The organism is Paraliobacillus zengyii (genome assembly GCF_003268595.1).
GTDB classification, from domain to species: Bacteria; Bacillota; Bacilli; order Bacillales; family Amphibacillaceae; genus Paraliobacillus_A; species Paraliobacillus_A zengyii.
In genome coordinates, this window is record NZ_CP029797.1 from 2915263 (window position 1) to 3030605 (window position 115343).

General features: G+C 35.2%; 87 protein-coding genes, 1 pseudogene and 7 riboswitches (1 of these 95 running past the window's edge). Of the genes and pseudogenes, 31 read left to right on the forward strand and 57 right to left on the reverse strand.

Annotated elements, in window-relative coordinates:
• The 3 genes from DM447_RS14725 to DM447_RS14735 form a co-directional block, all read right to left on the reverse strand.
• Nucleotides 1-802, reverse strand: partial view of a Gfo/Idh/MocA family protein gene (locus tag DM447_RS14725; protein WP_112181944.1) — the 5' portion only. The gene continues 182 nt to the left of window position 1, outside the view; only the first 802 of its 984 coding nucleotides appear in the window; its start codon is at nt 800-802; the stop codon falls past the left edge of the window.
• Between the two features lie 666 nt (nt 803-1468).
• Nucleotides 1469-3403, reverse strand: a complete 1935-nt coding sequence (locus tag DM447_RS14730; protein ID WP_112181945.1) for an ATP-dependent DNA helicase — start codon at nt 3401-3403, stop codon at nt 1469-1471.
• 219 nt (nt 3404-3622) lie between these two features.
• Nucleotides 3623-5065, reverse strand: a complete 1443-nt coding sequence (locus DM447_RS14735) for a DEAD/DEAH box helicase (RefSeq protein WP_112181946.1) — start codon at nt 5063-5065, stop codon at nt 3623-3625.
• Between the two features lie 357 nt (nt 5066-5422).
• On the opposite strand from DM447_RS14735, the gene DM447_RS14740 reads away from it, so the two are divergent.
• Nucleotides 5423-6430 (forward strand): Rpn family recombination-promoting nuclease/putative transposase, encoded by a 1008-nt coding sequence (locus DM447_RS14740; RefSeq protein ID WP_112181947.1) that lies wholly within the window; start codon nt 5423-5425, stop codon nt 6428-6430.
• Nucleotides 6431-6468: 38 nt separating this feature from the next.
• Here DM447_RS14740 and DM447_RS14745 read toward each other — a convergent pair whose 3' ends face one another.
• Nucleotides 6469-7884, reverse strand: coding sequence for a hypothetical protein (locus DM447_RS14745; protein ID WP_112181948.1), 1416 nt, complete (start codon nt 7882-7884; stop codon nt 6469-6471).
• 670 nt (nt 7885-8554) lie between these two features.
• Between DM447_RS14745 and DM447_RS14750 the strand changes: the two genes are divergently transcribed.
• Nucleotides 8555-8785, forward strand: a complete 231-nt coding sequence (locus tag DM447_RS14750) for a hypothetical protein (protein WP_198663137.1) — start codon at nt 8555-8557, stop codon at nt 8783-8785.
• Between the two features lie 83 nt (nt 8786-8868).
• Here DM447_RS14750 and DM447_RS14755 read toward each other — a convergent pair whose 3' ends face one another.
• From DM447_RS14755 to pxpB, 6 genes are all read right to left on the reverse strand, one after another.
• A complete protein-coding gene (locus tag DM447_RS14755) occupies nt 8869-9726 on the reverse strand; it encodes an aldose epimerase family protein (RefSeq protein ID WP_112181950.1) in 858 nt (285 codons plus the stop codon).
• A 203-nt stretch (nt 9727-9929) separates the two neighbouring features.
• Nucleotides 9930-11243 (reverse strand): hemolysin family protein, encoded by a 1314-nt coding sequence (locus DM447_RS14760; protein WP_332871739.1) that lies wholly within the window; start codon nt 11241-11243, stop codon nt 9930-9932.
• Nucleotides 11244-11467: 224 nt separating this feature from the next.
• Nucleotides 11468-12571, reverse strand: coding sequence for a methionine biosynthesis PLP-dependent protein (locus DM447_RS14765; RefSeq protein WP_112181952.1), 1104 nt, complete (start codon nt 12569-12571; stop codon nt 11468-11470).
• An 80-nt stretch (nt 12572-12651) separates the two neighbouring features.
• A riboswitch (SAM riboswitch) is annotated at nt 12652-12763 on the reverse strand.
• 99 nt (nt 12764-12862) lie between these two features.
• Nucleotides 12863-13630, reverse strand: coding sequence for a LamB/YcsF family protein (locus tag DM447_RS14770; RefSeq protein WP_112181953.1), 768 nt, complete (start codon nt 13628-13630; stop codon nt 12863-12865).
• Nucleotides 13630-14643, reverse strand: coding sequence for a 5-oxoprolinase subunit C family protein (locus DM447_RS14775; RefSeq protein ID WP_112181954.1), 1014 nt, complete (start codon nt 14641-14643; stop codon nt 13630-13632). The genes DM447_RS14770 and DM447_RS14775 overlap by 1 nt, the downstream gene beginning before the upstream one ends.
• A complete protein-coding gene (pxpB, locus tag DM447_RS14780) occupies nt 14640-15359 on the reverse strand; it encodes a 5-oxoprolinase subunit PxpB (RefSeq protein WP_112181955.1) in 720 nt (239 codons plus the stop codon). Before pxpB ends, DM447_RS14775 begins: the two co-directional genes overlap by 4 nt.
• A 186-nt stretch (nt 15360-15545) precedes the next feature.
• Here pxpB and DM447_RS14785 point away from each other — a divergent pair, with 186 nt between their 5' ends.
• Nucleotides 15546-16481, forward strand: a complete 936-nt coding sequence (locus DM447_RS14785) for an NADP-dependent oxidoreductase (RefSeq protein WP_112181956.1) — start codon at nt 15546-15548, stop codon at nt 16479-16481.
• 52 nt (nt 16482-16533) lie between these two features.
• Here DM447_RS14785 and DM447_RS14790 read toward each other — a convergent pair whose 3' ends face one another.
• The 6 genes from DM447_RS14790 to DM447_RS14815 form a co-directional block, all read right to left on the reverse strand.
• Nucleotides 16534-17394, reverse strand: coding sequence for an ROK family protein (locus tag DM447_RS14790; RefSeq protein ID WP_112181957.1), 861 nt, complete (start codon nt 17392-17394; stop codon nt 16534-16536).
• Nucleotides 17395-18285: 891 nt separating this feature from the next.
• The gene (trxB, locus tag DM447_RS14795) at nt 18286-19233 is read right to left on the reverse strand and encodes a thioredoxin-disulfide reductase (protein WP_112181958.1); all 948 of its coding nucleotides are present in this window, start codon (nt 19231-19233) and stop codon (nt 18286-18288) included.
• A gap of 413 nt (nt 19234-19646) precedes the next feature.
• Nucleotides 19647-19895 carry an ArsA-related P-loop ATPase gene (locus DM447_RS14800; protein WP_241964533.1) on the reverse strand — a complete coding sequence of 83 codons (249 nt, stop codon included), beginning with the start codon at nt 19893-19895 and terminating at the stop codon, nt 19647-19649.
• Complete coding sequence (gene arsC / locus DM447_RS14805; protein WP_112181960.1) at nt 19840-20259, reverse strand: arsenate reductase (thioredoxin); 420 nt, start codon at nt 20257-20259, stop codon at nt 19840-19842. The genes DM447_RS14800 and arsC overlap by 56 nt, the downstream gene beginning before the upstream one ends.
• A gap of 16 nt (nt 20260-20275) precedes the next feature.
• Nucleotides 20276-21574 carry an arsenic transporter gene (locus DM447_RS14810; protein ID WP_112181961.1) on the reverse strand — a complete coding sequence of 433 codons (1299 nt, stop codon included), beginning with the start codon at nt 21572-21574 and terminating at the stop codon, nt 20276-20278.
• A gap of 12 nt (nt 21575-21586) precedes the next feature.
• Nucleotides 21587-21931: an ArsR/SmtB family transcription factor gene (locus tag DM447_RS14815; protein ID WP_112181962.1), complete on the reverse strand. Its 345-nt coding sequence runs from the start codon at nt 21929-21931 to the stop codon at nt 21587-21589.
• A gap of 188 nt (nt 21932-22119) precedes the next feature.
• Between DM447_RS14815 and trhA the strand changes: the two genes are divergently transcribed.
• Complete coding sequence (gene trhA, locus DM447_RS14820) at nt 22120-22767, forward strand: PAQR family membrane homeostasis protein TrhA (protein ID WP_112181963.1); 648 nt, start codon at nt 22120-22122, stop codon at nt 22765-22767.
• A gap of 143 nt (nt 22768-22910) precedes the next feature.
• Here the strand turns inward: trhA and DM447_RS14825 are convergent, their stop codons facing one another.
• Nucleotides 22911-24038 carry a DEAD/DEAH box helicase gene (locus tag DM447_RS14825; RefSeq protein ID WP_112181964.1) on the reverse strand — a complete coding sequence of 376 codons (1128 nt, stop codon included), beginning with the start codon at nt 24036-24038 and terminating at the stop codon, nt 22911-22913.
• Nucleotides 24039-24196: 158 nt separating this feature from the next.
• Here DM447_RS14825 and DM447_RS14830 point away from each other — a divergent pair, with 158 nt between their 5' ends.
• Nucleotides 24197-25630, forward strand: coding sequence for an amidase family protein (locus DM447_RS14830; protein ID WP_112181965.1), 1434 nt, complete (start codon nt 24197-24199; stop codon nt 25628-25630).
• Between the two features lie 69 nt (nt 25631-25699).
• Here DM447_RS14830 and DM447_RS14835 read toward each other — a convergent pair whose 3' ends face one another.
• The 8 genes from DM447_RS14835 to DM447_RS14870 all read right to left on the reverse strand — a co-directional run bounded on the left by DM447_RS14835 (nt 25700) and on the right by DM447_RS14870 (nt 31738).
• Entirely contained in the window at nt 25700-27415 is a 1716-nt protein-coding gene (locus tag DM447_RS14835) for an IS1182 family transposase (RefSeq protein ID WP_112181966.1), read from the reverse strand.
• 167 nt (nt 27416-27582) lie between these two features.
• Nucleotides 27583-28575, reverse strand: coding sequence for an aldo/keto reductase (locus tag DM447_RS14840; protein ID WP_112181967.1), 993 nt, complete (start codon nt 28573-28575; stop codon nt 27583-27585).
• 108 nt (nt 28576-28683) lie between these two features.
• Nucleotides 28684-29682 (reverse strand): TIGR00341 family protein, encoded by a 999-nt coding sequence (locus tag DM447_RS14845; RefSeq protein WP_112181968.1) that lies wholly within the window; start codon nt 29680-29682, stop codon nt 28684-28686.
• Between the two features lie 98 nt (nt 29683-29780).
• Nucleotides 29781-30524 (reverse strand): SDR family NAD(P)-dependent oxidoreductase, encoded by a 744-nt coding sequence (locus DM447_RS14850; RefSeq protein WP_112181969.1) that lies wholly within the window; start codon nt 30522-30524, stop codon nt 29781-29783.
• Nucleotides 30525-30687: 163 nt separating this feature from the next.
• Nucleotides 30688-30987, reverse strand: coding sequence for a spore coat protein (locus tag DM447_RS14855; protein ID WP_112181970.1), 300 nt, complete (start codon nt 30985-30987; stop codon nt 30688-30690).
• 13 nt (nt 30988-31000) lie between these two features.
• Nucleotides 31001-31189, reverse strand: coding sequence for a hypothetical protein (locus DM447_RS14860; RefSeq protein WP_112181971.1), 189 nt, complete (start codon nt 31187-31189; stop codon nt 31001-31003).
• Nucleotides 31190-31218: 29 nt separating this feature from the next.
• Complete coding sequence (locus tag DM447_RS14865) at nt 31219-31491, reverse strand: spore coat protein (RefSeq protein WP_112181972.1); 273 nt, start codon at nt 31489-31491, stop codon at nt 31219-31221.
• Nucleotides 31492-31504: 13 nt separating this feature from the next.
• Nucleotides 31505-31738 (reverse strand): spore coat protein, encoded by a 234-nt coding sequence (locus DM447_RS14870; RefSeq protein ID WP_162632660.1) that lies wholly within the window; start codon nt 31736-31738, stop codon nt 31505-31507.
• Between the two features lie 120 nt (nt 31739-31858).
• On the opposite strand from DM447_RS14870, the gene DM447_RS14875 reads away from it, so the two are divergent.
• The 5 genes from DM447_RS14875 to DM447_RS14895 all read left to right on the forward strand — a co-directional run bounded on the left by DM447_RS14875 (nt 31859) and on the right by DM447_RS14895 (nt 36713).
• A complete protein-coding gene (locus DM447_RS14875; protein WP_112181974.1) occupies nt 31859-32806 on the forward strand; it encodes an alpha/beta hydrolase in 948 nt (315 codons plus the stop codon).
• A 77-nt stretch (nt 32807-32883) separates the two neighbouring features.
• Nucleotides 32884-33600 (forward strand): metallophosphoesterase family protein, encoded by a 717-nt coding sequence (locus DM447_RS14880; protein WP_112181975.1) that lies wholly within the window; start codon nt 32884-32886, stop codon nt 33598-33600.
• Nucleotides 33601-33702: 102 nt separating this feature from the next.
• Entirely contained in the window at nt 33703-33903 is a 201-nt protein-coding gene (locus DM447_RS14885; protein WP_112181976.1) for a hypothetical protein, read from the forward strand.
• 971 nt (nt 33904-34874) lie between these two features.
• Nucleotides 34875-34984: riboswitch (SAM riboswitch) on the forward strand.
• 91 nt (nt 34985-35075) lie between these two features.
• Complete coding sequence (gene cobA / locus DM447_RS14890; RefSeq protein WP_112181977.1) at nt 35076-35819, forward strand: uroporphyrinogen-III C-methyltransferase; 744 nt, start codon at nt 35076-35078, stop codon at nt 35817-35819.
• 75 nt (nt 35820-35894) lie between these two features.
• The gene (locus tag DM447_RS14895; RefSeq protein ID WP_112181978.1) at nt 35895-36713 is read left to right on the forward strand and encodes a uroporphyrinogen-III synthase; all 819 of its coding nucleotides are present in this window, start codon (nt 35895-35897) and stop codon (nt 36711-36713) included.
• A 13-nt stretch (nt 36714-36726) separates the two neighbouring features.
• Here the strand turns inward: DM447_RS14895 and DM447_RS14900 are convergent, their stop codons facing one another.
• From DM447_RS14900 to DM447_RS14935, 8 genes are all read right to left on the reverse strand, one after another.
• On the reverse strand, nt 36727-38517 hold the full coding sequence (locus DM447_RS14900; protein ID WP_112181979.1) for an SLC13 family permease: 1791 nt from the start codon (nt 38515-38517) through the stop codon (nt 36727-36729).
• A gap of 83 nt (nt 38518-38600) precedes the next feature.
• Nucleotides 38601-39203, reverse strand: coding sequence for an adenylyl-sulfate kinase (cysC, locus tag DM447_RS14905; RefSeq protein WP_112181980.1), 603 nt, complete (start codon nt 39201-39203; stop codon nt 38601-38603).
• A 24-nt stretch (nt 39204-39227) separates the two neighbouring features.
• Nucleotides 39228-40379: a sulfate adenylyltransferase gene (gene sat / locus DM447_RS14910; RefSeq protein ID WP_112181981.1), complete on the reverse strand. Its 1152-nt coding sequence runs from the start codon at nt 40377-40379 to the stop codon at nt 39228-39230.
• A gap of 38 nt (nt 40380-40417) precedes the next feature.
• Entirely contained in the window at nt 40418-42130 is a 1713-nt protein-coding gene (cysI, locus tag DM447_RS14915; RefSeq protein ID WP_112181982.1) for an assimilatory sulfite reductase (NADPH) hemoprotein subunit, read from the reverse strand.
• Nucleotides 42131-42153: 23 nt separating this feature from the next.
• Nucleotides 42154-43971 carry an assimilatory sulfite reductase (NADPH) flavoprotein subunit gene (locus DM447_RS14920; protein ID WP_112181983.1) on the reverse strand — a complete coding sequence of 606 codons (1818 nt, stop codon included), beginning with the start codon at nt 43969-43971 and terminating at the stop codon, nt 42154-42156.
• A gap of 301 nt (nt 43972-44272) precedes the next feature.
• Nucleotides 44273-44995, reverse strand: coding sequence for a phosphoadenylyl-sulfate reductase (locus DM447_RS14925; protein WP_198663133.1), 723 nt, complete (start codon nt 44993-44995; stop codon nt 44273-44275).
• Nucleotides 44996-45073: 78 nt separating this feature from the next.
• A riboswitch (SAM riboswitch) is annotated at nt 45074-45180 on the reverse strand.
• A 146-nt stretch (nt 45181-45326) separates the two neighbouring features.
• Nucleotides 45327-46007, reverse strand: coding sequence for a ribose-5-phosphate isomerase RpiA (gene rpiA, locus DM447_RS14930; RefSeq protein ID WP_112181985.1), 681 nt, complete (start codon nt 46005-46007; stop codon nt 45327-45329).
• Nucleotides 46008-46179: 172 nt separating this feature from the next.
• Entirely contained in the window at nt 46180-46950 is a 771-nt protein-coding gene (locus DM447_RS14935) for an Rpn family recombination-promoting nuclease/putative transposase (protein WP_112181986.1), read from the reverse strand.
• A gap of 430 nt (nt 46951-47380) precedes the next feature.
• Here DM447_RS14935 and DM447_RS14940 point away from each other — a divergent pair, with 430 nt between their 5' ends.
• On the forward strand, nt 47381-49447 hold the full coding sequence (locus DM447_RS14940; protein WP_241964534.1) for a cellulase family glycosylhydrolase: 2067 nt from the start codon (nt 47381-47383) through the stop codon (nt 49445-49447).
• A 129-nt stretch (nt 49448-49576) separates the two neighbouring features.
• Entirely contained in the window at nt 49577-50647 is a 1071-nt protein-coding gene (locus DM447_RS14945; RefSeq protein WP_112181987.1) for a hypothetical protein, read from the forward strand.
• Nucleotides 50648-50797: 150 nt separating this feature from the next.
• Here DM447_RS14945 and htpX read toward each other — a convergent pair whose 3' ends face one another.
• From htpX to gltB, 3 genes are all read right to left on the reverse strand, one after another.
• Nucleotides 50798-51712: a protease HtpX gene (gene htpX / locus DM447_RS14950; protein WP_112181988.1), complete on the reverse strand. Its 915-nt coding sequence runs from the start codon at nt 51710-51712 to the stop codon at nt 50798-50800.
• Nucleotides 51713-51811: 99 nt separating this feature from the next.
• Complete coding sequence (locus DM447_RS14955) at nt 51812-53296, reverse strand: glutamate synthase subunit beta (RefSeq protein WP_112181989.1); 1485 nt, start codon at nt 53294-53296, stop codon at nt 51812-51814.
• Nucleotides 53297-53309: 13 nt separating this feature from the next.
• Nucleotides 53310-57905, reverse strand: a complete 4596-nt coding sequence (gene gltB, locus DM447_RS14960) for a glutamate synthase large subunit (RefSeq protein WP_112181990.1) — start codon at nt 57903-57905, stop codon at nt 53310-53312.
• A 188-nt stretch (nt 57906-58093) separates the two neighbouring features.
• Between gltB and DM447_RS14965 the strand changes: the two genes are divergently transcribed.
• Both DM447_RS14965 and DM447_RS14970 read left to right on the forward strand, forming a co-directional pair.
• The gene (locus tag DM447_RS14965; protein ID WP_112181991.1) at nt 58094-59167 is read left to right on the forward strand and encodes a YkvI family membrane protein; all 1074 of its coding nucleotides are present in this window, start codon (nt 58094-58096) and stop codon (nt 59165-59167) included.
• Between the two features lie 111 nt (nt 59168-59278).
• Nucleotides 59279-59968 (forward strand): TerC family protein, encoded by a 690-nt coding sequence (locus DM447_RS14970; RefSeq protein ID WP_112181992.1) that lies wholly within the window; start codon nt 59279-59281, stop codon nt 59966-59968.
• A gap of 40 nt (nt 59969-60008) precedes the next feature.
• Here the strand turns inward: DM447_RS14970 and thiT are convergent, their stop codons facing one another.
• Entirely contained in the window at nt 60009-60572 is a 564-nt protein-coding gene (gene thiT, locus DM447_RS14975; RefSeq protein WP_112181993.1) for an energy-coupled thiamine transporter ThiT, read from the reverse strand.
• A gap of 64 nt (nt 60573-60636) precedes the next feature.
• A riboswitch (TPP riboswitch) is annotated at nt 60637-60737 on the reverse strand.
• 192 nt (nt 60738-60929) lie between these two features.
• On the opposite strand from thiT, the gene DM447_RS14980 reads away from it, so the two are divergent.
• Entirely contained in the window at nt 60930-61325 is a 396-nt protein-coding gene (locus tag DM447_RS14980; protein WP_112181994.1) for an SET domain-containing protein, read from the forward strand.
• Between the two features lie 53 nt (nt 61326-61378).
• Here the strand turns inward: DM447_RS14980 and DM447_RS14985 are convergent, their stop codons facing one another.
• From DM447_RS14985 to DM447_RS15000, 4 genes are all read right to left on the reverse strand, one after another.
• The gene (locus DM447_RS14985) at nt 61379-62017 is read right to left on the reverse strand and encodes a DUF3889 domain-containing protein (RefSeq protein WP_112181995.1); all 639 of its coding nucleotides are present in this window, start codon (nt 62015-62017) and stop codon (nt 61379-61381) included.
• Nucleotides 62018-62155: 138 nt separating this feature from the next.
• Nucleotides 62156-63586 (reverse strand): flavin-containing monooxygenase, encoded by a 1431-nt coding sequence (locus tag DM447_RS14990; protein WP_112181996.1) that lies wholly within the window; start codon nt 63584-63586, stop codon nt 62156-62158.
• A gap of 475 nt (nt 63587-64061) precedes the next feature.
• Nucleotides 64062-65408 carry an IS4 family transposase gene (locus DM447_RS14995; protein WP_162632662.1) on the reverse strand — a complete coding sequence of 449 codons (1347 nt, stop codon included), beginning with the start codon at nt 65406-65408 and terminating at the stop codon, nt 64062-64064.
• A gap of 756 nt (nt 65409-66164) precedes the next feature.
• On the reverse strand, nt 66165-67733 hold the full coding sequence (locus DM447_RS15000; protein ID WP_112181998.1) for a bifunctional GNAT family N-acetyltransferase/carbon-nitrogen hydrolase family protein: 1569 nt from the start codon (nt 67731-67733) through the stop codon (nt 66165-66167).
• 287 nt (nt 67734-68020) lie between these two features.
• On the opposite strand from DM447_RS15000, the gene DM447_RS15005 reads away from it, so the two are divergent.
• From DM447_RS15005 to DM447_RS15020, 4 genes are all read left to right on the forward strand, one after another.
• Complete coding sequence (locus tag DM447_RS15005) at nt 68021-69157, forward strand: diguanylate cyclase (RefSeq protein WP_162632664.1); 1137 nt, start codon at nt 68021-68023, stop codon at nt 69155-69157.
• A gap of 280 nt (nt 69158-69437) precedes the next feature.
• Nucleotides 69438-70094, forward strand: coding sequence for an ABC transporter ATP-binding protein (locus tag DM447_RS15010; RefSeq protein ID WP_112182000.1), 657 nt, complete (start codon nt 69438-69440; stop codon nt 70092-70094).
• Between the two features lie 42 nt (nt 70095-70136).
• On the forward strand, nt 70137-70511 hold the full coding sequence (locus DM447_RS15015; RefSeq protein ID WP_112182001.1) for a hypothetical protein: 375 nt from the start codon (nt 70137-70139) through the stop codon (nt 70509-70511).
• 106 nt (nt 70512-70617) lie between these two features.
• Nucleotides 70618-73221 carry an ABC transporter permease gene (locus tag DM447_RS15020; RefSeq protein WP_112182002.1) on the forward strand — a complete coding sequence of 868 codons (2604 nt, stop codon included), beginning with the start codon at nt 70618-70620 and terminating at the stop codon, nt 73219-73221.
• A 149-nt stretch (nt 73222-73370) separates the two neighbouring features.
• Here DM447_RS15020 and DM447_RS15025 read toward each other — a convergent pair whose 3' ends face one another.
• Nucleotides 73371-74771 (reverse strand): Na+/H+ antiporter NhaC family protein, encoded by a 1401-nt coding sequence (locus tag DM447_RS15025; RefSeq protein WP_112182003.1) that lies wholly within the window; start codon nt 74769-74771, stop codon nt 73371-73373.
• Nucleotides 74772-74933: 162 nt separating this feature from the next.
• Between DM447_RS15025 and DM447_RS15030 the strand changes: the two genes are divergently transcribed.
• The 4 genes from DM447_RS15030 to metE all read left to right on the forward strand — a co-directional run bounded on the left by DM447_RS15030 (nt 74934) and on the right by metE (nt 82001).
• Entirely contained in the window at nt 74934-76745 is a 1812-nt protein-coding gene (locus tag DM447_RS15030; protein ID WP_112182004.1) for a MotA/TolQ/ExbB proton channel family protein, read from the forward strand.
• Nucleotides 76738-77433, forward strand: coding sequence for an OmpA family protein (locus DM447_RS15035; RefSeq protein WP_112182005.1), 696 nt, complete (start codon nt 76738-76740; stop codon nt 77431-77433). Before DM447_RS15030 ends, DM447_RS15035 begins: the two co-directional genes overlap by 8 nt.
• A gap of 164 nt (nt 77434-77597) precedes the next feature.
• Nucleotides 77598-77704, forward strand: a riboswitch (SAM riboswitch).
• Between the two features lie 139 nt (nt 77705-77843).
• Nucleotides 77844-79688: a bifunctional homocysteine S-methyltransferase/methylenetetrahydrofolate reductase gene (locus DM447_RS15040; RefSeq protein ID WP_112182006.1), complete on the forward strand. Its 1845-nt coding sequence runs from the start codon at nt 77844-77846 to the stop codon at nt 79686-79688.
• A gap of 24 nt (nt 79689-79712) precedes the next feature.
• On the forward strand, nt 79713-82001 hold the full coding sequence (gene metE, locus DM447_RS15045) for a 5-methyltetrahydropteroyltriglutamate--homocysteine S-methyltransferase (RefSeq protein WP_112182007.1): 2289 nt from the start codon (nt 79713-79715) through the stop codon (nt 81999-82001).
• A 425-nt stretch (nt 82002-82426) separates the two neighbouring features.
• Here metE and DM447_RS15050 read toward each other — a convergent pair whose 3' ends face one another.
• The 3 genes from DM447_RS15050 to DM447_RS15060 all read right to left on the reverse strand — a co-directional run bounded on the left by DM447_RS15050 (nt 82427) and on the right by DM447_RS15060 (nt 85576).
• Nucleotides 82427-82822 (reverse strand): spore coat protein, encoded by a 396-nt coding sequence (locus DM447_RS15050; protein WP_232824129.1) that lies wholly within the window; start codon nt 82820-82822, stop codon nt 82427-82429.
• Nucleotides 82823-82843: 21 nt separating this feature from the next.
• Entirely contained in the window at nt 82844-83125 is a 282-nt protein-coding gene (locus tag DM447_RS15055) for a hypothetical protein (RefSeq protein ID WP_112182009.1), read from the reverse strand.
• A 186-nt stretch (nt 83126-83311) separates the two neighbouring features.
• Complete coding sequence (locus tag DM447_RS15060; RefSeq protein ID WP_112182010.1) at nt 83312-85576, reverse strand: putative bifunctional diguanylate cyclase/phosphodiesterase; 2265 nt, start codon at nt 85574-85576, stop codon at nt 83312-83314.
• Between the two features lie 91 nt (nt 85577-85667).
• Nucleotides 85668-85749: riboswitch (cyclic di-GMP riboswitch) on the reverse strand.
• Nucleotides 85750-85940: 191 nt separating this feature from the next.
• Here DM447_RS15060 and DM447_RS15065 point away from each other — a divergent pair.
• Nucleotides 85941-86246 carry an iron-sulfur cluster assembly accessory protein gene (locus tag DM447_RS15065; protein WP_112182011.1) on the forward strand — a complete coding sequence of 102 codons (306 nt, stop codon included), beginning with the start codon at nt 85941-85943 and terminating at the stop codon, nt 86244-86246.
• A gap of 78 nt (nt 86247-86324) precedes the next feature.
• Here the strand turns inward: DM447_RS15065 and DM447_RS15070 are convergent, their stop codons facing one another.
• Together DM447_RS15070 and DM447_RS15075 are read right to left on the reverse strand one after the other, a co-directional pair.
• Nucleotides 86325-89765: an SCO7613 C-terminal domain-containing membrane protein gene (locus tag DM447_RS15070; protein ID WP_112182012.1), complete on the reverse strand. Its 3441-nt coding sequence runs from the start codon at nt 89763-89765 to the stop codon at nt 86325-86327.
• 320 nt (nt 89766-90085) lie between these two features.
• Nucleotides 90086-91633, reverse strand: a complete 1548-nt coding sequence (locus DM447_RS15075) for a BCCT family transporter (protein ID WP_112182013.1) — start codon at nt 91631-91633, stop codon at nt 90086-90088.
• A gap of 669 nt (nt 91634-92302) precedes the next feature.
• Between DM447_RS15075 and putP the strand changes: the two genes are divergently transcribed.
• The 6 genes from putP (at nt 92303) to DM447_RS15105 (ending at nt 99922) form a co-directional block, all read left to right on the forward strand.
• Entirely contained in the window at nt 92303-93823 is a 1521-nt protein-coding gene (gene putP, locus DM447_RS15080; RefSeq protein WP_112182014.1) for a sodium/proline symporter PutP, read from the forward strand.
• 143 nt (nt 93824-93966) lie between these two features.
• The gene (locus tag DM447_RS15085; protein WP_112182015.1) at nt 93967-94251 is read left to right on the forward strand and encodes a DUF3219 family protein; all 285 of its coding nucleotides are present in this window, start codon (nt 93967-93969) and stop codon (nt 94249-94251) included.
• A gap of 775 nt (nt 94252-95026) precedes the next feature.
• Complete coding sequence (sda, locus tag DM447_RS15090; RefSeq protein ID WP_232824131.1) at nt 95027-95254, forward strand: sporulation histidine kinase inhibitor Sda; 228 nt, start codon at nt 95027-95029, stop codon at nt 95252-95254.
• A 126-nt stretch (nt 95255-95380) separates the two neighbouring features.
• Complete coding sequence (locus DM447_RS15095) at nt 95381-98359, forward strand: ATP-binding protein (RefSeq protein ID WP_162632666.1); 2979 nt, start codon at nt 95381-95383, stop codon at nt 98357-98359.
• Nucleotides 98360-98505: 146 nt separating this feature from the next.
• Nucleotides 98506-99249 (forward strand): LytR/AlgR family response regulator transcription factor, encoded by a 744-nt coding sequence (locus tag DM447_RS15100; RefSeq protein WP_112182017.1) that lies wholly within the window; start codon nt 98506-98508, stop codon nt 99247-99249.
• 100 nt (nt 99250-99349) lie between these two features.
• Nucleotides 99350-99922, forward strand: a complete 573-nt coding sequence (locus DM447_RS15105; protein WP_112182018.1) for a YitT family protein — start codon at nt 99350-99352, stop codon at nt 99920-99922.
• Between the two features lie 33 nt (nt 99923-99955).
• Here the strand turns inward: DM447_RS15105 and psiE are convergent, their stop codons facing one another.
• The 8 genes and pseudogenes from psiE to DM447_RS15140 all read right to left on the reverse strand — a co-directional run bounded on the left by psiE (nt 99956) and on the right by DM447_RS15140 (nt 106984).
• Entirely contained in the window at nt 99956-100402 is a 447-nt protein-coding gene (gene psiE, locus DM447_RS15110; protein ID WP_369974643.1) for a phosphate-starvation-inducible protein PsiE, read from the reverse strand.
• 50 nt (nt 100403-100452) lie between these two features.
• Nucleotides 100453-101358, reverse strand: coding sequence for an anti-sigma-I factor RsgI family protein (locus tag DM447_RS15115; protein WP_157967866.1), 906 nt, complete (start codon nt 101356-101358; stop codon nt 100453-100455).
• A 111-nt stretch (nt 101359-101469) separates the two neighbouring features.
• Nucleotides 101470-101595: pseudogene (locus tag DM447_RS18870) on the reverse strand (anti-sigma factor domain-containing protein); the annotation flags it as partial.
• A complete protein-coding gene (locus DM447_RS15120) occupies nt 101592-102320 on the reverse strand; it encodes a sigma factor (protein WP_157967334.1) in 729 nt (242 codons plus the stop codon). The pseudogene DM447_RS18870 and the gene DM447_RS15120, both read right to left, overlap by 4 nt.
• A gap of 178 nt (nt 102321-102498) precedes the next feature.
• Nucleotides 102499-103881, reverse strand: a complete 1383-nt coding sequence (locus DM447_RS15125; RefSeq protein WP_112182021.1) for a DUF5667 domain-containing protein — start codon at nt 103879-103881, stop codon at nt 102499-102501.
• Nucleotides 103882-103937: 56 nt separating this feature from the next.
• Nucleotides 103938-104025: riboswitch (cyclic di-GMP riboswitch) on the reverse strand.
• Between the two features lie 193 nt (nt 104026-104218).
• Nucleotides 104219-104593, reverse strand: coding sequence for a PilZ domain-containing protein (locus tag DM447_RS15130; RefSeq protein WP_157967335.1), 375 nt, complete (start codon nt 104591-104593; stop codon nt 104219-104221).
• A 469-nt stretch (nt 104594-105062) separates the two neighbouring features.
• Complete coding sequence (locus DM447_RS15135; protein ID WP_112182023.1) at nt 105063-105758, reverse strand: aspartate/glutamate racemase family protein; 696 nt, start codon at nt 105756-105758, stop codon at nt 105063-105065.
• A 173-nt stretch (nt 105759-105931) separates the two neighbouring features.
• Complete coding sequence (locus tag DM447_RS15140) at nt 105932-106984, reverse strand: tellurite resistance/C4-dicarboxylate transporter family protein (RefSeq protein WP_232824133.1); 1053 nt, start codon at nt 106982-106984, stop codon at nt 105932-105934.
• A gap of 270 nt (nt 106985-107254) precedes the next feature.
• Here DM447_RS15140 and DM447_RS15145 point away from each other — a divergent pair, with 270 nt between their 5' ends.
• Complete coding sequence (locus DM447_RS15145; protein ID WP_112182025.1) at nt 107255-108046, forward strand: OsmC family protein; 792 nt, start codon at nt 107255-107257, stop codon at nt 108044-108046.
• A gap of 156 nt (nt 108047-108202) precedes the next feature.
• Here DM447_RS15145 and DM447_RS15150 read toward each other — a convergent pair whose 3' ends face one another.
• Together DM447_RS15150 and DM447_RS15155 are read right to left on the reverse strand one after the other, a co-directional pair.
• Nucleotides 108203-114154 carry a lamin tail domain-containing protein gene (locus DM447_RS15150; RefSeq protein WP_112182026.1) on the reverse strand — a complete coding sequence of 1984 codons (5952 nt, stop codon included), beginning with the start codon at nt 114152-114154 and terminating at the stop codon, nt 108203-108205.
• 430 nt (nt 114155-114584) lie between these two features.
• The gene (locus DM447_RS15155) at nt 114585-115148 is read right to left on the reverse strand and encodes a hypothetical protein (protein WP_112182027.1); all 564 of its coding nucleotides are present in this window, start codon (nt 115146-115148) and stop codon (nt 114585-114587) included.
• Nucleotides 115149-115343: the final 195 nt, after the last annotated feature.

Here is a 115343-nt window from a genome sequence, read left to right on the forward strand (position 1 = left end):
CCTCTTCTTTATCTACATGTAAATGTGCTTCGTGCGCATTCAAAAATGATGGGATTCGGATATAACCTTTTGTTCCATGAATAGTAGCTTCATTTGTTAAACTTAGACGAATTGCTCCGTTTAAGCTAGCCGTTTTCCCATTCTGATACTTTAATAGCATAGAAAATCTTTCATCGACACCTGTTTCGCCAATTTCAACTGTACTCATTATTTTTTCAGGATTAGCTCCAAAAACCATGGATGCAAATGATACGGGATAGATTCCAGCATCAAGTAATGCTCCCCCGCCAAGTTTTGGATTTAACAAACGCCATTCTGGATCCCATGGTGCACGAAAACCAAAGTCAGCTTTGACTAATTGAACCTCTCCAATTTTATCATCATCCAACCATTCCCTTACTTTTTGAATTGCTGGTAAGAATCGTGTCCACATTGCTTCCATTAGAAAAAGTTGCTTCTCGCGAGCGAATATGATTAACTCTTCTAATTCTGCTGTGTTTACAGTAAATGGTTTTTCACATAATACCGCCTTTCCTGCACGTAAACATGTTAGAACATTTTCTTTATGATAGGGATGTGGTGTTGCAACATAGATAACATCAACATCAGGGTCTTCTGCTAATTCCTGATAAGATCCATAGGCAATTGATGCGCCATGTTCATCTGCAAATTTTTTCGCGTGTTCCAGATTCCTTGATCCAACTGCATAGCATTCCCCGTTATCTACATAAGCTAAATCTTTGGCAAATGTCGCTGCAATTCCACCCGTTGCTAAGATACCCCACTTCAATTTATTAGTCATACCATTACTCCCCTCAATATGATTTCGCTTACATAATACCTTATCTACTACTTTACCACAAATATACAAAAACTGTTTTATGAAATATAGTTACAATTAGAAAAAATACATAATCACCATATAACATTTCCTTACATCGGAATTACCATCAACTGCGACGTAACGTTTTGGTCTTACTCGCTACGTCAGCAAATGCTTTCCCTTTCCACGGGCACGGCCTCAGCTAACTTAGTAAAGCATAGAACGCTTTACTAAGTGGATCTTCGGCTCGCGCTGTTCCCGTAGGAGTGTCAAGCATTTGCTTCCTTCGCTAGTGGAACTATTTTTAAGCGTAAGACAGAATTAATCGAAACATTTTCAAGAGACTAATGATTAATGTGTTTATTTGTAGTTCATAAAATATTTAAAGCAAAACTAGCGGAGCAATTGAAATGGGTGAGACTCCTGTGGGAACAGCGAATGTTTTTGATGGGATGAGTAATCGCAATCCCACGGGCTGAAGATCCACTCGGAAAGCGAGCCCATTTCACTGTGGAGCGGGTAAGATCTTCTGTTATGTAACAATTTCTCTCTGTTGTAACTGGTAAACAGAGAAACAATTCATAAAAAGAGCATATAAAAAAACAGATGAAGGTCTCTGTAGGAGTAGCTTCATCTGTTTGCTTTTTAAATCCACTGTATAGTAACTGGTAATAATTTTTCAATTGCTTGAAGGTCTGTCAGTTTTTGTTCTTCTGTCATTAGTATTCGGATAATCCCTTCATCATCACTCGTTCTAATTAAACGGCCAATTCCTTGTCTAATACGCAACATCATATAAGGATAATCTACTTCATTTAATGAATCTGAAGCATGATTTCGTTTCGCTTGAAAGACAGGATCCTGTGGTGGAAATGGTAAAGAAGCAATAATAACTTGGTTTAAAGCTTCTCCAGGAACATCTAAACCTTCCCAAAGGTTGTAAGAACATAAAACAGAAGCAATGTCTGTTTGAAAATACTTAACTGATTCACTTATTTCTCGATCACCTTCATAAATAATTGGAAAGTCAAATGACTTTTCTTCTGCCCATTCACGAAATTGATTCATTTCAAAGAGAGAAGAGAAAAGCACTAACGATTGTCCATTGTTTTTAATTAGGCCTTCACCTAGTGTTGTCCACTTTTCTTCCAAGTTTATTTCTGAGACAATGTGACCCTTAATCTCCATTTTCTTTTCATAATCAAATGGTGAGTCAACCGTAAAGGATTCAAATGCTTTAATTCCTAAACTCTTAGCGATATAAGAAAAATCACCTGCTTGCGCTAACGTCGCTGATGAGAACACAAATGGTATCTTTTGCGAGAATACATCCTCACCTAAAATGTCTTCGACTAATCGTGGCATGATAACAAATGAAGTATCAGAATCACTTTCTTCTAACCAAAATATCCCTTGATCATCCTTTAATAAAATCGATAAACCATAAGAATAAAACTCCAAATATTCTTCAATGATCTTTACGTGATACGGATCAATTGTAAATAACTCGGAATCAAATACTAGTTGCTCAAGTAATTGTGCTACTTTATCATCTAAAGTTTTGATTAGTTTTAACATTTCAGTTGATAATGGTACTTCTTTTCGATTCGATCCTTTTACCATTTTTGCTGATGCACTAAGAGATTGGAACCATTCGTCATTTAACGTGATAATGTCCTCTACTAAATAAAGTGATTCTTCCCGAACATCTTGACTCATATAGCCTGTCAATATTGACTGTAATGTCTCCGCGTGGAAACGATACGTCAAACCTTTTTGTGCGGCGAATTCCAGTAAATGTCCTTCGTCAAAGACAACACAACTAGCCTCTGGAAGTAATGGCATCTGCTCTTCTCGTTTACGAGATTCTTTCGTCCAAATGTGTTCCATATAAAAGTCATGGGAACAGATAATTAAGTCTGTTGCGTGTCGATAATAATCCCGATTTAAAGTTTGTCCACTACGATGACGCCATTCACATGTAGAACATTGTTGAATTGGATCCCATGCAATTTCTTTCCATTTCTCGTTTGACACCCACGGATACTCTTTACGATCTCCATACCTTTCAAAGGACTGCATAGAAGAGCCTTGCTCAAATACAAAATCCGGAATATCCTCATGCACTTTTAAGATATCTTCATCATCGGTTTCATTCGCTAAAGGATCTAACTTTCTCATACAGACATATTGTTCACGTGCTTTAGCCAAACGAACATCAACAGTTAAATCTAAAGCCTTTTCAAGTTTTTCAATATCGCCATTTTTTTTCACTAATTGCTCAATTAATGTTTCATCTGCACAAGAAATAATTGCTGGCTTTCTCATATATCTTGCGTAACAAATTGCATATAGTAAATAAACAAATGTTTTACCTGTCCCTACACCTGCTTCAGCAAAAACCGTGCTTTTATTTTTAAATGTATTTTCAATTTGATAAGCCATATAAATTTGTTCGTCACGAAGTTCATATCCTTGCTCAGGTAATATATCATAAAATACATCCCCGATATAATCGCCTAATCGATCAAAGAAGTTTTCTTCTTTAGAAATTGTGAATGGAAGTGATTGCTGTTTCAATTATATTTCTCCTTTATACATAATACATACTATAGTTTGCACAGTATTCTTAATAATAACAGATAATGCACAGACTTGCGCTCCTTTTTAACTAATTGCAGTTAAAAATTAAAAAAGCTACCCTAAAGAGTCGAAATTCAACCTTTCAGGGTAGCTTTTTTAATTACCACTATTCATTTTATTACTGTCTTTCGAAATTAAAATTTTTTTATTATATTACTATTTATTTGCTTCGTGTACTTTTAATTGCTTTCCTTTTATAGTAGTATGCCTCATTTCTTTTAACACAAGAGGTCCTTTACCATTTAAGATTTCTACGTAAGATAATGTTTGTTCAATCGTTATGATCCCAATGTCATCAGCAGTTACACCGTCAATCTTAGCTATCGTCCCTACAAAATCTACTGCCCTTATTTTCTTTTTCTTTCCACCATTAAAATAAAGCTTCATGATATGTTTATTAAGTTTTTCGCTTTTATCTGTTTTTAACTTCGGTTTTGTTTCAATTTTACGCTTAAAAGCAGTTCTTAACTTATCAACCTCTGCTGTCAAAGGTGCTTCAACTCTTGTAATCGGAGTATGAGTATATGCTTCGATTTCGATTAAAAACTTCTCTTCATACAACGTCATAAATGTGATGGCTTTGCCCGTTTTACCAGCTCGTCCTGTCCGTCCAATCCGATGAACATAACTTTCTTTTTCTAAAGGCATATCATAATTAACAACGAGAGAAACGTTCTCAACATCAATCCCTCTAGCAGCTACATCAGTAGCCACTAAATAACGAAACTCGCCTCGCTTAAATGCCTTCATTACAGCAAAACGGTCATCCTGATCAAGTCCACCATGAAGTTTATCACATGGATAATCAAGATTTTGAAGTTGTTTCGTTACAAATTCAACTTGCTCTTGTGTTCGACAAAATACAAGACAACTGTCTGGATTTTCAACAATTGTGATATCCTGTAAGCGTGCTAGTTTTTCTTCATTCGTTACTTCTATTACCTGTTGTGTAATTCGATCAGCTACATTACCCTTTGCTTTAATTTCAATTTGTGTTGGTTCATTCATGTATTTATAACAAAGTCTTTCTACATCTTCTGGCAATGTTGCTGAGAATACACTCGTCACTCGTTTTTTAGGAAGTGTTTCAATAATCGCAGCTACTTGTTCGATAAAACCCATATTTAACATTTCATCCGCTTCATCAATGATTAAATAGTTTACTTGGTCAACTATCATGGTTCCTTTATCAATATGATCCAGGACACGTCCAGGTGTACCAACTACCACATGCGATTTTTGCTTCAATTCCGTTTTTTGCTTATCAAAAGGCTGCTTACCATAAACGGCTGTTGCTTTAATTCGTTTGAATCGCCCTATATTTGTGATGTCCTCTTTCACTTGTTGAGCAAGTTCACGAGTAGGTGTCAAAACCAATGCTTGTGGTTTATTCTCAAGCCAGTCAACTTTCTCACAAAGCGGAATTGCAAATGACGCCGTTTTTCCACTACCTGTTTGAGACTTAACAACAAGATCCTTATTTTCTAGCGCAGTTGGAATAACTTTTTGTTGTACTTCTGTTGGTGTATCGTAATGTAAATCTGTAAGTGCACGAAGAATTTCATCACTTAAATTATAGTCATTAAAAGATATAGTCATCGGGTTACTCCAATCATTTTTTGCTTTCTTCTCTCACTCTATTGTGAAAAGATTCTATTTACAAGCTTTTTCTCTACTTTACCCAAAACAACTACGAGAATCCACTCCATTATTGTCTATAGCATATAATTTCAGTCACAAAAACGACTAGACATTTTAATCCGAATTTTTTTGTTAAATTTATAATATCTCAATAATTATCGATTCTCTATCCACGTTTAACAACAGTACTTTCCATTTTTTCATTATATTTTAATCTATAAACTTCCATTTTGACAAGTTGTTTTTGTGATTAAATTATCTGATAATAATGGAAAGTTAGATGAAATATATTATAATATAGAGGAGTAAACTACATTGGATTCTCGTAAAAATCAACATGATGTAGGCTATAAATACTTACTATCAACTAAACGATTTTTTTTGCAATTAATTGCATCATTTGTCAGTCGTGATTGGGTAACTGATATGAAGGAAGTTGACATCGAACGTATTGACAAATCTTATATTTCACAAGATTTCCAACAAAAAGAAGCCGATATTGTCTACAAATTAAAACACAGGAAAAATCAAGATGTTATTTTTTACGTATTACTTGAATTACAATCAACCCTTGATCAACAGATGCCGTATCGTCTCTTAGTTTATATGAATGAAATTTGGCGAGATATCCTGAAGAATGAACACCAATCTAAATTAAAAAAGGCTTTTAAACTACCAGTTATTATTCCAATTGTCTTATATAATGGTAAGAATAACTGGACTGCACCAACAGAATTTAAAGAAAAATTGGATCAGGCTCATTTATTTCAAGATGAAGTGTTAAACTTTAAATATATTTTACTTGATATTAATCGTTACCAAAAAAAGGATTTACTACAACTCTCCAATTTGATCAGTACTATTTTTATTTTCGATCAGCATATAACGAATAATGAAGAGATCTATACACGGTTAAGGGAAACCATGCATATTTTAAAAAAACTAGATGTAGAAGAATTTAATCATTTTAAAAATTGGTTAGAAAAGATCTTTATTAATAGGTTACCCCTTAGCTATCATACTCAAATTCATACGATTATTTCAAAAGCAAACCATCAGGAGGTGGATAAAATGATATCAAATTTTGAGGAAGGTTTAAAACGTTTTATTGAAGAGTCTCAACAAAAAGCGATAGCAAAGGGACTACAAGAAGGATTGGAAAAAGGGCTGGAACAAGGACTGGAACAAGGGCTAGGCAGGGGACAAAAACAAAAAGCAATTGAAATTGCAAAAGCATTAGTAAACAAGAAAATGGCCACGCATGATATAGCTGATGTGACTGGGTTGTCTATCAAAGAAGTGGAGAAACTAGATAGAGAATAAGGTTGTTTACTACTAAAAGTTCCATTTTATTCTCTAGTCTAGTGCATAAAATACCACATTACTTGTATATATCCCTGTACTAAAATGTAAAATGCTATAGCATAACTCCAATTAAATATAATTCCATTCTTAACAATACTTAATTTATTGGTTGAACTCAAAATAATAACGGGTAATACGACAGGTGACAATATAACCGAGATGACACTACCAGATGTCATTGCTAAGACAACTAATTCAGCAGGATAAACCAAGTTAACATTTTCTAATATCCCAGCAACTAAAACAATGACTGTTAATGGGCCTAGTCCTAAAAAGCCTAGTATGATTGCCATGAATGGGACTATCGTTAAAAAATTAACAAATGGTATTGTTTCTTCTACATAAAACAATCCATCAATCAAGTAATTACCAACCCCAGAATTATTCACCGCATAAATTAACATTCCAGCAGCTAACAGTAAACTAAATTGTTGTGATTTCTGACCAACATCTTTTTTAATGTACGTCTTCATTTCAGCGAAAAATCTTTTGGGGCGTTTTTTTAAGATGAAATAGCCAAATGTCCAAACAACAATAATTGGTGGAATAATTGCTAGTAATCCCCATCCCATTATGATATGAATAATAAAAATTGTGCTAAACAACGAAAGAAACAAAACTGCAAATTCTATCACTAAACGCTTTGCATATTTTGCATCCAGTGCATGTGCCAAACGGCCTGTCATTTCTTCTTGTATTCCTAAAGTGAAATCCACCTGATAGCTTTTCTCTTTAAATGAAAGAAAAAGAACAGATAAAAAAATCCCTCCAAGAGATATAAGAAATCCCTGAATAATTGTCCATCCTAGTGACGCATCTAAATGATCCACTGCAAACGCAAAACTCGGTATGCTGATGACCCAAAGTGTTGTTAATGCAAACGAACGTAACAATGCAGTACCTTTAAAATATTCCCATGCTTCACTCGTCTTATCTTTTAGAAAATCATTGATAAATTGATACATCATTGGAATAGCACCAAATAACAAAAAATAAGAAATAACTTGATTAACGATCATTATACCAAAGTAGAATTTTTTGCTTGTGTTAAGTGAGCGCTGTGCAACTTGCATAATCGCATCAATATAACGTTCCTCACGTAATATCCAACTTATAATCGGAACAATTAAAAGAAGTGTAATTAAATTAGACATTTCACTAACACCATAAAGTAATAGGGAAGCAAACGAATTCATCGTAAACAACTGAATACTTAAAGCAATAAAAAAAAGAAAAAGTGGTACAGCAAGCGCTCTAATTGACAAGATTGCTAGAGAAAAAATTAGAATTACAACTCCTGTAATCCCTAAAATAATACTGCCTATTTCAGTTGCATTTATATATGTAACGTAATGCATCACCGCATAAATAATAATAGCTATTGTAAAACCGATTGAAGCAAATTGGCGCATCTCAAAAACTCCCTGTTTCTTATATGTAAATATACATAATCGCTTCTAATTACATAATACTTATTAAACATTATATTTCTATGTGCAGTTTTCAATCTGAACTTATTGATTGAATATTTTATATCTCATCTTGTTTAACTCTATCTATGTTACATTTTTCAATTACACCTTCTAATTTCTATTCGTTATTTTAACATAATTCTTTCTACATTCCCTAAATATATTTTGTAATCTTTTTTATATGCTACTTCATATTGATTCGCAACATACATGGTATCATGACGTCATCAACTTTACTGTGATTGGTAAGTTATGAAGGGCTTACACTTCTTTTGTGACTGATTTTAATACTTTATATAATCTGATCTAGTTGCATTTGTTATTTTAATATGTAATAAAGTTACTGAGAAGTATAGTGTTAAGTAGAAATTGAATATATCTTTTATACTTGCTAGATAAATATAACTTCTACCACTAAAACCATCCGCCAGTAGGTATTTGTTTAGATTTACTTATATGGATGTTTCACATATATATAATTTGTATTGCAACTATTATACTCCTTTCGACAATTTATTGGGAATTGTCTTGTGTTATTCTATCAAGAAAAATATAATAAATGTAATGTAATCTTATGTTTGCATATACATAATAAATTTCGGGGGTGAATATATTGAAAAATGCAGGTTTAGCAGCGGTTTTATCCTTTTTTGTAGCTGGATTAGGCCAAATCTATAATGGGCAAATTGGAAAAGGTGTCGGTTTTATTGTTGCGTACTTTATTTCTGGTTTACTTATGTTTGTCATTATAGGATTTATAACAACTCCTATACTTTGGATATGGGGAATGGTAGATGCCTATAAAGTTGCAACACGTAAAAATGAACAACATAGTAGATAACAAAATTTATATTGAGCACTTATAAGCATATATTTAAAGTAATACAACAAAAAATGAGTAGATCCTTGGATCCACTCATTTTTTTATATCACTTGGAACGATACCCACGTATCCAACGACTTAGTTGGTTCTATCATAATAAGTTCCTTTTTACGATTGAGTTCTCCTGTTTTAGCTGTCCAAGGCTCAATACAAATGAAGTCTTTATCTTTTTCAGTCCATAGAACCGTATATCGAAATTCAGTTGCCGTTTCCATATGTAAAGCTGTTTCTTCTATTTGAGCATCTAATTGGTGATGCTTATTCTCTAGGACAATAGCTTCTTTTAGACCTTCCATATCAATTTTCTCAGAGAATTTTTTTGTTATATCATCATTATAATCATAATAAGTCGTTGCATCTGTTTTCAATGATAGCTTCTTTGACTTCGTTTTAAAGTAAGGATGCAATCCGGGGTAAATAGGCATATCCTTTTTACCTAAGTTACGGTAAGTCTGGTGAATAAATAATTGATCTTGCTTTAATGTATATGTGAAAATCACTTCGAAATCGAAAGGAAAAACATCTTTCGTTCCAATACTACTTTCAAATAAAATAGAAATCGAAGCCTGTTCTTCATCATAGGTTGTTTCGATTACTTCCCATGGATGAATTCGTGCAAGACCATGGTTTGGCATCTCATATGATGTACCTTGCCAATCATACTTTCCTGATTCAAGTTGACCAGAAATTGGAAATAAGATTGGAATACCACCTCTTATATTTTGCTTTCTATCATACAATGTCTCTTTATTTAGATATAAATTTTCTTTACCATCAACACCATAACCTATAATAATACCGCCACGCTCTGGACAAACCGTTATCCAAGATGTATCATCTACATTGCTTATTCGGTACATTGTAAATGATTGTTCTTCATATGTTTCAATTTTATACATATTAGATAGCCCCTTAACCATTCAGAATGATTGATATATTTCTCTATATTAAACAACTCTATTATTATACTAAATATTGATACAGAATCCTATGATTTATTTAACACTATTCAGACTTTTTTTACTAGAAAAAAGTGCCAGCCATTTGAAATGACAAGCACTTTCTTTTCCAATATACGATTCATCAACACTTGCGGATAAACTTATTTCTCTTTTTCAATCATCACATGTACTTGTTCAATTCTTTTTTCTGAAACTTTTTCCACAGTAAATACTACTTTCTTATACTTAACACTAGCCTTTTGTTCTGGATCTGGAATATATCCGATTTCTCCAACTAGAAATCCATTTAACGTTTCATAATCATCTACTGGTAATTCAAGACTTAATTGATATTCAATATCGTAGAGATGTGTATTGCCTTCTATTATATATTCATGTGAAGAAATCTTTTGGATTTCTGTATTTTCATGATCTGATTCGCCATTTTCACTAGAAATATTACCAACAATCTCTTCAATTATATCTTCAATTGTAATCAATCCATCCGTCCCACCGTATTCATCCACAATTATTGCAGCATGAACATTATTTAGTTGCATATCTCTAAATATCGCATCAATTCGTTGTGTTTCCATAACAAAATACGGTTTACGTAAAATGTCTTTCAATCGAAATGATCCATTATCTTTCTCTATAAATTGAATCAAGTCCTTTGTATGCAGGATACCAATTACATCATCCATATTCTCTTTATAAATAGGAAAGCGCGTATACCTATGTGTATTAACAATTTCAACAATTTCCTTTAATGGTGTATCGATAGCTATCGCAATGATTTCTGTTCGATGTGTCATGATGTCAGAAACTTCTTTGTCATTGAATTCAAATATGTTATTAATCATTAATTTCTCATCTGAGTGAATGGTTCCTCTTTCTCCACCAATATCTACCATCATTCGGATTTCTTCTTCCGTTGCTTCTTCACTCACTGCATTTGGATCAATTCCAAATAGTCGTACGATTGTATTGGTAGAGAAGTTTAAAAATTTCACAACAGGTATACTAATTTTAAATAAAAGAGTTAATGGTTTTACCGCCATATAGGAAACTGCCTCTGTTTTTTGTAGTGCCAGTTGTTTTGGAACAAGCTCTCCAATAACTAAAGTAAAATAAGAAAGTAAAATGGTAATGAACACGACAGAAATTGTATTTAATAATCCCAATGTAATTGGGACACCTAATTCATATAACATTTCTGCAAGTGGCGTTGCAAATGTATCCGCAGCAAATGCACTTGCTAAAAATCCAGCTAATGTTATCCCAATTTGAATTGTAGCTAGAAATCGGCCTGGTTCAGCCAACAATTTATCGAGTAAAATTGCTTTTTTGTCTCCACGCTCCGCCAATCTTCTTATTTTATTATCATTTAAAGAAACTAATGCTATTTCCGAGGCTGCAAAAAATGCATTCACCACTATTAATACTGCCAAAATCAACAATGCAATTATCAACACTAACAACTCCCATGTATGTATATCTAACTTATCTATTCCCTTTATCCTAAACAATTACTACATCTAAACAACAATTTCTCAAAAAAAAGAGTGGTATTATTACCACCCTTTACGTTTACATATATTATACATTATCTTTGGTCTAGCCCAAAACTTCATTTACGATGGATAAATTTAAGACTCTCAAATCGAGCCTCGCCTAATTTAACGAAAATAACATTCACTTAATTTAATTGATCTAAACTATAAGTTAAATCATTAATTAAATCTTCACTATCTTCAATACCTACTGAAAAGCGTAATAAACGATTGTCTATTCCACGTCTTACACGTTCATCTTCAGGAATATCTGCATGAGTTTGCGTAGTTGGGTATGTAATAAAACTCTCTACACCCCCAAGACTTTCTGCAAAGGTGATAAGTTGTAAATTCTCTAGAAACGGTTCCACCCATGCACTTTCTCGAAGTCGAAAGGAGAGCATTCCACCTTTTCCACAATACAATACATCTTCAATTCGAGCATCAGTTTCTAAAAAGTTTGCAATTTTTTTGCCGTTCATTTGATGTTGTTTCATACGTAATCCTAAAGTTTTTAACCCTCTGATTAACAACCAAGCATCAAAAGAAGATAATACCGCACCTGCCGCATTATGAAGTGTAGCAATTCTTTCGCATAACGCTTCACCTTTTGCTACAATAAGACCCGCTAATACATCATTATGACCACCTATATATTTCGTTGCACTATGAATGACAATGTCTGCTCCAAGCTTTATCGGTTGCTGTAATACAGGTGTTAAAAATGTATTATCAACAATAAGTAATAGATTAAACTCTTTTGCTAAAGCCGCATAGTCTACAATATCAATCTCCTGCATCAATGGATTTGTTGGTGTTTCGATTAATATTGCCTTCGTATGCGGCGTAATACAACTTCTTACTTCTTCAACATCAGAAAAAGTCGCATACGTTGTTTTGATTTCATAAGCTTCTTGATACTGTTTAAGAATGCGATAAGTACCACCATATACATCTTCAGGAACTATCAATTCATCTCCTGTTCTGAATAATGATAAGACAAGTTGGATAGCTGCCATTCCAGAACTACAAGCAAATCCTTGATCGCCTTCTTCTAAATCAGCGATTCCTTCTTCTAATATCGAGCGTGTTGGATTCTTTGTTCTCGTATAATCATATCCTGTTGACTTTCCTAGTCCTTCATGTTGATAAGCTGTTGATAAATAAATCGGTGGACTTACAGCTCCTGTTAAAGGATCACTCTTATTACCAAGTTGCGCTAATTTTGTCTGCAGTTTTTTATCAGTCATGACCACGCCTCCTTTGCTTGATTTGAATATAAAAAAAGACCTTCTAAGAAGAAGGTCTTTTAAGATTTTAAAAGTCAGTCTTCTCATCTTCTAGACTATTTTCTAGTCTGTCTGGAATTAGCACCGGGCCATACGATATGGCTGGTTGCTGAGACATCAAAGGGCCAATCCCTCCGTCTCTCTTGATAAGAAATAAAATATAAAATTTTCCGAAAAATTTAACTTGTTGTCAGTTTAATGCATCCTTTGAAATAATGCAACACCTTTTTCCAACTATTCAAAAATTGTACACTATTTATGCGAACTGATTTTCTTCACTTTAATATTCGCTGTCGCTAATGCATCATGAATATGTATTACTAACGATAATGCTAAAGCACCATCCCCATGTATACAGATGGTTTCAGGATTAATGGGAAAGTCTATTTGTTGAATTGTCTTCACTTTATGTTTCTGTATCATTTGAATTACTTGCTTACTAGCAATGGCATGATCCGTGATCAAACTATTTGCCTCTTCCCTCGAAGTTAACGTACCATCTTGTTGATAGGTTCGATCCGCAAAAACCTCACTAGCAACCTGAAGTCCTATTTCCTCTCCAGCTTTAATTAATTCACTTCCAGCTAATCCAAACAAAATTAATTCTGGGCTAACATCGTATACTGCCTTAGCAATTGCATCTGCGAGTTCCCTATTTTTAGCAGCCATGTTGTAAAGGGCTCCATGTGGTTTTACGTGTTGAAGTAATCCGCCTTCTGCTGTTACAAATCCATTGAGAGCACCAATTTGATAAACAATTAGCTCGTATGCTTCTTCGGGGGAGATGACCATATTTCTTCTACCAAATCCAACTAAATCTCGTAAGCCTGGATGCGCTCCTATACCTACCTGATGTTCCAGTGCCAATTTAACCGTTTTACGCATAACAGCTGGATCTCCAGCATGAAAACCACAAGCAATGTTAGCCGACGTAATATATGGAAACAATGCTTCGTCCATCCCTTTTGTGTACGTTCCAAAACTTTCTCCCATATCACAATTTAAATCAACAACATCCATCATCTACACCTCCTAAGGTGTAATGCAATACCTATTTCCAATTGATTCATTAACTGTTCTCTTTCCATATATAGCTTTTGGGCCTTTGCCAATGTAATCCATTCGAATTTAACTTTATCCCCAGGTTTTGCTTGACTTAACAGTGGGATATCTATTGAAATAACTTCTCCAATTTTCGGATACCCTCCCGTTGTTTGACCGTCTGCGAGGAGCACAATTGGATTTCCATCTGAAGGAACCTGTATAGTACCCATTGTAACAGCTTCCGAAATTAATTCACTTGTATTATTTCTTTTTATTATTTCTCCTTTTAAACGGTAGCCCATTCGGTCAGAGTCAGCTAGTATCTTAAATGTTTTGTTAACAAAAGCTTGTTGACTTTCTTGCGAGAACCAATCATATTGCCTACCTTTTATAGCACGTATTCTGTTAGTTGAATTATTTTGGTCGAATAATAGTGGATCAAATGACCATTTTGCCTCTTCATAATCTGTCAACCTATGGGAAAAACGAGCTAATTCAGTTTCGAGCTTATTGTTATCAACCGTTTTACTCCCGATTAGCAATTGATCTCCCTTTCGTAATGCGCGACCTTGATGGCCACCAATACCCGCACGAAGATAAGTTGACTTACTTTTCATAATAGGATCTACCTGTATACCACCAGCAATAGCTAAATAGGCTCTACACCCCTGTTTAGCAGAACCAAAACGTAGAATACTTCCTGCTTTGACCAAAATTGGCCGATTATTATGTATTGGATTCCCGAATATAGTAGGTGATAAGTTCGCTCCACAAATTGAAATTAGCGTATCTTGTTGAAACTCAATAATCGGTCCTAATAAAGTGATTTCCAATGTTGCATGATTGACTTCATTTCCAACCAATAAATTTGCTACTCTGTGCGCGTATAAATCCATTGCTCCACTCGATATTACACCATATCTTTGAAAACCAAATCTACCCAAATCTTGTACACTTGTTAATAGACCAGGTTTGATAATATGGATCATAACCTCCCCTCCAAACGGTCATATTCGTCTTTGTTAATTGCTTTAAACCGCACTTTATCACCAGCTCGAAGTAGACTTGGTTTACTATTTTTCGGCTGAAATAATGCGAGTGGCGTTTTCCCAATAAGTTGCCATCCTCCAGGTGTTTCTAGTGGATAAATCCCCGTCTGTTGTCCAGCAATTCCAACCGTCCCAGCTGGTAAATTGAAACGAGGAGATTTCTTTCGAGGGGTAGCAATCTCACTTGACATGCCACCTATATAAGGAAATCCAGGAGCAAATCCGATCATATAGACCAAATAATTTCCCTTTGTATGGATATCTATAACGTCTTGCTCGTTGATGCAATGATGCTTTGCAACAAACCCTAAATCAGGACCAAATGTTCCACCGTAACAAACTGGTATTTCTATCTCTCTTTGGATCCCTTTATTTTCACTGGTCACGCTTGTAATAGCTTGTTCTATTTCTTGCTGAACAAATTGATAAGGTATCTTACTCCTATCGTTTATACCGTAATGTTTCATGACCTTAACTGGATCATACAAAACAGTAAGCGTTGTAAATGTAGGGATATATTCAACTAGCCAATTAAAAGAATTGCGTTCTAAATAATCCATTGCAGCCATTACCCTTACATGAATTTCTTCATCTATATGTTGGCCGAACTCTATTACAATTGTCTGATCTCCCAAAGGGGTAAAGGAAATATTCATATCGCACACCTCTGCTTACTAAAGTTACTTTTTTATTATTTTATCATTTCTTCCTCTTTCGCGCTTATCTATTTTTCCAGAAGTCCTATTTTGTTTGATCTATATAAGCATACTTTTTGCTTTTAATAGTAGGGTTTACTATACTATTCCATACTAAAGAAATACCAATAAAAGGAGCGTCTACTTATGAAAGCTATTGTAATAAATGAATATGGTGATAAGCGTGTTTTACAAGAAGAAGAAATTAGTAAGCCAGTAATTAAAGAGAACCAAGTATTAGTAGAAGTCCACGCAACTTCGATAAATCCAATTGATTGGAAGATGCGAGCAGGCTACCTGAAAGAAATGCTTGATTTTTCTTTTCCAATTATATTAGGTTGGGATGTTGCTGGTACAATAGTTGAAGTTGGAAGTCAGGTACAAAACTTTAAAATTGGTGACGAAGTATTTGCACGTCCAGACACAACAAATGAAGGAACTTATGCAGAATTTACGACAGTAGATGAAAATCTGTTAGCAAAAAAACCAAAAAACATCACATTTGAAGAAGCTGCTTCGGTTCCATTAGCGGGCCTAACAGCATGGCAGTGTCTTGTCGATTTCACGAAAGTACAAAAAGACGACAAGGTATTAATTCATGCAGGAGCTGGTGGTGTAGGTAGCCTTGCAATTCAAATTGCCAAGCATTTAGGTGCTTACGTTGCCACAACAGCTAGCGAGAAGAATGCAGCTTATATGAAAGAACTTGGGGCAGATCAAATTATCAACTATCAAACACAAGATTTTGCAGAGGAATTAAATAATTTTGATGTTGTTCTTGATACGATGGGTGGAGAAATCCTAAACAAAAGTTTCACAGTCTTGAAACCTAAAGGAAGACTTGTCACGATTGCAGGACAACCAGATCAAACATTGGCAGAAAAATATCAAATAGAAGCCTCTGGTTATTGGTTAAATCCTGATGGTAAGCAACTTAGTGAACTAGGCAAACTATTGGACAATGGCATTGTCAAGCCACAAGTTGGACATGTATTTGGATTTTCAGAAGAAGAAATGAAAGAAGCGCATGCACTAAGTGAAACGCATCACGCTAAAGGTAAAATTGTCATAAAAGTCAAATAAACCATTCGAGCCTCCGACAGTTTATCTTTGGAGGCTCGATTATATTTCCTATTTAAACTGCTTTTTCCGCTGCTAGTAATAAACTCCCCGTAATACCCGCATCATCTACTAATCCAGGCGAAACAATATACGTCTCTAAATCTGGTGTCACTACATAATCATTGATAATGCTCTTGAATGCTTCCCGAATGAGTGGGAAAAGCTGTGCTTGCTTCATAACACCACCACCTAAAATTAATACTTCTGGTCTTAAAATCATCGTATAATTTGCTAGCGCTTGTGCTATGTAATATGCTTCAATTTCCCAGTATTCATCTGTTGGATCTAGATCTTGTGACTTTTTCTCTAAGCGTTTTTCAATTGCCGGGCCTGCTGCGAGACCTTCTAAACAATTACTATGATAAGGACAGACACCTTCAAAATCATCATTGGGATGGTTTGGAACTGTAATATGCCCCATTTCCGGATGACCAAAACCTTCAATAGTTTCTCCATTTATTACAGCACCACCGCCGATTCCTGTACCAATTGTTAAATATAAACAAGATTTCGATTGTTGTCCGTTACCTTTCCGATATTCTCCATATGCTGCAGCGTTTACATCTGTTGTCCATGCAACTGGCACAGCATAGCGACTTTTTATCGCTCCGACAAAGTTATAATTTGTCCAACCTTTTTTCGGTGTAGAAGTAACGTAACCATATGTAGCGGATTCCGTATTGACATCAATTGGTCCAAAAGAGCCAATCCCTATTGCCTTTAACTGATATTGATCAAAAAACGAAAATACTTGTTTCAATGTTTCTTCAGGGGTAGTAGTTGGAATACTTACTCTATCAATAATTTCAAATGATTGATCACTAACTGCACAGATAAACTTTGTACCACCAGCTTCAATTCCACCATAATACATAAGCTTTCCTCCTCCTCTAATTCTACATATATACTTTATCATCTAATCGCCAAATAATCATTATTTTTTAGATTCTGATTAACTCAACTTTCTCAATTGAAAAATAAGCGCTAAACGTTGGCTGTTATGAGTTTGGCGTGTGTTCATTATAAATATTGACACTATTTAAATAAGTTGTTTATTACTGCATAACCATAGACTAAGTCTTAATCTGCTTGTACATCGCGCTCTGAAAATCCACTACGCTTTCCGCGGGCACGTCTTCAGCTAACTTCATAAAGCAAAAAACGCTTTATGAAGTGGATCTTCAGACCGTGCTGTTCCCGCAGGAGTCGCAGTGGATTTTCATCGCTAGTTGCGTAATGTTTATTGTTGAAACTGATAGTGATTTATTAACGATAACAGACCTTTTCAGATATTATTCCATATAGCTTAACACTGTAATAAGCTTAATATGAATATAGAAGTCAATAGATAGCGTAGTTTATGTTACTTTTAAGTTCAATTCAGTGAAGGAAGCAAATGGATGACACTCCTGTGGGAACAGCAAATGTTTTAGGGTGGGATGAGTAATCGCAATCCCACAAGTTGAAGATCCACTCGGAAAGCGACTTTTGCTTATCCAAGTTAGCTGAGACTGTGCCCACGGAAAGCGAATCCATTTACTGATGTAACGGGTAAGAGTCTTCTCTTACCGCGGAGTTTCTCTCAAGTGCGTCAGATCAAACGGACAGATTACCAAAGAAGCGTGAAGTCAATTTCTATTTTGAATTGTTCGACTTTCTTGTTATACCAAAACTTAAGTGCCTGTTTTATAGTGCGAAAGTTGACTGATTAAAAACAAAAAATCGTCTGATCCTCTTTCATTGAAAAAGGATCAGACGATTTTGTTTAAAGCGTTTGACTCCAATCTTGAACGCTGCTTCCTTCTAAATATCTTTCTACATCTAGTGCAGCCATGCAGCCAGTTCCAGCTGCAGTAATGGCTTGACGATACTTTTTATCCTGCACATCGCCACAAGCATAGACTCCAGGGATATTTGTTTCAGTTGTTCCAGGCACAACTTGAATATAGCCTGTTTCATCCGTATCGATTTTTCCGTCTAAAAACTCTGTGTTCGGATTATGCCCAATTGCTATAAATATACCGTCTGTTTTAACCGTTTCTTCTTCACCAGTATTGCTATCTTTAACAACTAAAGCCGATACTTTATTGCCTTCACTAATAACTTCTACTGGTGTTTTATTTAAATTCCAACTTATTTTCTCGTTTTCACTTGCTCGATTTTGCATTATTTTAGATGCACGCAATTCATCTCTACGGTGGACTATTTCAACTTCATCAGCAAATTTACTTAAAAAATTCGCTTCTTCCATAGCAGAATCTCCACCACCAATAATAACAACTTTTTTACCTCTAAAGAAAAAGCCATCACAAGTTGCACATGTGCTTACACCACGTCCCACATTTTCTTTCTCACCAGGAATATTTAACATTTTAGCTGTTGCACCTGTTGAAATAATTAATGCTTCTGTCTCTATGTCTTCTGCTCCATTCATTTTCAACTTATAAGGCTTCTCTGAGAAATCTACACCCGTTACCCAACCATTTCGAAATACAGCACCAAACTTTGCAGCTTGTTTCTTCATATTCTCAATTAATTCAGGACCCATTACACCATCAATGAAACCAGGAAAGTTCTCTACTTCAGTGGTTAAACTTAACTGTCCGCCCGGCTCTGTACCTTCAATAATAATTGGATTCATGTTCGCTCTTGCTAAATAGATAGCGGCAGTTAAGCCAGCTGGGCCTGTTCCTAGTATTACTACTTTTTCCATTCTTCTTCACCTCTTTAGGTTTTCATTTCATTAATTTAACACAAAATCTTTTACATTCTGATAACCGCTTGTTTCCTCACGAATCCAAGGAACAATTTCACTATTTCGCGTTAACGTCTTTTGTACTTTTGCAATCCATCGGTATTCAGCATTCGCTCTGCCAACTAAGATAGGGTTAGTAGTTTCTGTTTGCGTTAAACTTTAATTAATAACCCACCAGTTCGGTATAATATTTGCTCTAATTAAATCATTCTGTAACCGTTCTACCTCTAATACTGGTGGTGCCTCTGCTAGCGTTAAATTCACTACAGCAGTTTGTTTTGGATCACGAAGTTTTGGCAGTAACCTTTCGACACTTTCTGGAATTACCCCAGTAGATCTACTTATCTCTTTATGGTATTCCTGTGCAGCGTCTAATATAATAAAGTATGCCCAGTTGGAGCTGTATCAATTACAATAAGGTCATATGTTTCTACTATTGTATGATCTGCTAAAAGATTTGTAAACTGATCAAAGGTGGCTATTCCTCTGGTACATGCACCGGATCGGTAAACCCACTTCGCCTTTTTCTTGCAAGATACAGTTAACCAACTACTGGCTTTATTTTTACTTCCCTGTTTCAGCAAAAAGTTTAATACGGTCGCCAATTTGATCTCTAACAAGTTGGAAAACTTGCCATTTTTCTTCATCTGTACCTGTTGCTTTTGCTGGATCATCAAAACCCCAATGTTCTCGAATAACATGAGGCGGTGTCATCGGACACTTATCCGCTGCATCACCACATAATGTAATAGCCATCGTTGCGTTATTTAAATACGTAGCATCAATAATCTCTGACTGTTGATTTGTAATATCAATTTCGACTTCCTTCATTGCTTTAACTGCATTTGGATTAAGTCCATGTGCTTCAATTCCAGCACTCTTCACTTCCCACTCTTCTCCAAGATAGTGTTTTGCCCAACCTTCAGCCATTTGACTCCGACAAGAATTACCTGTACATAAGAAATATATTGTTTTTTTAGACATAATAATCAATCCCCTTTTAAAATAGTAGTAGTGTTAGATATAAACCAATTAAGGTAATAAACAGTATTGGCACAGTAAGAATAATTCCTGTTTTAAAATACGTGCCCCAAGATATTTTCACGCCTTTTTGTGCTAATACGTGTAACCATAAAAGTGTAGCTAGTGAACCAATTGGTGTAATCTTTGGACCTAAATCAGAACCAATAACGTTTGCATAGATTAGCGCTTCTCTGAGGACACCAGAAGTATCTGTTTCTGCAATTGCCAAAGCATCTATCAATACTGTCGGCATGTTATTCATAACAGATGACAGGATCGCGGCAATAAAACCCATAGCTATAGTTGCTACAAACAAACCTTCTTCTGCACTTGCTTGAATAAGCTGGGCTAACACATCTGTTAAACCTGCGTTCCGTAATCCGTATACGACAACATACATACCTATTGAGAAAAACACAACAGCCCATGGAGCTCCTTTTACAACTGCCATCGTATCTACTGCCTTACTATTTCTAGCCATAAATAAGAAGAAGATTGCAATAATCCCAGCTATTATTGAAACGGGAACCGCTATAAATTCACTAATAAAATAACCAACCAATAGAACCGCTAGTACATACCAAGACAAACGAAACATCTTGTAATCTTTAATTGCTTCAACTGGTTCTTTTAAATCAGCCAAATCATATGTACGCGGAATACTCTTTCTAAAGTAAATTAATAACACTACAATTGTCGTTACTAATGAAAAAATATTTGGAATAATCATTCGCGAAGCATATTCAACAAAACCAATGTTGAAAAAATCTGCAGAAACGATATTAACGAGATTACTTACAATCAATGGTAATGAAGTTGTGTCAGCAATAAATCCACTTGCCATAATAAAAGGAAATACCATTTTTTCACTGAATTTAAGATTACGAACCATCGCTAATACAATCGGAGTCAAAATGAGTGCTGCACCATCATTCGCAAAAAAGGCAGCTACTATTGCACCTAAAATACTGACATAAATGAACATTCTAATTCCACTACCACCAGCAGCACGCGCCATGTGGAGTGATGCCCATTCAAAGAAACCAATTTCATCTAATATCAATGAGATAAGTATAATTGCTACAAAAGCTAGTGTTGCATTCCAAACAATCTCTGTTACTTCTATAACATCACTAAACCCTACCACACCAACAAGTAATGCAATAACTGCTCCGCCACAAGCAGACCAACCAATTGATAAACCCTTTGGTTGCCATATAACAAAGACGAGCGTTACAATAAAAATTAATATAGCTAAAATAACTGATAATGACACTGTATCATCCCCCTAACAACACGTAATTCTTGTTCCATTTTTTTCTAAATCAATCAGTTTTTCATCTTGACTTGGAAGTTGTTTTAGAATTTGTTCAACAAAAGGATAAAATATATTTTCTTTATTAATAGAATAAAAAATCCATTGTCCGCGTCGTTCTTCTTTTACGACCCCCACATCACGCAGTTTACGAAGATGTTGACTGATTGCTGGTTGGCTCGCTTGAAAAATTTCAACAAATTCACATACACAACAGTCATTATTTTCTAGCAGTTTTATCATGGTTAAACGGGTTTTATCTCCCAGTAACTTCATAATCATTGCTGCTTTATCCATCTCTATTGCTGTTTGTAGCATTATAAAACACCTCCATATCCATCTGCATATTATCATATAATGATTTGCTTATATGTTCAACCTCATAATTGTAAAGATTCATTTACAATTCCTTTAAAATTAAATTTTGATATGACAAATGTACCTTGTTTTCCCCTAAAAAAAGTTCATAATAAGCAATAGATTATATGTAGAAGGAGATCATTTTCATGGCATTAACACACAAATTTTCAAAAGGTGAAGAAATTGCAAATGCAATAACACATGGCATTGGGGTGCTTTTAAGCATTGCTGCTCTTGTCGTATTGATTGTTTTTTCTTCATTAGAAGGAAATGCTTGGCATATTATTAGCTTTACGTTATTTGGCGTAACAATGGTCCTGCTCTATACCTCTTCAACATTGCTCCACAGTTTCCCTGAAGGAAAAGCAAAAGATGTTTTTGAGATATTAGATCATTCTTCCATTTATTTTTTTATTGCCGGTAGCTACACACCATTTCTTTTTGTTGTCGTACAAGGTGCTCAAGGTTGGACACTATTTGGAATTGTCTGGGGTCTTGCCATTGGTGGAACGATATTCAAAATTTATTTCGTGAAAAAATTCTTATTTATCTCAACCATGCTTTATGTTGTGATGGGTTGGATGATTATTTTTACATGGGGACCGTTAACGGAAAAACTAGATCCTAATGGCATCATTTTGCTCGTAATAGGTGGCTTATTGTACACATTGGGTGCTATTTTTTACGTTTGGAGAGGATTTAAATTCCATCATGCACTATGGCATGTGTTTGTTCTAGCAGGAACAGTTATGATATTCTTTTGCGTTCTTTGGTATGTACTGCCAGTTAATTAAAAAGTCTCATTAGCTAATAACTTTCATTTAAAAAGAGATAATCGCACACCGAATAGGTAATGCGATTATCTCTTTTTTAAACTATTCAACTTTCTATACCAAGAATTGTTTGCCAATTCAATCTCCAAAAGTTGCGTAATCTATTATCTTTTGTTTACTAACATTCCCTTTTGTAGAACCTTTTCTACTAATTCTATATCTAGTTCGCGACTAATCGACTTTAGCATACGTTCTTCAGCAGTTGTGATAATAGAAAGTACGTTACCTTCTCCTGAAGCACCTAAACGTCCAGTACGACCGGCTCGATGAATATATTGTTTTGAATCGGCAGGTACGTCCATTTGGATAACGTGTGAAAGATCTTTAATATCAAGCCCACGAGCAGCAACATCTGTTGCCAACAATAATTCTAACTCGTTTTTACCGAACTCTCGAATTGCCTTTTCACGTTCTTGTTTCTTGAGATCACCATGCAGTTCACCAATACGCATTCCTTTATAGTTCAACTTCTCGGCCATAACGGACAAATTGCCAATGTCTCTAAAGAATACTAATGCTTGAATTTCTTCATTCCGCACTATTTTTCGTAGCACATCAATTTTATCTCTTGCTTCACACACAAGATAACTGTATGTAACATCTGGTGTTCCTGCATCCTCTCTATTTACCCGAATCGTTTCCGGATCGACCATGAATGATTGTGCCTCAAGAGCCAAAGCTTCTGGTAATGTTGCTGAGAACAATAACATTTGTCTTTCGTTCGGTGTGCTCTTGATAATTGTAAACAGATTTTCTTTATGTTCAGGGACAAGTAATTGATCTGCTTCATCTAGAATAATCGTTTTAACTTGATGCACTTTTAATTTCTTTTGTTTAATCAATTCAAGTACCCTACCAGGGGTGCCGACGATAAGCTGAGGTTTTTTCTTTAACTTTTCGATCTGTCGTTTAATATTCGCACCACCAATTAGTGAAATACCTGAAATATCACTATCTTTTGTCCAATTTTGAACTTCGTGATAAATTTGCATAACTAATTCATGAGAAGATGCTAGGATAATAACTTGAACTTGCTTTTGTTGTATGTCAATTTCTTGTAAGATTGGAAGTAAGTAAGCTAGCGTTTTTCCACTACCAGTAGGTGATTCGACAATTACATCTTTTCCTTCAATTATTAGTGGGACAGCTTTCTCTTGTACTTGAGTTGGCGCATCAAATCCTGCATTCTCCCAAGCCTTTTCCAAAAAATCTTTCATCGTATTGTTAAACATAATAAAAAATGCTCCTTTTAGTCAGTATTTAATTTGTACGGTTACTGCAGTATAGCATGTTTCCCGTAATAATTGGAAACAAAGGTGAAGTCAATTCCTTTTCTAGACAAATATGCTAAAATAGAAGAAAATCAGCCAAAAGAGGGGAAGTAATAAGCATGTCTTTTAAAATAGAAGAAGCTACCATTAAAGAGCTCCAAAATGAACTCGAATACGGAAACATAACATCTAAACAACTTGTTCAACTGTATCTAGATAAGATTAATGAACATAATCTAAATGGACCTAAACTAAATGCTGTTCGCCAGACAAATCCTGACGCGTTAGCAATTGCTGAACAACTTGATAAAGAACGTAGCAAGGAAACGAACGGTTTACTTTATGGTATTCCCATTATCATTAAAAATAATATCAATACTAGAGATCAAATGGCTACAACAGCTGGTAGTTTAGCACTTCAACATAACTATCCAGAAGAAGATGCGTTTATAGTTAAGAAATTACGTGAAGCTGGAGCAATCATACTAGCAACTGCTAATTTAACCGAGTTTGCTAACTTTATGGCTTACGAAATGCCAAACGGGTATAGTTCTCTTGGTGGACAAGTACTTAACCCATATAATCCTGGTGTGTTTGATGTAGGTGGGTCAAGTGCAGGAACTGGCTCAGCTATTGCAGCTAATTTTGCAACTGCAGGAATTGGAACAGAAACTTCAGGCTCCATTCTTAGTCCGGCAAGTAGCAATTCGCTCGTTGGTATAAAACCGACTATTGGTTTAGTTAGTCGCACTGGTATTATCCCTATATCACATAGTCAAGATACAGCAGGTCCAATGACACGAACTGTTGAGGATGCGGCAATCATGTTAACTGTTATGGCTGGTCAAGATGAATCTGATTCTTCGACAAAAAATTTCCCGGGAAATGATACGGATTATACATCTTCATTATTAGAAGATGGATTAAAAGGAAGTAGAATTGGGATAGATAGAAGTACGTTCGCGGAACTTTCAGAAGAAGAAGTAACTGTGATCGAGGAAGCTATCGCTACTATAAAACAACAAGGCGCGACCATTATTGATCCAATTAAAATACATACGCCTGAACTAGATATGGTAGTAATGAAACATGAATTTAAGCATGACCTTAACAAATACTTAAAAACTGTATCAGAAGATGTTTCTGTCAAAAATTTAAAAGACATCATCGCATTTAATCAACAAAATAACGAGCTAGCTTTAAAATACAATCAAGAGCTTTTGGAAGATTCAGAGGCAATGAGTGATGATCCAACCGATCCTGCTTATTTAGAAAGTCGCGCGATGGATTTGAAGTACTCTCGTGAGTTAGGGATCGATGCGGTTATGGAAAAACATAACCTAGATGCAATTCTTTCACCAAACAACTGGGGAGCTTCCTTACCGGCTAAAGCTGGCTACCCATCCATTACAATCCCAGCTGGATATACAGATGAAGGAAAACCAGTTGGTATAACATTTAGCGCTAAAGCTTTTAGTGAACAAATATTAATCAAACTAGGTTACTCCTACGAACAAGCGACAAAACATCGAATAGAGCCTAGATTTCAATAAAGTATTAAGTGAAAAATCAGTGGGAAATTAAAATAAGACAATCAAATAACCGAAATTTAATCTTACCTTTTAGTAAACACCGAATTTCTTAAAATGTAAGATAGCTAAAGAGGCTGGGACATAACTAGCCAAAATAACGAAAAAGATTCCGATCATCTTAGGAAGATGGTCGGAATCTTTTTTTGTTGGATTATTTTCAGGATTTGTTGGACCATGCGCATGCTTAGCCGTGTACTTTCTCAAGTTCACCGCCATGAATGCAAATCCTAATTCATTTTCCACTTTCTTCTTGCCTCTTACTGACATACGAGTGAAACGCAAATTAGCCTTCAAAAATCCGAAGACTGGTTCTACATCTATTTTTCGTTTGCCATAGATTTTACCGGTTTCTTTTTCTGAAAGCTGCTGTTTTGTGTATGCTTTTTGTTGTTCCCATTTTTCATTATAATAAATTTTTCGATTATTTCCTTCCTTTGCTTTTGTACAGTGGGAACGCAACGGACAATCCGAACAGTCTTCACATTCATAGACTTTAAAGGATCGGGTGAAGTTATCTTTACCTGTTCGATTAGATAGATACTGGAAAGCCACTTTTTTATCATTTGGACAACGGAAAGAATCACTCGCTTCATCATACGCCCAGTTCATTGTGTTAAAAGGGTCTTGCTTATATTTCTTTGTCTTCTCTTTTCGATACATATTGTAGGTAATCAGCGGGATGCGCTCCCGATTAATGCGGACATCTTCATAATTCTGTTCACTTCCATACCATGCATCAGCTACGATATATGTGGGAAGTTCAAAGAAGCTTTCCTCGATTTTATCTAGAAAAGGAGTGAATGTGCGTACATCAGTTGGATTGGGAAATACGTCATATGCGAGTGTATATTGTCCTTCGGTCGCAATTTGTACATTGTAACCTGCTTTTAATTGGCCATTCTTCATATAATCGTCTTTCATGCGCATAAAGGTGGCATCATGGTCTGTCTTTGAATAACTATTGCGCGCTTCAAATATAAGCCTATCCTTTTCGTATTTTTGTTTGCGTGCTACGTAATCTTTAAACTGTTTGCGGTATTTTTTTGGTGTTTTCCTTGCAGAGCGAAGCTGCTTTCGTTTGCTGACATCTTTACTTTCTTCGATCTGTTTGTCGTATCCTTCAACGGTCTTCTCTAGTTTCTCAACTACTTTTTCGAGTTCTTTAGTGGATAGTTCTTCCGTACTTTCGCGTTCTATTTCTGGAATAATTTCGTTTGCCAATAATTCATCGTACAGTTGATTTGATTTCTCCACCAAATTCGCACTGTATTTTTCAATCGCTTTTCGCCAAACAAACGTAAATTTATTGGCATTTGCTTCTATTTTGGTGCCATCAATAAAGATCGCTTCCTGGTCAATCAGCTCTTCTTTCACCAGTTGGCATCGAAATTGTACAAAACATTGGCGTAACAGTTCTTGTACTTCTTCATTGACTCGAAAACGATTAATCGTTCGATAGCTTGGCTCATAACCTTGCGCTAACCACATCATACGTACACTATCTTTCAGTAATGATTCAATTTTTCTTCCAGAGAAAACAGATTGCGTGTAAGCACATAAAATAACCTTCATCATCATGCGTGGATGATAAGCAGGACAACCTGTTTCATGTAAGAAAACAGAAAATGCTTTATCAGGTATTTGTTCTACTAAGTCATGGATCGTATAGGCAATATCATTTTTTTGTAATTTCATTTCAAAATCTAACGGCAGAATTACTTGATTCATGTTATAATCTTTAAACATAAGGATACCTCCGATAGTTATTGTTTCGTCACTTTAATTTTATCAGAAGGTATCCTTTTTTACTTACTAAAATTTTCGATTTTATAAAAAAGTTGCATCTTCCAACTACCGTTGGAAGATGCAACTTTTTATTGTTTATCTGAGTTTTGTCCCAGCCTCTTTAGACTTTATTCAAATAGTGCTACCTTCTTAGACGCCTCATTAATTTCATCAAGATCTTCTCTTGATAATGTGAATTGCAGTGCACCAATGTTCTCTTCAACATGATGGACTTTTGAAGCACCTGGAATTGCTACTACGGTCTCCCCATGAAAATGGATCAACCAGTTAAGTGCAATTTGCGTCTGACTAACTCCATATTTAATCGCCTTTTCTTCTAATAAATCAATTAACGGTTGTGTTTGCGCTAATCCTGCAGCTTTAAAGAATTTTGTATATTTGCGTGGACCTTTAATATTTTTGATCAGTTCAGGATTTTTATGAAATTTCCCTGATAATATGCCCTGTTCCAATGGAGAATAGGCAATAATGGTGATTCCTAATTCTTTCGCAACATCCATTATACCGTTTTTTTCAATCCTTCGATCCAATAAACTATATTTCACTTGGTTTGAAGCTAGAAAATAATCTTTTTCTTTTAATAATTCATGAGCCTCTTTCATCTTTCCTGCATTATAATTACTTACACCGACAAGTTTAATTTTATTCTTTTCTAAGAGATGTATCATTTCTTTCATTTCATTCTTCACATTAGAAAAAGAGAAAGGTTGGTGAATTTGATATAAATCAATGTCCCTTCCACCTAATGCCTCTAATCGCTTATCTATCGTCTTTGTAATGGAAGATGCTGTTCTAAATAATGGCCACCATTTTGTTGCAATTAATGCGCTCTCTGCAGATGCATCTATGCTATTTAAGGCTACAGATAATGCATTTTCAGATTCACCTTTTCCATATATTTCAGCAGTATCAAACCAATTGATCCCACCTTCCAAACTAAGCCTCACAATATTAGTAACATCCTTTTGATCCATCGCAGCCCAAAATCCACCTACTAAACCTTTACCATTACTAAATTGCCAACACCCTAATCCTAATGCAGATACTCTTGTTGATGATTGTCCTAATTTCCGTAAAGCTACATGTGTCTCTACTGTCATTCGTTAATCATTCCCCTTTCAACATTGTATATTAATACCAGTTTAGAGCTAATTAGTGATTTTGTAAAAAATAAGCAGCTAGTTCCAACTAATACGTTTTTATTTTAGTTAGAATTCTATAAAGTATATAATTATGCCAAGTACTATAATAACAAGACTAACAGACAGCAATCCAATTATCCTTGACGTATTTGCCACTTGGATCTCTTTCCAGTTCACCGGTTTAATCCCGCTAACCCAAAAGACGATAATGGCTGATAATAAAATCGCATGAATATTTACAAGTAATAAAAGAAGTGGCGTAACTGCATATCTCCATTCCCCCTCGCCAATTATCATGCCAAAGACAATTGCTGGTGGTAACAGCGCTACTGATACCATTACACCAACTAATGCTTCTGACACACGTTTGGCAAAAGAAAGTGCGCCAGCCGCTCCCGCTGCAAGTGCTAAGATGATATCCATCATCTCGATATTTGTACGAGCTCTAAACTCATCGCTATCAAGTGGTAAATTAAATATAACACCAAATAAAATAGCAATAAGAATTGGAACTACCAAACCAAATATTGCAGTCCCTACCGACCGGCGCATTATTTTATAATCACCTAACACAGCTGCAAAAGATAGGGCGGTATAAGGACCAATTAATGGAGCGATAACCATCGCACCAATTACGACTGCTGCACTATCTTTTACAATACCTGCAGTCGCAACAATAGCTGATAACACAAGGAGCCATACAAAGTTTCGATTAATAACACTTGATGAATGAACGACATTATATAATTCATGCCTGCTCGCCCTTAAAACCTCTTCTTGTTTTTCGGATGGGTCTCTTTCTTCCTCTTTTTCCTCCTCAACTCGCGGAATATAAGTTGAAATGTTATAAAGTAATGCACGCATTTCCTCATCATATTTTGAATCTAATTCTAAAAAATTCAGAATCTCTTCCGCATATTTTTTATCAATTAATAATTTAAATACTTGCTCTTGATCTGAAATGCGTGTATGCCAATGCGAAATTATCGTAAATTCTGCTATTTTTTCTTGGAAATGATTCACTTTATCATTTGGAATATATACTTCAATTAGTTGTAACTCCATCTTTTCTTCCCTCGCTACTAGAATCAATTTTTCACTTAGGATACGGAAGCTACAAAAAAATATGAATAATATAAGTTAGCAGTTAAGATGATTTATGCTTAATGCTCATAAATCATCTTTCTAGTCATACCACCATCGATAATAATGTTTTCACCATTAATAAAATCATTAAGTGGATTCGTCAGAAACAAACAAGCACGTGCGACATCACTAGGTTTCCCTACACGTTTGGACGGATGTTGCGTATGATCAACAGTACGAAGCGATTCATAATCTTCTGTTTCTATCCAGCCTGGACTAATAGCATTTACAGTAATTTTTTCTTCCTGTAATGTGAGAGCTAAAGCATGTGTGAGTGCGTATATGCCACCTTTACTTGCGGCATAACTTTCCGTATTTGGTTCAGACATAAATGCACGTGTAGACGCAAGATTTATAATTGCACCACCCGTTCCTCTCATCTTTTTCGCTGCCGCTTGGGAACATAGAAATACGCTACGTAAATTCGTGTTTAATACATCATCAAACTCATCCACAGTTAAATCAAAAAAGGACTTGAATTTTGAAACACCCGCATTATTAATTAAAATATCTATTTTATCAAATTCATCCATTGTTTTTTCCATTAAATTATCAATTGAAGTGGACTCTCGGACATCTGTCTTTATAAAAGTTGCTGTCTTTTTTCTTTTATTTAGTGATGCTTCAACCTTTTTCCCGTCATCTTTTGCGACATCAGCAATTATTACATGTGCACCTTCTTCTGCGTATGCAGAAGCTATAGATCGGCCAATTCCATTTGCACCACCAGTAACAATAACTACCTTATTTTCAAATAGCATTTAATTGCCTCCCTTATTACTAATTCACTTCATCATACCATTTAAGAAGCTACGTTTAAAAAAATACAATCTTTTCTAAACTAATTATTAGAAGGATCTGAAAGCTATATAAAAATGGCCAAGCGAGATGCTAGGCCATTTTTAACATGAAAACGTCGTCTATCTATCCTTTTGCTAATCTTAATGCGGTTTCTGTGATCTTCCTATCTATTTCTAGTTGTTTTTCTGTATCATGTGGATGATAGAATCCATTATTAATCATATACGTAGAAATTTGTTCATGAAATGTAATAACTTCGTCTAATTGCATCGTTAATGTATTTCTAACTCCTGGTGTTGCAGTTTCTGTAATAGCTAAGGCATAACTCTTTATTTCTGCTTTTGCAGCCATTAAAATATCTGTCGCAATTACTTGATCTGTTAATGGTGCCATCCCAGTAATTTTTTCAATAAGTTGATTCACTGTTTAACCTCCTTCATGACAAGTGTTTTTCTAAATCTTCCAAATGCCGAACATGCATTGTAGCATCTTGCTTCATCAAATCTTTTAGATTCTCGTCCATTACTAATCCTTGCATGATCGATGCCTTGGTAAGGCATAAGCTCTTAAATGTAATAAGTTCATGTACCTCTAATGTTTCATGCATACCTAACTGTATGTTCAAACCTTCCACCCCCCACCTTCATGTTAGTATTATTCATTTAGCGCTCTATTTGCGTAGTGAACATCTTTTTCTAACTGCTCGGGAATATTAAAAGCATCATATATTCCTCTATCTTGAAGAAATCCATATATTTGTTCATGTTGTTTAATTGCTGTTTGTAACTCCTGTGTCAAAAATGTTCGAATGTCAGAAGATGTTGTTTCTGTAATAGCTGCAGCCATGTCTTTAATACCAGCTTTTGCTTCAAATAGCATATCTGTAGCTATCGTGTGGTCTGAAGCACTTAATTGATTCGTATCCATTTATTGCACCCCTTTATTGATTGATTTGAGTTGAAGCAGAAGTGAGTAAGTCTTTCATTTGATTAACTGCCGTATGACCTTGTTTTACACTCTGTTCGACCAATGTTTTTAATTCGATATTTTCAACTATTTTCATTCTTGATTTAGATTGTGAAAGGCAACCAACTTTAAAATTAATTAACTCCCTTAAATCAACGATTTCATGTATACCAAAGTTACTACTTTTCAAGTATACGTTCACCTCCATTGTTATTCATGTTAGCTTTTGTCTTTCTTATTTTGTTTATTCAAGTTATACCTCCATGCATGATTTTTTCCCTCAAGTCGATAATAAACCGACATCTTAAAAAGAACGGAGTATACTTTCGTGACTGATAATTTAGAAATAAATAAGATATTAGAACAACTGTCCACTTCAGAAGAACAATTAGACTTTGCTCAACCAAATCATTTAACTCCTGCTATGAAAGCCTATCAGGATTATTACGGATTTAAACAATCAAATCTTTCATTTCACTTCGGTAAAATAACAATTGATCAAAATAACGTGCACGTACAAATTTTTAAACCCAACCATAGCAAAGGAAATATATTTTTATTACATGGCTATTTAAGTCATGTCGGTTATTTAAAACATATTATTCAGTTTTTAAATAACCAGTATTACACAGTAATTAGTTATGATTTGCAAGGACATGGCCTTTCAACAGGTAAGATTGCCTCTGTCAACACATTTGATGATTATGGTCGTATTATGGAGAAATTATTAACAATAATAAAAAAGGAACTGAGTGGTCCCATACACCTAATTGGTCACAGTACTGGTGGCGCCATCATCGTTGATTATCTATTGAGACATCCAAGTCATGACGTCGATAAAGCTATATTGGTTGCACCACTTATTCATTCAAATTATTGGAATTTATCACAAATTGGGCTATACATGTTGAAATGGTTCCCTTTTATCCAGCATATAAAAAGGAACTTCCGTCAAAATTCAACAGATGAAGCATATTTACGTTCCATAAAAACTGACCCACTTCAATCAGACAATGTTCCGGTGAAATGGGTCAACGCATTAATGACATGGAATAAAAAAATACAAGATTATCACGAAAGCAAAAAGTTCATTTATCTCATTCAAGGAAATCAGGATAAGACAATAGATTGGAAATACAACATAAAATTTCTCCAACATAAATTTCAAAACTTACAAATTGCTCAAATTGATCAAGGACGTCACGAGCTTTTTAATGAGGCAGAGCCTATTAAAAGGATTGTGTTTCAACGAATTCTCAAATACTTGGAACCTTAACATTACCAGCTTCTTTCGTCATACTTAATTTTATTTTCAAAAAATGATACGATAGAAGAAAGGAGAGATGATCGATAATGAAAATTGCTTTTATTTCAGATGTTCACGGGAACGCGATAGCATTAGATGCAGTATTAAATGATATTAGAAAAAAAGAAGTTGATAAGATAGTAGTGCTTGGGGACCTTGCTTATCGTGGACCAGAGCCAAAACGATCGATTGACTTAATTAAAAATTTAAACACAACCGTTATTAAAGGTAATGCAGATGATTGGATTGTACGTGGCGTAAGAAAAGGTGAAGTTCCTGACGCAGCACTTGATAAGATGAATGAAGAAAGAGACTGGTCTGTGGCCCAATTATCCCAAGCGGACATTGCTTACTTAGAAAAACTACCTACAGAAACGCTATTTGAAGAAAACGATATCGTTTTTCACGGTTTTCATGCAACACCAAACAGTTTATTTGATGCGGTACTTCCAAATGCAACGGATGAAATGATCGAGTCAGAATTAATGAAAAAGGTTGCGGATGTTTATCTGTATGGACACATTCATAAATCTTATATTCGTACGATAAACGGTAAAATGATTATTAATCTAGGTAGTGTTGGACTGCCATTTGATGGTATTACAAAGGCTTCTTATGCTCTTGTTGATGTGCAAGATGGAAGTGTTAGTGCTTCGATTGAAAAAGTATCTTATGATTTTGAAAAAACGATTGATAAATATAAGGAAGTAAACTATCCAAATATTGAGTTAATGAAAAATATCATTCAAAACGCAAAAAATTAACAAAAACTCCCGTTCCAATGCTACATGGAAGGGGAGTTTTTCAGAATATTAATAACAAGTAATTCTGTGGTAAAATAGCTATATATAAGGGAGTGACGTTTTATGCACTGGAGAAAATTAGCACTACTTTTGCCACCATTTATTCTTATCGGCTATCTTTTAATAACATATCTACCTGATACGTTAAGTCAATATTCTATCGTAATAGCCATTTTATTTTGGGTGATTTATTATGGTTGGGTCTTTATCGAGGAGAAGAATAAAGAAAAATCAAATAAAGATTCCACAGATAGTACCAAATAAGACCTCATACATAGGTCTTTTTTTCTTAGTAATTTACGCAATTTTCACTTATAAAAATAATCTCTAAACGTTGGCTGTTATTAGCTTGGAGTGTGTTCATTATAAAGCTTGACACGATTTAAAAAAGTTGTTTATTACTTAATAAACATAGGCTCTTTCGTAACTGCCATGTTGATTTCCGCTTCTGGCAGTCGCTTTCCACGGGCAAATGTTTTCGATGGGCCGAGTAATAGCAGGCCCAAGTCTTCAGCTAACTTCGAAAAGCAAAAGTCGCTTTCCGAAGTGGATCTTCAGATCTTGCTTTTCCCGCAGTAGTCGACTACCCTACGCTACAATCAATCAGCATAAAGTAGAATAAAACTATATGACAAGCAGATAACGTAATACTTCTAAAGTTTATCCAGCGAAGGTAGCAAATGGTTGACACTCCTGTGGGAACAGCAAATGTTTTCGATGGGATGAGTAATCGCAATCCCACAAACCGAAGATCCTCTATAGAAGCGGTCTTTGCTTCTATAGATAGCTGAGGTTGTGCCCACGGAAAGGGAGACTATTTGCTACCGTAGCGGGTCTAAAGTTGTAAGATACTTACGACTGAGTTTCTCTCGAGTGCGTCAGATCACAGTACTGATGATTCAAAAAGAAGCGTGAAGTCAATTTCTATTTTGGATTGTTAGACTTTCTTGTTACACCAAAACTTAAGTGCCGTTTTACAGTGTAAAAGTTGAGTTAGTAATTTATGAAACTTTCACAGCATTAAACAGGAATTTAGGTTTAGCGATAACTAGGATGTCTCACAAATAAGTTAAAGTTGACCTCGTTCCCATCATTACGTCTCATCTTACGAATTTGATAGAAAATGTGACGTAGTAAAACTAATAATAAACTATTCCCATTAAAAAAGTCGGAATTTAATTGACTTTATTTCACTGCTAATGATATTCTTATAGATATAACTAAATATATAACTATTCTTATCCAGAGAGGTGTAGGGACTGGCCCAATGAAACCTCGGCAACAGGCTATTACTTTTTAGAACTGTGCCAACTCCACAAGTATTTCTATACTTGATAGATAAGTAGTAAGATGCCTGTATTTCTTCTTTCTATTTAACTAGGGAGGAGAATTTTTTATATGATGATTATCGATAAGTAAAAGTTGGGGGTTATAAAATGGGGAAAGTCTTTTTAGTTGGTGCTGGTCCTGGAGATCCGGATCTATTAACGATTAAAGGATTAAAAGCAATTAAACAAGCTGATGTAATTTTATATGATCGCCTAGTAAATGAGGAATTACTCAACTACGCTTCTAAAGATACCGAATTAATTTATTGTGGTAAACTACCTGGAAACCACACCTTACATCAAGATATGATTAACAATTTGCTTTGTGAACATGCCAGAGGAGACAAAATCGTTACACGTCTAAAGGGTGGCGATCCATTTATTTTCGGGAGGGGTGGCGAGGAAGCACAACTCTTAAAGGAATCTGGAATCCCCTTTGAAATAGTCCCTGGTATTACTGCTGGTATCGCCGCTCCTGCTTATGCCGGCATACCTTTGACACATCGAACATTAAGCTCTTCTATTACCATTATTACGGGCTTTAATCCAGAAAAGGATTCAAATGAATATTGGCGGAATTTAGTTGGCAGTGTGGAAACACTTTGCATTTACATGGGTGTGAAACATTTCCCTGAGATTGCTAAAAGGCTAACCGAAAACGGTATGGACGTTAACACCGAAGTTGCACTTATTCATTGGGGCACACTTCCTAAACAAAAAACAATTACTGGTACATTAGCAACAATCAACGAAAAACTACATGAAATTGAAAATCCTTCTATGATTGTGATTGGAAAAGTTGTACGATTAAGAGAGAAATTAAAATGGTTTGAAGAAATTGCACAGTCCTAATCTTCTGCATCATCTTAGTTAAAAAGGTGATGTAGACTAATTAAATCATGTTTGATAAAGAAAGGAAGTAACCAAATGATGGAGTTAGAAGGCAAAAAAATTGGTGTTACTGCAGATAGAAAAGCCGATGAAATCAGTACAATCATTAGAAAAAAGGGTGGCACTCCAGTTATTCGTTCTATTCAAGGTGAACGTATTCTTCTTGAAGAAAAAGCAGAGCAAGATGTGGAGCATCTCATTGCAGGAGATTATGACTGGGTTATTCTCACAACAGGTATTGGAGCTAAAGGATTAGAGAATGCTGCCAAAAATCTCGGTGTACTGGAATTATATATTGAAACATTAAGAGGGAAAAAACTTGCTATTCGCGGAAGTAAAACACTGAATTGGATGAAACAATGGGATTTAAAACCATACTTCTCTTCACCTGATGGAACAATGGATAAATTAATAGAAGAGTTAAAAACAAATCAAATTGATGGACAAAAGTTTTTCTTTCAAGCTTACAATAAGGATGAAGAGGAACTACTTAATCAGTTACGAGCATTGCCAATTTTTCTTTATCAATCGATGCCCTATTACTATAACCCACCTGAAGCTGAGACATTAGAAAATTTAAGGACTTTAATCGAAACACGAGAATTAGATGCCGTTTTATTTACGAGTAAAACACAAGTGGAAAACCTTTTTTCAGACTATGAATCTATTGATAGATTAATCGAGGCCTTTGAAAGTGATGTTTTAGCAGTTAATATTGGAATTGTAACCGAAATGCAAGTAAGAGATTTCGGTGTCAATCGTTTATTAACTCCTGAAAAACCAAAAATGGGTGCTATGGTTATATCATTAGCTAATTATTATAAAACGAAAGAAAAGCCTGCAAATACAGACTAAGACTCTTTCATTTCTAATATAAATAAATCGTTCCTATTGTGGTAATCATTACAATAAAACTTAGTGGTAAACCTACTTTAAAATAATCAGTAAACTTATAACCACCTGGACCATAAACAATCAAATTTGTCTGATAACCGATTGGTGATAAAAAGCTAGCAGAAGCACCAATTGTTATAATAACTAAAAATGCCATAGGATCAGCTGCTAATTTATTAGCGGCTTCTATTGCTATGGGGAACATTAAGACAACTGCACCATTATTTGTAATCATTTCTGTAAAAGAAACAGTTACAATATAAAGTAATACCAATATACCTAACATACCAAACGGCTCAGAAACTATAATTAACTGGTTCGCAATCCAATCCGCAGCTCCAGTCTTAAACAAAGCTTGCCCGATACCAAATGCACTTGCAATCAACAATAAAACATGATATTGCATATCCCTACTAATGTCTTCTGGCCTGATAACTTTAAATATAAAGTAAAGAATTACAGTAATTGTCATCGCCTTTAACATAGAAAGAACACCGAAACTAACTAAGAAAATCATAGTAGTGAGTATAAGAATAGATAACCACGCATTTTTCTTATCAATCTTGTGTAACAATGGGTGTTTATTCAATGGCATAGCTACATAGAAATCATTAGATTGCGCAAATCTCTCTTCAAAATCTGCACCAGCTAATAAAAGAAGTGTATCTCCAGCTTTTAGTGTGATATCACCAATACCACTTTCAATTCGCTCATTATTTCGATGCACAGCTATCACATCAGCATCATATTTAGCTCGGAATTTATTTTCTTTTACCTTTTTATGAAGCAGAGAAGATTGATGCGAAATAACCACTTCCATCACTTGTGTATTGCCATTACGTAATTTTTCTAATGTGACGTTTGTTCCTGTCTTTAATTCAATCCCTTTTTTACTTTGAATTTCTGCAATTCGTGAAATAACACCAGTGAATATCAGGCGATCATTCGCTTTTATTTTTGTGGAATTTCTGACTGGATATATTTTTTCATTATTTCGGATTACAGCTATTAAATAGACACCTTTAAAATCTCGTAATCCCGATTCTTCTACTGTCTTATTAACTAATGGATTATCTAGAAAAGGATAATTTTCCTCGATCACCATCTCGATTAAATATTCTCTACTTTTCTCAGTAACAGTTGGTTCTGAGACTTTATAACTCGGTAGAATCTTATATCCAATTGTCACCAAATAGATCAGCCCGATAATACTAGCTGGCAGACTATATTTGGCTAAAGTGAACATCGAATACCCTTCCATTCCTCTTTCTACCATTAAACCATGTACAACAAGATTAGTAGATGTCCCCATTAAAGTTAATATACCACCTAATATCGTTGCGTACGAAAGTGGAATCAAAAACTTTGAAGGAGCGATATTATGGTCAACACACCATTTTCGGACAATAGGCGTTAGTGTCATAACGATTGGTGTGTTATTTAGAAATGCCGACGCTGCTGTAATTGGTAATAAAAAGCTAAATAATGTACGTTGATCAGATTTACCTTTTTTTAATAATCGAAAGATGACTTGTTCTACTAGACCACTTTTTTGAATAGCGCCAGCTACAATAAATAGCAAAGCAACCGTCAACATACCTTGGTTAGAAAAACCGGCAAATGCTTCTTCCGCAGTTAAAATACCAGTTATAAAAAAGATTGACAATGCGGTGAACACAATGATATCCGGACGAGCTATTTCTTTAATTAATCCAATTAACATGATAAATATTACGATAAAAGTAAAGATCATTTCGCCTGTCATATTGTGGCCCCCTAACATACAATTGCCAATTCACTAAGTTGTTTCAGAGGGTTTAATGACTAGTTCAGCAGTAAGAACTATCATTAAGAAATATAACCCTGCTCCTTTAAATAATTTACAATGCTCTCCACCGCTTCTTCAATAGATTGCTTATCTGTTTCAATTGTCAACTCGGGCTGATCTGGCTCTTCATATGGTGCATCGATACCAGTAAAGCCTTTTATCTCACCCGCTCTTGCTTTTTTGTATAGACCTTTTGGATCACGCTTTTCACACGTTTCTACTGTAGCTTTCATATATATCTCAATAAACTCATCTTCTTCTAACAATTGACGAACATTTTCTCTATCTTGTTTATATGGTGAAATGAATGCAGTTAACGTTATTAAGCCTGCATCCACCATGAGTTTTGATACTTCACCAACACGACGAATATTCTCTTTTCTGTCTTCTGGAGAAAACTTTAAGTTATTATTCAAACCATGTCTTACATTATCACCATCTAAACGATACGTATGGATAGCTAGTGCATGTAATCTTTTTTCCAATTCAACTGATACAGTAGACTTACCTGAACCAGAAAGACCAGTAAACCAAAGAACAGTACTCTTGTGTTTATTTTGTTTTTGCCTTTCTTCTTTCGTTACTTCTGAATGATGCCAAACAATATTGGTTGATTCGTGCATGATTGTAGCCCCCTATATCGAAAGTCAGTTTGTTTGCATACCTTTAATAAGTACTTCCGCAACTTCTGTACGTGAAAATTGTTTTGGTGGTTTCTCTCCATTACGTAACATTTCTCTTACTTTTGTTCCACTTAGATGAACATGATTTTCCTTATCGTGTGGACACGTTTTAGCAGTAGCCATGTTTTCACACGCTTTGCAGAAAAAGGCATGCTCAAATGCAAAGATTTGAATTCCTAATTCATCCTCAAATTGACGAATAAAATCTTGCGCTTCATAGGTTCCATAATAATCACCTACACCAGCATGATCGCGTCCGACAATAAAGTGCGTACAGCCGTAATTTTTACGAACGATCGCATGTAAAATAGCTTCTTTTGGTCCAGCATACCGCATTGCTGCAGGATAAATAACTAAACGCGTTCTATCTTTCGGATAATACTTTTCCAGAATTACTTGGTAACTTTCCATACGAACAGCTGCAGAAATATCATCTGACTTTGTTTCACCAACAAGTGGATTTAATAACAAACCGTCAACTACTTCTAATGCACTCTTTTGAATATATTCATGCGCACGATGGACAGGATTACGCGTCTGAAAACCAACAATTGTCTTCCACCCAATTTCTTTAAATAGTGCACGTGTTTCTTTAGGATCCATATGAAATGCCTCAAACTCACTATGATCGGGACGATTTAACAAGTTGATAGGGCCACCTAAATAAATCTCACCTCTTTCGTACAACTTCTGCACACCTGGATGTGCTTCATCTGTTGTTCCATAAATATTCTTTGCTTCAAGCTTTTTATCATAGCTATATTTTTCCTCTAATTGCAGGATTCCGTAGATAATCCCATCTTCACCCTTTAAAGCTATTTCTTCCCCAATAGAATATGTTTCTGCTTGTGCTTTTGTAACTGCTAAAGTAATCGGAATACTCCAAACACTGCCATCGGCAAGACGAGTCTCTTTAACAACTCGTTCATAGTCTTTTTGTCCTAAAAAGCCTGTAAGTGGGCTGAAACCACCTATTCCAATTAGTTCTAAATCAGAAATAGCCCACGCGTTTATTGTTAAATCTTTTAACGTTTCTGCATTAGTCACTGCTTTTTCTCTTTTTGTTCCCGTTAATTGTCTATTAATTAATGTTCCACCATGTGCTTCAATTGACATCTAAAATAACCTCCAATATGTTTTGAGTGAATCAATTATTACGCGTGGAAATCTAAGCCTGATTCCACTGCTGCAATATAGCCTTGACGAATAACAAAGTCACCGAAGTGCTCTTTTTCATTACGATCTTTTGCATAGGATTGAAGCATTGGTTTTAACGTATTTAAAATTTCTTCTTCTCCAATATTTTCTTTATACATCTTACTTAGACGATCACCAGTAAAGCTTGCTCCTAGATACATATTATATTTTCCAGGTCCTTTACCGATAAAACCAATTTCCCCTAAAGCAGAACGTGCACAACCATTTGGACAACCTGTCATTCGGATAATAATTTCTTCTTCTCTTAACCCAACTTCATTAATGACTAATTCGAGTTGATCAATTAGAGATGGGAGGTATCTTTCAGCTTCAGCCATAGCTAAACCACATGTAGGAAACGATGTACATGCCATTGAATTTCTTCGTAAGGCAGAATTTTGTTTGCCATCTGTTAAACCATATTCTTTAACCAATTTGTTTATTTTAGGTTTGTCTTTTGCAGTTACAGAACCAATAATCACGTTTTGGTTCGCTGTTAAACGGAAATCACCTTTGTGAACCTTAGCAATTTCACGCAAACCTGTCATCAATTTATAATCTTCTGTATCAGCAATTCGTCCATTTTGAATAAATAATGTTAAATGCCATTTACCATCGCCTTTTAACCAACCGTAACGATCGCCATTATGATCGAAGCTAAAAGAACGCGCCTCGTCAAGTTCATAACCAAGTCTTTCTGCTAACTCTTGTTTAAACCAATCAAGTCCATAGTGATCAATCGTATATTTAAATCTAGCATTCTTACGATTAGAACGATTTCCAAAATCGCGTTGAATCGTAATCACTTTTTCAGCAACATCTACTATTTTATCAACTGGAATAAAACCAATTACGCGTCCTAATTGTGGGTATGTAGCAGTATCGCCATGAGTCATACCCATACCACCACCAACAGACACATTAAAGCCTTGCAGTTTATCATCTTCTATAATTGCGATGAAACCGAGATCTTGGGAATAAACATCAACATCATTTGATGGCGGTACAGCAATACCTATTTTGAATTTTCTAGGTAAATAGTGTTTACCATACATCGGTTCTTCATCTGTTTCACGACTATCAATTTGTTTCTCTCCATCAAGCCAAATCTCATGATAAGCTTTTGTTCTTGGTGAAAGATAATCACTTAAATTTTTTGACCATTCGTATACTTCTGCATGAATATCTGATTGATATGGATTAGCTGTACACATTACATTTCTGTTCACATCACCGCAAGCTGCAAGTGAATCCATTAATACGGCGTCCATCGCTTGCATGCTTTTTTTCATATTCCACTTTAATATACCGTGGATTTGAAAAGCTTGACGTGTCGTAAGTTTCATCGTACCGTTGCCGTATTGTTGTGAAATCTCATCCATTGCCAACCATTGTTCCGAAGTTGCGACACCCCCTGGTGCACGGACCCGCACCATAAAGGAGTATGCTGGTTCTAGTTTTTTTTGTTTTCTTTCTAGGCGAACGTCACGATCATCTTGTTGATAGCTACCGTGAAATTTTAATAATTTAGTTTGAGCATCAGGAATACTCGCAGTAAGACGATCTGCAAAACTTTCTACTAGCGTTCCACGAAGGAAATTACTGTCTTCTTTAATTTGTTCCATTTCATCTAAAGGTTGATCTTGCACTCTTGTTTTATTTGTTGTCATCATTTATCCCCCTTACTGAAAAATTAATATACGTCACGTTGATAACGTTTTTCTTTGCGCATTGTAGTTAGAAACAGCTCTGCTTGTTCAGTATTCATGTTGCCTTCCTTTTCAAAAATAGCTAACAATGTAGCCTGAACATCTTTTGCCATATGCTTCTCATCCCCACAAACATACACATGTGCGCCATCCTGTATCCATTGGTAAAGTTCTTTACTTTGTTCAAGCATTCTATCCTGTACATAGACCTTTTCATCTGTATCACGTGAAAAGGCTACATCCATTCTTGATAGAACACCATCTTTAAGCCACTTTTGCCATTCAATTTGATAAAGGAAATCCGAAACGAAATGTTGATCCCCAAAAAACAGCCACGCCTTACCATCAGCTTCAATCTCTTCGCGTTCTTGAAGAAAAGCTCGATATGGTGCAACACCAGTACCTGCTCCAATCATAATAATCGGTTTATCATTTTCCTCAGGCAATCTAAATCTATCATTGCGTTGAACAAAAACTGGTAAACTATCACCAATTTCTAATCTGTCAGCACATTGCCCTGAACAAACACCAACCCGATCACGACCATGGGCATGATAGCGAACAGTACCAAGAGTTAGATGAACCTCATCAGGATTTGCCTTTAAACTGCTTGCAATCGAATAAAGACGTGCTGGTATCTTGCGTAGCAACTTAATAAAGTCGACTGCCGAAACCTGCCATGGACCAAAATCTTCTACTACATCAATCAGATCTCTTCCTTCAAGGTAATCATTAATCTCTTCTCTATTATCCGACTGGGCAAGTTTAGTTAATGCTTCACTACCCGTGAATGCAGCAATTTTCTCCAACAGTGGTTTCGTTAAAATTGTGATCTCGAGAGTTGAGATTAACGTATCTCTTAATGGGCGATCCTCGTGATCCACATTATCGATAGACACAAGTTCATTAGGGTCCCACTGCATTTTCTCAATCAATTGATCTACCAATACTGGGTCATTTTCAGGATAAATACCTAGACTATCACCGGGCTCATATTGTAAATTAGATCCTTCTAAATCTAATTCGAGGTGATGTGTTTCTTTATTTGATCCACGTCCATTAAGGTTAAGGTTAGTTAATATTTCTGTTGTAAATGGATTTTTCTTCGAATATGTGTGACCATCAGTTGCTGTATCTGTTTGAGGTGTTACAGTTTCACTTGCTTGTTGTTCTCCGCCCTGGGACTCTTTCAAAATAGCTAATACGCCTGAAAACCATTCCTCAGCTGGTTGTTCAAAGTCTAAATCACAATCGACACGCTGATATAAACGCTCTCCACCTAATTCTTCTAAACGTTTATCAAAGTCTATTCCAGTTTGACAAAAGAATTCATAAGAGCTATCACCTAATGAGAGAACGGAAAAACGTAGATCTTCTAGTTTAGGAGCCTTTGGACCATGTAGAAAATCATAAAAAGAGATAGCATTATCTGGGGGATCTCCTTCTCCATCGGTACTCGTCACAATCAATAAATTTTTAAGTTTTTTTAGATTCTTCGGTTTAAAATCTTCTAGTGAAGAAACCGTAACAACAAAATCATCTTGTTCTAGCTGTTTACCCATATTTTCAGCTAATCCCTGGGAATTACCAGTATCTGTTCCATAAAGCACGGTTACCTCTACTGGTTCTTTTTTAACAGAGACTACTTCCGCTTCAGGTTGTTGTGCTAATGAATCTGACTGCGAAACTGCTAAATAACCGCTTAACCAATATTTTTGTTGTTCTGATAACGATGGTACAAGGCGATTTAGTAGCTCTACTTGTTCTTGATTGAAAATACTGTTTGTCGTTTGAAATTTCAAAAATATCACCCCACTAATGTATACGATTCTATTTATAAAAGAAGTCAACTAATGATCTAGTTTCCTTTTATTATCTAAGTACTTCTACAGTTCTTCATATGTCTCTTTTATAGAGGGGAGGAAGTGATGATAAGTTGCGTCTAACCTATCATGCACTTCCTCCCAAACAACACCTTTTTAAAAAGGGCTATTCGCTAAGATCTCGGCCATAACCTTTGTATTCAAATTAGTTTAGTCGGAATTAAAAATTAAAAAATAGAATCTCACCTTAATTGATCCTCTGACTGGATTAATACTTGCTTTATTCTTTTGCTACATGTAGACCACATTCCGTTTTATTTGAACCTTGCCATCTTCCAGCACGACTATCTCCATCGGCACCAACTGCTGACGTACATGGGATACACCCAATACTTGGATAACCTTGATCATGTAAATTATTGTAAGCCAAATCATTTTCTTCAATGTACGCCCAAACATCATCCCAAGTCCAATAAATTAATGGGCACACCTTAATTGATTTAAAACGGTCATCTTTATTTACAAAGTTGGTATTACTCCTACTTACTGATTGCTCTCTTCTTAAACCAGAAAGCCACGCTGTTGCACCGCTAAGTGCTTCTTCTAGTGGTTTGATTTTTCGAATAAAACAACATTGATCAGGCTGTCTCTTCCATAATGCAGAACCATGTTTTTCTGCTTGTTCATCTACTGTTAAATCCGGTTTTTTCATGTTAATTTTAAGTTTTGGATAACGTCTTTTAACTTCATCTATTAAATCATAGGTTTCTTGAAAGTGAAGATCTGTGTCGAGAAATACAATTTCCGCATCCTCTTTCACTTTAGCAATTAAGTCAATTAGCACCATTCCTTCTGCACCAAAGCTACAAGCATATACGATGGATTCACCATATGTTTCATACGCCCACTCTACTATTCTAGCAGCACCTTTAGTATCATCAGTAGGATTAAAATCTATAAACGGGTCGACAGAGAAATTTTCATATAATAGTTGATTATTCATTATATTCTCCTCCCTTCATATTAAAACCTCTCTTCTTAATTTCAGAAGAGAGGTCCGTACATCTATCATTCACCCATCTTCTTATCTTTCAAGTGTATGCCACTTGCTGGATGTAGCACAGTATCTAAAATAGACCCGTTGCCGAAGTATCAAAGGGCCAGTCCCTCCACCTCTCTTGATAAGAAACGCTTTATATAATTAGTTTTATCATTGTACAAATCATATTACTACTCAGATAAAAAGTCAATAGATAAAAGTGGACTTTCACATTAATTCTGACAATTCAATTCGTTATTTTCCTCAAGACAAGCGCGTAGAAAATAATGTACATTTATTTCTTTTCAAGGACGCTAATTTCTCCCTGATTACCCACAATAACTGTATCTGTCATATTGATAAATAATCCTGTTTCTACAACTCCTACTATTTGTATTAATTGTTCGTGTAACTTTTCTGGTTGTGTAATTTTTCCGAATTTACAATCTAGTATATAGTTGCCGTTATCTGTCAGGTAATATTCTTTTCCATTAAGTCTAATAATTGGTTCCTGACCTAATGCAGCTATTCGCTTTGCAGTGAGCTCCCATCCAAATGGAGTAACTTCAAGTGGTAATGGATAACTCCCTAAATGATCAACTACTTTAGATTGATCAACAATAATAAGGAGTTTTTTTGCAGCGATGGCGACCATTTTCTCACGTAATAGCGCTCCACCTCCACCCTTGATTAGCTGAAGATTTTGATCTACTTCATCTGCACCATCTATTGTAATATCTAATGCACTAACTTCTGATAGATTAGTAGTTGGAACACCGAATTCTTGCGCCCACTTCTCTGTCTGTGCTGAAGTAGGAACCCCTACAATACTAAGACCTTCTTGAACACGTTCACCTAACGATTTAACCATCCAATACGCAGTAGATCCAGAACCTAATCCAACCTTCATACCATCCTTAACATATTTTGCTGCTTCTTTACCAACTAACATTTTTGATTTTTCTGCTTCATTCATACGCTTTCACCCTTTTTTAATTGATGTTAGGTTTATTATACACGTATGAACACTTTTTTGAGGATTTTCGTTCACTTTTTCTGATGTATGATTACATTTTGAGGTTCATGAGCAATTACAGATTGTTTGCGATCATCTTTTGCATTATATGATCAAGTGGGGTTGTTTGTGATCAATTTTCTTTTATTAACCTAATTTCTTTCTCATCGAATCCTGTTATTTTTGTAATAAGTGGAGAATCCATTCCTTCAAAGATCATTTTTATAGCAATCTCCTCTTTCATCGTCTTTTTAACGCTATTGATCTCATATTGTTCAGGAGAAATACGATAAAAATCAGTAACTATATCGCTATGTAACATAGCATCTGCCATTTTGATTATCTTGTTTCGTTGTTTGATTTTATATAATGTATCTTCCACCTCCAGATTACGAATGAAAAACAACCATTCAGCTAATGGCGTTAACGGTTCTTGTACGTTTAATTTTTGTAATTCTAAATAATGAACCTCTATGTCCCTTATTGATTTCCTTTCTTTAAAAACACTATGATAATCTTCGGTTTCCTGTAACAAATTAAAGTTCAGTATGTTAATAAAGACGCACTTCTTTAATTTGTAATAAGTCTCTGCTTCAGCAACTTTCTCACTGTATAAAGAGGATTTATAGTATATAGAACGATTACGATAATGATCGACATTGCGAACCTGTAACTCAACATCTATGTATTCATCTAATTCTGTCTTAACTTTCATAGTTATTTTTGAAAGTTTATCTTCGGTTACATTTATATTAATAATAGCTGTTATTTTTTCTTCTAAAATAGTTTGTAGAAAGGCTACTAAAATAATCTTATTTTCTGGCTGTTTCCCTGCAAAAATTTTTTTAATAATATAATCAGTTTTAGAATCTAATAACATATACTCACTTACTTTTTCGCTCACTCTTCATTCATTCCTTTCTCTGATATTTTGTGGCTTGCCTAATTTCACTTAGCATAGCAAAGTAATTTCGATTCGTAAAAAGGACGTTATCGTATTTCTTCATATATCGTTTCTATTAAAAATCCAGTTGAACAACTGAAAAAAAGAGATTTCAAGTATCTTGTAGTAGATAAATCACAAAATTACTAGTGACCATGGTTTTTTATTATTCATTCTGTCCACAATACTTTAAATCTAATTTCTTAGGATAAAAGCTAGAATTTTTACAGGTATTTATCTCTTTATTTTATGGTATTTACTTTACAATTCGTGTGGTAACTTTAATTTGAAAGCGTTTTCAATGATAAATCACTTAAAATGAAGGAGGTGCAACAAGTCTGTCGTTCCAACTAAAGTATATCTATTCTATTTAGTAAAAGGAGGATTTATTTTGAAAAATTACGCAAAAGTATTATTTGTGGCAGTTCTTTTCTTTATTTTCCTTGGTCCCTCATTTAGTTTTGCAGCTGAGGGGGAAGAAGTCGATATTCAATCTTACGTGAAAGAAATGCAACCTGGTTGGAACTTAGGAAACTCATTTGATGCTGTTGGTCTAGATGAAACCGCGTGGGGAAATCCACCTGTGACAAAGGAATTAATTGATACGCTTGCTGCAGAAGGGTACAAAAGTATTCGAATTCCTATAACCTTTGATCAACGTATGGGAGTTGGGCCTGATTATCAGATTGATCCTGCGTTTTTAGAGCGTGTAACAAATACAGTTAATTGGTCGCTAGACGCTGATATGAAAGTCATGATAAATATTCATCATGACTCATGGATTTGGTTAGAATCCGGTATGAGCCAAAATCATGATGCTTCTTTAGCGCGTTATAATGCAATTTGGACACAACTTTCCAACCATTTTAAAGATTATTCTACTGACCTTATGTTCGAAAGCATTAATGAACCACGTTTCACTGCATCAGCAACAGAGAGTCAAAATTATTTAAATGAATTAAACACATCCTTTTATACTATTGTAAGAGGATCAGGTGGAAATAATAGTATCCGTCCACTCGTATTACCTACTTTAGATACAGGTTCGGAACAAGAAAAATTGGATGGCTTGTATCAGTCAATTGTTGCATTGGATGATCCTTATTTAATTTCTACTGTTCACTATTATGGATTTTGGCCTTTCAGTGTAAATATCGCTGGATATACAAGATTTGATGACGATACAAAAAATGATATTATAAACACATTTGATCGCGTGCATAACACTTTTACTGCTAATGGTATACCAGTCATCATTGGCGAATTTGGATTATTAGGTTTTGATACACACACAGGTGTCATTCAACAAGGGGAAAAGTTAAAGTACTTTGAATATATGATGCACTATGCGCAAGAAAAAGACTTTACGCATATGCTGTGGGATAATGGACAACATTTAGGAAGAACATCACTTGAATGGGCTGATCAACAACTTTTTAATATGATGGAAGCTAGCTGGATGACTCGCTCATCAACAGCAGAAAACGACTTTATCTATTTAAATAGACTAGACACAATTGAAGACGAACCACTTCCATTAAATCTAAATGGGAATACTTTCATCTCCCTTCAATTGAATAATACAGAACTTACACTTGGGCAGGATTATCAACTAGATGGGGATATTTTAATAGTAAAAGAAAGCTTGCTAACACAACTCACTGCTTCAGACGAATTAGGAACGAATGCAGTACTTACCATAAAGTTTAGTCAGGGTGCAGATTGGTCGATCAACCTAATTAGTTATGAGAAACCTGTACTTGAAGACAGCACTGGGTCAATAAGCGACTTTGCTATTCCGACTTCATTTAACGGTGATCAACTTGCAACAGTAGAAACTGTGTATCAAGATGGCACACCTGCGGGTCCTCAAAATTGGACAACTTTTAAAGAGTTTGGTTATACTTTCTCACCGTCTTATGATAGCAATGAAATTTTATTTACAGAAAACTTTTTTAATGAATTAAATAATGGTGAAACAAAAGTAACATTTCATTTTTGGAGTGGTGAAGAGGTATATTATACGCTAACAAAAGAGGATAACACGATAACTGGTGTCGCTGAGGCTATAGAAAGTGATGCCGATCATGACCTACAAGATAATGAACTTCCTCAAGAAGAAGAAGAGGAAAATACTGTTCCACCTAAGACAATAGATAACGAAACACCAGATCCTACAACCGATGAAACAGATAAAGATAGTAGTAGTTCTACTGAATCATCAGGAAATACTAGTTCTGAAAACACAAAGAATACCGTATTTGATAAAACCGAATCTGAGTTTCCTGTTCCACTAGTAAATGATAATTCATCGGTAGATGAGAAAGAAGTTAAAAAGATGGGAGCAATCTTACCTAATACCGCAACTAATATGTTTAACTGGCTGTTCATAAGCATATTATTTCTTGGATCAGGCATAGGTATTTATTTTTATCAGCGCAACCATAAGCAAGCTTAACATTAAAAAAGTCGGACATTTACTTGTCTGACTTTTTTAATGTTGTACATAAGTTTATCGCGTTAAGTAAAAGGTTAAACTCTTACTATAGAAATCATAAAGTCACTTTACTAAAAAGGGGTACCTATCATGAAAAAAATAATTATTGGAATTCTAGCTGTTGTAGCAATAGCAGTCATTATCTATTTTGGAATAACTTTATTCTCAAGTAATGAAAATAATAATACGACTGATTCAACTTTATCCAATGAGGAGGAACAAGCGCCTACTGACGAACAAAACGATGATCAAGAAATGGAGGATTTCACTGATGAAACAGCATTAAATGTTATGAAAGCTTATCGACAAGCTTTTGTGACGTTAATAGATTCTTCTGATCAAGATGGTCTACTTTCAGAATTCGAATCGATAAATGATGTCAGAAATCATTTTCAGGAAGTTATGTCAGGAGATTTGGCAGATTGGATGACAGAGTCTTATATAGAGGAAAGAGATGGTCAAATCTATCTAATCGCAAAAGATAGCCCAACTTGGTTAGCAGAAGAGGAAGATTTTCAGACGGAAGAGGTTGCAGCGGATCATTATACAATCATTCAAGAACAACAAAATGAATTAATCGGTCATGTCGAAATGACTTATCATGCTAAATGGAGAGAAGATAAATGGATTATCAGTGAAATTGAATCAGTACAACTTGATCAACAGGTTTCTGTGGAACAAAAAGCAGAAGAAATTATCCGCGCACTAGCTAACAAAGAAATGGCGTTTATTTCGAATACTGTCCATGAAGAGAAAGGGTTATTATTCTCTCCTTATGTTTACGTTGAAGAGAATGCAATCACATTCGAAAAAAACGAAGTAACAAATTTATTGGAAGACGAGGATACTTATCTGTGGGGTAACTATGATGGTAGTGGTAAACCTATCGAGCTAACTTCAGAAGAATATGTTGAGGAGTTTATCGATGCAGAGCCGCTGCTAAATCCTGATGAGGTGCTTGTTGATTCATTTGAGCAACGTGGTAATATGATAAATAATATTGAGGAAGTATTCCCAGAATCAAAAGTTGTTGAATTTTATACAGAAGGTTCAGATGAATACGAAGGAATCGATTGGTCCAGTATTAATCTGGTCTTCGAACAAAATGAGCATGACATTTGGAAACTCGTTGCTATTGTAACGGATCAGTGGACAATTTAACACAGTTTCACAGAGTTTATGTTAATTCTGTCGTAATTAACATTTTTTTAGAAAGCAGCAGCGTTTTTAAAAAACTTTCACCTGCTTTCACACTAAAAAAGCCATCCCGTAAAATAAATTACGGGATGGCTTTGATATTCAAAATTTAACTTAGCGCTGTTCTAATCGTGCAATTCTCTCATCTAAATCAGGGTGAGAGGAGAAAAGCTTAGATATGCCACTTTTTCCATTAATTTTCATTGTTTGAACAGCTGCATCATCTGTGCGATCATTAACTTTTGCTTGGCTCACATGTGCTTTTAATGAACGAAGGGCATGTGCCATTTTATCGCGCCCAGCTAAATCGCCACCTCCACGGTCGGCGTGAAATTCACGATGGCGTGAGTATGCACTAACAACCATACTGCCAAGAATGGAGAATAGAATTTGAAAAACAATAATCGATACAAAGCGTACAATCATTTGCATTTCTGAACGAACTAAACGCGATACAACGATCGCGACAATTCTTGATAAAAAGACGACAAATGTATTGACCACACCTTGTAATAATGTCATCGTGACCATATCACCATTGGAAACGTGTGCGATCTCATGTGCAATAACGCCTTCAACCGCATCATCATCTAACGTGTTCAAAAGACCAACTGAAACCGCAACGAGTGACCGTTTCTTAGAAGGTCCTGTCGCAAAAGCGTTAACTTCTGCTGATTGATAAATTCCAACCTCTGGCATATGAACGAGGCCTGCTGCACGTGATAAACGATGTACCTTTTCAACTACAGCACGTTCATGTGCTGCTAATTGACCACTTGGATCGATAACCTTTACTTTCATCATTTTCTTTGCAACCCAACGCGACATTGCTAATGAAATAAACGCTCCCGCGAAACCAATAAGTAGACTAAATACCATTAGCGACCCATAATTAATGCCTAATCCACCACCGGCATTCTCAAATGAACCACTTATATTTGTAAATGTTGTAAGTAGTGACCAGACAATTACAATTGTCGTCATTACTAGAATGTTTGTTAATAGAAAATAAAATATTCGTTTTCCCATTTATTGACCTCCATTACTATGATGAAACTTGTACAATCATTATAACAGAGAATTGATGTTTTATGCTGTTTATACACTTTTTACTAACTTTACCTACACTTATGGTAACTGTGTACTACCCATGAGAAAACGATCGCATTCTCTAGCCGCTTCTCTTCCTTCATTGATTGCCCAAACAATCAAACTCTGACCTCGGCGCATATCCCCAGCTGCAAATACGCCATCGAGGTTTGTTTTATATTGACCATAATCTGCTTTTACGTTTGATCTTGAATCTGTCTTTACATTCATTTCCTTAATTAAACTTTGTTCTGGTCCTGTAAAACCTATTGCTAATAAAACAAGCTGTGCTGGCCAAACTCTTTCTGTTCCTGGAATCTCTTGTTTTATTCTATTACCGAATTCATCGATGTACTGTTCCACATCGATAGTATGGACTTCTTTCACCTGGTTGTTTTCGTCACCAACAAACTTCTTCGTTTGGACGGTGTACGCACGAGGGTCTGTTCCAAATACAGCTTTTGCTTCTTTGTGACCATATTCTACACGATGAATGATCGGCCACTCCGGCCACGGATTATCTGCTTGTCTTTCAGCAGGTTTTTTCTGATTGTAATCGAATTGTGTTAAGCTCTTACAATTATGGCGGATACTTGTTGAGAGACAATCTGTTCCAGTATCACCACCCCCAATAACGATGACATCTTTAGCTTTAGCTGAAATATAGTTATCATCTTTTAATTCAGAGTCCAGTAGACTTTTCGTGTTTGTATGAAGGAAATCCATTGCATAATGAATACCCCCGAGTTCTCTACCTTCTATCTTTAAATCGCGATGTTGGGTTGCACCTCCACAAAGGATAACAGCATCAAAATCATTTTGCAGATCTTTAACTGGGTAATCCTTTCCTACATCCGTATTAGGCATAAATGCAATGCCCTCTTTCTCTAACAGATCAACACGACGTTTAACAACTTCATACGGAAGCTTCATTTCCGGTATACCATACGTAAGCAATCCACCAATACGATCCGAACGTTCAAAGACAGTAACATGGTGACCTGCTTTGTTTAGTTGAGCTGCGGCAGCCAACCCAGCTGGACCAGAGCCAACAACTGCAACTTTTTTCTCTGTTCTTACACTAGGTGGCTCTGGCCTTACCCATCCTTCATCAAAACCTTTTTCAATTATAGCTCTTTCTATTGACCGAATTGCAACTGGAGGCTCGTTAATCCCTAACACACATGCCCCCTCACAAGGGGCAGGACAAGCCATACCAGTAAATTCGGGGAAATTATTCATTTTAAGTTCGCGAGCCAGCGCTTCCTTCCACTGATCTTGATAAACGAGATCGTTCCATTCTGGAATCAAATGATAAACTGGACATCCAGAAGTGTGTCCATTCATATCCGTTCCTGTCTGACAGGTTGGAATACCACAATCCATACACCGAGCCCCTTGTTCTTTCAACTCTGCTTCTGGCATTGGCAACTTATAATCTTTCCAATCCTTTGTTCGTGATAAAGGATCGCGTTCTGGCGTAGATTGACGTTTATATTCCTTAAAACCAGTTGGCTTTCCCATTCGTTCACCTCCATTACTTTATTGATTGTACGGCTTCAAATCCTTGTTCAAATGCTGTCATTGCCGCTTCATCTTTCGATAGTCCACTGGATTCTAAGTTGCTAATTCGTTCTCTCATTTCCAGATAATCTTTCGGTATAACACGGATAAACTTTGGTAGAACCTTTTCCCAGTTATCCACTATTCTTCGCGCATTTTTACTTTCTGTATAACCTAAGTATTTTTTTATAAGTTGAAAAACGGCTTCTGCTTCTGTTTTATCTTCTATTGTTTCGAGCTGTACTAATTCCTTGTTACACTTTGATTGGAAAGTTCCCTGTTCATCAAGTACGTAAGCTATACCACCTGACATTCCAGCAGCAAAGTTCTTGCCAGTTCGTCCTAATACAACTACCTTGCCACCCGTCATGTATTCACAACCATGATCACCGATACTTTCAACAACAACATTGGCGCCACTATTTCGCACACAGAAACGTTCTCCAGCTACGCCATAAATATATGCTTCACCACTAGTAGCACCGTAAAAAGAAACATTGCCAATTATCGTATTTTCTTCTGGAGAAAATGAGGATTTACGTGATGGTCGTGCAATAATTTTCCCACCTGATAAGCCTTTGCCAACATAATCATTGGCATCACCAATAAGGTTTAGTGTTAATCCTTTTGGAATGAAAGCACCAAAGCTTTGCCCTGCTGATCCTCTAAATTTCAAACGAATGGTGTCCTCCGGTAAACCTTCTATACCATATCGCCTAGTAATTTCGCTACCTAACATCGTACTAGTCGCGCGATTAATATTACGTATTCCTAATGAAAGAGTCACAGCTCGTTTATTTTCAAGTGCGTCTTTACATAATGGAATTAATTCTTGTTGATCTAATGTTTTATCAAGTCCATGAACTTGTTCAACAGTTTGATAACGACCAACAGCTTCTGGTACATCTGGTTTATAAAGTAATGCGGATAAATCGACATTTTTTGTCTTCCAATGATCGATCGCTACTTTCTTCTCTAATAGATCTGTTCGACCAATCATCTCATTGATCGTTCTACATCCTAACTCAGCCATTAGTTCTCTCGTTTCTTGTGCAATAAAGCGCATAAAATTAACGACGTGATCTGGTGAACCTGCGAATTTCTTGCGCAGTACAGGATCTTGAGTAGCAATACCAACAGGACAGGTATTCAAGTGACAAACCCGCATCATTACACAACCTAAAACAACCAATGGGGCAGTCGAGAAACCATATTCTTCTGCACCTAAAAGGGTTGCAATTACGACATCTCGGCCTGTCATCATTTTCCCATCTGTTTCGACAACAATTCTATCTCGTAATCGATTCATTAATAAAGTTTGATGCGTCTCTGCTAGACCAATTTCCCAAGGCATCCCAGTATGTTTTAAACTCGTTCTTGGAGCAGCACCTGTTCCACCATCATATCCACTAATTAAAACGAGATCAGCTCGTCCTTTTGCAACACCTGCAGCGATCGTACCTACCCCAACTGCAGAGACAAGTTTGACACTAATCCGAGCCTTTGGATTTGCGTTTTTTAGATTAAAAATCAATTCAGCTAGATCTTCAATCGAATAAATATCGTGGTGTGGAGGTGGAGATATTAAATCAACACCTGGCGTTGAATTTCTAACTTCTGCAATCATCGGATAAACTTTTTTACCTGGGAGATGTCCTCCCTCACCAGGTTTTGCTCCTTGTGCTACTTTAATTTGAATTTCATCTGCATTAACAAGATAATTACTTGATACACCAAAACGTCCTGATGCTACTTGTTTAATCGCGCTTCGTCTTAAATCACCGTTTTCATCAGGAATATAGCGACTAGGATCCTCTCCACCCTCACCAGAATTACTTCTTCCACCAATTCGATTCATCGCAATAGCCAATGATTCATGTGTTTCACTGCTAATTGAACCAAATGACATAGCACCTGTCTTAAATCGCTTGCATATCTTTTCTACTGATTCGACTTCATCAATTGGTATCGGTGTTGTTTTCTTAAAAGCAAGCAAGCCACGTAATGATTGTAAATTTTTATCCGTATCAATAATCATCCCTGAGTATTGCTTGAATAATTCGTAGTTATTTGTTCGACAAGCACTCTGCAGTAAATGAATCGTATGCGGATTATATTGATGATCTTCTGCATTCTGACGCCATTGAAAATCATCCCCTGGTTCTAAACCTTTTTCTCCACCACGCGAACGTTCGAATGCTTTTTTATGCCGCATTAGTACCTCTTGTGCAATCATATCCAATCCAATACCACCTAATCGAGAAGCTGTTCTAGTAAAATACTTCTCAATCACTACTGGATGAATACCAACAGCCTCAAAAATTTGTGCACCACGATAACTTTGAATCGTAGAAATGCCCATTTTAGATGAAACTTTAACGACACCATCCGTAGCTGAATGAATGTATATTTTTACCGCTTCATCTAAAGAAGTATCGCGTAAGTCTCCAGTTTCAATTAGACCTTCCAAAGAACGAAATGCTAAATAAGGATTAATTCCTTCTGCACCATAACCTAAAAGTGTTGCAAAATGATGGACTTGTCTAGCTTCTGCAGTTTCAATTAGTATGCTTACTTTTGTTCTCAAACCTTTTCGGATTAGATGGTGGTGTAAACCAGAGACAGCTAATAAAGCTGGAATAGCTGCACGTTTCGAATTAATACCACGATCTGATAGTATTAACAAGGTATAATCCTTTTCGATGGCTTGATCTGCTTCTGCAAACAATTGATCAAGAGCATCTTGTAAATCCTGTTTATTCGAACTATCAAATAAAATCGGTAATGTATGTGCTTTGAATCCTTCTAGTTCATTATGTCGAAGTGTCTCTAGTTGTTCATTCGTTAAGATCGGTGTTTGCAAGCGAATGTGTCGACAACTTTCCGGTTCTGGTTCAACTAAATTGCCTTCTTTCCCAATCGTAGTCTCAACAGCAATTACAATTTCTTCTCTAATTGCATCAATTGGTGGATTTGTAACTTGAGCAAACAACTGTTTAAAATAGTTATATAGTAATTGTGGTCTTTTAGATAAGATAGCTAACGGCGAATCATACCCCATTGAACCAACTGGATCTTTTTTATCCGTTACCATTGGTTTGATTATTTTATTTAATTCTTCATTTGTATAACCAAACGCAATTTGTTGTTCTAACAATTCAGTAGTACTTATACGATCCAGACTAACTTCTGATCCAGACAGATCCTCTAAATTTAACTTGTATTTGGCTAACCAATCTGCATAAGGATGTTCTTTATAAATGGAGTGTTTCACGTCATCATCTGGTATGATCACCCCTTTTTCTAAATCAACGAGTAACCTTTTTCCTGGTTGGAGTCTATCTTTATATGCAACATCCTCTGGCAAAATATCTAATGCACCAACTTCTGATCCTAAGACAATCATGCCATCCTTTGTAATATAATATCTAGCAGGACGTAATCCATTACGATCAAGACTAGCCCCGATCTTTCTCCCGTCCGTGTAAATAATTGCGGCCGGACCATCCCACGGTTCCATAAGTGTACTATGATACTCATAAAAGGCTCTTTCGTTTTCCTTCATTTCAAGATCATTTACCCACGGCTCTGGTATCATCATCATTGCGGTGTGTGCTAATGACCTTCCAGATTGATGCAAGAATTCAAAACAGTTATCAAACATCGTAGAATCACTGCCATCCATATCAATAACAGGTAGAATTTTTTCAAGTTCTTCTTGATTAAAAGCATTAGATCTGCAAAGTGACTCCCGCGCGCTCATCCAATTAACGTTACCTCTGATTGTATTAAACTCGCCATTATGTGCAATAAATCGATTTGGCTGCGCTCTTTCCCAACTTGGAAAGGTATTTGTACTAAACCGAGAATGGACAATAGCAAGTGCAGATTTAAAGTCTCGATTATTTAAATCAATGTAAAAGGAATCTAATTGTTCTGGGATTAACATTCCTTTGTAAACAATTGTAGACGTCGATAAACTACAGATAAATGTATTTTCTGTATCTTCTTTATTAGCAAGACCTTTTAATTTATTCTCCGCTTGTTTTCGAATAACATATAACTTTCTTTCAAAAGCTTCTCGACTTTTTAATTCAGTTGAAGGCGCAATAAAAACTTGCCGAATAAATGGTTTTACTTTTTTAGCAGAATCCCCAACATATGCGTCATTAACTGGGACCGTACGCCATCCAAGAAACTGTTGACCTTCTTCGGCAATAATCTGCTGGAGCTTAAGCTCACTTGTTCTTCTTATATCAGGTTCTTGTGGAAGAAAGACCATACCAACTGCATATTTCCCTTCGGCTGGTAACTCGATATCTAAATCCTCACATTTATCACGAAAAAAAGCATCTGGAATTTGTGTGAGAATGCCGGCACCGTCACCGGTACTGATATCTGCTGATTGTCCCCCGCGGTGTTCTAGATTACAAAGTATCGTAACTGCATGTTGAACAATATCATGCGTTTTCCTACCGTCTATGTTGGCAATCATTCCAATACCACATGCATCGTGTTCATTTTCTGGGTGATATAATCCTTGAGGAGTAGGATAACCGTACTGTTTCATGACAACATCCCTTCTTAATAACAAATGTAATTTAATCTTGAGTATTCATAGTTTTTGCATTTTTTGCATAATCATGCATGATAATAAATTCATCTTTAATTCGAGCCATCAATTGCCTTCTATTTTGATGTGTAAAACAACATATTTTGTAAAGCCTATGTACTGATTAGCATTTGGAGGGAATTGAAATGAACAATGAATCATCTACACAGATTAATGTATTTAAAGTGGCGGCAACTTACATTGGAACCGTTGTCGGGGCTGGTTTTGCTTCCGGGCAAGAAGTCCTCCAGTTTTTTAGTGCATATGGAATAAATGGCCTATTTGGACTTACCTTTGCAACGCTCTTGTTTTTCTTTTTCGGCTATACGATTTTAGTAATTGGTAAAGCATTAAATGTTAGCTCTTATGTAGAGGTAGTGCGATTTACTAACGGAAAAATTATTGGTACGATCATCGATATTATTATTACAGTCTTTCTATTCGGTGCTTTAGCAGCCATGATAGCTGGAGCCGGTGCAATCTTTGATCAACAATTTCAGTTAGCCTCCTTATGGGGGACGATCTTAATGGCAATTATTTCACTACTAACTGTTATAACTGGAATGAAAGGTGTTATTAATGCCATCAGTTATGTTGTTCCAGTATTATTAGTTTCTGTTCTTTTTATCGCTATCTATAGTATCTCAATAAATCCAATTACAGCTGCAGATTTACAAGTATCGAAGTCCATTGAAGGCGCTGCACCAAATTGGTTCATTTCTGCTCTTAATTACGCTTCTTATAATCTTGTGATTGCCGTTGCAGTATTAGCACCAATGGGGGCGAAAGCTAAAAATAAAAAAACCCTACTATGGGGGGCTTTATTAGGTGGATTAGGTTTAGGGATAGGGATCATTGCTATTTTTTTCAGTATTTTAACGAATTTAGATAGTGTTTCAAATGTGGAAGTGCCCATGATTCTTATAGCTTCTAAAATTGCTCCATTTATTCAACTAATTTTTGCTATTGTATTATTTGCTGAAGTATATACCACTGCGGTCGGAAATTTATATGGATTTGTTTCAAGAATGAACTTTATCGCTGCACGCTTTCGAATTTGGGTGATTGCAGGCACAACACTAGCAGCTTTTTTATTCAGTCAAATTGGCTTTTCTGCTATGGTTAAATACTTATATCCTACTGTTGGTTATGGAGGTTTTCTATTTTTTGCGGGGTTAATTTATGTATGGATATTTAAAAGAGAACAATTAAAAGAATAAATACTTTAAAAAACTTCTACTTTTTTTGGTTTACTATTTCAAGTTTCTTCATAGAATTGGTTATGGACAACTTAGCTTATCCATCTTAAATTTCTGTAGGAGGAACAAAAAGTGGACTTTTTCCCATTACTATTCTCAATAACACCTGTTGCGACGATTGCATTATTAAAAATTATTGCAATTGACATTGTTCTTTCCGGTGATAATGCTGTTGTGATTGCAATGGCCACCAAGTCTTTACCAAAAAGACATCAAAATAGAGCAATACTTTTAGGCACGATTGGCGCTGTTCTGCTCCGAATATTTTTTGCAGTTATTATCATTTATTTAATGCAAATTCCTTTTGTAAATGTAATTGGTGGTTTATTACTTCTTTGGATAGCGTATAATTTACTTGTTGAAAAAGAAGAGGAAGCTACCATTACCTCACATACTGGTTTATTAAAAGCTGTTTCGACAATCATTGTTGCAGATGCGGTAATGAGTCTGGATAATGTTGTTGCTATTACAGGTGCGGCGCATGGGGATATTCGTATGATTATCATTGGGGTGATGGTTAGCATTCCTATTATGATATTCGGATCGAAACTAATCGTAAAAGTATTAGAAAAATATCGTTGGATAGCTTATATTGGTGCTGGTATTCTTGCGTGGACAGCCGGGGAAATGATTTTGACGGATCAAAAATTAATAGACTTACTTGATCTCTCTAATGGCTTATTTAACTATTTAATTGTTGGCTTCCTAACGCTAACTATTTTACTGCTTGGTTATATTAAAAGCGCAGCAGACAGCTATTAGTTTTAACTCCCCATTTATAAAACGGGGAGTTAAAACTAGTTTATTTTCGCTCAATTAATCTCGGAGTAGTTCCGATCAAAAGCACCAATAAGATCGCGCATAAAACAAAGGCACCCAACATGGTAATCCCGTTTGTAATCAATGAAAACAACACCACGTTCATATCATCAGGCGCGTATTCTCCCCAAAAAATAAATCCAGCAACAAAGTGCCAAAAGTAACGTGCAACAGAACCAACAAGTGTCGCGGTAATAACCCAAAATAACACTTTTTTCTTTTTCCCCATCTTCAGGTTCGATTGAATGACTTTATAAAATAGACCTGCAAAACCAATAAAAGCAAAGGCAATAAAATATTCAATAAATGCCTGAAGTGGAGTTAGAATATAGGCATCACCCAAGATAACTTGTAAAATACCCCAGATAAAGCCAGAAATTAAACTAACCCTAATCCCCCATCGAAACGCTAAAATTAAAATTGGAACCATAGCAAAAGAAATTGAAATCGATGGAGAAAGCCGAATCGACGGAAGTAAATCAAAAACAAACGCCAATGATGCAAAAAAGGACGCCTCAATCAACATAATTAAACTTAATTTTTTCATAAAAAAAACTCCCCTTTTTTAAACAAAAAACCTCAAGGGAGAACAGATATGTAAACGCAAATCTACATATCACGATCCACATTCCTGCGCTAGCATTAACTAACAGGTTCGAAGGGTTAGAACAACGTGTTCACTCTCAGCATTTTAGCTCCCCTTGTGGTTTTGCTTATTTGATTTTCGGGTTCATCATATCATAAGATAATGAATTTGTCATACAAAATTTAGGATGTTTTTTTAAAAAGGCCATAAATCTATTAACTTTTATAAATTTCAAGTACAACCAGTTGCGTTCGCTAATAGCAACTGTCAAAATAGAGTACATATGAATAAAATAAAAGGAAATCGCAGGTGACCTAAATGATTGAGATAAAGACATCTACATTAAGCGACGGGGAATTCAATCGAGGCGTATTCGCTACACGCGACATAAAAAAAGGAGAAACAGTACATATTGCACCTGTTATTCCTTATCCAAACAAGGAGCACGAACACATAGAACAAACAGTACTGGATGATTACGTATTTGAATATGGTAAAAATCATACCGCGGTTGTTTTAGGATATGGCATGTTGTTTAATCATTCCTATACTCCAAATACCGATTACGATATAAACTTTCCAGATCATACCTTTGTATTTTTTGCTCACACAGATATAAAAGCTGGTGAAGAATTGCTAATTAACTATAATGGTGATGTTAATAACAATGACCCCTTATGGTTCAACATGAATTTTGATGAATTGAATAAATGATTAAAAAATTGAAAGCTCAATCCGCATTATACGTGGATTGGGCTTTTTCAATCTTATATTTCTTTAATATCAAAGGATTCAACACGATTAGTGTTTGAATTATAAATTACCGTGCCTTGGATTTTAACTCTTTCTTGAGGTGATTGTAAAATATAGTGATAGATTTCCTTTGTTTGATTTGGTGCTGGATTTGTTTTCTTAACAAAATTATATTCTGTTATATTATAATTCGGATAAGCTACCTCAGTAACTTCCAATAAATATTTTCCCCATTCTGCTTCCTCTACTTCTGGTGAAGATTCAAATTCAATATTTATTACGCCAACCGCTGGATCTGCACCTAATGCTTCAAATGCCTTTCGGTGTAGGTTAATTTTATCAGCTGGGAATCCAGGTACTTTATCAACAATTGTCACAATAACTTCTCTTAAAGTTTGGGAGAAAAGCTCACGTATCTTTAACGTTTGCCCACATTGATAAGGCGAATTCACACCTACAGCTGCTGTCATATATTCATTATGAGACCAAGGCATACCACATTGCGTAACACGTCCTCCTTCTGTCCATGTTGCTTGGCCTCTTGTGAATGGTTGCCGCCCCCAGTAATTTAATTGTTGTGGATATGGATGTAAATATGGAGACTCTCTATAAAACTGATTTAACGATTGATATTGATTATAATATGGATACATCATTTACCTCCTAGTTTTAGACTAGGATAGTTTATGTTTTATACAGGCGTATTTGTGATTAATTCAGAGACATTCAGTATATTCTCGTAATCAAAAAAAAGCCCCATCCACCTTTCATCTGGATAGGACCTAAAGATATTAATGAGATTGATTACTTGTTTCCAGCCATTCTCCTACAAATTCTTCTTCATCATAGTCAAAGAAATTCTTCATAATGTCTTCGCGATCATCAAGAAAAAGTTGATTAGAAATTTCTTCTACTAGATTAGGTATACCAAAACGCATCCCTGAAAGTGCGGAAGCTGAGATCCCACAACTTATTAATGCGGAATAATTAAAAGCAAATAATCCATGTAAACGTTTCTTCCCTTTTTCATCTCGGCTTATAAAGGCAAAGCCAGGGCTTAGGTATGGATGCGCGTCTAACACAGGATTTGCGACTTCATCTGGTGCATCATAAAAATCGCCCCAGCGGGCAATATGGTTTTCTACAAGTTTCAACTCTGGTCGTAAAGCTGGATCGGTTAAAAGACCGGTACTTATAATAAGAAAATCAAAATAGTATTCACCCTGAGGCGTTTTAACTAATGCACCTTCATCCTTCTGCTCTACACTTAACCACGGTGCACCTAAGTGTAGATTAAAACCTGGCCAGGATGTTGCACGACTAAATGTATCATTTGTTGGTGGTTGATTATGCTTAAAGAAATGAGAGATAGCAGCATATTTATCTGCATCAGACAAGGCTGGGAAACGTTCAATTAATCCAGAAGCCTCCATTTGTCGAATTGGATTTATACGTGGCATCTTTTTTCGACGGACAAATACATGTGCTTGATCAACACCTTCTGTTAATGCAAAATTAGCATTATCAAAAGCAGATGCTCCACCACCTAAGACAGCAACCTTCTTGCCTCTTAGTTTTTTAAAATCAATTGGTTTCGATGTGTGTGCATAAAGATGACTCGGCAAATTATCTGAAATCATTGGCGGAACATACCACTGGCCACCACCTTGAATCCCAGTAGCTAGAACTACTTTACGTGCAAGTATTGTATCTGAGGGTGCTCCACTACCTTCAATATGTAGTCGATGTAAGCCTTCTTCTACTGGCTCTATAAGATTTAACTTCACTTTATTTATAACAGGTAAATTCAAAACTGTACGATACCAACGAAGATAATTCATCCAATCACCGCGCGGAATCTTATCAATTGCTTCCCATTCTTCTGGTCCAAATTGTGCTTCCCACCAAGAACGGAATGTTAAAGATGGAATACCCAAATCAATTGAAGTTAACTGTTTAGGGGTACGCAACGTAACCATTCGAGCATACGTTTCCCAAGGTCCTTCCAATCCATCAGGGTTTTCATCAATGACTAAAATATTCGATACTCTCTCACGAAGAATTCCAAAAGCTGCGGCTAAACCACTTTGGCCACCTCCAACAATTATCGCATCATAGACATGACCTTCTTTATGGTCAAGTGGGCGTACCCAGTCAGAACCACCAAACGCAAGATAGGAAAGGTCGGTTTTCACTCGTTTGTTTAATTCTTCTAAACTCATGATTTTCATTCCTCTCTTCGGTTTCTATATCTAAAAACTCACTTTTAACGTGAAGAAGATTAACATTATTTGTGATTATAATACTATTTTAACATTTCTGATAACTTTATCGTATGTATACTATATCTAAATTTCCTTTTGTAAATTGTTTAAAGTTACTAGCTCCATTTTCTCATTAAATAAACTTGCTAATCGTTGACTGTTTTAGTTTGTATTATAGCTGTTATATTGCATTAAGCTTTTAAAAATGATTTATTACTAAATAAGCATAGACTCTGTCGTAACGTGCTGTTACATTTCGCTCTAAAAATACACTACGCTTTCCGCGGGCACGGCTCATAGCCGTCAAGCTAAGGATAAAATATAGAAAAACAAAACAGTGTCCAAACAACTTTTTACTAAATATTGAATTATTTTACAACAAGGTAAATAAGAAGCGTTTCCTGCTTTATTGTGGAAATTTTATACAGTTGTTCTATGCTGCTTTAACGGTTCTTTCATACGCAAGATTTAGAATATCAAAAGGACTCTTATGCTTATAGCGATGATCTTTCCTTCCATGCCTGTAGACATTTTGATAGATATTCTTTATCAATGTAATAAAGGAATCGCTATGATACAACGCTTGGCCTTGATCCTCTTCAATGGCACTTTTCACATGATCGATAGATTTGAACTCACTGCTTTCGATCTGATGCTTCTGATAAAGATAATACCGACATTGAAAAGCAATCATAGATGATAGAAGAATATGAATTAACGTACCATATAAATGGCACGCAAACCGTTCAGGATTCATTGCGCGCACCTTGTCGATATGAAACAATGATTTCCATGTTTTAAATAGAATTTCCACTTGCCAACGCAACGAATAAATCGGATATAGCTCTTGCATCTCTACCTGATCCGATGTTATATTGGTGGCAAGGATTTGGATTTGATTTTTTTTGGTGGCGGATTGGGTGTGACCCCCTTTCCGCCTTCTCTTTTGTAAATACCCCTCTCTTTTCTTTTTTTGTTCCTCGGTTAATTGTTGCACGACCAGACGTGTTTGGAGTGTGTTTTTCCCTTTCTTTCCGATTTGAATGTGCCCATAATCTATCGCTTCTCCATGTTCCAATTTTTTTGCATCTTCTTCTGGTTTGATTTGCATCATCTTCCCTTTTTTATCCCATGTCCAAAACGTCATATTGGCAGGGACACGTGAGATATAAAAGCCACCTGCACGATCTATTTTCTTCAAGTGTTCCCCAGAAAAGTAACCCAAATCGCGCAAGATAAGATCTCCTGGTTCAATTGTGTCTGCCAATTCCCGTGCTGCATGTTGGTCGCTTTTTGTTTGGTCATAAAGGAATGTATGCAGAAATTTCCCTTCAAATAGTTCATATTCTAATTGGATTTTGGCACCATCCGGGTGATCTGGATCATTTTTAGGTACACCAAAAGAAGTGGCGTCTAAAATACGGATACGAGAAAATAAATGATCTATATATAATGGACGCATAAAAATAGCTTGTTGTTCAGCTAGTTGATTAAAAATCCCCTGGAGAAAGGCAACACCTTTCGCATCGAAACGTTGATGTAGGGCCTGTTTAGATATATCCGCACCGGATATGCGCGTGATACTTGAACATAGATTCCCCAAACCACTAGAGCCTACTGTTTCTTTTAAAAAGGCACAAATACTTAAGAAATCTTCTGGCTTTAATTTATTTTGGCGTTGAACAAAGCCTATTTCACGCGCCCATTGACGCACCTCAGAGACTGATAACACTTGATGAATGCCTTGAATAAATGGCTCCATTTCTTTCTTGAAATACATCGACATCCCCTCCAAATAACTATTTCTTATCCGTTAGGGTATCGTATTTTTCTAGTTCTTTAAACCGTAGTGCTTAGCTTGACGGCTATGGGGCACGGCTTCAGCTAACTAAGTAAAGCAAAAGACGCTTTACTTAGTGGATCTTCAGACTCGTGCTGTTCCCGCAGGAGTCGTAGTGTATTTTAACCGCTAGTTGGAAATATGCATTAAGGGGATTAGACCAACAATAACAATACAAATTATGATCCAGCAGATTATTTATTCCGAAAAAAAGTCATAAACCGCTTATCAAGTAACTGTGTACTTATCTTTTTCAGTAAAGTGTTGCATTAACGTCTCTTCGGAACAGAAAACTACACTAAGCTGCAGAAAAATACGAGATCCTTGAAAATAAAAAGCGATTTTCTGCGTGCGTTGTAAATTCATAGAAGTTTTTTCAGAGTCCTGTGGGAAAGGAACATTCTGAAGACCCCACAGTGAGCGTTTTTTGGACCTGCGATTACTCGGCCCATCGAAAACATTTGCTCACGAGGAGGCTGAAGCGTTCCCCACGGAAAGCGAGTGTTTTTCTGCAGCGCTAGACCAACTCTTTTCTTGGAAAGATAGAAAAGGACCACTCTAAACTTACCACAGAGTTTCTCTCAAGTTCGCAAGATGGAGCGCAATGATGCTTATGAAAGGCGAACCACATTTCCTAAGCTTGTTAAAAAAAGCCCGCTAGTAGCTTTTGCTAATGGCGGACTTTCTCATAAAAACTTATTTTAAATGTTTCACTTCTGTTTCAATGTTTTTGTAATTAATTTCGAATAAATCTTTTCTACGATCTCGTAATTGACGAACTGTTCCTGATTTACGTTGTCTACGCAAGATTTCTAAGTCGACATCACCGACTACTACTGTTTCGATATTAGGGTGACATTCTCCAATAATTCCATCCCGTGCAAATTCAAAATCAGATGGAGTAAAAATCCCGGATTGTGCATACTGGATATCCATATTTTCTACCTGTGTTAAGTTACCAACTGTACCTGCAATAACGGTATACACTTGATTTTCAACAGCACGGGCTTGTGCACAATAGCGTACACGTAGATATCCTTGCCGATCATCTGTACAAAACGGGACAAAGATAATATTTGCACCTTGATCTACTGCATAACGAGAAAGCTCTGGGAATTGAATATCATAACAGATTTGAATGGCAATTTTACCACAGTCTGTATCAAATACTTTTACAACATCTCCTGGCTTGATTCCCCACCATTTTTTCTCATTTGGTGTTACGTGAATCTTATATTGTTTCTCAATCGTACCATCACGACGGAACAAATAGGCAATATTATAAATATGGTCATCTTCTTCAACAAAATGGGAACCACCTATAATATTCACGTTATATTTAACAGCTAGATTTGTAAAAAGTTCAATGTAATCTTCTGTATATTCAGCTAGTTTTCTAACTGATTTAGAAGGAACCTTCTCTTCTAAAAATGACATTAGCTGCGTCGTAAAGATTTCTGGAAATACAGCGAAATCGGAACCGAAATCATAGGCCACATCTACATAATATTCAACTTGTGTAGCAAACTCTTCAAACGATTCTATATTCTTCATCATATATTGGATAACAGTAATTCGGACAGGGTAAGCTGTTTTAAAATGTCGTTTTGTTTTTGCATGATAATCAACATTATTCCATTCCATTAATGTAGCATATTTTGCTGATTGTTTATCATCTGGCATGTAGCCAGGATTTATCCGCATAACGGTAAAACCATTCATGTTCTGAAATGTTAGCACGGGATCGTGAATATTTTTGCTCATTACTTCTTCTACATATTCCCGTGGTGTTAATTCATGTTCATATTTATGATAATTAGGAATTCTTCCACCAATGATAATACTTTTCAAATTCAGTTCACGCGCTAATTCTTTACGCGCTTCATACATTCTTTTGCCGATTTTCATCCCTCTAAATGCCGGATCAACCATTACCTCAATACCATAAAGGTTATATCCTTCTGGGTCATGGTTTGTAATATATCCTTCATCTGTAATGTCATCCCATGTATGTTTATCATCGTACTCATCAAAGTTAATGATAAGACTAGAACTACTTCCAATTAACTTTCCATCATACTCTACACATATTTGTCCTTCTGGAAAGATAGCATGATGACTTTCTAAATGCTCAATTTCCCAAGGATCCATATTTGGAAAACATACAGCTTGCATCTGAATAATTTGTTCAAAATCATCTTTTCTAATATTTCTTACTTCCATTTTTTTTTCGAAGCTAGATAGATCTAATTTGTCTGTGGACATGATGCACCAACCCTTTCATAATCTTGTGATTCTTCTACTTCTATATTAAGGATGTGGCAAACCACCCACCTTACTCCATAGTTATCTCTTTATTATATCATTTACAATCCAAGTTAGAAAAGAAATACCCGTTCCTAGTTTTTTCAATGGATTAATATAAAGCAGAATTTTCATACGCTTAAAACTAATTATTTTATAGCAAAAATGATCGGGATATATTAGAATATACTTCTTATGTTCTTTAAAATAGCCTTGCAATTACTGAAAGGATCGTTTTCAACGTGATAATGTTTATTGAAGAATTCTTCTTAAATCTTACAGTCTTAATTTCATTTATATTTCTATATCATCAAATCTATCGTTCAAAATTTGTAACAACTTCAACACGAAACAGTCATTTATTTAGTCATAGAGGCATTCTACTTGGTATTGCAGGTGGGCTATTAGGTATTGTATTAATGCACTTTAGTATCCAAGTCGATGGTAATACGATAATCGACTTAAGAGTAATTCCATTAATGCTTGTTGCGCTATATGGTGGTTGGATTGCGACAACTATTACAGGAGCTAGCATCATCTTTTTCCGATTTCTAATAGGTGTTAATCTATCTTCCCTATCAAATTTACTCTTAGTGATCTTTTCAGCACTAATCTTTTTATTTTTTGCTAGTAGAATGAAAAACAGGTGGTTGTCTATTATCACGATGCTTGTTCTTAGTAATACCGTATTTTCGTTTATAACATATGCTCTAATTGCTGATTTTAAAGTTTATCTTACGATTAATGTTGCGTATTGGCTAATAACAATTACAGCTGGCATACTTGCTATCTCAATGAATAATCACTTACTCCAATCAAATAGGTTATTTAAAGAGTATGAAATGAACGCATTCATAGACCCATTAACTGGACTGAATAATGTAAGAAGTTTTGACCGTGCATTTAATGGAGCGAAACAAAGAATAGTTAAAAAGCAAGAAAATTTATCTATTTTAGTTATTGATATTGATCACTTCAAGCAGGTAAATGACACCTATGGACATCCCCAAGGTGATCTAATTCTTAAACATGTCGCCACACTCATTAAAGATAGTTGTCGTTCAGTTGATACTGTATCAAGAAATGGTGGTGAAGAATTTACCGTTCTAGTTACGGATCTTTCACATGTAAGTGTCTCGCAAATAGCTGAAAAAATCAGAAAAAATGTTTCGGAATATACCTTTTCAATAAATAATGACACCTTACATATTAACATTACCATATCAATTGGTGTCGCAACGTATCTTGTTAACACAGGTGATGTGGATGACTTGTATAGAAACGCAGATGCTGCATTATACAAGGCAAAAAATAGCGGTAGAAATATGGTCTGCTCCTACTCAGATATTGATAAAGATGGTAGTAACTACATCAAATTGGAATGACAACCAAAGCGTCCAAAGCACATATGGATATCCCAATTAGTTAAAATTAACGCAAGAGCTACTCAGTGGCACTTGCGTTTTTTTGGATTTGTGATCATTATTTTTCACTATTTGTGATTAAACTAAACCGTTCTAAAGCACAAAAGTGATGCGGGTATGAATCTCTGATTCTTTAATATCTAAATTAATTAGAAATATATATCGCTAATAATTGTTAAATATATTACTATTATTAGTAATGAAGTAAATAAATTCAATTTATTAGCAAAGGATGACTCATATGACTATCAAACTGCATAATACTTCTATTACATTTGACGGAGTAGAAAAAGTGGAAGCATTAAAAAACATTTCTTTAACAATAGAAGACAAGGAATGCCTAGCCATATTGGGTCCATCTGGCTCTGGGAAAACAACATTGCTCAATGTCATTGGTGGAATGCTTCCGCTTACTAGTGGAGAAATTCATATTGATGGACAAGCCATTCACGAGTTAAAAGCTAGTGAATTACAAACATTCCGAAGAACAAAAATCGGTTATATTTTTCAAGACTATCGGTTATTTGATCAATTCACCGTCTTAGAAAATGTCATGTTACCCCAATGGCCCTATGATTCAAAGGATACTATTGAAATAAAAGCACGTGCATTATTAAAAGAACTACAAATTAGTCATCGCGAAAAATCGTTTCCTGCTTTACTTTCTGGTGGTGAAAAGCAGCGGGTTGCAATAGCTAGAGCTATGCTTCATCAACCTGATATTTTATTATGTGATGAACCAACTGGAAATTTAGATGCAGATAATCGTAACAATGTGATGGGAATTATCGAGGAACTCAGAATAAAAGGCATAACCATCATTCTTGTGACACATGACCAAGAAGTTGCCAAGCGCGGTACCAGAGAACTATTTATTCGTGATGGTCAACTAGTTTAACTAATTATGGAAAAAGAATAAAAATGAAAGGAGGTGAATATTATGATTAAAAAAATAATTACCAGCGCATTCACTCTTTTTTTAATAGCAGGTTTTGCAGGAGGAGTAGGAGTAGATGCAGCAGCGAGTATTAGTCCATCAAACCAAACAATTTACGGGACTGATGCTTACGCAAATTGGACATTTGCTTGGACTTCCAGTTCTTACGCAAAGCAAGTATCATTTAACCCTGGTGACGGAACTGGATACAGAACGGCTAACTCTCGAACTAATTCATCAAGTATGACACATAAGCACGAATACAGCAGTAGCAGTGTTTCAAAACTTTATTACCCTAAAATAGCTGTATATGACCTAACTTCAGGAGCAACGGTAGGAACTGGATCTGCAACAGTACACAAACGTTTAAGTAATTAAATAATAAGGGTGATCTAAGTCATTAGATCACCCTTTCTTAAAATAGTAAAATCAGCTCAAGAAACGCGCTTATAATTTTCACTATTAACTATTAGGAGTGAATCATATGCACCGTCTAGCTTTCCTTCAACTAAATCGTAATAAATGGAAACATTTCCTCTTTTTTCTTGCACTATTACTCATTTTCATAACCGTTCCTCTTGCCTTGAATTCCCTTCAAGGTGCACATCAACAAGTGGAATCTGATATCACTTTCTATGCTAGAGGTAGCTATGATTTACTTGTTCGTCCAATGGATTCAGCGGATCCATTGGAGAAAGAACTAGGAATCGTCCCAGAAAACTACATCGGTTTTGGCAATGGTGGCATTTCTATCGCTACATGGGAAACGATTAAGAACCGTGAAGATATTGAAATTGCGGCTCCAGTAGCCTCACTCGGCTACTTTACTGGGGTTGAATCCACTTTCGGCGTCTATCCACCTGATGCGGATTACATGCGTTACACTTTGGAATTCGCAACTACCGATGGGGTTACGAGTTATCCTATTGAACCCACTTATATGTGTGCTTTGTTAAAATATGAGACAGAAATGTTTACTTATGAAAACATTATCAATCATGATAATTTACGAAATAACTGTGACGAAGTCCCTGCTTTTCCTCTACCCATTACCTATCATTTGGTTGTTGGTATAGATCCGACTGAAGAGGAGAAGTTAACTAACACTTCTTTCGCAAGCATTGCACCTGACTCTAGCTTAAACGGTACTGGATCGTGGTATACTGCCGATTATCCAAATGCAACACTTCTTCCTATCATTGAAGTGGTAGATGCAGCTACTTCTTTATCAACAAACTTATCTGTAGCTAAGCTTGGTTTATCACCTGATGATATTCTTCAATTCAGGGATCAATTAGGTTTAGTTGATGCTAGTGAAACGGAAGATCCAACTTTACCAACTAGTTTTTTTCAACAAAAAGACACGCCAGAGTACAATAATCTGATAGAAATCTTGTCCACACAAGATACAATTGAAAACAAAGACTACAATCTCAATTTATCCTCGCTGATCAATGCATTTGATCAAAATAAGCAAGGAATATACCTTACAGAAGATGGCGAATTAGATACCATTGAAAGTCATCCTGAACTTTTTGATCTGGGATATTCTATTTCTCAAGGTATGAGTGCAGCTAGCACATATTATCAAGCTAGCAAAACGCCATACCAGCTAACCGACGGGAAATTATCCGTTAATATATTAGACGTTAAAAATGGGGTTCCTATCTATCGGGATTTAATAAGGCATGGAAATACGATGGTGGAGGTATTTAATGATGATGCATTAACCCCTGAAGACATTGCATTCATTCCAGATCCCGTTGACACAGTAGTGATGGGAGAAAAAAATGCGCAACTAGCCGCAAGTCCGTTGGGTATTTATCAATTTGAACCAGCTAGATATATCGGAGAGGATAAAAAAGATTCAATAGAATTAGAACCAACCATGACACCTGGAAGTTTCGTTACTCCCTCTGCTAAAGGACTTACCAATATGGAAGCAGCAGTTACCGTAAAAGGGGAGGAAGCTATTGATGCTATTCGCGTAAAAGTAGCTGGTATCGATCAATATACAGACGAAGCGGCAGAAAAGATCGAAGCAATTGCCCAGGAGCTTCGTACTATGAACCTAAATGTTACGATTGTAGCAGGGGCTTCTCCGCAACAAGTAGAGGTTGACGTAGAAGGGATTGGGCTTGTGGAAGAATCTTGGACAACACTTGGAGCAGCAGGAACAATTGTTAGTGAATGGCGTATTACGAACGTTGTCTTATCCGTCCTTTTTGTTTTCGTTGGATGTGCCTACATTCTTAATCGTTTTACCTTCTGGCGGATTACTAAAGAAAATGACACACTGCTATTATCGCAACTTGGCTGGACTAATCACCATATTCAAGCGTTGTGGAGCAGAGAAGTTTTATATATTTTAGCTGGAGCAGCTATATTGGCTATCCCATTGTTAATTGGGTTATCGCAATTGGGCGGATTGACCACGGCCATATACCTATATCAGCTTATAGCTGTTATAACGACTACCGTCTTTGTTTGGTTCTTTGTTCGGAAAGCAATACCGAAAATGCTCCAACCATCGAAGCCAAAAAACATTTCGATAAAAAAAGAGCAGTCTACCAAGCGAAGATCATTAGTTAGTAGAAACATATACTATTATTGGAACTATATTGTCTCAACATTTATCCAGCTAGCAATCGTTAGTACGTTAGCAACTTTTGTCTATCTTGCAATCAATGAAACAGTTAAGCAAACAAATGCAACCGTTCTTGGTCAATATATTAACGTTCAAGTTAATCATTGGCACCTTATCTTGGTAGCCTCTGCATATATCCTAGCATTTATTACACTAATTGAAGCGTTAATGTCGTTATTTAAAATTCGTAAACAAGAAATAAAACAATTGTTATCTATCGGTTGGCAACAGAAAGACATCTTTACTCTCTACATGAAAGAGATTCTTCTATGGACCGGTTGCGCCTTATTGATCGGGAATTTAGCAAGTATCCTATTGTTTGTCGTATTATATACATTAAACTGGACTATTTTTATTGTTGCCGCCCTATCTTTTGCTAGTTTATACTTGTTCATTACGGTATTAGCAATGTTGGTCGTTTGGCGATACGTTAGCAAATAATCCCTCTCCCACCATACTTTTAAGCTCAATTACAAATGATACGCATCACATATTGAGCGGATCACGCCAATTAGTTAAAATTAACGCAAGAGCTACTCAGTGGCCCTTGCGTTTTTGGTTTGTGATCAAACTAGACTTTCTCCTCCTTTTTAAAGAATAAAAGTCACACCAGTATATAGAATCGTAGTTATTGCAGCTGCGATCAATGCTGGTTTCAGCTTGAATCGTGCATAGTCCATAGTAGATATATCTAGAATATTTGCTAATGTATTTGTGTCATCACTAAGAGGCGATGCAAACGCGCCAAACGAACCACTTGCGAAAACTGCTCCGATCATTAATGGCAAGGATACATCTGCAGATAAAGCAAGCGATACACCTAAAGGCATTAAAATTCCCCACGTCCCCCAGGCGGAACCAATAAAATAAGAAATAGTAGCGCCAAAAACAAACATAAGTGGTGTGACAAACATCTGAGGGATCCAATCCGTATGTGCTGTAACGAATTCTGAAAATCCTAAATCACTCGTCACAGATGACAATCCCCAGACAATCGACAATAGAACAATTACAGACATAAGATCATTCCCACCAACAATAAAGCTGTTAACTAAGTCACTTAATTTAAAACGTTGAATCGCATATAAAATAATCGAGACAAAAATCGTAATTAATAAGGCAACTACCATTGCCTGTAATACATCAGCACGAATAAAGGCCTTAAATAATGACTGACCGGCACCACGTCCATCCCACCAGGTCAAAAATAACGTGAGTACAATTACTAATAAAACAGGAATGAGTAAGTTTAGTGGCTTACTTGGTAAATCCTTATGCACCGCTGGATGACAGTCATGCCAGTCGTCTTCTTTTCCCTCATCCATTTCCAGTGGTGCATCCGTATGTGAATGATGAAAAAAACTCAAATAGATGCCGAGTAAAATAATTACAATAGCAAAAAAGTTAAATGGAATACTCTGAATAAAAAGTGTATAAGGATCAATAGTAGTCCCCGTGGTTTCCGTAGAAATTTGAATGACAGATACCATATAACCAACAAATGCAGTTGCAACTGGAATCAAGACGATAACAGGTGTTGCTGTTGTTTCAATTACAAATCCTAGCTCTTTCGTTGACATTTTCACCTTTTTTAATATCGCCTTCATAATTGGCGCTATCGTTACAAAACGAAAGGTCGGTGCGCTAAATGTTCCAATTGTAGAGACATAAGTAAGAAATAAGGCTTGCTTTTTGGAGGTAATTATTTCTGCCGATTTCTCAACAAATCCTTTGATTCCACCTGTCATTTTGATCATCCCAATAAGTCCAGAAAAAACATAAAGGAAGACAATAATTTTAATATTACTTTCATCAATAAGTGCTTGTATCACATAGGTTAGCATCTCTTGCATGCCACCAATAAGTGAGGGTGAAATGATGTAGGATCCAACAAGTAGTCCCAACACTAAACCTGGAAGTACTTGTCGTGTAAACATGGCAACAGGAATCACAATCAAAAAAGGGATAATGGACATCCAACTCGTATCGATATGCTTTGCACACCTTTCTAAAAATAGAATCTTTTTAGAATGTGGAAAACCAGCAAATTTATGTATTTACTATTAATTTACTAAGAAAAGTTCATGATTTGGACATGCTTTGAATACTTATGGAATAGAGACATTAATGTTGTCCATCTAGGAGGAAATCGAATGATAGAAGCAATTCTACAACTTTTTACAAGTGAGCAAAAAGCACAAGCTATTCTTTCAAATCAAATGATTGAGCTAATCTTCATCATTTTATTTGTTACGTTTATTGTTACCTTCTTTGTTCATGTTTCCTTGTTCAGTAAACTAAAGAAAATACGTTCTTACTTACAAGAAACAAACCGCATGGACATTGACCCTTTGCGTACCTTCAAGGAACAGTTTGACCTTAAACAGCAAACCGAACCTGTCAAAATAGAAACATTCGTTCAAGAGAAATTTTCTAGTTGGCGTGTCTATGGTATACCTATTGTCAGTCTCATTAAAATGATTCAAATGACCGTATCTATTTTTATTTTAATCGGGATATTAGGAACATTTATTGGCTTAACCATGTCATTAGGAAATATTAATTCAGGTGGAAATCAGCTTGTTGAAGATGTCGCAAGTGTTTTATCAGGAATTGATGTAGCATTTTACACAAGTATTGCCGGTATGGGGCTTTCATTAATTATGACGGTAATGATCAAAGCGCTGAATACAGAATTTCTCCTAACTGATATTATGTTAAAAGTTGAAACAAATTTAACTGAAAACGAACAGAACGGAATAAGTAAACTAATTGAAGTTTCGGAAAGTATTAATAACTCCATTCTCATGCTTCAAAAGACAAACCAAAAATCCTTACAAAGTATTGAAAGTTCTTTTGATGGTTTTAAAGACTATACTTCTGGCTTACAACAAGCCGCAAAAGATTTAGCTACATTTAATGAAGGATTATCTACTAATCTACATGACTTTCAACTTCTATTTACTAGTATGAATAAGGTAACAAACGGCTTTGATGATGCATCTAAAAAACTAAACAAAAATTTCGATCAACTCTTCTCTTATTTTAAGAAAATTGATCAAAGAAATGAACAAATGGCAAGTACATTTGAACATACGTATCAAAAAATCGAAGAAGTCTCGACAACACAAATAGATACCTTAACTCATTTTGAAGATACCGTGGTTGATTTAAAAACATTCACCTCTTCTATCTTAGATGGCCAACAAACAATAAGTAAAGAAAGTCAGCGTTTAGTGCGTCATATGGAAGAACAAAATAAAGAATTTAAACAAATATTCGGCAAAGACCTAGGAGCGAAACTAGCCGGAATTACAACATACTTAAGCGAACTCTCTAACGGTTTTAATAGCTTAGAAGGATCACTAGTTCAATTACCAGATGTACTAGAAACCATTAACCAAGCACAAACAGAATATAAACACCTTCTATCTGATCGCTTTGATGAATTAAAACAATTTAATCGAGATTTTAATAATCATCTCAAAGCACACAATGCAGATTCTGTTTCATTTGAAAAGCACGTACGTGAAGCCACAAACACCTATGAACAAATTGGAATGAAGAACAAGCAGCTTATTACAGATATAAATACCACTATTTCACAAATGAATAGCACATTCATTCAAAGAGAAAATCAACTCGAAGCAAATGTTGGTGTATTAAAAGATACGCTTGCTAACTATGTGACTACTTTAGAAGGAACACTTGGTGAAAAGTTAGATAAGGTTGCTCGAAATATTAGTGAATATGCACAGGGAACAAATCAGGATCTAAAAAGAGAATTTAAGGAAATTCGGACGATTAACGAAGACATTCAACAAAGTAATAATCGTTATACACAACAAACATTTACGGAACTTCTCCAACAAATTGATAAATTAAACCAGCATTTACAGACCTTCAGCCAGGAAGCAACAAGCCTTAATACAAGGCGTACGGGTGGTCTAAATCAACATGATTAATAAATATCAACGGTTGTTTAAGGACGAGCAGGAAGAGAATCATTTTTGGCCATCTTTCACTGATTTATTAACATCGATCTTACTGTGTTTTGTATTAATCTTTATTTCAATGATGGTTATTAAGTCCATTCAAATTGAAGAAATGAAAGAAACAATTGATCAAATTATGGGAGTACGCTCAGAACTTGTAAAGGACTTAAATGCAGAATTTCAAGATTCTACTTTAGGCATCGAGGTAGATGAGAAAACAGGTGCAATTATCTTTGACACAGAAATTTTATTTGAGTATGATGGTGCAGAATTAAAGGATGACTCCTTTCAATTTTTAGATGAGTTTGTTCCAAAGTATTTAGACGTCTTATTAGCAAGTGGCTATGAAGAATATATCTCAGAAATTATTATTGAAGGTCATGCTGATCGCACAGATGGCTATTTATATAATCTAAAGCTATCCCAAGATAGAGCATATAGTGTAGCAGAATATATACTAGGGGATGAATTCCCATATAAAAACATTCAAGATCACTTGCAGGAAAAATTAACGGTAAATGGTAAATCATTCTCAGACGGTCGCACCGATGAAAATGGTGACTACAGTCCAGAAGCTTCACGCCGAGTTGAATTCAAGTTCCGCTTAAAAGACGAAGAAATATTGGATAAAACAATGGAAATACTAGAAGGAAATTAAAAATAAGTATTCTTGAAGTGGCTTTCCTTTCCAAATTCTATAATTTTAAAAAAATAAACAATATTAGTTAGTAAATAAATTGTTTGAATTTTTACATTATAGTAGTTGACATTATTTAGAATGTAACTTACTATAACAGGGAACATAAAACTAAATAGTTAGTCTTCTTATCAAGAGAGGTGGAGGGAACGGCCCTATGATACCTCGGCAGCTTACTTTTATATAAAAGTACTGTGCCAATTCCGTCAAACGTATGTTTGAAAGATGAGAAGAGTTAGGCTGTCGTTATATAAACCACTATAATACTGCCCCTCTTCTTAATGGAAGGGGGGTTTTTTGTTGCGTATAAAGTAAAAATTAACTTTAGTTAGTTGCAACTGGATAAAGTAAAAACAAGGGGGTTTGATCGATTGGATTTATTAACCACACTGAAGGAAAAGATTCTAATTGCTGATGGTGCTATGGGTACCTTGCTTTACTCACATGGTGTTGATCGTTGTTTTGAAGAATTAAATGTAACCCATCCTGAAGAAATTTTCCATACACATAGGGCGTATGTAGAAGCAGGGGCTAATGTTATTCAAACAAATACGTACAGTGCAAATTATATTAAATTGGCACGTTATGGCTTGGAGGATAAGGTAAAAGAAATCAACACGCAAGCAGTAAAAATAGCTAAACGAGCAGCAAATAAGGATACATTTGTTGTTGGAACAATCGGTGGTATTCGTGGAAGTCAAAAAAAACTTGGCACTATAGAGGAAATCAAGCGAATTTTTCGCGAACAACTTTATTGTCTCTTATTAGAAGGTGTAGACGGGCTCCTTTTAGAAACGTATTATAGCCTAGAAGAATTAACAACCGTGTTAGCAATTGCTAGAGAAGCAACTAATCTACCGATTATTACAAATATTTCGATGCATGAAATTGGATTATTAGAGAATGGTACACCTTTAAATGATGCATTAACACAATTGGACGATGCTGGTGCAGATATCGTTGGCGTCAATTGCCGATTAGGTCCACACTACATGATTGAATCTTTAAAAACAGTGGCCTTACCGAAGACAGCTTACCTTTCCGCTTATCCTAATGCGAGTTTACCAGCATACAGTGATGGAAAGTTAATCTATAACAATAACCCAGACTATTTTGAACAATGTGCTAGAGAATTTCGTAATCAAGGTGTGCGGTTATTTGGTGGTTGTTGTGGTACCACTCCTGAACATATTGTAGCCCTTAAAAAAGGTGTCGAAGGTTTCACTCCCTTATTGGAAAAGACGGACGTTAAGCACCCTCCAATAATAGAAGTACAGGAGCCTGCTGCTCGAAAAAAGTTAGATCTAGCTCAAATTGTGACACAGAGACATTCTATTATTGTTGAATTAGATCCACCAAGGAATTTACAAACGAAAGAATATCTAAAAGGTGTGCAAGCATTAAAAGACGTTGGTGTTGACGCCATTACACTTGCTGATAATTCTTTAGCCACACCACGAATTAGCAATCTAGCAATGGCCACACTAATGAAACAACAAAGAATAGCCATCACGCCTCTTCTTCACTTAACTTGTCGTGACCGTAATTTAATCGGACTACAGTCTCATTTAATGGGATTACACACACTTGGTATCCATGAAATTTTAGCTATTACTGGTGATCCTACTAAGATAGGCGGTTTTCCAGGTGCATCGTCGGTATTTGACGCTACATCTTTTGAATTGATTAAGCTAATCAAACAATGTAATGAAGGTATCTCATTTTCAGGTAAGTCATTAAAAGAAAAAACATCCTTTCGTATCGCAGCAGCTTTTAACCCCAATGTTCATCACCTTGATAAAGCAGTACGTAGGCTAGAGAAAAAAATTGATTGTGGAGCAGATTATTTTTTGACCCAACCAATTTATCAACCCGAACAAATTGAGTCGCTAAAACAAGCAACTAAACATATTAAACAACCAATCTATATTGGTATTATGCCACTCACATCCTCACGAAATGCAGAATTCCTACATCATGAAGTACCAGGTATGAAACTAACAGATGACGTCCGTCAACGAATGAAGGCGACAGGTGATAATAGAATACTGGCAGAACAAGAAGGTATGTCAGTAGCAAAAGAATTAATCGATGTTGCTTTTGAACATTTTAATGGCATCTATTTAGTAACACCATTTATGCGCTATGACATCACAGTTAAACTTTCCAGTTATATCAAACAAAAGGTTGAAAATGCGCAAGAAATAATTTTATAAGACTATTTTAATGGAGGTTTATACATGACAAAAATAATTAGTTCCAATCTAGGTTATCCACGAATCGGTGAAAAAAGAGAATGGAAACAAGCACTCGAGCAATTTTGGGAAGGGAAAATTCAAGAAACAGAATTACTTTTAATAACGAAAGTGATAAGACTAAATAACCTTAAAAAGCAACAAGAGAAAGGCATTGATCTTATTCCAGTTGGTGACTTTTCTTTATATGATCATGTATTAGATACTTCTGTTATGTTTGGTGTCATACCAGAACGTTTTGATTATAAAGGTGGCAAGGTAGGCTTAGACACTTATTTTGCCGTTGCACGCGGAACAAAAAACGCAGTTGCATCGGAAATGACAAAGTGGTTTAACACGAATTATCATTACATCGTACCAGAGTTAGAAAATATCCAACCAAGTGTGACAGAAAATCATCCACTTTCTTTCTATCAAGAGGCAAAAGAAGAATTTGGTATTGATGGAAAACCCGTGTTATTAGGCCCAATTACGTATTTGAAATTAGCAAAAATCCAAGATGATGTACATTTTGAAAAGTTGCTAGAAACATTCATACCACTTTACATTCAAGTTTTAAAAGAGTTGGAGCAAGCTGGGGTATCTTGGGTACAAGTAGATGAACCCATTTTCGGTACGAATTTATCTCCACATATTTTAACTTTTGCAAGAAAGGCGTATGACACAATAAATAAAGCAGTTCCTAACATAAATATTCTGTTACAAACGTATTTTGAAAATGTAGTGGATTATAAAAAAGTAGTAGATTTCCCTGTACAAGGAATTGGCCTAGATTTTGTTCATGGTGATGCCCTTTCATTTATTCAAAAACATGGATTTCCACATGATAAAGTCTTAGCAGCAGGCATTATAAATGGTCGTAACATATGGCGTGCTGATTTAGAAGAACGTTTAGATGTGTTAGAGCAGTTAAAACAAATTGTAACAAATAAGTTAATTATTCAACCGTCTACCTCCCTTCTACATGTTCCAGTAACAAAAAAACTGGAGCAAGAGATTGATCCTTTTATCTATGGCGGGTTAGCATTTGCAGATGAAAAATTAGCCGAGATCGTTACGCTTACGAAAGCATTAGATAAGGGGCGAGATCTTGTTAAATCAGCTTTAAAAGATGCTACTGAATCGCTTAAACAATGGAAAGATGCAAGTTTCGGTAAAAATCAAGAAGTGCATCAAAAGCTTGAAAACTTAACAGATACCGATATAAATAGGAAAGTAATCTTTTCAGAACGAATAAAAAAACAAAAGCAGTATTTCCAATTACCTTTGTTACCGACAACAACAATAGGCAGTTTACCGCAAACAAGTGAATTGAAAAAAGTACGAACAAAATGGCGAAAAGGACATGTAACAACAGGAGAGTATGAACAATATATTCGTGACTATATCAAGAAATGGATAACAATACAGGATCAGATTGGGCTTGATGTTCTCGTTCATGGAGAGCCTGAGCGAACAGATATGGTGGAATATTTTGGTGAGAAGCTGAATGGCTTTACTGTTACCAAGTTTGGCTGGGTCCAGTCTTATGGCTCACGTTGTGTAAAACCACCAGTAATTGTCGGTGATGTCTCTTTTGCAAAACCGATGACAGTAAAAGAGATTGTATATGCCCAATCCTTAACAACAAAACCGGTAAAAGGCATGCTTACTGGACCAACAACTATTTATAATTGGTCGTTTGTGCATGATGATTTACCTCGTAAGACGGTTCTAAACCAAATTGCAATTGCATTAAAGGCAGAAATAGAAATATTAGAGGAAAGTAACATTAAAATTATTCAAGTGGATGAACCAGCATTACGCGAAGGACTACCATTAGATCGAAACAAATGGCCTGCCTACTTAGACGATGCGGTTACGGCATTTAGATTAGCTACATCATCAGTTGAAGTGGATACACAAATTCATACCCATATGTGTTATTCGAATTTTGAAGATATCTTTGAAGCGATTGATGGGCTTGATGCAGACGTAATTTCAATTGAAACGTCAAGAAGTCACGGGAACTTGATTGCTACTTTCGAAGATAATACCTATAACAAGGAAATTGGACTTGGTGTTTATGATATTCATAGTCCTCGTGTCCCAAGTATAGAAGAAATTAAGCAAAATATTAACCGAGCATTACAAACGATTTCACCAAATCAGTTTTGGATTAATCCCGATTGTGGTTTAAAGACTAGGAATGAAACTGAAACAATAGAAGCACTTCAAACAATGGTAGATGCTGCAAAGATCATAAGAAAAACAGCACTATCTTATCAGAAATAGAATAGTAATATTAGCAAGCCCTCCACAGTTATCTGCGCTGGAGGGCTTTTTACTTTACGAAGTTAGCTGAAGACGTAGACGTGCCTGCGGAAAGCGTCGTGTATTTTTAGAGCGAGCCTTGTGTCGCAGTTGATGATTGTTGTAATGGAAAGGTAATTGCTACGTTAACTTATGAACCTCTCACAATTGGAATTTATCATTAAGAAAGTGTTGTTTATTTCTAGATTGCGTTAAGCCTGTGATTTTTTCGTCTGAATTTATCGATGTTAACCGTGAGATTCCTTATTTTCACTATTAATTATTCGCAAATTAGGTACATTTTAATTAAAGAAACATAAAATGCTACTGAACCAATTATTATGGTTCAGTAGCAGGGGGACCAATAGGATATTATTAATTAATGGAAAGGAGAACTTCTCTTTTTATTAAAGAATGTCTAACTGTGCAACAAGTGTTAAAAGAATCTGTAAAAGCACTTGGATGGATGCTGCAACATCCGTATCGGTAGTTGTTACGTTAACAGATTCACTTCCGTCAATTACAATAAGTTGTCTGTTAGATTGATCAATTCTAGAATATCCTAGAAGTTCTTCTGTTACCTCTTGTGCTCTTGAACTACTCGCTATTGAAATGTTTACTACAATAACGATCGCTACTTGCAAGGCGGCTTGCAATGATACAGCCACCTGGGTATCAGTCGTATCCACCGTTACATCTGTGGAGTTCAAAATAAAAATTGCCTCTTTTGATTGCTGCTCAATGTCAGAAATTTGGTCTGCATACTGACTAACCGCTCTTGATTGATTATTCGTTCTACTCACAAAAATACCTCCTTGTTTTTTTTAGGACTCAGAATTGTCTTTATTGCGCTTGATTTGCTGCAATTTTTCAATTAATGCCTCTGTCTGTACAGTCATCGTTTTTTCACTATTTTGTTGATCAGCTAAAAAAGCCTCTGTTTGTGCTTTAAGTCCTTCAACCGACTTTTTAAGGTTGCTTTTTTCATCATCTGACAGTTCTGTATTTCTAGAAATATTTAGTCTCTTAAAAAGATCAGAGACATGTACTTGAATCAAGTCACTTGATATTTGATTCAACTGGTTTTGGATATCCCCATCTGTCAATGTTCTCCCCCCTTTTGGCTAAGTTATCTTACACCATATATATATACGATTATCTATAATGTGAGCGGGTTCTTATCACGAATAGTACAAGAATGGACAAATGTTACCGATTGAAACGACTAGAAAATAAAAAAGCAACCGACACAATCATTGACTGTGACGATTACTTTCATTAACTAGCATTTTTCAATCTACGGTTTCTGTTGCAAAAGAACTTAAAAGAATCTCTTCAAATGCATTAACATCTGACGGTTTCGCATATAAATAACCTTGTCCATATCCACATTGTAACTCTAAGAGAGCTTTAGCTTGCTGGTGTGTTTCTATTCCCTCAGCAATTATATTTAAATTTAAGTTTATTCCAATATCTATAATTGTTTTTACAATAGAAAGATCCTTTGCATTTTCTATATGCTCGATAAAGGACTTATCTATTTTAATTGTGTTAATAGGTAACTCTTTTAGGATATGTAATGACGAATAACCTGTACCAAAATCATCAATAGCAGTTTCAATTCCAAGTTCTTTTAAACCGTTTAAAACCTCAATGGACGATTCAATATTATGCATAATACTTTCTGTTATTTCCAATTCTAAATAGTTTGCTGGAAGACCTGTTTCAATTAAAACATCACGTACTATCGTAACAAAGCTTTCTTGTTCAAACTGTTGGACAGAAATATTTACGGAAACACATAACGGTTGAAAACCTTTCTTTTGCCAATCTATATTCTGCTGACAAGCTCTACGCATGACCCATTCACCAATCGAAAATATTTGTCCCGTTTCCTCTGCTATGGGAATAAATTCAGCAGGTGAGACTTGACCTAATACTGGATGATTCCATCTTAACAATGCTTCCATTCCAATTATCGCACCTGATTGGATATTTACTTTTGGTTGATACAAAAGTGATAATTGATTTAATTCAATTGCTTTTTTTAACTCAATCTCAATTGTCATTTTGCGCGTAATATGTGCATTTAGTTCTGCATTAAAAAAGTGATATTTATTTCCCTTACTCTTCGCAACATACATTGCTGCATCTGCATGTTTAAATAATTTAAGTCCGTCTAACCCATCGGTTGGATACATACTAATTCCAATGCTGGGTGCAATGGGAATTTCATGATAATCAATTAAAAAAGGTTTGTTAAAAACACACAACAAGTTATCGGCAATATGGCTACAATCCTTTTGATTCTGACCTGGCAAAATAACAACAAACTCGTCTCCCCCAACTCGATAAACATCTGCCGTACTGCTTAATACTTTTCTTAATCTGTCTGAGGCTATTTGTAAGACACGATCTCCAATTTGGTGTCCTAATGTATCATTAATACTCTTAAAGCGATCTAAATCCATTAACAATAACGCCAACGGTTTATTAGATTCTTTAGCCTTTTCCATCATCGATCCTAGATCTTCAATAAAGGAAGCTCTATTTTTCAAACCTGTTAATGTATCATGATAAGCTAAGTTTCTATACTCACTTACTAACTTACTGTTTTTTCGCATAACTACTAGTTGGCGACCAATAATCATGAAAAAGGTAACACTTAATCCTATACTTAACGCATTAAGTTCCCAATTATAACTTTGTGTTACGAGGATTAATAATGTAATCGCACTAATATAAGGTAAGGCATTTTCTCTGTTGTTAAAGTAATTAATGACTTTCCAATCTAACTCTGTTGTATTTGAATGCACGAATTTCCCTGAGACACCAATCATTAATAAAGCGAAAAACCAAACAACATCCACAAGACTTCCAATCTGATATCCTCCCATTACATTTAAATACGTATAGTATATATCAGCAACTACTTGAAAAAAGAAGCCAGCAATTATAAAGATCATGATCTCCTTTTCTTTAGAATTATGTGATAGGAAATATAAATTTGAAATCGCAAACAAAATACTAATACTGCAAATTAGGTAAAGTAAGGTGACCACCGTGCCAAATATCTCTTCTCCTTGAGCAACTAGAATTGGACTCATTAAATAATACGCACTGACTGAAGTTGTAAAAGTCATAAAAACCACTACGGTAAATAAATAGGGAGTAGTAGAAATAGTTGTTTTAATAACCCTAATTTTATAAAGTAACCCAATTAGAAAACAAATATAAGCTAGTAACCATAATAAAAAAGATGCTTCAGGATACTTCATAGAATCCAGTGTTAGGAAAGCTACCAACCAATTAATACTAGAAACTGTATGAAAAAATAGACCGATACTTAAAATCAGCCAAAAATACCTTTGTTTATCAGTAGTAATACGATATGCTTTGTTTAACCAAAATAAAGCAATAATTCCGAGTATAGCTTGTAGACTAATAGTAAGAAAAGAACGTAGCCAATCATGATCCTGTAAAAGTAACAAGACAATATAATAACTAAAAGCTATACTAAAAGCGGATAAAATCGCTTTTCGTTTAGAGGAAAACATCGCACTTCACCCCGATCCAGATAGTCACAACATACATAAAAAGGCTATTCCCAATGGAAATAACCTTAGAATTACCAGTTATCGTTGCCCATTTGGTAACACAGCCACCATAGTTTTCCCTTAGGCCTGTTACTTTGCGTCCTTATTTTTCAATAAGTTTGCCTTTTCAATGCAGAAGTTCATTTTTATAATATAGTTCGATTGTATCATAAATAAGCAGCCTATGCGGTACTTTATAACTATAATTTGACTTCAAACAAAATATTTCCCATAAAATTCACTGTATTAAATAGTTGGTTTATGCAAATCACTTTATTTTTTTCTTTAACACGGTAATAATAGATATAGAAATGAGGTGTCGAACATGCAATGTAAAATGAATCGCAATGCTGCAAAAATACTTAGAGGTTGGTTGGAAAGTGATGGTGCAGAAGGAAAAATGGTTCGTGTATATGTAACGGAGATGCACGGAAATCATGCGCACTATGACGTGATGTTAGATACACCGACAGAACATGATGAAATTGTTAAAACGGATAAAGATATCGATGTATTACTAGATGCTAGAGAAGACTTTTTAGATGGCGTCTGGATTCAATATTTCTTTGTTCCACAAGAAGGATTTGCTATAAGTAACTCATCTAAAGGCTTACCGCCACATCATCATTAAAAAACACGCGTCTATCCATTATTCAGATGATAGACGCGTGTTTTTCTCACTAATAAAAAATTTCTATTTTTGATGACGTTAATTCCATTCCTTGAATTTCGAGACTAGTTTTTTCACTTTCTTTACTAGCCTTCCCTCTTCTTTTCTTTGCTTTTGCCACTCGTTATAGCTTGCTATACCAATTAATAGGAAACCTGCAAGTAATAGATACGCCCACCAAGGCATATTGCCCCAATATGGTTTAGTCTGATAGATCACATTAAAGAGAAGTGTACCAAACCCAATAAAAAAGTAAGATTTAATTTGAAATTGAGCTCCTATCACTAAAGATAGTAAGGAAAGAACTCCGACAATTAAAGCATCCCATATCGTATTACTCGAAATTGCATCCATTACTAAAATGACGGTCACTAACAATAAAGAGAGCGATTGAATAGGTGACATTATGTTTTTATAGTTTTTCCAAGTCTTCAGACTCAAAATAATTGCTAAGACAAGAACAGGTAAAACCCTAAATTCCGTATGAAAAAGTTCCGAAATAAAAGAGAGATATTCCTCTATAATAGAATAATAAGTTGGCAGAAAACTAACCAAACCTAATGTGACAATAGCTTTCTGCGCTATGTGATATTGAAACCTTCTCACTTGCGCAAATAGCCATATCGTTAGTAACACATATGGAATAATCTGTATCCAAACACTATTAAATGTTTGAAGAAAAGTGAAAGAATAACCAAGATAAAATACAGCTACAATAGAATACCAATCAATATAGCGACTTTCTTCATTCCATTGGTACAGGCTCTTAAACAAGATTTTCCCTGCAATAAATAGAATAAAAAAACTAGCCAAACTAATTAAAAACAACTGAGTATCTTGATACAAATAGCGTTGTTGTTCCCAAATGCCTAACGATAATGTTAAAGGAATCACTAAACCAACAAACCACTTTCTCCTGTGTAAAAAGTAAACATTAAGAAGTACATAAGATAGAACGGATAAAACCCCTCCTAATGAATTAACTTCGTATACGCTAAGAATCGTATATAAACCGTAGTTAGAAAAAGGAATAATATACCATTCCATTCTTTCCTTCCAAGTCTTATTTACAACGAACCATCCTACAAAGAATAGAATGCTAGACCAAAACCAATAGTAACCTTGTGAGACATTTTCAAATAAATTATAATACGGAACGGTCGTAATTAGAATAAATGTAACCAAAGTCAAAGCTGCATAAAGAAATAGCTTGATCGTCCATTCTTTTTTCTTCATTAACATACTATATATATAAACACCCAACGGAACAAACAAGAATAGTGGATTTATCATTTGCGAAAAAGCTTGATCAATCAAAATAACTAACATTACATTCAATTGAATAACCTGTGCAATCCAAAAAAAGTATGGTTTTAATGCAGGAAGACGTTTTCCTTGCCACCCTTCCACGACAAGTAAGACCAATGGGCCAAACAAAAGAAAAATTACAATAGAATCAAAATCTTGAATTGAAAAAGTGCTTAGTAAAGAAGCGTAAAAGCAAAAAGTAGTGATTGCTACAAGAAACCATAATGCGTCCAGTTTTGTCTGTCTTACTAACCAGATAAATACACCAATACCTACTAAGAGTAAGACAGGCCGAATAAAGGTCGTATCAATCGTAGAGAGACCGACAAGAGACGATAATCCAAATAGATAACTACCTTGACCTATATAAAAGGCAGCTTTAGCTAATCCAGTTTTCTTGTATCTTCGCCAAATTAAACTAACGAACAGTAGGATAAGTGATGAAATCGCAATATGAAATGGAAGATCTAAATAGACGGTGTATCCTGAAATCAGCTCTCCAATCTTTGGATTTAAGCAATACAAAGCAAACAACCAACTGACTCCATTCGTCCACTTCGCTATTTCTCTTTCTATGTTATTTTTGCTAGAAACAACAAACAATGCACTAAGACCGAATAATGTATACATAAGTGAAGCCTGTATAAGTGGTCCAAAAAGAGTTGCATACATCATGGAAGCTACCATTGCAGCAACAGACAAATAGAAAACACTTCTTTTTATCGGCAACAAAAATACAATTCGGTCACCTATACCAATTAATATAAATAGCAGCATAGCATAAAAAAATAGAAACAAATCCATTCTGATACCTATCAAATAATCAAGTAATATATCTCCAAGTTGCAAACCAAATGTGTATAGAAAAATTGTCGCTAACCAGCTGAAAATTACTCGATTGGTTATATAAGATAAATAGGTATAGGTAAAAGTAATAACCAAGTAAGCAGCTAATAAAATCAAAGAGTCCTCATTTGTTCTTATAACAATCCCTTGGTAACTAATATAAATAAAAGCAAAAAATGAAATTACAGCGCTGGTATAGCGAAACATGTGTGATATAAATACATCACTTTTTACGATTTGTGCAAAAACCAGATAAAATACACCAATCAATCCATAAACAATTAAATCAATGGAACCTAGCCAAGAGGATTCTGTTAATTGATAAGCACCATATGCAAATAATGCAGAGAATACAAATTGATATTCTTTTGTGTTATAAACAAACACCATTGCAATATAAATTGTGGCGGTTAATAGAATATTGAAACTGTAAAAAAGCGATTGTTCAAAAATTACTAACATCAGTAATGTTGACACAATTAAATTCAACTGTGCATACTTAGGCAGTTCTTTTACAAATAACGTTACTTTAGGAGCCCTACGATAATGGTGATATAAGTATAAAAGTAACGCGTTGAACACCATTATCAATAGGTAGAAAACATCGACAGATACCGGAGTAAATCCAATAAGAAAACCTACTGAAAAGGTTAAAAACAAATATGAAATCCAGACAAATAATCTAGAACGATGTTTCCAAGCATTCCGCACATATAATGGTAAAGGAATTAGATTACCCATTGCACCTAATAAAAATCTTCCCTCCCCTCTTAACGACAAGTAATCTCCAAACAAACTAAAGTATCCAATTGCCACAATTGCAATCGGTATTAATAAACTTCCTAACGTTAAAAAAGCAAAAGCTGTTTTATCTATTTTTAAAAACTTAGATGAAATCCCGCTCAAAGCTAAGAAAAATACAGAAACACATGATAATACGAGTACTTTTAATAATGGCCCCATTTGCGCCCATGTACTTGTAGCTACAACTAAACCACTAATAAGTAAAAAGATAACACCTAGTATTAACAACCAAATAATATTTCGTTCTCTCACTTCTTCCTTTCCTTTTACTACTTTTGCAGGTTTCTCTTTTGGTTGTTTCTCTGATTTTGTAATTGTTTTTTTCTGATTCATATTTGGCGCTATATCTTTCTGGATAAGTCGTTCTTTCTTCTCTGTCTTCTGCAGTTGGTAGTTTTGATGTTTTTTATAAGCATCCATAATATGTATGAATTCTTCCTCATCAATTAATCCCTGATCTGATAATGCTCGCATTTCTTCTCTTACAATCTTTTCGCGATCTGATCTAGAAAAATCTTTCATTACTTCACCCCACTAAACACATTTATATTCAGGGTTATGGTAACCTATAAAACGTGAAAACTCAACCTGTTTTTTCCAATTATGGTTATGCCATAATTTCTAAACCAAAATAAACACATACGATATGACACTATCTTATTTCCCCGGAAATAAACCGACATAGAAATACAAATTATCTAGAAGAATTAAATGTAAGATCTTTAGCATACTTTCTAGCGATTTCAATCGACGGTCTTTCGAACAGTTATGCCAGAATAAAAAAAACTCTCTAATTATATGCACTGAACTTTGCACAATTAGAGAGTGAGACATAAACTATTTTACTTTTTACTTTTACTAGCCATTACAATATTCTGTTCAACAGCTAATTTACGTGCAACCTGTACTGCACCCCATAGTGTTGGTAACATAATAATTGATACAGGTACTGCGGTAACAACAATAGAGTTTTGAATAGCAGATACACTATTCTCTCCAATCGCAAGTAGCATAATTGACATTAATCCAAAAATCAACACCCAGAATACGCGAATAAGTCTGCTTGGATGATCTGTACCAGTTAAGGATACTGCAACTGTATAGGATATTGAATCCACTGTTGTAGAAACAAACACTAATGTAACAAGTAAGAATCCTACTGCTAAAAAGAACCCTAATGGCAATGAATCCATAATTGCCATTACTACTGCAGGCATTCCACCTTCAGCAAGTGGTCCAGAAATTGAACCAGGGACATCTAATTCAGCTTTAATTCCTGTTCCTCCAACAACTGTAAACCAAAAGTTAGTTACTAGTGGAGCGATTATAGAAACAGCAATTACTAATTCTCGAATTGTTCTACCTCGTGATATTCTAGCAATAAAAATCGCCATCATTGGACCATATCCCAGGAACCAACCCCAAAAGAATATCGTCCATCCGCCTAACCAACCTTGATCACCTTGATATAGAGCCATAGTTAGCATATTTTGGATATGGAATCCTTCAGCTGAAACAAACATATTAATGATAAAAAGTGTTGGTCCAAGCATCAGCACACAAAGCGCTAACAATACAACTAAACCAACATTCATTCGACTTAAGAATTGAATACCTCTATCAACTCCAGTTGCAACTGAAATTGCAGCGATAACAATTAGTACACTAACTACAATGATATTGGTCGTAAGTGTATTAGGAATATCAAATAAAGAATGTAAACCGTAACCTAACTGTAATCCAAGAAATCCGATTGGACCCATAGTCCCTGCAGCAACAGCTACAATTGAAATAATATCTGCAGCGCTACCTATAATACTATTTTTTTTGAATATTTTTTCACCAAAAAGTGGATATAGCATTCCTCTTGGCTTCATTGGATATCCTTTGTGATAATGTAAGTACATTAAAACTATTGTAGCCAATGTTCCGAGGATAGCCCATGCAAGAAATCCCCAATGAAAGAAGCTCTGCGCTAAAGCAGGTGAAACGCCAGCCATAGTTGAAGAATTATCATCAAATAATGGTGGGTTAGCGATAAAATGCATCATCGGTTCTGCGGCAGCCCAAAATACCCCTCCACTAGCAAGTAGTGTACAAAGTATCATTGCGATCCAACGATAATAACCATTTTCAGGTTTATCCTTTTTACCTAGTCGCACATTCCCATACTTTGTAAATGCTAAAATAATTCCAATTACGAAATTTGCTAGTAACAATAGCTCCCAATAAGCGCCAAAATATTTAGCAGAAAAAGCAAATGAAGTATTAATCCAGCTTTCTACCATACTTAAATCGATAATTGCTAATACAACAAATGAGAGCAATAACCCTCCACTAATAATTAATACGGGTTTATCCGTCGTTGTTTTACCTTCGTTTTTATACACTCTTTTCCTCCTAGTTTTTAGAAGCAAGTGCCAACAATTTTTTCTATATGTATTGTAGACAAATCGATGTAAATTAATCAACTAATGATTAGTAACAAATTATTAAAGCTCAGTATCTACCAAATCTCCAGTTAAATAATTACGTAAAGTTCTAGAACAATCCGCTTGCTTACTATACAATTGTGTCGCCTTTTTATGTCTGTTATTTTTAATAACTAAGAACATTAAAAGAAGCGCAAGTAATAATTATACGTTTTCGACACATAAACGTCAAATTTTGTACTGATAAATCAGAATTTGAAAACATATAAGTAGTATATTATTTAACGATCAAAATATGCATAAGAATGTATAACTAAAAATCCACTTAAGGAGTGGAAGTTATTTCAAAGCTATTTGATATAATAATTTCTTTACTTCTACATAAATATGTGAATTATATCACAATGATTTGAATCTTCTTTCAATTTACGTTATGCTGTTACTTATGTTTTGTTTATTTGGTGTCAAGAAAACGCATTGCGAACAAAATGAATAAGCAGAGGAGGCTATCTCATGGAAGATTTCGCACTGAGTGGTGCTACATGGTTTTGGTTATTTATACCCATGCCAATATTAATTATTTTATCAGCTATTTCTATGTTTACAGAAAGGAGGGAAAAGTAAATCATGTCTACAGTTACATTAATAACATTTATCATTTATTTACTCGGTATGCTACTTATAGGTGTTATCTCCTATCGATTAACAAATGATTTATCCGATTACGTGCTTGGCGGAAGAAGTCTAGGTCCTGGTGTTGCAGCAATAAGTGCGGGTGCATCAGATATGAGTAGTTGGTTAATACTCGGACTTCCAGGTGCGATTTACGCTTCAGGTTTAGGAGAAGCATGGATTGCTGTGGGGCTCGCAATAGGTGCCTATTTAAACTGGCAATTCATCGCTAAACGTTTACGTGTCTATACAGAAGTATCAAGCAATTCCATTACCATCCCGGATTTTCTAGAAAACCGGTTCCGCGATACATCGCATTTATTACGCGTTATTTCTGCACTCGTTATTTTGTTGTTCTTCACTTTTTATACTTCATCCGGTATGGTTGGTGGTGCAAAATTATTCGAAGCTTCGTTTGGTTTAACATATGACCAAGCACTTTGGATCGGCGCATTAGTTATCGTATCCTATACATTCTTAGGTGGATTCTTAGCAGTAAGCTGGACGGACTTTATCCAGGGTATTCTTATGTTTATTGCACTTATTGTTGTTCCAATCCGAGCAGTTATTATCGTTGGTGGTTGGGATGCTACGATTGATGCTGTAGGTAATATCTCACCTAGTCACATCAATATGGTGGCAGGTGTTGGTGTAATGAGCATTATTTCATCTCTAGCATGGGGACTAGGCTATTTTGGTCAACCACATATACTAACTCGTTTTATGGCGCTACGTTCTGCTAAAGATGTACCAAAAGCACGCTTCATTGGTATAACTTGGATGGTCCTAGGTTTGTATGGAGCTGTCTTTGTTGGCCTTGCAGGTCTTGCTTTTATTAGCACACAAGACGTTGGTGTCCTTTCTGAATTTGGTATTAAAGTTGCTACAGATGGAGCTGGCATCCAAATGTTAGCTGATCCTGAAAAGATATTTATTGCTTTTTCACAAATTTTATTTGATCCAATTATCGCTGGCGTTTTATTAGCAGCTATTTTATCAGCTATTATGAGTACGATTGATTCGCAACTACTGGTTTCTTCTTCTGCTGTTGCGGAAGATTTTTATAAAGCATTATTGCGTAAAAATGCTTCTCAAAAGGAACTTGTATGGGTCGGTCGTATTGCAGTTGCTGTTATAGCATTGATTGCAACCATTTTAGCAACTAACCCAGAAAGTTCTGTATTAACTCTCGTTAGTTATGCTTGGGCTGGTTTCGGTGGTGCATTCGGTCCAGTTCTAATCCTAGCGTTATTTTGGAAAAGAATGACTCGAAATGGAGCGTTAGCAGGGATTATCGTTGGTGCTCTAACCGTTATAATTTGGGGAGATTTCCTTTCTGGAGGAATATTTGACCTCTATGAAATTGTTCCTGCTTTTCTACTCAACTTAATTGTTGCTATCGTCATAAGTCTTTTAGGTGGTAAACCATCATCTGAAATAGAAGCAGAGTTTGATGAAACTGTTAGTAGGTTATAAGTTCATGCACGAATACAAAAACGTTCTTTTCATAAATTGAGAAGAACGTTTTTTACTATCTTCTAACTTGTTTTGTTAGGATTAAAGATAAAATACATGTAGAATAAGGGCAATTCATAAATCAAACAAAAAGGAATGATTCTTTGGTTACAAAACTTATTTTAGATAACAGATCAATTACCTTAGTTGATTATCAGGAAAACAACACAGAAACTGGTCATCTGAGGATCACGGTTCATTTTAAGGTAAGCCATGAAGAGTATCATGATGTAACTACTTTACTATATAAAGGCAGTTTCGATGTGAACATTCCAGAAAAAAATCTAACATTTATCGGAACAATCGAGAACTACTCTACATCGATAACTAATTTATATAAAAAGGGTAACATTGGAGACTTTTATTTAACTTTAATTGAAGTTAAATAATCATACTAATGAAATGATTTACTCATTTGAAAATCAAATCTTTTTAACCTCACAATAGATAGAAACAGCGACATAACAGAAGACCTTACCCGCTCCACAGTGAAATGGGCTCGCTTTCCGTGGGCACTGCTCCGCTGGATAGGTGTTAAAAGTGATATATCGTCTACTGGTCAGAATTTTTATTGTGCTTATGACAGTTGTTCACGTTATGCTGATTGATTGTAGCGTAGGACAGTCGACTCCTGCGGGAAAAGCAACAGCTGAAAATCCCGCAGGAAGCGCTTTTTGCTTCCGAGGAAGTTGAAGCGTTGGGTCTGCGATTACTCGACCCATCGAAAAGACTTGCCCGCGGAAAGCGACTGGCCGAAGCGAAAATCAACATGGCGGTTACGTTGCAGTTGATAAATATTCCTGCTTAAGATTATTGTAATTTCTTTTAATTCTTATTAAAATCACGGAAATCCCGTTCGCTCAGAAAGCGTAGTGTATTTCCTTTTTCGTAGGCCTTCCTATTATATAACCTCCTCTTTTTTTTACACACAAATCAAATTTGTATCTATTTGTCGCATAAAATTAATAAAAACTTAATTAAAAATTCATGACTGTATCGACATATTCAGTCAAAGTTTTCGTCTGGATATGACATTTTTCTGCATGTATGGTGCAAATATCTGCATGAATAAGTTTTATTAATAGGGCTATTTGATCTACTATAGAGTTATAACACAACTATTTACCTATCTATCACTCGACAACACCGAAAGGAGAAATACAAATGAAATATTCTAATCCAATTAAACAATTGAGTAATGAACTTTTAATAGAAGCATACCAAAAATCTTATAGTGCTAAATGCTCCAATGAATTCATTGCACTTCTTAAAGAAGAGATCGAAAACAGAGGCTTATCTTCCTCTCTTCTCATACAAAAACCTACTTGTTTCTATAATGATTACTTTACGGAAATCAAGAAAGGCGATCATAACAGCTATCAAGTTAGTTAAGTAGTTGATAGATTTATTTACCACTTTAATTCTTTTGAAAAATAGGCCAGTTTACATTAAAATCTAGTATACTTGATTTAGAAAACTACTTTAGCTTTTATCTAATGGATGGTGATAGTGTTGATTATGGATAAAAAAGGTAATGGCAAACCATTATCTAAATGGATTTTGCGTACCTTTTTAAAAACTGCACTAATTCCTCTCGTATTAGTAGAATTAGTGTTCATTGGTATCTATTTTTTTGTGAATGGTTATGCCTATAGTGAAACACGAGATTTTTTTGAATTGGAAACACAAGAAGAACTTCTAGAATATGCAGAAAACGAAGCCACCTCAATCCAAAATCAGTTAAATGGCGTTGCGAATGCAACGGAACTATATAAACAACAAGTAAAAAGAGCCTTTCAACAAACCAATACTGATGTTGTAATAAAGCCTGAGAATGAAAGCCGTCTACAAACCACTGGTGATGGTGCCCTCTATACGGAAACAAACACTAATCAAGATGGGGCTGCTATTTTCTATAGTGGTATTGTTCCTATTGGTGAAAAAGAGGAGCTAAAAGTACATAAACTTTTAGCTGTTGAAGACGTGATGAAGGATATTTATCATTCCCAACCACTTGCAAATGCCATTTATATAAATACCTATGATTCGTTAAATGTTAGGTACCCTTATTTTAATGTCATTGATCAGTATTCTCCGTTAATGGACATTCCTTCTTATAATTTTTTCTATGAAGCAGACAAAGAACATAATCCCAATGAAGAATTAATTTGGACTGAGGCCTATTTAGATCCAGCGAGTAGCGATTGGATGACCTCTGCTATTGCACCTGTTTATAACGATAATAAGTTAGAAGCTGTTGTCGGGATTAATATAACCCTCAATACGATAGTCAACCAAATATTAGATATAGAATTACCTTGGGGCGGTAATGGCCTGTTAGTAAGCGATGATGGAACGATCTTAGCGATGCCTGAACAAGGGGAAGAAACATTTCCTATTGTTAACTTGGATGACCATACTTATCAGGAAGCCATTGAGGAAAATACGTTTAAACCTGAAGAATTCAATATAAATAATCAAACAGAACTTGCCCAACTAACATCAAAAATGAACCAGAGTGGCAGTGGAACTACTTCATTACAATTAGCTAATAAACAACATTTTGTCTCTTGGACATCTATTGATGATACGAATTGGAAATTAATAGTATTTGTTCCCTTAACGAATGTATTTTCCGACTTTGATCAGTTGAGTGTGGAATTAGCACATGTAGGTATATATATGTTTGCTGGACTTGTCTTCTTTTACCTTTTGTTCTTCATATACATTTATAAACAATCTCATAAAATGAGCAATACCATTCATTCACCACTTATTCAGATTAATACGATGGCAAAAGATATTGGGAAAGGGAACTACTATCAATCCACAAAAGCTATAAAAGTTATAGAAATCCAAGAAACTGCTGATGCAATTGTTGAAATGGGAGATCAATTAGGTATTAAAAATGATGCTTTACTTGTAGCTGAGGCAGAGTTAAGACAACGCGAATCAGATTTGCGCTCCCTTGTTAATTCGATTGAAGATGTAATTTTTATATTGGACGAGCATGGTACATTCTTAAATGTATGGTTGAGTGATGAATCAAAGTTATTTCTACCAAAAGATCAGTTAATTGGACTCTCTGTTTCCGCCATTTTATCAGGGGCTGATCTGAAAATGTTCTCTAATAACTTAGAAGAAGTTTTCAGCACAGGAAATGCAACTGTGTTGGAACTATTCGTTCCAGCACCTGAAGGAGAAGGTGGTACTTGGTTACAAGGAAGAATGTCTCCAATCATTGTAGACGAACAAAATACATTTGAGAATGTATCTTTATCTGCTCGCGATATTACTGAAATTAAAGCAATGGAAAAATCACTAATAAATGCGAAAGAACAAGCAGAACGAGCAAATTTAGCTAAATCCGAATTCTTATCAAGTATGAGCCACGAGCTTAGAACACCATTAAATGCTATTATTGGTTTTAGTCAGCTCTTAGAATTAGATGACAATGAACCTTTAACAGAGGATCAACAAGAGAACGTTAGCGATATCTTAAAAGCGGGAAATCACTTATTATCTTTAATTAACGACATCCTTGATTTAGCAAAGATTGAATCAGGAAAGTTATCTATCTCAATGGAGCCTATAAATATCACATCGATCCTTCAAGATGTGATCGGCATTACAACACCAATTGCCGCGAAACAAAACATCACAATTGTAAATAACACACAAAATGATGACGCACTTTTTGTTAAAGCTGATCGGACTCGATTAAAACAAATATTATTAAATTTAATAACAAATGCAATTAAATATAATAAAGTTAACGGTTTTGTTTTCATTGATTTTAAACAACAAAACGAACAAATAGAAATAAGTGTTACAGATACAGGAATAGGTATTAATGATGATGAATTAGATTATATTTTCGAACCATTTTTAAGATTAAATGAAGAAAATAAATATATTGAGGGTACAGGTATTGGTTTATCAGTCGCGAAGCAATTAGTCGAACTCTTAAATGGAACGATTCACGTCAATAGCTTGAAAGGAAAGGGAACAACTTTCTGGATCGAATTACCAATTCACATATATGACACGGAAAACTTGGAACAAATTGATCAACTAGTTGACTTAACGTCATATAATACTGATAAAAGTGGATCTATCTATCGCATTCTTTATGTAGAGGATAACATGGCTAACGTTCGTCTAGTCGAAAGCATTCTAATAAAGTTTCCTTACGTAGAATTATTTTTCGCAACTGACGGCCAAAAGGGATTAGACTTAGCAGAAACGATTGCTCCAGATTTAGTATTACTCGACATTCACTTACCAGATATAGATGGCTATCAGGTGTTAACGAAACTAAAAAGTAAGTCGTTAACAAAAGAAATCCCTGTCATTGCTATCAGTGCAAATGCAATGGCAAGCGATTTAGAAAAGGCAAGAAACGCTGGATTTATTGATTATATGACAAAACCAATCGATGTAAAAGAATTCACCAAAACCATACATGAAATTTTAGACATTGATCTGGAAGATTAGCGAAATAGAATCAAGCAGAGCCACCTTGGCTACTTGATTCTATTTCTGGATAAATAAACCAACAAGTTACCCCTTTTTTACTATAACTAATTGAAGTATACTAAGAGTGATTGAATTACTTTACTTTCAATTAAGGGATGGTATAAATGACCGACCAAAAATATCGTGTTATTATTGCTGATGACCACGAGGAAGCTAGAAGATTATTAAGAAAATTTATTTCGCTTATTCAACCTTCTTTTGTAATAGTTGCTGAAGCAGCTGATGGAGAGGAATTAGTTGAGAAAGTCATGGTGGAAAAGCCAGATCTTGTTTTATGTGATATAGAAATGCCTAAATTAAAAGGTGTAGATGCAATCAAACAATGTCAGCAACTAATTCCAAATCTATGCTATATATTTACGACAGCACATGATGATTTTGCAGTTGAAGCATTTAAGATTAATGCACTAGACTACATTTTAAAACCGATACAAAAGGATCGAATCTTCCAAGCTTTAGAAAAAGCAAAGCAACGATTGCAAAATGATAGAATAATAAATCCACCAAAACAAATAAACAAAAAAATTCCGATTAAGTTTAATCGATCGCTTTTCTATGTCATTATTGAAGATATATTATTCATAGAAAAGGAAGGTCGAAAAGCCATTCTTCACACAACAAATCATACTTACCCTTCAATGGATTCATTAGAGGAACTTAAAACATTATTACCAGAAAAGTTTGTCCAGTCTCATCGCTCTTTTATCATTAACCTTAGTCATGTATCATATATCCAAACGATCGGTAAAAGCTATATGGTTTATTTTTATAATTATGAGAAACCTGCACAAATTTCAAAACAAAATATTACTAGTATTCAAAAACAAATAGAAGATTATTATCATTAACAGCATGGTTACCCACATGTTGTTTTTTTTATGGGAAACAATTACAGATAATTAACATATAGATAGACATGTCCCAAAAATGTCGGAGATGACGTTATCTATGTATTTCATAAAGAAAGTAGGAAGTGTTTTCATAGCAGTGGGAGTTAATTTTTTCTTAGTTCCATTTGAACTATTTGATGGTGGTGTAATCGGACTTGGATTAATCATCAAATATGTAACAGGCATAAAGGCTGGGTTGGTTATTATTTGTGTCAGTCTTCCCATTTTTATCTTTGCATTGTTTCATAATAAAAATTATTTTATCAGTAGTTTACATGGCTTATTACTTTCATCATTTGCTATCGATTATTTCGCTTCCTTACCAGAGCTCTTTCCAATTAACTATCCAATTCCAGTTATATTAAGTGCGATCTTGGGTGGCATTCTTACAGGAACAGGAATGGGGATCATGCTACGTTATAAAACGAGTACGGGCGGAACCGATTTACTAGCTCAATTTTTAGCAGCAAGATTTCAAGTTAATATTGTCATTATTATCTTTATTCTTGATATTTTCATTATTTGCTTAGGTAGCCTATTACTATCGTCAAGTTCGTTTCTACTTTCTGCAATAACAATTTTATTTAGTGGTGTTTTTACAAGTATCTGTACGTGGGATGTTTACTATTAATCATTACACCAGGTTTCCCTGGTGTAACTGATGTTATTCTTTGCTTATTTTTTTAGACAATTTCGTTGTGGTCGGTCTTTCGCGCGGAGTCATATGCATAATGAAGTTTGCAATGACAAGAACTAACACAACAAGCGCATATATTAAAGTATCTAATGGTTTATCATAATCAACAATAATCAATCTTACCATCGCAGTAATTCCAATGTACATAAAGTATCGGAGAGGAAAGTGATAGTTCTCTTTAAAGTATTTGACAATCATTGCAATAAACTCAAAATATAGGAAAAATACGAGAATCCCAGATACGAAAACTTTATAATCGTTTGTACCATCAGTCAACAATACGTTTGCAAAAACAAACAGTTCTTTTACTAGCAGGGAGCATAGAATAACAGCTAAAATAACCAATGAAACATTTAAAACTACTTGAAAAAACTTTGGAGCCATTTTTAATACATAATAAAAACCTTTTTTCAACTTTTATCCGTCCTTTTCTTTGTCTTATAATAACATTCGGTTGTAATGCCTTAGTTAGGAGATTTCCCCTTTTTTTCTGGGCTGTTTTCAATGTTAGACTTTTCTACTTTTAAAGTATTTTTCTCTGAATCTACTTCAGTCTTATCCTTCTTTATAACCTGCATTTCTTTCTTGTCAGCTTGTTGTTCCTTTTTCTCTTTAGCTTTTTCACTCTTTTTAATTTCCTTAGTTACTTTCTCTGTTTTAGGTTTGTTAACTTCAACAGGCTTCTTTTCTTCTTTTTTCGCTTCAGTCAATTTATCTTGTCTATTAGACTCTACTTTGTCCGGCTTATTAACTTGTTGATCTTCCCTTTTAATTTGGCTATTAGTAATATCATTTTTAGCCTTTTCAATCTTTGTTGAACTATTTTTATTTGCTTTTTCTATTTCAACACTTTTCTTTTTTTCACTATCTATTTGTTCCTTCTTAATATCCTCATTAACTTTAGTAATAGAATTATCGCTTAGCTCTTCGGGCTGTACTTCTATTCCTTGTATCTCTTGGTTATATAACTGTAACTTATTTATTGATAGATTCGCTTCTCTAGCATCTTCCACTAGTTCTTTACTGCCATTTTTAACTTGAACAGTCGCAGTTGTTGCATTCGTAATTAAAGATTGATCAATAGTTTCTTTTACTTTATTGATATCCACGTCATTTTTTTCCGTTAAAGAAACAACTGTTACATCTACCTGGGCGTTTTCACTTTTCAAGTAATCTCCTTTTACAGCAGCAGTAATTATTTCTTCTAAAACAATGTCAATCTGCTTATATTTGTATGCAATGGAATCCATAACAAGTTGTCCATCCTCATTTAGGGAATTCACCTTTGTTACATTAAGGTCAGCATCTGTGTAAATTTCAATACTTGGATTGATATCTATAGCAAAAAGATACGATTCATCTTTTGTCATAAATGTACTTATATAATAACTCATAACTGTTAAAAACAATATAGCTACAAGGGATAAATATTTCTTGATAATCTCGCCTTTTGGGAACTGCTTCTCACTAATAGTATATGAATCTCCTAGTTGTGGAAATTCATTCTTTGAACGCGGCATGTTTTTAAAGTTACCATCCTTACACAAGATTGTAATATAGTGTGCAGTGACTTTTATAACGACTCCATTAAACCGGTTTGACCTCATGATTTCCCCTCATTTCCGAATGTTACTTGTATATAGGCAGATAGTTGTCGCCATTCTGGATGCAGTCGTACAACAACCAAAGCCACGATATACTTCCTATGTCTCTCAACCGTTTTTAATCGATGACCAGACACTTCTATAAATCTAGTAACAGGAAAACGTTTTTTTTTTAAAAAGAAATCTACTAACTCTGGATTTTGAATAAAATCATTCGCAATTGTAATCAAGTTTGCTTTCGTTTTCCGATGTGTAGGGGAACATGCTTCCAATTCTTCAAATTCAATGTTGAATTGTTTTAAGATTTCGCTTAATTCCAGAATTTCTTCCACTAATTCTCTTTGTTGAAGATGTTGGTGATACGTATCCATAGAATGATCAACATCATAAACAGTTACTGAATCCTCACTATTAATTGATTCTACTTCTAATGGTATATGTTTTAGCTTAGTTTCTCGACGAAAGTAGTCTATTAACTCTCGTTTAATAAGTAAATATACATAATTTAGAAAGCTTTTATTAGCGCAACTATCATATGTGTCAATTGCGCGATCAAATGCTAGTAATCCTAGACTAGACTCTTCATCACTCCACGTGATAAATCTTTTACAAACATGTCCAACTGTATTGATAATATAGGGTTTATGATGATTAATTAATTTCTCTCTAGCAATGTCATCACCATTTGATGCAGCTTTTATATAGTGATTCACTTCAGTTTCATGCACCCTATTCACCCCTCAATCATCAGTCATTTGAACTCTAAGCATACGATTTTTTTATGTATAGGTAAATAACCAAAACTTGTCTATTCATATATTTGAATCTATCATCTAAATCTTCTTACTTATAAGAACAATATAATAGACTTAAGGAGCCCTAAAATAGGGCTCCTTCATTTTACCTTTAGTCTTCTTTGTTTTGTTTTCCTTTTGCTGCCTCTTTAGCTTTATCAGCTTGTTCTTTCTTCTCTTCTTTCAATTTCTCTTTCGCTTCTTTTGCCTCTTCTCTCGCTTGCTCTGCTGCTTCTTTTGCGGCTTCTCTCGCTTGTTCTGCTGCTTCTTTTTCTAATACTTTTAGTCTTTCTTTCTCTTTTTTAGCTTCTTCTTTTGCTTGTTGTTTCGCTTCTTTCTCTAACTCTTTTAATCTTGCTTTTTCTTCTTTAGCTGCCTGTTTCTCAGCCTCTGCAACTTCAGTAGCTACTTTGGACAATTCGTTTGTTTCTTCTTTTCTTTCGTTTTCTACCTCATCTTCAACCACTTCTTCTGTGTTCTCTGATGTTGTTTCCTCTATTAATTCATTTTCAGTCTCTTCTATCGTTTCAACTATCGTGTCGTTTGCCTCATCTTGTGTTGTTTCATCAGAAACTACTTCTATTTCTGTTTCATCCACAACCGCTTTATCTTCAACCGTCAATTCATCATATGTGACGTTAAAATCTAGTTTCTTTATATCAAGGTTTGCTAATGAAGTAGATAGTTTCGAGATTGCCTCTTCATCACCAGACGCATTCGCTTCTTCTAGCAATTGCTCCATTTCTTTTTCTTTTTTAGCCATTACCTTTTTCATGATTTGAGAAGGGTGGATATTCAACTCTTTCGCTATTTCACCAAATCCTTTACCTTCTTGTAATAAAGCAATAATTTCTTCCTCTGTTTTACCGCTCTCTTCTGCTAAAGTGACCACTTTAACAATTTGACCAAACCCAAGCTCTTGAGCACGTAATTCCGCAACCTTTTCGGGATCAAGGTCTTTTACAACATTTGCTACTAAATAAGCTTCTTGTTGCCTTTCTTCAAATTCTACTAACTTTTCTTCTTCTATAGTTTCTGTTACTTCCTCTGTTACCGTTGTGGAGTCTTCCAATTCAGTTGCTAATGTTTCTTTGATATCCTCTTCAACTTGTTCATTGGATACAACTTCTGCAACCTCTTCTTGTGCCTTTTCTAATGCAACTAAATATTCCTCAATTAATTCACTCATATATTCTTCTTGCTCTTCATCAACCATTTGTTCTGATTCTGATAAACGTTCTGCTACTATTTGAAGTAAAAGCTCCGATTCCTTTTCTGAATCAGTTGTAAGTAGTAATTGCAAATTTTCTACTGCTTTATCTAAAAAGTAAAAGAAGTTATCTGGTGTTAAACCTGTATCTTCTATTACATCCTCATTGTTCAAGTCCTCAATTTCATTTAATTGACTCGTATCAACTTCTGCATATACAGAATTGCTAGTAAATAATACGCCGACTATCAAAAAACCGGTAGCACATATGTCTTTTATTTTCAAAATAATTCTCTCCCTCACACGAATAATATAATGCCAAAAAACGTATCTATTTCACTTATCGCAACTGGCTGACATAGGCATATTTACCTTTTAGTCCCTCTAGCTTAGCGTCACCACCTTTCAATGGTTTTGCCTTTGTTTTTATTGAAATTAGGAATCTACTATTAATACGTGGAATTATTTTTATTTGAGGGGGTATTTTAAATTTTTTGTCGAAAAATATTAATTAATTAGAATTCAGGATAGCAAAAAGCCTACATCAAATGGTGTAGGCTCTAGAAACATAATTATAAATATTCGATTTCAAATAAATCAAACAATTAATTTAAGAATAAGTTTAATCAATATTACCTTTTACTTTTTTTGAATATATTTTCAATTGTTCTATTAACTCTTTTTTAGCATTTTCTTCAATCATTAGATTAACACCATAATCATTTGTAGTATGGTTTTTTTTCTTCCAAACTATTATCCCTTTAAATTTCATTTCTTGCTTATTTAATTCAAAAGATATGACTAGATGGATCGACTTGTCTGTTTCTGGTATATTCAATTTTGAAGTGAATTTGACCCCTTCTGTACTTATGTCAATTATTTTAGCTTCTCCAGCAGAAGTAGTTACGGAATTCCCATTAATGTTTTCTATTCTAAATAGTGCAGAAATTGGTTGTTCAAAAGCATAACGAAACGCTGTCTCTCTCTTATACTGCATAATCTCCATTCACCTCACGTTCTTAAGTACTTGAGCTGCTTATTTTTTTCAAAAATGGATAAAAATAGTATCATTTCCCGCAGTATCCAATCTTACACCAAAATATAATGAAAGAGGTCAATTCTATAAAATTTTTCGTAGATATTGGTGTCAGCTAAAAAAAATTGATATACAAGTATAATACAAGCAAATTATTGACACCGCAACGAAAAAACGTGATATTTAGTGTTGTTTCGACATTTTATTATTCGATTGTCGATTTTTATTAATTGAGCACTGTGTAGTTTTATTTGGATAATAATAGATCATAAGATAATTCGCCTCAATCACTCAAATTCATTCGAGTTCTAAGTACATTTTCAATTATGTTTAAAAAATTTTAGTATAGCAAAAAGCCTACATCAAAAGGTGTAGGCCCTAGAAAAATAATTATAAATAATCGATTTCAACTAAATTACTTTCTAATCGCTCATCTAAAAATTGTATCTACAATTCGGTTGACATGAATTTCTGTAGTATTAAAAACGGGGATATCCAAATCTTCTCCCTTAATAATCATGGGAAGTTCTGTACAGCCCAAAATTACTCCTTCGATACCTTCCTCTTCTTTCATCCGTTTGATTATGTTCAAATAGTTTATTTTGGTCTCATTATTCACAATCCCATTTTCCAGTTCCGCTACAATCTTACCATGGATATATTGCTGTTCAGATTCCGTTGGTACAGTGACTTTTTTATTCCGTGATGTAAATGGAGATTTAAAAAAGTCATTTTCCATTGTGTATTTCGTTCCGATTAATCCAATATTTTTCAAGCCAAACTCCAAAGTCTTATTATATGTGGCCTCAACAATACTTATCATTGGAATCGGGATTTGTTTTTGGACTTCTTCAAATACAATATGAGGTGTGTTTGCCGAGATTATCGCAAAGTCAGACCCCACGGCGTCCAACTTTTTAACAGCATCAACAAGGTAGTTCGTTAACCCATCTAGTTGCTTGTTATTAATAAATTCAAAAACTTGATACATATTGATGCTATTAATAAACATTTCAGGTAGAACTTCTTTACTTTGCATCCGTTCTTGGTATTTAGCGATGATAGACTGGTAGTAATCAACGGTAGATTCTGGACCTAATCCACCAACAATTCCAACCCTTTTCATATAAAATTCTCCTTTAATTTTTAAATTATTTCTTTTGATAATTATACCATTTAACTTTTAGAAAAGAAAAAGGAGTCAAGCACCAAGATGGAAAAATATCCATCTAATCGTTTGACTCCTATAATCACATGATTTTATGATTTATAGCTTAATTAAATGTACTTTTACTTATTCTAAACCTTAATTGAAACTACTTCTGTTTTTATACCTTTATAGAGATTTATTATAAGAGCACAAAATAAAATTGACCACGCAATAATAGCTATAAACACCGTGATCTTCGGAATGAAACTTAGAAAATCAACTTCAAGTGCCTTTGATAATTGCAATGTACTTGTTGTATACATTGCTAATGGAAACACCATTCCCCATAACTGTGGCTCATAGGATAAAGGGTGGCGATGATAAATATGACGCCATATCATCAGTATGAGTAGTAAGGGAACCCACCAAGTACCTGCAACCCAGAAAAATAAGGTGAAGCCTTTTAAAAAGGATGAAAATACATCTATCAATTCCCAATAGCCTCGGTGTAGTATAAGCGTCGAACCTGCTAGCGTTGTAATAGCAACAGCACCCATGTTAATCCAATATGGTGGCGTTAATGCTGAAAATTTTAATCCTAAAAAAGTAAAGCGATAAAAGATTAATGTAATAATATTTAAATAAAGCATACACCCGAGAAAATACATACACAACGTAAAGAATAGAATAACCTCTCTGCCTGTTTCAACGTGTGGTGATAACAACGTACCAAGTATAGATATCGATTGCGTTGCAACGGTAGCAATTAACCAAGCACCATTGATACCTTCGGCTAAAGCAGGCTTATCTTTACTTATTGTGACTGCAGTAAAAAAGGTATACATAACAATCACCCACAAACAAATTGCAATGAACCAAAGGATCAAAGGTATCACAATAATGTTACCAACAACAATTAGTTGGCTGCCGTACACGCATGTTCCAGCAACTAATGTAAAGAATCCAGGTCCTATAGTATGACTTGTTATATCACTTAATAATTTTTTGAAATATTTACACAAACGTAGCAGTGTCAAAGCCCATAGAACAATATAAGAAACTGTATTGATATATAGTAAGACATTAGCGAAAAAAACATACCCTAGTAAATGAGTGCCTATTGATAATGCACCCGTTGCCATTACTAGCGCAAAGTAACCAGGAAAAAGCGTTGCTGCTCTGTGGTTTATAAACTGGAACATCCTTATATCCTCCAAATCATTAATCATGAGAGATAAACAAAAACAAATGTTATTGTACCACTATTTTAACCTTTATGTATAAAAATCAGGTTACAACCTTACCTCCAGCAAATCCAGATTAAGTACAAGTCAATCACACATAATGTTCTTAGCATTGATCACAAAATCGCCTTAATTTTTAAAAAATAAATAAATAAATGATATAAATCAATTATTCTTACATAAAAGTTCGATATAATGAAGAAACACGAGGAAAGGGTGGAATAGATCATGGCAGATATAAAGTTTGAAGCAAATGTAGATTGGCATGGAACCGGAAGTGATGGTGAAGGGTCAGTAACACTTAACGAGCGACCGATCACATTCTCAAGTCCCACTTCAATGGGGGGAAAAGGCTCTGGAACTACTCCAGAAGACTTGTTAATTAGCGCAGTTGCAACTTGCTATAGTGGTACGTTATACAGTAGCTTGGTCAATAATAAATTACCAGTTCATCACGTTGAGGTTCGTGTAGAAGGGATTGTTACCGGTTATCCTTTAACAACTAAATTCGAACAATTAATCGTTCATCCTACCATCATTGGTGGGGACAATTTAATGCTTTCTAATTACAAACAAGTCGCAGATACAGCTAAAGATAACTGTTTTATCGGAAAATCAATTGTTGGAAACATTGATTATAAGGTTGGGACTGTAGAAGTTTCTAACAACGTTATAAATCAGTCTGTAATTGATGCGTTGGTTGAAAATTTTTATCAAAACCTAACAAAAGAGTCTTACTATACTACGATGTTCGCTGAACGAAATGTAGATATTGAAAAGCTTAAAGCACGACAAAAGATTTTTATTGCACGTCTATTAAATGAGGAACATGCCACATCAGACGAAGAACAAAAAGAACAAGTTCTAGAAAGACACAGTTATCAAACCACACCTGAAAATGCTGCATTATGGTTAGACACTATGGAGAAATCTATGGATGAAGTTGATCTTGCTGAGGAAACAAAAGGTCTGCTCCTAATAAAAATGCGTAAACTTATGGATACTATGATTAAAGAATAATTTGGGGTTACAAGGTACTTCAAATAGACGTTATCTTCTATAATAGTGCCTTGCGACTATTTCCTTCTTGTTTTACTAATTAATTATTAGTACAGAAATTATAAAAAAAAACACCTTCGCTTTTCACTCAACGAAGGCGTTTTTAAGTTATTATTCTTAGATAATCATCTGTTTTCTTCTGTATCTGTAATAGACTAGTAATACTAGACCCATGATGATGCTTAGGAAACCAATTAATAGCCAATCAAACATATTTGTCGACGTGTTTGCAAGTCCACTTGTTCCTCCGTCATCACTATCGCTTGTTTCAACATACAGAGGATTTGACTGTTCATTTTTTATTTCATTTAACGTATTTTCATTCGAAACAGGTTCAATTATTATATCTTCGCCATCATTCTCAACCGTTTCACCTGGAACTTCTGGAGGAGTAGGTTGATCATTTTCATCTACAGGAGAAGTAGGTGTTGGTGATTCATTCTCTTGATCCTCGTTATCTTCTTCAACAGGAACTTCAATCGGAATATCGTCCCCTTTTATAAAGGACCAGATATCTGATGTCGTTTTACCTGTGAATTGATCGGTGACTACTGCGTACCATGAATAGGTTTTATCTTCTTCTAGTCCCTTCCAAGTTACTTCCGCTATTTCACCACTTGAGACGTCCTTAACCAAACCAATCTCTGTATCACTATATACATTAACAGCAAAATAATCTGTAGCAACACGCTTATCTGTGGCTGCTAAGTCTAGCTCCAATACGAACTCATCTTTCCCTGGATAGGCATCTGTATCATAATAATTATAATCATCAAGGTAAGGCGAATAGGTATTAACCATGATTCGATTATTATCCGTATCGAAATGAAGTAATCGCATGTAGCCTTGTCCACCTTCTGGACCTCCTTGATAATCAGCCAACATCTGATAGACATTACGATCTGTATTTCCGTCTCCATCATCATCAATTTCGTCTACTAATAATTGGCTCTCATGATAATGACCAGAAAGAACCGCAAATACATTTTCATTCGGTAAAACAACTTCTTCGTATAACTTCTCACCAAGCGGGTGACGTGTACCAGTTGCCTGCATATATTCATGAAAATTGAGTATCGCCTTTCTATCTGGATATGCAGCAAGTACGTCATTCATCCATTTAATCCCTTCATCTTCTACTCCCCAACCAAGGTAAACCATAATGTAATCATTTCCATCTACAGAAATGAGATCAAAATGACCACGATTATTCTGATATGATCCACCATAATAAGATCTATCTTCAAATCTATCGGCTCCGAAGTACTTATAATATGCTGTATAATCATTTGTTTTTTGCGAGACATCATGATTTCCTGCCAGCACACCATATGGAATGTTTGCCTCATCTAATGTACGCATCGAATTGTCTGCATTTTCCCATTGAACTTCCTTATCAGATTCATCAACAAGGTCACCCGTATGAAACACATATTTAATATTCATTTCCTCTTGTTTTTCTGCAATCCATTGTGTTTGTCTATCATAAATATATGGATAACTTTCTGAATAGTACTGTGTATCTGACATCCAAACAAATGTATAATCATATTCCTCAGGAGTCTCTGGGATTTCATCTTGAACGATGACATTAATTTTACTATCTTTTACAAAATCGCTTACAACAACTGAGCCTTTTAGTTCAAAATCATTTTCTCCTGCTACTTCAGAATCAACGATATTCCACTGACTCAACGAATGGTTCCATGCATACATCGTTACTTTTCTTCCTGACAAAGAGTTACCATTCCAAACAAACTCAACAATATCGTTTTCATCCACTTTACTATCTACCGTGACATCAAAACGATGATACGGAAATTGCGTGGTTGAATCTGTTATCATGTATTCCTGATCCTGTTTAGAAGTCAAAGAAATATCCGCTTCACTAAATTCTGCTTCACCTTCTGGAACTGGTGTATTTGGCGGTTCCACATCTGATGCACCACTAAATGATTTTACCTGATTCAAATCACTCGGCTCATATTGGTATCCTTGATAAAAAGCTACGTCCATATCGTCACCTTCCGGATCAGTAACGCGCACTTTTAAAACAGGATCACCAGTAACAGAATCATTTAATTCATCTGAATTACTACCAGGTTTCTTTGGATTTTCATCTACTACTGAAAAATCAACCTCTAATATAGCTGTATTACCAACATGATCTTCTACCTCTATTTTTAATTGATGGCTACCAGCAGGCAACATACCCGATGATGTCTGGTAAGGTAGCTCAATTTTCTTATTATCTAACGATACTTCACTGTTCTTTACCCCTGCAATTTCATCTAAAATTGTCGCATCAATTTCAAATGCGCCTTTATATTCTTTTCCTTCTTCTATTGTTGTTGTAATCGTTGGTGCGGTATTATCGACAAGTACAGTCGTTTGGAGCTCTTCATCACTATCTGCCACAGTAATCAGATGTTCACCGTCAGAAATAGTTGTTGTATCCCAAAGATAAGATTGTGATGAAGCTAATTCATCCTTAACTGTAAAAATAAAGTCTTCTGAAATCCGGTCGGTACCATCGTCACCCATATCATATACCTGATTTGGATCTCCATGTGTTGGATCAATTAAAATTGTTCCATCCGCTAATACGAGACGGACATTTCTAAGATTATAATCATCCCGATTTTCACCAGGATCACCCTCCCATGGCGTTGCTTTATTTCCTGCACGTATCGTTATCGTGTTCTCTCCAATTTGAAGTTGATCTGCTTCAATTGGCACAGTAATCGTTTCCCATTGTGCCATCCAGTCATCAAATATATGAATAATCTCATCACCAATTGTGACACCATTTTGGAAATACGTATTAATTCCACTAACCTCGTATGCAAAATAGGCTTTATGTTCAATTGTATTATACAGACTCGTTATTTGCTTTACACCATCAATAGACAAGGTAATGTCATTCGGGAGGTCATCCTTAGAGGTACCTTTGATCACTTTTTCACCGTTTACTATTTCTCCCTCGCTTACGTTTAGACGTAAACTTGAATCATTTAAATCATTTGTCACTTTAACTTGATAGCTGTCACTTGTAACTTGATTGACCCCATCTGATGCAACAAAATAATATTCGACGTATTCCTTCCCAATTATTTCTGGTGAATATATCCGATAGTGATAGAGCATATCATCGTAATCCTCTGTTAATAGTGCCGTTTGAAAAGTCTCTTGTTCATTCGTTCTATAATATACTTGAACTGTCTTAACTTCCAGTTCATCCTGTACGTCTGCCAAAATGTCTATATTATCTGTTTGTAACACATCATTTTCATCCGTAAGGTTTTCAATCGTTGGTGCATGCTCATCAGTTGGCATTGTAATTTGCTGTTTTGGTACTTGGAATGCTTCAACATTTCCAGGAGTTGCAGATATCAATCCAGCACTAATCTTGTCCATGACGTTCGATCCATCTACAGGAAATTTATAAACAATACCTTTATCAGCTTGTGTATCATCGATTGTTTCTACATCATTATAATAAGCGATCGAAATTTCTTGCCCTGTATTAGTTGCGATTAGTAAACCGCGCATACTTCCATTTGCCATACCAGCACTATATATTTTAACAATATCTTCATTTTCCACTAAACTCGTATTATAATTCGAATTAAAATCCGCCACAGTTTGTGCATCATTCTGGCCATTAACTATCCAAAAAACAAGTGTTTCTTTTGATGGGATAACAACATCAACTGGAATGGACGGCCACGTAATATCACTTTCTGGATCAGAACCATAACGATATTGCAATTTATAATCTTTAAAGTTAATTGCTTGATCTGTGTTATTGTAAATTTCGATAAACTCATAACCATCTGCAGTTCCGACATTTGTACTATCAGGAACTACTTCTGTAACAAGCAATCCAGGCACCTTGCTAAAATCCACATCCTCTTTACGAACCGTTATCTTATATTCGTCTGATTTACTTATATTTGTTCCATCTGTTGATTCGAGATAATATGTTATATCCGATTCAACATATACACCGGGGATACTTACTGCATAATTACTAGGATTCTCCGGGTCTGGACTCATTGCAAATGAAGTAAACTGCTCGTCATCTTCACCTTTAACATATAAAGTCGCTACCGGAATAGCTTTATCATCTGTAATAATTGCCTCTAATTCAATCGAGGTAAAGGCATCAACTTCTGTCACCGGTGTGTGTGACATTTGTGGAGCTTCGGTGTCTTTTTCTATTTCAGGAATTAATACCGTGCTTATCGGTACTTGTTCAGATTCAATAATACCTGGTGTGGGATCAGCCATAGTTCTATATTTAACCATATTCGATCCCTCTCGCGGATACTGGTACGCGATAACAGCTCCAGTATTATCATTGTCAATTCCAAGATAATCAGCATACGTAACCTGTTCTCCTTGATTATCTTTTATTAAAAGCGCGCGATTCCCACCATTAGCAAAGCCTGGGAATGCAGTATCGGTAACTTCAATTACCTGTTTATCTGTTAAGTCGCGATCGAAATTTTGATTGAAGTCACTTAGCTCCTTTCCACTATTGTTATACCAAAAAACAAGTGTCTGTTCAGATTCAATTGTAGTTGCTGGAATCTGAAATGGAACATCTACTCCTGAATCAGTATATCGATAGACAAACGTATAATTAGTTAATGAGAGTGACTGATTCGTATTATTGTATAGTTCAAAATACTCGTAATTGTCTGTTCCACCACCTTTTGAATTAGGTGCAAGTTCTGTAATTAACAAATGAGGATAATTATTGAAATCTTCGTCTACTTCTTCTTCCATTTTGATTGAAATTTCTATCCGTTTGTCTATTGAAGTTGGATAGGAGACACGATGATTAGAATCTGTAGCCGAAATATAATAGGTTAGTGTTTCAGCTCGTAATTCATCACTAGGAATGACAGCTTGATAGGTATTACTTTCTATATTGGTCATTTCTATCATCTGATAACTATCTTGCTTATTCGTTTGATAGTAAAGTTTTGCAGAAATATCAGCTTGATCATCTACTATACTCGCTTCGATCTTCATGTCTTTTCCTGCTTCAATTTCCTTTATTTCCTCATGATTAATGGTAGGTGCTGTATGATCCGATAGAATCACTTTTTGATCTGGCACTTGTTCATTAATCAGTGAACCAGGATTCGGATCACTAAGTGTTTGGTACTTTACCATTTCATTTCCAGTTGTCGGATACTGATAGTCTACAACTTTCCCACTAGCAATATCTTCAGATAAATAATTCGCAGAAATAATAACCTCGTTGCTCGTGTTCTTGACAACTAGCGCACGGTTTCCACTATTGCTGAAACCTGTTCCAGTATATTCGACAACATCTTCTTGAGATAAGGTCGTCTCGTAATGGGCATTAAAATCAGCTAACTCGCTGCCTGCAGCATTTCGCCAAAATACAAGTGTCTGGCCGGAATCAATTGTTGCCTCAGAGAAATCTATTTGAACATCCTCCTTCCCACTACCGTCTGTATAACGAATAGCAAGGTTATGAGGGTCAAGAATGATCGATTGATTTGAATTATTATATAGCTCAAAATACTCGAAATCATCTGTTCCATTGTTATTTGGCATAACCTCTGTTAGAAGTAGTTGCGGTAGTGTATTAAAGTCAATTTCTTCTTCACTTTTTGGATTATCTATTGATTCTTGTTTATCTGTTTCTTCCTCATCTGTAGATGTATCTTCTTCATTAATTGTTGGTACTTCCTCTGGTGATTCTACGACTGGCTCAGAGATACCTTCTTCCTCTTGGGATGGTGATGGTTCGCCTTCCTGTTCAGCATCACTGTTCGGCTGATCACCCTGCTCAGGTTCTTCAACAACAGTCTCACTATCTTGTTCCGTTTTGTCTAGTTCTTGATCCGTGTCTGTGGAGGAATCTTCTTCTACTATTTCTACTTCAGAGTCTTCCGTCATATTATTAGACTCTACAGCTAGCACCCTATTAGTAGGGAAAACCATTGCAAAATCCATAAATATTACAGAAAAAATTAAGAGAGATGCCAAAACTTTTGTTACATTCTTTCTAGTTTCTTTTCTCATAGTGAACCTCCTCATAATCTCATTATGATAAGTATAAAGTTCAACTATTAACTAGATATGAATTTTTTGTTAATATATCAAATTATTTACTATTCAGTAAAGTACATGAAAAGGCGTAATAGGGAAGCTATATTAGAGATTAGAGAAAAAATACGCTTAACGTTGGAAATAAAAAAGCAGGAGTTCTTTGACTAAACCTATAGAAAAAAAACGCATTCTCTTGTATAGAGAAGCGCCTGATTTTGAAAAATAAAGTTATAGTTCACTATGTTCTCATTAAATACATTTATTAAAAATGGATTATTGAATGTTTAAATTGTTTCTTTTCTGTAAACGTCTAGAGTCTTATTGGATCATAGTCTCTCTAAATAGTATGTATTAATGCAAAAAAGTATAATCGCTCGTTATATTTAAAAACTAGATACTATTATTAAAATCCCTCATAATAATCTTCCGTTTCCTGATCATATTCTACTGTTTCATCACTGTCCATAGGTACATTCGAAGTCGGCAGTTCTTCGCTATCACTAAGTTCCATTCCTGTTTCGTCTACCTCTGGTTTCTCTGTTACGATAAGACCAATTAAGACCCCATAATGTTCTCCAATATACCATGTCGGATCATCTTTCATTTGATAGAGTTGCAATTCATAACCAAAATCCCCTGTAGCACCGCCCTCTTCATCGGTAGCAGTTGCTTTAACATTCCCAGAGACCCACAACTTCCTCATTTCTCCCACAGGTTTGTCATAATCAGCTATATTATCAACGATTTCATCGGAAGTAATGTAATTTTCGGTGATCTCCCACTCTTTTAATCCAACTTGCTTTGACATCTCCTGCTCTACCAGATTCATAGCAATTTTCAGTGGATCCGTTTCATTACCTATAGGTTCACTATTCTGTTCACTTACTTCACTTTCCTCTACTTCTACACTTAATTGGCTTTCTGCTACAGTTACTGCTGCTTCACTTACTGCACTTTCCTCTTTCACTTCTTTTTCAACTTGAGAATCTTCTTGCTCTATATTCCACAGGCTCCTAATATAAAAATAGTAGTTAACAGAGTAAAGCTAAATAATCTTTTCATCATAATACTCCTCGTATTTAGTACTATAACTTTACCACATTATAGTACTTATGTAGCATTATATTATTCTGATTAAAATATCCCTATACTTCTCCCTTGA

Excerpts from the sequence above, each read along its gene's own strand:
- DM447_RS14735 (WP_112181946.1), bottom strand. The coding sequence starts at position 5,065 with ATGACTATATCTTTTAATGACTATAATTTAAGTGATGAAATTCTTCGT.
- DM447_RS14745 (WP_112181948.1), bottom strand. The coding sequence starts at position 7,884 with ATGCGCCAATTTGCTTCAATCGGTTTTACAATAGCTATTATTATTTAT.
- DM447_RS14755 (WP_112181950.1), bottom strand. The coding sequence starts at position 9,726 with ATGTATAAAATTGAAACATATGAAGAACAATCATTTACAATGTACCGA.
- DM447_RS14765 (WP_112181952.1), bottom strand. The coding sequence starts at position 12,571 with ATGACTGATAAAAAACTGCAGACAAAATTAGCGCAACTTGGTAATAAG.
- DM447_RS14770 (WP_112181953.1), bottom strand. The coding sequence starts at position 13,630 with ATGGATGTTGTTGATTTAAATTGTGATATGGGAGAAAGTTTTGGAACG.
- DM447_RS14775 (WP_112181954.1), bottom strand. The coding sequence starts at position 14,643 with ATGATCCATATTATCAAACCTGGTCTATTAACAAGTGTACAAGATTTG.
- pxpB (WP_112181955.1), bottom strand. The coding sequence starts at position 15,359 with ATGAATATTTCCTTTACCCCTTTGGGAGATCAGACAATTGTAATAGAG.
- DM447_RS14785 (WP_112181956.1), top strand. The coding sequence starts at position 15,546 with ATGAAAGCTATTGTAATAAATGAATATGGTGATAAGCGTGTTTTACAA.
- DM447_RS14790 (WP_112181957.1), bottom strand. The coding sequence starts at position 17,394 with ATGTATTATGGTGGAATTGAAGCTGGTGGTACAAAGTTTATCTGTGCA.
- trxB (WP_112181958.1), bottom strand. The coding sequence starts at position 19,233 with ATGGAAAAAGTAGTAATACTAGGAACAGGCCCAGCTGGCTTAACTGCC.
- arsC (WP_112181960.1), bottom strand. The coding sequence starts at position 20,259 with ATGTCTAAAAAAACAATATATTTCTTATGTACAGGTAATTCTTGTCGG.
- DM447_RS14815 (WP_112181962.1), bottom strand. The coding sequence starts at position 21,931 with ATGCTACAAACAGCAATAGAGATGGATAAAGCAGCAATGATTATGAAG.
- trhA (WP_112181963.1), top strand. The coding sequence starts at position 22,120 with ATGGCATTAACACACAAATTTTCAAAAGGTGAAGAAATTGCAAATGCA.
- DM447_RS14825 (WP_112181964.1), bottom strand. The coding sequence starts at position 24,038 with ATGTTTAACAATACGATGAAAGATTTTTTGGAAAAGGCTTGGGAGAAT.
- DM447_RS14830 (WP_112181965.1), top strand. The coding sequence starts at position 24,197 with ATGTCTTTTAAAATAGAAGAAGCTACCATTAAAGAGCTCCAAAATGAA.
- DM447_RS14835 (WP_112181966.1), bottom strand. The coding sequence starts at position 27,415 with ATGTTTAAAGATTATAACATGAATCAAGTAATTCTGCCGTTAGATTTT.
- DM447_RS14840 (WP_112181967.1), bottom strand. The coding sequence starts at position 28,575 with ATGACAGTAGAGACACATGTAGCTTTACGGAAATTAGGACAATCATCA.
- DM447_RS14845 (WP_112181968.1), bottom strand. The coding sequence starts at position 29,682 with ATGGAGTTACAACTAATTGAAGTATATATTCCAAATGATAAAGTGAAT.
- DM447_RS14850 (WP_112181969.1), bottom strand. The coding sequence starts at position 30,524 with ATGCTATTTGAAAATAAGGTAGTTATTGTTACTGGTGGTGCAAATGGA.
- DM447_RS14865 (WP_112181972.1), bottom strand. The coding sequence starts at position 31,491 with ATGGATACGAATCAATTAAGTGCTTCAGACCACACGATAGCTACAGAT.
- DM447_RS14870 (WP_162632660.1), bottom strand. The coding sequence starts at position 31,738 with ATGGAGGTGAACGTATACTTGAAAAGTAGTAACTTTGGTATACATGAA.
- DM447_RS14880 (WP_112181975.1), top strand. The coding sequence starts at position 32,884 with ATGAAAATTGCTTTTATTTCAGATGTTCACGGGAACGCGATAGCATTA.
- DM447_RS14885 (WP_112181976.1), top strand. The coding sequence starts at position 33,703 with ATGCACTGGAGAAAATTAGCACTACTTTTGCCACCATTTATTCTTATC.
- cobA (WP_112181977.1), top strand. The coding sequence starts at position 35,076 with ATGGGGAAAGTCTTTTTAGTTGGTGCTGGTCCTGGAGATCCGGATCTA.
- DM447_RS14895 (WP_112181978.1), top strand. The coding sequence starts at position 35,895 with ATGATGGAGTTAGAAGGCAAAAAAATTGGTGTTACTGCAGATAGAAAA.
- DM447_RS14900 (WP_112181979.1), bottom strand. The coding sequence starts at position 38,517 with ATGACAGGCGAAATGATCTTTACTTTTATCGTAATATTTATCATGTTA.
- cysC (WP_112181980.1), bottom strand. The coding sequence starts at position 39,203 with ATGCACGAATCAACCAATATTGTTTGGCATCATTCAGAAGTAACGAAA.
- sat (WP_112181981.1), bottom strand. The coding sequence starts at position 40,379 with ATGTCAATTGAAGCACATGGTGGAACATTAATTAATAGACAATTAACG.
- cysI (WP_112181982.1), bottom strand. The coding sequence starts at position 42,130 with ATGACAACAAATAAAACAAGAGTGCAAGATCAACCTTTAGATGAAATG.
- DM447_RS14925 (WP_198663133.1), bottom strand. The coding sequence starts at position 44,995 with ATGAATAATCAACTATTATATGAAAATTTCTCTGTCGACCCGTTTATA.
- rpiA (WP_112181985.1), bottom strand. The coding sequence starts at position 46,007 with ATGAATGAAGCAGAAAAATCAAAAATGTTAGTTGGTAAAGAAGCAGCA.
- DM447_RS14945 (WP_112181987.1), top strand. The coding sequence starts at position 49,577 with ATGAAAAAAATAATTATTGGAATTCTAGCTGTTGTAGCAATAGCAGTC.
- htpX (WP_112181988.1), bottom strand. The coding sequence starts at position 51,712 with ATGGGAAAACGAATATTTTATTTTCTATTAACAAACATTCTAGTAATG.
- DM447_RS14955 (WP_112181989.1), bottom strand. The coding sequence starts at position 53,296 with ATGGGAAAGCCAACTGGTTTTAAGGAATATAAACGTCAATCTACGCCA.
- gltB (WP_112181990.1), bottom strand. The coding sequence starts at position 57,905 with ATGAAACAGTACGGTTATCCTACTCCTCAAGGATTATATCACCCAGAA.
- DM447_RS14965 (WP_112181991.1), top strand. The coding sequence starts at position 58,094 with ATGAACAATGAATCATCTACACAGATTAATGTATTTAAAGTGGCGGCA.
- thiT (WP_112181993.1), bottom strand. The coding sequence starts at position 60,572 with ATGAAAAAATTAAGTTTAATTATGTTGATTGAGGCGTCCTTTTTTGCA.
- DM447_RS14980 (WP_112181994.1), top strand. The coding sequence starts at position 60,930 with ATGATTGAGATAAAGACATCTACATTAAGCGACGGGGAATTCAATCGA.
- DM447_RS14985 (WP_112181995.1), bottom strand. The coding sequence starts at position 62,017 with ATGTATCCATATTATAATCAATATCAATCGTTAAATCAGTTTTATAGA.
- DM447_RS14990 (WP_112181996.1), bottom strand. The coding sequence starts at position 63,586 with ATGAGTTTAGAAGAATTAAACAAACGAGTGAAAACCGACCTTTCCTAT.
- DM447_RS14995 (WP_162632662.1), bottom strand. The coding sequence starts at position 65,408 with ATGTATTTCAAGAAAGAAATGGAGCCATTTATTCAAGGCATTCATCAA.
- DM447_RS15000 (WP_112181998.1), bottom strand. The coding sequence starts at position 67,733 with ATGTCCACAGACAAATTAGATCTATCTAGCTTCGAAAAAAAAATGGAA.
- DM447_RS15005 (WP_162632664.1), top strand. The coding sequence starts at position 68,021 with ATGTTTATTGAAGAATTCTTCTTAAATCTTACAGTCTTAATTTCATTT.
- DM447_RS15010 (WP_112182000.1), top strand. The coding sequence starts at position 69,438 with ATGACTATCAAACTGCATAATACTTCTATTACATTTGACGGAGTAGAA.
- DM447_RS15015 (WP_112182001.1), top strand. The coding sequence starts at position 70,137 with ATGATTAAAAAAATAATTACCAGCGCATTCACTCTTTTTTTAATAGCA.
- DM447_RS15020 (WP_112182002.1), top strand. The coding sequence starts at position 70,618 with ATGCACCGTCTAGCTTTCCTTCAACTAAATCGTAATAAATGGAAACAT.
- DM447_RS15030 (WP_112182004.1), top strand. The coding sequence starts at position 74,934 with ATGATAGAAGCAATTCTACAACTTTTTACAAGTGAGCAAAAAGCACAA.
- DM447_RS15035 (WP_112182005.1), top strand. The coding sequence starts at position 76,738 with ATGATTAATAAATATCAACGGTTGTTTAAGGACGAGCAGGAAGAGAAT.
- metE (WP_112182007.1), top strand. The coding sequence starts at position 79,713 with ATGACAAAAATAATTAGTTCCAATCTAGGTTATCCACGAATCGGTGAA.
- DM447_RS15060 (WP_112182010.1), bottom strand. The coding sequence starts at position 85,576 with ATGTTTTCCTCTAAACGAAAAGCGATTTTATCCGCTTTTAGTATAGCT.
- DM447_RS15065 (WP_112182011.1), top strand. The coding sequence starts at position 85,941 with ATGCAATGTAAAATGAATCGCAATGCTGCAAAAATACTTAGAGGTTGG.
- DM447_RS15070 (WP_112182012.1), bottom strand. The coding sequence starts at position 89,765 with ATGAAAGATTTTTCTAGATCAGATCGCGAAAAGATTGTAAGAGAAGAA.
- putP (WP_112182014.1), top strand. The coding sequence starts at position 92,303 with ATGTCTACAGTTACATTAATAACATTTATCATTTATTTACTCGGTATG.
- sda (WP_232824131.1), top strand. The coding sequence starts at position 95,027 with ATGAAATATTCTAATCCAATTAAACAATTGAGTAATGAACTTTTAATA.
- DM447_RS15095 (WP_162632666.1), top strand. The coding sequence starts at position 95,381 with ATGGATAAAAAAGGTAATGGCAAACCATTATCTAAATGGATTTTGCGT.
- DM447_RS15100 (WP_112182017.1), top strand. The coding sequence starts at position 98,506 with ATGACCGACCAAAAATATCGTGTTATTATTGCTGATGACCACGAGGAA.
- DM447_RS15105 (WP_112182018.1), top strand. The coding sequence starts at position 99,350 with ATGTATTTCATAAAGAAAGTAGGAAGTGTTTTCATAGCAGTGGGAGTT.
- DM447_RS15115 (WP_157967866.1), bottom strand. The coding sequence starts at position 101,358 with ATGACAAAAGATGAATCGTATCTTTTTGCTATAGATATCAATCCAAGT.
- DM447_RS15130 (WP_157967335.1), bottom strand. The coding sequence starts at position 104,593 with ATGCAGTATAAGAGAGAGACAGCGTTTCGTTATGCTTTTGAACAACCA.
- DM447_RS15135 (WP_112182023.1), bottom strand. The coding sequence starts at position 105,758 with ATGAAAAGGGTTGGAATTGTTGGTGGATTAGGTCCAGAATCTACCGTT.
- DM447_RS15140 (WP_232824133.1), bottom strand. The coding sequence starts at position 106,984 with ATGTTCCAGTTTATAAACCACAGAGCAGCAACGCTTTTTCCTGGTTAC.
- DM447_RS15145 (WP_112182025.1), top strand. The coding sequence starts at position 107,255 with ATGGCAGATATAAAGTTTGAAGCAAATGTAGATTGGCATGGAACCGGA.
- DM447_RS15150 (WP_112182026.1), bottom strand. The coding sequence starts at position 114,154 with ATGAGAAAAGAAACTAGAAAGAATGTAACAAAAGTTTTGGCATCTCTC.